Genomic DNA, 114949 nt, shown 5'->3' with positions numbered 1-114949 from the left:
TCCAGGACCTCGGGGCCCTTGATGAGGATGCCGAGCTGGGCGCCGCGTCCGGTGCCGACCATGAGGGCGGTCGGGGTGGCCAGGCCCAGGGCGCACGGGCAGGCGATGATCAGTACGGCGACGGCGGCCGTGAACGCGGCCGTCACGTCGTCCGTCACCAGCAGCCAGGTGACGAGGGTGGCCAGGGCGATCACCAGCACCACGGGGACGAACACCGCGGAGATCCGGTCGGCCAGCCGCTGCACCTCGGCCTTGCCGTTCTGCGCGTCCTCGACGAGCCGGGCCATCCGGGCCAGCTGAGTGTCGGCGCCGACCCGGGTCGCCTCCACGACGAGCCGGCCGGAGACGTTCACGGTGGCGCCGGTGACCGGGTCCCCGGGCCGCACGTCGACGGGGACGGACTCCCCGGTGAGCAGGGACGCGTCCACCGCCGACGCGCCCTCGACGACGGCGCCGTCGGTGGCGACCTTCTCGCCGGGGCGCACGACGAAGCGGTCGCCGACGACGAGCCGGCCCACCGGGACGCGCACCTCCGCACCGCCCCGCAGGACCGCGACGTCCTTGGCGCCCAGGTGCATCAGCGCGCGCAGGGCGGAGCCGGCCTTCCGCTTGGACCTGGCCTCCAGGTAGCGGCCCAGCAGGATGAAGGTGACGACCCCTGCCGCGACCTCCAGATAGATCGTGGAGGCGCCCGCGGTGCGGGAGACCGTGAAGTCGAAGCCGTGCCGCATGCCGGGCATCCCGGCGTCGCCGAGGAACAGCGCCCAGAGCGACCAGCCGAAGGCGGCGAGGGTCCCGACCGACACCAGGGTGTCCATGGTGGCCGCGCCGTGCCGGAGGTTGGTCCAGGCGGCGCGGTGGAAGGGCAGTCCGCCCCAGATGACGACGGGCGCGGCGAGCGTGAGGGAGAGCCACTGCCAGTTGTCGAACTGGAGGGCGGGGATCATCGCGAGTGCCACGACGGGGGCGGCGAGGACCGCCGAGACCAGAAGCCGCTGACGCAGTGAGGCGAGGGCGGAGGCGGGGGCGCCCCCCGCGCCGCTCCGGGCCTCCGGGCCGGTCTCGCCCCCGGGCTGCGTCCCGGTACCGGTCCCGGCGGCCACGGCATCGGTCCCCGCGCCGGTCCCGGCGGCCACGGCATCGGTCCCCGCACCGGTCCCGGCCGCCGTCCCGGTCCGGACCTCGGTGCCGGAGCCGCTGCCGGGGCCGGCGGCGTGCTCGGTCCCGGCGCCGGGCGCCGGGGCAGGGGTGATCGCCGTGCTGTCCGGCGCGGCGGGTGCCGGCGTCCGAGCGGGAGCGGGCGGGGGAGCCGGCGCCGGGCGGCGCACCGGCTGCGCCGTGTAACCGGTCTTCTCGACGGTGGCGATCAGATCCGCGAGGCCGGTGCCGGGGCCGAAGGCGACCCGGGCCTTCTCGGTCGCGTAGTTGACGGTGGCGGTCACCCCGTCCATCCGGTTCAGCTTCTTCTCGACGCGGGCCGCGCAGGACGCGCAGGTCATCCCGCCGATCGTGAGCTCGGCCTCCGAGCCCTCCGCCGCCGGGGCCGAGACGTCTGTTGCGCTGTGCATGTCCGAACTCCTGAAACGCCGACCGGGCCGTGCCCCACCAGTATCTGCTGGTCGGCCCGGCCCGGCGGCAAAGGGATGGTGCGGGTGCCGTGGATCCCGATGCGGTCAGGCCCGGCCGGTGAGCTCGTAGCCCGCCTCGTCGACGGCGGAGCGCACGGCTTCCTCGTCCAGGGGGGCATCGGAGACCACCGTCACCTGCCCCGTGGACGCCACCGCCTTCACCGAGGTGACACCCTCGATGGCGGAGATCTCCTCGGAGACCGCGCCCTCGCAGTGTCCGCAGGTCATGCCGGTCACCTGGTAGACCGTGGTCACGCCGCCCCGCCCGGCGTCCGCGCCCGCACCGTCGTGACAGGAGCCGCTGGGCGAGCAGCAGGAGGCGGTCGCCTGGGGGAGCTGGGTCTCGGCGGTCATCGTGTTCTCCTCTTCGACGATCACAAATGTATGTGGCGGCAGGGGCCCACGGGGACTCCGGGAAGGCCGGTGCGCCTCCACACTCCCGACTATATACCCCTAGGGGGTATGAATGCGAGTGACCGGAGCGTCGGCCGGCCCTTCGGTCGGCCATTCGGGGCGGGGGCGGTCCGCCGGTCACTCCCGCCGGCCCCGGTTCCCCGGACGGGCGGCGACCCAGGAGCGGATGGTGTCCGCGTACCAGTGCGGCCTGCCGCCCTCCAGATGATCCGGTGGCGGGAGAAGACCTCGTTTGCGGTAGGAGCGGACGGTGTCCGGCTGCACCCGGATGTGCGCGGCGATGTCCTTGTACGACCAGAGCTGCCTGTCCGTCATGCGTGCCACCTCTCTGCGCCGCAGCGGCGGCCTGGGGGCCGTCGGGGGAACTGCGGCACGGACGCTGCCGATCACTCAGCCTCTGTCCGGTGAACGAGGGGGACGGGGCACGGGGCGGGGCTGTCGAGCGCCTGTGACGTAAAACCCGCGTAACGGAGACATGCCGTGACGAGGAGGAGGCCTCCAGGACGTGCCGGCGCCGGGTCCGGGGACCGGCACGCCCTCGTCGTCAGGCGTGCCAGAGCGCCGACCAGGTGCGCGGGCCGACGCGGCCGTCCGGAAGGAGGGGCGGGTGGTCGGCCTGGAAGCGCTGGACGGCGGCGAGGGTCCCCGGGCCGAACACGCCGTCGACCGCCTCCCAGGGCAGGTAGCGCCGGTTGGCGAGCATGCACTGCACCTGGGAGACGCGCTCTCCCCGATCGCCGAAGGCGGTCGGCCCGTCCCCGTCGTAGAAGGCGCAGACCGGGCTGGAGCCGGGCGGGGTCGCGTTGCTCTCGTCGGCTGCGGCGCCGGGGGCCACGGACAGAGCGGTGGCCAGGACGAACGCGGCCAGGGCCGAGGCCCGGGCCGCGCGAGGGAACGGCGGAGTCGTGCGGATCACGGTGGGGTACTCCTCGTACGGTGCGGTGACGGCGGCGGCGGGGCCCCGTCCTCTCGTCGAGGACAACACCGCGTACCGCCGTCGCGTCACTCCCGGCGTCTCATCGGCGTGTCGTCCCGACGCCGGCTCCCCGGCGTCGGGGCCGCGCCCGCCACGCGGCATCGGTGCGCTCGGACCGGGCGCGGCGGGTAGGGAAGGGGCATGACGATGCATGGAGAGCCGGCACACCACCTGCCCGCGGGCACTGCGGCGAGCGGTCCCTACGCCCTGGACATCGGCCCGGAGCGAGCCGGCTGGGAGCGGTCGAGCCTGCGGGTGGTGGAGCTGGAGCCAGGAGGAGTTCACACACTCGTCACCGGGGAGAGCGAGTGGATCGTACTGCCGTTGACCGGTGGCTGTACGGTGCACATCTCAGATGAGATCTTTGAACTGCTGGGCCGGAAGAGCGTGTTCAGCGGGGTATCCGACTTCGCGTACGTACCGCGTGACGCCCACGCACAGATCGCCTCCGGCGCAGGTGGCCGCTTCGCCCTGGCAGGAGCGAGGTGCGAGCGACGACTCCCCGCTCGCTACGGCCCCGCGCCGGAGGTACCCGTCGAGCTGCGCGGCGCGGGCAACTGCTCGCGCCAGGTCAACAACTTCGCCGCCGCCGACACCTTCGAGTGCGACCGGCTGATCGCCGTCGAGGTCCTCACCCCGGGCGGCAACTGGTCGTCCTACCCGCCGCACAAGCACGACGAGCACCGCCCCGGCGAGGAGTCCGTCCTGGAGGAGATCTACTACTTCGAGGTGGCGGACGACGGCGTCGGCTACCACCGCGTCTCCCCGTCCCGTCCCGGTGGCACGGACGTCCTCGCCGAGGTCCGCAGCGGCGACGCCGTCCTCATCCCCGACGGCTGGCACGGCCCGTCCATCGCGCCGCCCGGCCGCACGCTGTACTACCTCAACGTCATGGCGGGCCCGGGGGAGCAGCGGGAGTGGCTGATCCGCGACCACCCCGACCACCGCTGGATCCGGGACACCTGGCCCGCGCAGCCCGTGGACCCGAGGCTCCCCCTCCACGGCACGGAGCCGGCCCCGTGACCCGGCCCCCGGCCGTCCGCCCCGCGCCTCCTTGTGTCTACGACGGCACCGAAACGGCAGACACAGTGTCGGGCCCCCCTCGCGCGCGGGCGTGGTGGGATGGCCGCACAGCCGAAAGGCCACCAGCCCGTCGGCGGTCACAGCACGGGAAGAGTACGCACGAACGCCTCACCGACCGACGCCGCCACCTCTGAAGGAGTCACAGCATGAAGACCGTCAACCACTGGATCGGTGGCAAGACCGTCGAGGGCGCGTCGGGCAACTACGGCCCGGTCACCGACCCGGCCACCGGAGCGGTCACCACCCAGGTCGCGCTCGCCTCCCCCGCGGAGGTCGACGCCGCGGTGGCCGCCGCGAAGGACGCGTACGCGACATGGGGCACCTCGTCGCTGTCCGCCCGCACCGCGGTCCTCTTCCGCTACCGTGCGCTGCTGGACGCCCACCGCGACGAGATCGCCGCCCTGATCACCGCCGAGCACGGCAAGGTGCACTCCGACGCGCTCGGCGAGGTCGCCCGCGGCCTGGAGATCGTCGAGCTGGCGTGCGGCATCACCACCCAGCTGAAGGGCGAACTGTCCACCCAGGTCTCCACCCGGGTCGACGTCTCCTCGATCCGCCAGTCGATCGGCGTCGTCGCCGGCATCACCCCGTTCAACTTCCCGGCCATGGTGCCGATGTGGATGTTCCCGCTCGCCATCGCCTGCGGCAACACCTTCGTGCTCAAGCCCAGCGAGAAGGACCCGTCGGCCGCCAACCTGCTGGCCGAGCTGGCCTCCGAGGCCGGTCTGCCGGACGGCGTCCTGAACGTCCTGCACGGCGACAAGGTCGCCGTCGACGGCCTGCTGAACCACCCGGACGTCTCCGTCGTCTCCTTCGTCGGCTCGACCCCGATCGCCCGCTACATCCACGCCACCGCGTCCGCCAACGGCAAGCGCGTCCAGGCGCTCGGCGGCGCGAAGAACCACATGCTGGTCCTGCCGGACGCGGACCTCGACGCCGCCGCCGACGCCGCGGTCTCCGCCGCGTACGGCTCCGCCGGTGAGCGCTGCATGGCGATCTCCGCGGTCGTCGCGGTCGCCTCCGTCGCCGACGACCTGGTCGCCCGGATCAAGGACCGCGCCGAGAAGATCAAGATCGGTCCCGGCACCGACCCGACGTCCGAGATGGGCCCGCTGATCACCGCCGCCCACCGGGACAAGGTCGCCTCGTACGTCACCGGCGCGGCCGCCCAGGGCGCCGACGTCGTCCTCGACGGCACCGGTCACACGGTCGAGGGCTTCGAGGACGGCCACTGGATCGGCCTCTCCCTCCTCGACCACGTCTCCACCGACTCGGACGCGTACAAGGACGAGATCTTCGGCCCGGTCCTGTGCGTGCTGCGCGTCGAGACGTACGAGGAGGGGGTCGCGCTGATGAACGCCTCGCCGTACGGCAACGGCACCGCGATCTTCACCCGCGACGGCGGCGCCGCCCGCCGCTTCCAGCTGGAGATCGAGGCCGGCATGGTCGGCATCAACGTCCCGATCCCGGTGCCGGTGGGCTACCACTCCTTCGGCGGCTGGAAGGACTCGCTCTTCGGCGACCACCACATCTACGGCAACGACGGCGTGCACTTCTACACCCGCGGCAAGGTCACCACCACCCGCTGGCCGGACCCGGCCGATGCCCCGGCCGGCGTCGACCTGGGCTTTCCCAGCCACCACTGAACCGGAGACCTGGGCTACCCCCGGCAACCACTGAACCGGACCCGGGCTTTCCCAGCCACCACTGAACCGGAGACCTGGGCTTCCCTCAGCAACCACTGAACCGGACCCGCACAGCACTGCAGGGCCGCTCCCCCGGGGCGGCCCTGCAGTGGTCTTCAGGGAGGTCAGCGACCCGTTCCGGCCGCCTCCTCGATCATCCGCTCCATCGGGACCACCGCGATCCGGCCCGACACGACGAACGCCAGCACCATCGCGACCCCCATGATCACCGTCCCGGCCCACACCATCGTCCCGACCGGCACGGTGTACGCCCCCGCGGCCCGCACCACGCACTCGCCCAGCAGCGCCGCACCCCACACCGCCGAGAACCGCACCTCGGCCTGCCGGAACGCCTGCGAATGCTCCGAAAGCCGCGCCCACGCAGCGGACTTGGCCGGCTCGCCCCGCGTCAGCCACGGCCGCAGCCCCGCCGTCATCATCGGCCGCCCCCGCAGTGCGGTCACCAGGATCACCAGCCCGATCGTGCTGCTCACCCCGCTGTCCTTGAGGAGCATCAGCCGGGGGTCACCGGCGATCAGGCTCAGCGCCAGCCCCACCACGTTGACCGTCACCATCAGCGCCGCGAGCCCGTTGAGCTGCCGGTCGCGCACCACGCCCCACACCGTCCGTACCGCCGGCACCACACTGCTCCAGGCCAGCGCGCCGAACGTGCCCATCCCCGCCGCCTTCAGCAGGTAGTACGAGACGAGCGGCACCCCCACGTCGACGAGCAGCGGCATCATGCTGTCGAGCAGCGCCTTGCGCGGAGAGAACGGAACAGCGCCGGCCGGAGCGTCGGCGACAGGTGCGGTGACTGTGGCGGCCGGGCTGCTCATGTCGGGTTCCTCCCGTATCGCGAGGCCCTTGCGGCTCCCGCTTCCGATACGTAAAGACTGGCCCCCGCACCCCGGCCCGCGGCAGAGCCGGGTGTACCGACCTCCGTATGACGAATGTCAGTGTCCGCCGGTGACACGCCCCGCCCCGCGCGCACTCCGGCGTACCAGGCTTCAACCACCCGACGAAGACGGCCCGTTCCCCGTTCCGGACGGACCGCACCGGTGCGACCGACGCGCTCCACGGCGCACCGGGCAGGCGGGTGAGGCCTCTCTCACTTCGCGGACGGCAACACGGGTTTGATCGACGTGTCCTGCCGGTGCAGGATGGCGAGGGTGCGCCGTGGCGTACCAGAAACGTTTTTGCAGAACGGCGGAACGGGGGGCGACGTGTCCAAGTGGGACATCAAGCCGGATGGTGTTCGTGGGGTCCTCGGCAAGACCGCTGAGGCCGCAAGCAAGTTCGAGGCGGAGTTCACGGCGTACGGGGACGGCCTGGTGGGGTCCGCGACGTGTGCGGGCACGATGGTCCTGGGCGGGACCGAGATCCCCGAGGGGGGTGCGTTCGGTCCCGTGGCCCAGGCGTTGCAGGAGTTCCAGCTCCATACGAACGACGACGTGAAGTTCCTGCCCGTGCGGACGGGGAAGTCCATGACCGGGGCGCGCCTGGCCACCGAGGAGTACCTCAAGGGCGACCTGGACATGGCGAAGAACAAACAGGAGCAGTACTCCAAGGCTCCGACCCCGGAAGAGATGAAGGGGCCCAAGAAGTGATCGACCTCGGGAAGATACCGACCTTCACGGGTGACCTGGAGACGTTGGAGACGCATGCGGCTTCGCTGAAGACGACCGCCTCCAGCATCCGTGACACGGGCAAGGACGTGCACGACGCGTTCCAGGGGCTGGACCCGGTGTACGACGCCCCCGAGCAGGAGGAGTTGCTCAACTCGACGATTCCTGTGCGGGACAAGGCGGACGCCTTCGCGACGAAGCTGGAGTCCGTCAGCGGCGCGCTGACGAGTTTCGCCACGACCGCCCGTCCGCTGGTGAACAAGATGAAGCAGCTCCGCGCGGACGCGGAGAAGTTCGTCGCGGACAACAAGGACGACGACGACTGGCAGCAGGACCAGGACAAGATCGACGAGAACGAACGCCTCGTCAGCGAGGTCGGCACGACGTGGGTGGCGTTCCAGGGCGCCGAGCGCGATGCCGCGAACAAGATCACCGCGCTGGTGGGCGGCACACACTTCGTCGTGGACGACGGTTCGCACAAGGCCGGCATGTACGGCTTCAAGGAAAGCGACGTCAAGGACGCCAAGGAGACGCCGTGGGGGACGGTCGACGAGCGTGAGTACACCGGGCTGCGGGCTGCCTGGGAGTGGACGAAGGACAATGTCGGCGGTGCGCTGAAGGGGTTCTTCGTCGACGGTGTCTGGGGCACGATCAAGGGCCTGGGCAGCATGGTCAACGTGTTCGACTGGGACAACTTCAAGAAGACCTGGTCGGGCATCGGTGATGTCTTCGGCGGGATCAGCGCCTACATCATGACGCCCTACGACTGGGCGATGGACAAGATGTTCGGCCCGGTCGACCACAGCGACACCGACAAGCAGAAGGCGGCCCTGCGCAACTTCGGCAAGTCGCTGGTGGCGTGGGACGAGTGGGGCAAGGACCCCTCGCGGGCGTTCGGGACGGTGCTGTTCAACGGCGTGACCCTCGGCTCGGGCTCGTTGCTCAAACTCGGCAAGGCCGGGAAGCTGACGGTGGGCGCCGAGGCGGTGACCGCGGTGGGCAAGGCGGGCGCGCTCGTCGACCCGATGAGCTACCTCGGCAAGGCGGCCGGCGTCACCAAACTGAAGGTCGGCGACCTCCTGGAGAGCCTGAAGACCAGCCAGGCGGGGGTCGACGACATGGCCCGCAACCTCCCCGCGGGGACGGCGCCGCACCCGGGCGAGGTCCCCGCGATCCCCGGCCGCGAGTACGTCGACGCCGCGGGCAACAAGCGCGTCGTCGGCGCCGACGGCTTCATCCGGGACGAGCACGGCAACGTCGTGTCCGACCCCGTGAGGGAGCCCCACAAGAACGACCTGTCGAACCCGCACGAGACCGTCCCCGACAGGGAGAAGGTCCTGGAGGGCGCGGGCGGGCCGAGCCGCGTCGAGAACTCGGCGAACGGGGCGAATCACCCGACGGGTGAAGGCACGCACCACACACCGGCCACGGGCGGGCACGCGGCGGAGCACCCTGCGGGGGGCGGGTCGGGCACCGGCGGCGGCGGGGGGACGCACACCACGCCGGGCGGGGGCGGTCACGGCACTCCGGGACACGGCGGCCACGACGTGGGCGGCCATGGTCCGGGCGTGCACGGCGGCGGCGCGGAGACGCCGGGCGGCGGCACCGGTGCGGACGGCCCCTCCTCGGGCGACAGCGGTCACGGGGAGCACCCGGGTGCCGGTGGCGACGGTCCTGGGGAGGGCGCCCATGGCGGTGGGGAGCGTGTGAACGAGCCGCTGCCGGCGTTGACAGCCGAGGAGCGGGCCGGGCAGTGGGGTCATCTGGAGGAGGTGGAGACACGGGCTCCGGACGAATTCGACCACTTGAAGCACGACCCGGATCACCGGGGCAAAGTCACCCCCGATTCGATGGACGAGGCTCGCGTGGGCCTCGACCTGCGTGAGCAGGGGCGTCTCCCGGCGGACATCCGCCGCCCGGAGGTAGCGGATATGGGCGAGTTCTACTCCGCGACCACGGGTAAGTACTATGACATCAAGGGCGTCCATTCATACTGGCCCCCTTTCAACAATGTTCGGGATCCGCGCCTTCTCGCCCGACCGTTCCCCGGTGCCTACAACCCGGCCAGGCACGTCCAGACGTGGGTGAATACGTTTACGGAGCAGATCGTCGAAAAGCATCGCGTCGTCATAGTCGACGTGCGGAACGCGGACCAAGCGGCGATCGACAGCGTCAAGGGAATCGTCGACAGCCACGGTTGGGGAGATCATGTCATCTGGTACCCGTAAGAACTGGAAGCCGACGGCATTTCCAGCCGATCCCGAAGCGACACGTCTGTTGCGGGAGTGGGTTCCTGACGAGGGTTTCAGCCTTTTCGGCATCGAGCACGACTTCCGGGGCGCCGACCTCTCGGGCGGCGACTTCACGAAGGCGTGGTTCTCTCAGGCGGTCCTGGCAGGCGTGCCGTTCGCGGGAGCGATCCTCTACCGCGCCGACCTGCAGTCGGCGGACCTCACGGGTGCGGATCTGACGGGGGCCGACCTCGTCAGGGCGAACCTGGACGGGGCCGTACTCCGGTCTGCGCGGCTCGACGGTGCTGACATGACCAATGCTTCGCTCCATGAGGTCGACGCGTCGCGAGCGAGCTTCAGGGGCACGCGGATCATGGGCGCCTCGCTCTTCGGCGTCGACATGAGGGGCGCGGACCTGAGCGACGCGGTCCTGTTCGGGAACACCTTCAAGGTCACGATCGACGACACCACGGTGGTGCGCGGCCTGACGGGCACCGTCTTCGGCCCCGTCACCGTCGTCAGCGGTGCGTCGTCCCGGGAACTGGCCGGTGCGGAACTCGAAGCGTGGATCGCCGAGCGGGGCGGACAGGTGCAGGTCGTTCCTCCGGGCAGCGCACCGCAGTAGGCCGTGACCGGTCGGGCGGAGAACGGTCCGGTCCCTGGGCGGAGAGCAGACCCTGGAACGACGGCTCGACCGGCCCGAACTTCCCCGCAGGCGGCGCCCTCTTGTGCGTCATGGAACCTGTCGACGGGACGCTCACGGTGAGCCGGCCGTCCGGGAGCCCTGCCCCGGCGCCCGCGCGGGGGGACCACGCGGTCAGCGTGGCCTTCCGTGCGGGGGCCGGAGGTCCGGCGGTTCGGCTCACTCCCTCGTGACGGTCGGCGACGAGGGAGGCCTACGGAGTCCACAAGAGGTGCGACACCCGTGCCACCCGAAAGGCGGCCCCGTCCCCGGCCGGTCCGGCAGCAACGCGCGCGTCGCGGAATGAGGCTGCCCGGCGGGGCGGCCACGTACGGGCCGTCCCTCCCCGCCCGGCGTCGCAGCAGCACGACAGCCGCCCCCACATGACCGACAGGAGCACCGCATGACCAAGGACGTGATCGCGCTCACCGAGCGTATGCCGGACGCGCTGAGCGTTCTGGCGGGGCTGCTCGCGGGCGGCCCGGACCTGCGGGTCGACACCACCGGTGAGGGCGCCGTGGTCCAGCTGTGCGACGGCGAGGGCCGGCCGCTCGTCTCGATCGAGGTGCCGTTGATGCTCCGGGTACCGGGCGAGGCGGCCCGGCTGCTGGGACCCGGCGCCGAGCCGTCCGGCGACGGCCCGGCGTACTGGGTCGAGGCCCGCGCCGCCGCGGGTGTCCCGCAGGCCGAGCGGCTCGCGGGCGCCTTCGCGGCCCGGCTGACCATGCTCCTGGGCGGCCGGGTCTGGCCGCCGGACGCCCCCGGCACCGTCGGGGCGGCCAGCCCCGTCGACATCTCGGGCATCACCGCCGTGCCCGTCCCCGCCGCCGCCCAGCCCGCCGTCGACATGCTCACCGACCAGGCCGCCGTCGTCCTCCAGGACCGGCCGGTCGTCCCCATGACGAGCTGGCTCTCCGAAGCGCTGCGGGCCACCGTGGAGAGCGACCGCTCCCTGCAGATCGTCACCCCGCCGCACTGCCGCCTCTCCCTGCCGACCAGCATGCTGCTGGAGTCCACACCCGCGCGCTGGGTGGTGCAGGACGAGCGGTGCGGTTACTACGACGGGCTGACCGGTGCGGTATTGACCTGGGAAGACGACGCCTTCCGCCCGGACCGGGACGCGAGCGGTGAGACCCCGGTGGCGGACGCCTTCACGGAGGTCCGGCCCACCGGCGAACGTCAGCTCATCGTCTCCTTCCGCACCCAGCACCCTCCCGCCGCGGACCTCGTTCTCGGCGGTGCGCTGGAGACCGCCTGGCAGGCGCTGACCGGTGCTCCCCCGGCAGGCTGGGGGACGTCGGAGCCCGCCGGACTGACCTGGTCCCGGCGGCAGTTGACCGAGCTGGCGTACGCACGCGCCCCCCGCCCCACCTGGACCGTCGTCGTCGGCACCCCGGACCGGCCCGCGGTCGCCACCCTGCGCGTCACCCGCACCCCCGAGGGCGTGGAGGAGGACGTCACCCTGACCGTGGGCTACGGCCCCGGTGAGAAGCCGGCCCTGGAGGCACTGCCGGGACTGGCCGGTGAGCTGGTGACCCGGCACGGCCTGACGACCATGCTGTGCCAACTGCGCGCAGCCCGACGCGACCTGAGCGCCCCACCCCACTTCGAGCACCCCCCGCTGCCGTACGCCTATGTGCTGGGCCCCGCCGAGGTGCGCGAGGCCGGGCGCGACACCGCGGGCAGGACACCGCTGAAGGAGAACCCGGTACAACTGGGCCCGAGCGCCCGGCCCGGCTACTACTACCCGCTCGGCGACGGCGAGACCGCCGAGAGCTGGACCGCCCTCGAACAGCTCATGCGTCACCTGCGCGGAGCGCCGCCCGCCTAGACGGGCGGACCTGAGGGGTTCGGTCGCACGGTCCGGGCGAGGCGGGGCGCACCCATGGGCCCCGCCGCCGGGCAAGGGCAGGGGCGTTGCGAACGCCAGGACGGATCGCGAAATCCGCTCGACCGCGGTGACCCGGCGGTGCTGGGATGACGCCATGACCGCCCCGACCCCACCGCAGCACCAGATCCGCGCGCTCCACACCGACACGACCGTCACCGTCTACCAGGCGTACGCCCCGCCCCTCGGCCTCCCCGCCGCCCGTGACGGCCGCTTCCCGCCCGCCTGGAAGCGGGACCGCATGACATGGATCAAGCCGAGTTTCCTGTGGATGATGTACCGCTGCGGGTGGGCCACCAAGGAGGGCCAGGAGACCGTCCTGGCCGTCGAGATCACCCGCGAGGGTTTCGACCGGGCACTGGCCGACGCCGAACTGTCGCACTACGAGCGGGGCGTGCACCCCGACCGTGCCACCTGGCAGCGCGGCCTCCGCAGCGCCCCGGCCCGCGTCCAGTGGGACCCCGAGCGCGACCTGCACCTGAACCGGCTCCCGTACCGCTCCCTCCAACTCGGCCTCGCGGGCGAGGCGGCGCGGCGGTACGCGGACGAGTGGACCGTGGCGATCCGCGACGTCACCCCGCTCGCCCGGGAGATCCACGAGCTGGCCAGGTCGGGCGACACCGACGCGGCGACCCGGCTCCTGCCGGAGGAACGGCCCTACCCGGCGCCGCCGGGAACCCCGGGAACCGGCCCGGTCGAGCGGGTGGTGGTGCGACCATCGTGCTGAGGCACGGGGTGCGCGGGGCGGCCGAGGGGGAGCGGGATGATTTCCGAACCGGAGATGGCGGGGGAGCCCGGCGCGTACGCCGACCGCGAGACGCTGGACCTCGCCGGCCGGCCGCCCGCCGAAGAGCGGGGGCCACGCCCCCCACGGCCGTGGGCGCGGTGGAGGTGGGCGCTCGGCGGGGCTGTGGCGGCGTCGGCCCTGTGGGGGACGGCACTGTTCGCTCTCGCACCGGGTGACCGGATGCCCGACCTGCACGGGTACGGGCTGGACGAGGACCCCTGTGCGACGGTGCGGCTGAAGTCGCTCAGTGCCGCGCTCGGGCCGAGAGAGCCCGCGGCCGCGACCGAGTCGGGGGTGCTGCGTCACGCTGCCCTCGACCGCAGTCAGTGCTTCATCTCGCTGCGGCAGGAGACCGGCCCGCAGGAGGAGGAGAAGGGGTGGTCCCTCCAGTACGCGGTCGGGCTCACCGTCGCCCTGCACAAGGAGACCGACCCACGCGTCGAGTTCGAGGCCGGGCGGAACGCGACCGAACTCGGTGTCGACCCGGAGACCCGTGTGGAGATGGTCCCGGACCTCGGGGACAAGGCCTATCTGCTGTCCCTGGTGAACGGGGAGTCCGAACTGCGGGTCCTCGAGGGCGGTGCGGTCCTCTCACTGCGCCTCATGGTCTCCTCCCTCTACCGCGACGAGGGCCGGGAGGACGGGCAGGCCGAACACGGTGACGAGGAGGAGCCGGATACGGCCCCCTATCGTCCCGCCATGATCAGCGACATGCGCGATCTGATGGAGCTGCTGAAGCGATGAGGCTCCCGTCGGCCCGCCCCGGCGCCCGGAACGGCTGTGTCATGGCGGGGTGCCAGGGGCCGCGCATACCGCGAGCGGAGTACGCAGGGGGCGTGCCGTACGCCTTGAGGAGGCCGGACACCTCCGCCTGACGGCAGTACAGGAGCGGCGGACGCCCGCATAGGCTCGATCCCATGCAGACCCCTCTTGCGCGTACGTCCCGGTGGCGGCGACTGCTGCCCCGCACCCGAGGCCGATGGGCGGCGGGCATCGCCGCGCTCGTCGTGCTGGCCGGGGCCGGGACCTGGACCGCCGTGGCCGACGACGGCGCGCCGGCCGTGCACCGGCAGGACCGGATGATGCGCGTCGACGGGGTGTCCCTCGACACGTCGTACTTCACGACCGGCGGCACCGGGCGCAGGCCCGCCGTGCTCATCGGCCACGGGTTCGGCGGCAGCAAGGCCGAGACCCGGGCGCAGGCCGAGCAGTTGGCCGCCGACGGCTACGCCGTCATGACCTGGTCCGCGCGCGGCTTCGGCAGGTCCGGGGGCAAGATCGGGCTCAACGCACCCGACCGCGAGGTCACGGACGTCTCCCGGCTGATCGACTGGCTCGCCGGCCGCCCCGAGGTGCAGCTCGACGGCTCGGGCGACCCCCGCGTCGGCATCACCGGGGCCTCCTACGGCGGTGCCGTCTCCCTCCTCGCCGCCGGGTACGACGAGCGCGTCGACGCCATCGCCCCGGAGATCACCTACTGGAACCTCGCCGACTCCCTCTTCCCCGACGGGGTGTTCAAGAAGCTCTGGGCCGGCATCTTCGTCACCACCGGCGGCGGCTGCGGGAACTTCGAGAAGCAGCTCTGCGCCATGTACGAGCGGGTCGCCGTGAGCGGCAAGCCGGACGCCGCCGCACGTGCCCTGCTGACCGAACGGTCCCCGAGCGCCGTCGCCGACCGCATCAAGGTGCCCGCCCTGATCGTGCAGGGGCAGACCGACTCCCTCTTCCCGCTCGGCCAGGCCGACGCCATGGCCAAGGCCGTCAAGGCCAACGGGGCACCCGTCTCCGTCGACTGGATCGCCGGCGGACACGACGGCGGCGACAGGGAGACCGAGCGGGTGCACAAGCGGGTCGGGAACTGGTTCGACCGCTATCTGAAGGGCGACCAGAGCGCCGACACCGGGCCCGCCTTCCGCGTCACCCGGACCGGCGGCATCGACTCCACCGACGGGGCCGCCCTCACCCGCGGCGCGAGCAGCGACACCTACCCCGGGCTGCGCGGCGGCCCGCAGCGCATCGAACTGAGCGGTGGCACCCAGGTGTTCACCAACCCCGCCGGAGCCAGCCCGCCCGCCATCTCCGCCGTCCCGGGCGTCGGCGGCGGCCTCGCCCAGCTCTCCACGCTCGGCGTCGGGCTCTCCGTCGACTTCCCCGGGCAGTACGCCCGCTTCGACTCCGCCCCGCTGACCACGTCGCGGCGCATCACCGGCTCACCGACCGTGCGCGTGAACGTGAAGGCGGGGCAGGGCGACGCGGTGCTGTTCGGCAAGGTGTACGACGTGTCGCCGGACGGGAAGCAGCAGGTGCTCCCCTCCCAGCTCGTCGCCCCCCACCGGATCACCCCCGAGCAGCAGGGCACGCCCCTGGAGCTGACGCTGCCCGCCGTCGACCACGAACTCGACTCGGGACACCGGCTCCGGCTCGTGCTGGCCGCCACCGACCTCGGCTACGCGTCCCCGGCCGCGCCGACCACGTACACCGTCTCCCTCGACGGCCCGCTCACCCTGCCCACCGCGCCCGGCCTGACGACCGCGTCGGCCGCCCTGCCGTGGTGGACCTGGGGGCTCCCGGCCGCCGCCGTGGTGATCGCGGCGGCCCTGCTGCTCAGCACCCGGCGCCGTACCGCCACGCCCGCCCCGGACCCCGCGCTCACCGACGTACCGCTGCAGATCACCGGCCTGTCGAAGAAGTACGCCAAGTCCGCCGACCGGTACGCGGTCAAGGAGCTGTCGTTCCGCGTCGAGAAGGGGCAGGTGCTCGGACTCCTCGGGCCGAACGGCGCCGGCAAGACCACCACCCTGCGCATGCTCATGGGGCTCATCACGCCCGACGACGGCGAGATCCGGGTCTTCGGACGGGCCGTCCGGCCCGGTGCGCCCGTGCTGTCCCGCGTCGGGTCCTTCGTCGAGGGGGCCGGTTTCCTGCCGCACCTGTCCGGCCGCGCCAACCTGGAGCTGTACTGGCAGGCCACCGGACGGCCCGCGGCGGACTCGCACATCGAGGAGGCCCTGGAGATCGCCGGGCTCGGCGACGCACTGGCCAGGGCCGTGCGTACGTACTCGCAGGGCATGCGGCAACGCCTCGCCATCGCCCAGGCCATGCTCGGGATGCCCGACCTCCTCATCCTCGACGAGCCGACCAACGGGCTCGACCCGCCCCAGATCCGCGAGATGCGGGACGTGATGATCCGGTACGCGGCCGGCGGCCGTACCGTCATCGTCTCCAGCCACCTGCTGTCCGAGGTCGAGCAGTCCTGCACCCATCTGGTGGTCATGGACCGCGGCCGGCTCGTCCAGGCCGGCCCCGTCGCCGAGATCACGGGCTCCGGCGACATGGTGCTGGTCACCTCCGCCGAGGAGATCACCGAACCGCTCGTCGAGAAGATCGCCGCGCTCGCGGGGATCGGCTCCGCCGTCCGCACCGACGACACGCACGGCCTGCTCGTCCGGCTCGACGGCGCCACCTCGCCGCAGCTCGTCACCGAACTGGTGCGCCTGGACGTGCCGTTGACCGGTGTCGGACCGCACCGCCGCCTGGAGGACGCGTTCCTCACCCTGATCTCCGGAGGCTCCGCATGAGTACCACGGCCGAAGTCGCCGAGGCCCCCGAGGCCCCCGGATACCGTGCCCGGCGCACCCTTCCGCTGCGCGTGGAGGCGGTGCGCCAGCTGCGCAGGCGGCGCACGCTGCTCATGGGCGGGGTGCTGGGCGCGCTGCCGTTCATCCTGATCATCGCCTTCGCGATCGGCGGCACCCCGGACGGCGGGCCCGGGGGAGGCGACCGGCTCACCCTGATGGACACCGCGACCGCGTCCGCCGCGAACTTCGCGGCGACCTGTCTGTTCGTCTCGGCCGGCTTCCTGCTGGTGGTGCCGGTGGCGCTGTTCTGCGGCGACACCGTGGCCTCCGAGGCGAGCTGGTCCTCGCTGCGCTATCTGCTGGCGGCGCCCGTGCCCCGGTCCCGACTGCTCTGGAGCAAGCTCGTCGTGGCACTCGGCTTCAGCCTCGCCGCGATGGTGCTGCTGCCGCTCGTCGCGCTGGCCGCCGGCGCCGCGGCGTACGGCTGGGGGCCGCTCGAACTGCCCACCGGCGGTGCGCTGGCGACGGGGGACACCGTGCCCAGGATCGCGCTCGTCGTCGCCTTCATCTTCGTCTCCCAACTCGTCACCGCGGGGCTCGCGTTCTGGCTGTCGACGAAGACGGACGCCCCGCTCGGCGCGGTCGGCGGCGCGGTCGGGCTGACCATCGTCGGCAACGTGCTGGACGCGGTCACCGCGCTCGGCTCCTGGCGCGACTTCCTGCCCGCCCACTGGCAGTTCGCGTGGGCCGACGCACTCCAGCCCGACCTGGAGTGGGCCGGCATGGCGAAGGGCGCGGCCATCTCGGTGACCTACGCCCTGCTCCTGTTCGCCTTCGCCTTCCGGGGGTTCAGCCGTAAGGACATCGTGTCCTGACCTGGACCTTCCGCCCGGTCCTATCCGCCGTTGCCGCATCGAGACGGTTCCGCAACGTCCTCGACGGCTCCGGCGCCCCCGCTCGCACGTCACATTCGCAAGGGGTGACACCACGACACGGGGGGACGACGGATGAAACGCCGGACACGGACGGAACGCCGGACACGGACGGAACGCCGGACACGGATGTACCGGGGGGCAGCGGGTCTGCTCCTCACCGGGGGCGTACTGCTCACCGGCTGCTCGGGAGGGACGAGCGCCGACAGGACCTCCGCAGCCGAGGGCGGCGGACGCGCACCCGCCCCCGCACCGGCGGCCCCGGGCGGGGTGGCCGAGGACGGGGCGGCCGAGGGCGGTGCGAAGGCGACGGACCGGGCGGGGAAGGCGGACGGGCTGAAGGAGTCCGCCCCACCGGACTACCTGTCCACGTTCGCGCTGGACGTGGACACCGCCTCCTACGGATACGCGCGCCGCACCCTCGCCGACGGTCGGCTGCCGGGCCCGGAGACCGTACGGCCCGAGGAGTTCGTCAACAGCTTCCGCCAGGGCTACCGGCGCCCGGCCGGCAACGGCTTCACGGTCACCGTCGACGGGGCGCGGGCCGGCGGAGAGGACGGCGACTGGTCGCTGCTCCGGGTCGGCCTGGCCACCAAGGCCGCGCCCAGCAGCGCCGAACGGCCGCCCGCCGCCCTCACCTTCGTCGTCGACGTCTCCGGCTCCATGGCCTCGTCCGACCGCCTGGGACTGGTGAAGACCTCACTCGGCGTCCTCACCGACGAGCTGCGCGACGACGACTCGGTCTCCCTGGTCACCTTCAGCGACGAGGCGAAGACCGTCCTGCCGATGACCCGGCTGCGGGACCACCGGGGGAAGATCCACGACGCCGTCGACTCCATGGAACCCGCCGCCTCCACCGACGTGGGGGCGGGCGTCCGGCGCGGTTACGAGGAAGCGGTCGACGGCCACCGCAAGGGCGCCAACAACCGCGTCGTCCTGCTCTCCGACGCGCTCGCCAACACCGGTGAGACCGACGCCGACGCCATCCTCGAACGGATCGACTCGGCCCGCCGCGAGTACGGCATCACCCTCTTCGGGGTCGGCGTCGGCAGCGACTACGGCGACGCCCTGATGGAGCGGCTCACCAACAAGGGCGACGGCCACACCACCTACATCGCCGACGAGGAACAGGCCCGCAAGGTCTTCGTCGACCAGCTGCCCGCGCACCTCGAACTGACGGCGCGCGACGCGAAGGCGCAGGTCGCCTTCGACCCGAAGACCGTGGAGAAGTTCCGGCTGATCGGGTACGAGGACCGCAAGGTCGCCGACGACGACTTCCGGAACGACAGCGTGGACGGAGGCGAGATCGGCCCCGGGCACACCGTGACGGCGCTCTACGCCGTGCGCCTGCGGGCCGGGGCCTCGGGCCACGTCGCCACCGCGACCGTACGCTGGCTCGACCCGGAGACCCGGTCCGCCCACGAGCGGACGGGCTCGGTCGAGACCGGCGCGATCGACGGCACGTTGTGGGGCGGAAGCAACACCAGGCTCCAAGTGGCGGCAGCGGCCGCCTACTTCGCCGACCGCCTGCGCGGCGGCGCACTCCCGGGCACACCCGCTTACGGTGAACTGGCCACCAGGGCCGACGAACTGGCCCGGAAGACCGAGGACGACGCGGTGGCGAAGCTGGCCACCGCGATCGGCCGGGCGGACCGCCTCGAGGGCGGTCGCGCCGACACCGGAACGGGCGCGGGAGAGGGCGAGATGGACTGACCGGCCCCCTGCCGGGCCGCGGCGTGAACCGGTCGTACGTCCCTGCGAAATCAGGAAGTGCGACCGGTCCAGCCGCGCCATGATGCACCCATGGACTCCCTGTTCCGGACGCTCGCCGTGATCACGACCGGCCTCTACGCCGGCTTCATGCTGACGTTCCTCGTCGCGATCATGCCCGGGCTCGCCGCACTGCCCGACGAAGGCTTCACCGCGGCGATGCGCCGCTTCAACGAGAAGGTTCCGGGGCCCGTCTTCCTCGTCCTCTTCCTCGGGGTGATCGCCTTCCCGGTCGTCGCGGTCTTCACCGAGCACGGCGAGGACGGGTGGCCGCTGGTGGTAGCCGCGTCGGCCTGCGCGGTCGTCTCCCATCTGGTCACGATCGCCGGCAACATCCCGCTGAACACGGCGCTCGCCGAGTCCGAGGGCGGCGACGACGCCGCGGCACGCACCGCGTTCGAAGCCCGCTGGAACGCCCTCCACCGCTTCCGCACCGCCCTCTCGCTCGCCGCCTTCGTCCTCCTGACCGCAGCGGCCTGACGCCACCTCGGCGCGCGGGCGGGGTGGGGGCGGGGTCCGGCCAGGTGCGGAGCTCGCGGGCCGGGCGCCGGGTTCGGTCTCCGGCCGGCCGCCAGGGCAGACCGCGGGCCAGCCGTCCGGCCGACTCGGGTCGGGCGTCAGGCCAGGTGGAACACCTCGGTGAGCGGCACCATCGCCTCGTCCGCCGCCTCCGTCTGCTCGAAGAAGTCCGCCATGTCCCGCTGCCACCGCTCGTTGACCTCGGTCGCCGCCATCGCCTCACGGGCCGCGTCGAAGTCCTCCGTCTCCAGATAGCCGACGAGCAGGCCGTCCTCGCGCAGGAAGAGCGAGTAGTTGTGCCAGCCCGCCTCGGAGAGCGCGGCGAGCATGTCCGGCCAGACTGCGGCGTGACGTTCGCGGTACTCGTCGACGCGGTCCTTGCGGACGTTCAGCAGGAAACAGACGCGCTGCATGATCGGGACTCCAGGGGCGGTGGACGCGCCGCTGCGAGATCCGCGGAGGCGCACGTACTGAAAGGTTTCAATCGGCCTCGCCGAAAGCTAGACGGGCAGCGGGTGCGCAGTCAATGGGGTCGCGGCGGGGTGGTGCGCCGGGTTTACGTGGTCGCTACGCGCGGCTCGCTAGCGTGCCTTCGGCCCACGAGAAAGGCCCTCCTGGACGGAGGGCCCCACGATGATGCGAGCTGTGCGCCCCCGGCAGGACTCGAACCTGCGGCCAAGCGCTTAGAAGGCGCCTGCTCTATCCACTGAGCTACGGGGGCCGGGTGTGGGCCTCGGTGGCCCGGAGCCCTGGACCGGGGCGGTCCGTGACCTTGCCGGGACAAGGATAGGGCTCCTCTTGGCTCGTCCCGGTTGCTTCACCTGCGTGGCACGATGTGGAGGTTCAGTGAAGCGAGACGATAATCGCAGGTAGGTGCGATTCATGCATCGCTTTTGACGCCTCACGCCCCGGGTGTTGTGCACTCGTTATGCCTGCGCCCCACTCGTCCCCTCTGTCCGGACGGGGGAACCGGCGCGCAGAGGGGGCTATACGCTTCAAAAAGCCGCCAAAATTGGGCATTCTTCGCATGTGGTGACCTTGGACGTACGGCCTCAGCTCATCGACGCACTTTCCGCCCTGCGCGACCGTGTCGCCGCCGTGCGTCTTCCTCTTCCCCTCCCAGGAGCTCCACGCGCCCGGCAGACCAGGATCGAGCTGCTCGCCCAGCTCGACGACTACCTGCTGCCCCGGCTCAAGGACCCCGAGGCGCCCCTGCTCGCGGTCATCGGCGGATCCACCGGAGCGGGCAAGTCGACGCTGGTCAACTCGCTCGTCGGACGCCGGGTCAGCGAGGCCGGGGTGCTGCGGCCGACCACGCGGACACCCGTGCTCGTCTGCCATCCTGACGACCACCACTGGTTCGCCGACATCCGCGTGCTGCCGCAGCTCACCCGGGTCTGGTTGGCCCCCGAGGAGTCCGCCGACCCCGGCCAGTGCGACGACCTCGACGGACCCGACGGGAACGCCGCCGAGGAAGGGACCGCGCTGCGCGTCGAGACCGCCGCCGGGCTGCCGCGCGGCCTCGCCCTGCTGGACGCCCCCGACATCGACTCGCTCGTCGTACGCAACCGTGTCCTGGCCGCCGAACTCATCTGCGCGGCGGACGTCTGGGTCATGGTGACCACCGCCTCCCGCTACGCCGACGCCGTGCCGTGGCACCTGCTGCGTACGGCCAAGGAGTACGACGCCTCCCTCGTCACCGTCCTCGACCGGGTGCCGCACCAGGTGATCGCCGAGGTGTCACGGCAGTACGGCGCGCTGCTGACCAAGGCCGGGCTCGGCGAGGTGCCGCGCTTCACCATCCCCGAACTGCCCGAATCGGCCGGCGGCGGCAGCGGACTGCTGCCCACCACCGCCGTCGCCCCGCTGCGGGCCTGGCTCACCCACCGCGCGCAGGACCCGGCGGCCCGTCAGCAGGCGGTCGGGCGTACGGCGGCCGGGGTCATCGACTCCCTCGACGTGCGGATGCCGGCCCTGGCCGGAGCCGTCGCGGCGCAGTACGCGGCCGCCGTGCGGCTGACCGCCGTGGTGGAGGACGCGTACAGCCAGGAGGGCGCACGTGTCCGGCGGCGGCTCAAGAACGGCGGGGCGCTCGCCGGGGACGCCCGGACCCGGTGGCGCGGCTACCCGCTGTACAGCACCTCGGAGGAGGTCCTCGACGCACTCGTGGAGTCCCTCGCCGCACTGCTGGAGTGCGCGGTGGCGGCGGCCGACGAAACGATCCGAACGACCTGGCGGCGGGAACCCGCCGCGGGGGCGTTCGCCTTCGAGACGGCAGGCCGCGAAGCCGGCGGGTGGGGTCCCGCCGAGGACATCCGCGGCCGGACCGCCATGGCCGTACGGCGGTGGCGCCGGGTCCTGGAGGAACTGGCCGAGGAAGAGGTGCGCCTCCTGGAACGCAACACCGCTCCGGACCCCGAGACCGTCGCCGCCCTCCTCGCCGCCGCCCTCCTCGGCGGACGCCGGGCCCGTACCGCCGGAGAACAACTGGCCGAACGCATCGGAGTCCAGGGCGCCCTGCGCCTGCGCGACAAGGGCGGCGCGCTGCTCGCCGGCTGCCTCGACCAGGTCCTCGGCGGCGAACGCGACCGTCGGCTCGCCCCGCTGGACGCGCTCGACGTGGCCCCCGAACCGCAGGCCGAACTCATCGCCGCGCTGTCCGTACTGCAGAAGGAGAGGTGGCAGCGATGACTGCCGTCACTGACGAAGGTCCGGGACAGAGCCGGAGCGGGGACCAGAAGCGGGAATCCGGCCGGAGCCCTGACGGGGCCTGCGCCACCGGTGAGAACGCCGGGCGGGACCGGGACACCCCGCCCGGCGGCTGGGACGACGGGCTGATCGCCCGCCGCGCCACCGCCGCCACCGGGGAGTCCACGCCCGATGAGGCCCAGGCCCCCGCGGCGGTCCAGGAGGACGACGTACGGCCCCAGGTCGAGGCGTACGTGCCCTCCGGCAGCCCGCTCACCCCGCGCCTGGACGCCCTGCGCGAACTCGTCGGGCTGTCCAGGGCCCGGCTCGACCGCAGCGCCCTCGCCGAGGCGGGCCGGGTCCTCGACGAGGCCGCGGCCCGGCAGCGGCTCTCCTCCCGCCACACCGTCGTCGCCGTCGCCGGAGCGAGCGGCAGCGGCAAATCGACCCTCTTCAACGCCCTCGCGGGCACCCAGATCTCCGAAACCGGGCTCCGCAGACCGACCACGTCCGCCCCCATCGCCTGCTCCTGGACGGACGGCGCCGCGGGGCTGCTGGACCGGCTCGCGATCCCCGGGCGGCTCAGGCGCAGGCCCCAGGCGGGCGGCACGGCGGCCGACGAGGCGCTCCAGGGCCTCGTCCTGGTCGACCTGCCCGACCACGACTCGGCGGCGGCCGGGCACCGCGACCAGGTGGACCGGGTGCTGGCGCTGGTCGACGCGGTGATCTGGGTGGTGGACCCGGAGAAGTACGCCGACGCGGCCCTGCACGAACGCTATCTGCGGCCGCTCGCCGGACACGCCGAGGTCACCTTCGTGGTCCTCAACCAGATCGACCGGCTGCCCGGTGAGGCAGCCGACCAGGTCCTGGACGACCTGCGCCGGCTCCTCGACGAGGACGGCATGGCCCTCGGCGAGCATGGCGAACCCGGTGCCACCGTCCTGTCCCTGTCCGCGCTCACCGGGGACGGCGTGGGCGAGCTGCGTGAACTGCTCGGCCGGTTCGTCCAGGACCGCACGGCGGCCACCCGCCGGCTGTCGGCGGACGTGGACTCCGCCGCGGCCAGGCTGCGCCCGGAGTACGTCGCCGAGGGGCGGCCGGGGCTGGGGGAGCGGGCCCGGGAGGAGTTCGCCGACCGGCTTGCGGAGGCCGTCGGCGCCGCCGCCGCGGGGCAGGCCGCCGAACGCGAATGGCGCCGCAACGCCGGGCGGGCGTGCGGGACGCCGTGGCTGCGGCTGTGGCGCTGGTACCAGTCCACCCGGCAGCCCGGCGGCGCGGACCGTGGCGTGCTCACCGCGCCGCCCGAGGAACAGCTCACCGCACGCCAACGGGTCGAACAAGCGGTGCGCACGGTGGCCGACGCCGCCGCCGACGGGCTGCCGGGACCGTGGGCGCAGGCGGTGCGCGAGGCCGCGGTGCACGGGGCGCGCGGGCTGCCCGAGGCGCTCGACGAACTGGCCGGGCGCGCCGCGGAGGCTGAGGACCGCGGCGCGGACGACGGAACGGCCGGTGGAGCGGCCGGGGCCGACGGCCGGGACGGCACGGACACGGAAGCGGCGGACGGGGGGCGCGCGAGTGCCAGGCCCCCGCGGCCGGCCTGGTGGCCCGCGGCCGTACTGGCGCAGGTGGCGATGACACTGCTGCAGATCTTCGGCGGCCTGTGGCTGGCCGGCCAGATCGTCGGCGTACTGGAGCCGGGGCTGCTGACGCCCGCTCTGGTGATGCTGGCGGGCATCATCGGCGGTCCGCTGGTGGAGTGGTCGTGCGCGGCGGCCGCCCGGGGGCCCGCGCGACGGTACGGCCAGGAGGCCGAACGAAGGCTGCGCGAGGCGGCGGCGGCCTGCGGGCGGGCCCGGGTGCTCGATCCGGTGTCGGCGGAGCTGGTGCGCTACCGGGAGGTGCGTGAGCGGTTCGTGGCGGTGACGGAGTTTTCCACAACGGGCCGTTAGTCCACAGGCCGCAGCAGGAATTCCGCCTCCCCTTCAGCATGGGACCAGTGACCGGCCGCAAGAGCGCGGTCACTGGTATCCGGACCGAAGGGGAGGCGGAGTCATGAACGAGACCTTGGTGACGCTGGTGGGGAACGCGGCGACCGGTGTGGACTTCCGGGAGACCGCGAGCGGGGGAATGGCGCGATTCCGGTTCGCGGTGACGCCGCGGCGGTGGGACCGGGAGAAACAGCTGTGGGCGGACGGGCACACCAGCTTCTACACCGTGTGGGCCTGGCGCACCCTGGCAGCCAATCTGTCGGGTTCCGTGGCCGTGGGGGAGCCCTTGGTGGTGCACGGCAGGCTCAAGGTGCGCGAGGAGGAACGGGAGGGGCAGCGCCGGACGTTCGTGGACATCGAGGCGGTGGCGGTGGGGCACGACCTGACCCGGGGGACGTCGGCCTTCCGGCGTGTGGTCAGGGGCGAACCGGGGCTGACGGCGAGGACCGACGGGCAGCGGGCCGACGAGCCGGACCGGTGGGCCGTGCGGGACCGGCCGACGGACCCCGAAGCGCCCCCGGAGCTGACGGAATCACGCGGTGCGGAGGGCCCTCAGGCAGGGGCGGACCGGGCGGAACCACGGGAGGCCAAGTCCGCGCCGGCAGCGGCGGGCCGGGCCGGACGCCCTGGCGCGGCGCGCCGGACGGTACGTCAGAAACGGGACGCGGAACTGGTGTCGGTGCCCTGACGGGCCGCCCGGTGGAGGGGGTGAGGGGCGCATGACGACCCGAGTTCCTTCCCCCTCCGGGGCGTTACCCGGGATAACGATTCCGATTCGGAATGGTTGTCGGACGGTATGACGGGGGACTGTGCTTCGCTCGGTCCTTAGGATTCCTCAGTACTCACAGGGCACTTGAGTCGGCTGGCGGGACATTCCCCACACGCGTACCGGACGCGAGGGTCTCGCCCGGAGGGGAATTCTGTGTTTTCTGCTTCTTCAGCGACCACCTCGTCAACCATGACGACGGCCAACCCCCGACGGAACCGGGGCGTAGCCCGGCTGGCCGCCTCGGTGGTGGCATCCGGCCTGGTCGTGGCCGGCGTCCTCACCGGCGCGGGCGGCGCGGTCGCCGACGAGGCGCCCCCGCACCAGGGCGGCGCGACGGCGGTCCTGGACGGACTGAAGACCTTCGACACCGCGGTCCTGCACACGGACGGCAAGAGCCAGAAGCTGCCCGCGGGGCTCTTCGAGATGACCGTCGACGGCGGCGGCAAGTTCAAGACGTACTGCATCGACATCCACAACCCCACCCAGGACCAGGCGAAGTACCTGGAGACCCCCTGGGACCAGACCTCCCTCGGCACCAACAAGAACGCCGGCCGGATCCGCTGGATCCTGGAGCACTCCTACCCGAAGATCGACGACCTCCAGGCACTCGCCGACAAGGCCGGCACGGGCCCGCTCACCGAGCAGACCGCGGCGGCCGGCACCCAGGTCGCCATCTGGCGCTACTCGGACAAGGCCGACGTGACGGCGTCCGACGCGCAGGCGGAGAAGCTCGCCGACTGGCTGGAGACCTCCGCCACGAACACCTCCGAGCCCAAGGCGTCCCTCGCCCTGGACCCGGTGGCGGTGTCCGGCCACCCCGGTGAGCGGGTCGGTCCCGTCACCGTCCACACCAACGCCGGGCAGGTCTCCGTGAGCCCGCCGGCCGACTCCGCCAGCGGCGTCAGGATCACCGACAAGAAGGGCAAGGCCGTCACCACGGCCGCCAACGGCTCCCAGCTCTGGTTCGACATCCCGGCAGGCGCCGCCGACGGCACCGCCTCCCTGACCGTCCAGGCCACCACCTCGGTCCCCGTCGGCCGCGCCTTCGCCGGTGCCACCAAGAGCCAGACGCAGATCCTGGCCGGCTCCAGCGAGTCCACGGTCTCCGCGAACGTCAACGCGACCTGGGCCGGCAAGGGCGCGATCCCGGCGGTCACGGCGAAGAAGAACTGCGCCAAGGGCGGTGTGGACGTCACCACGAGCAACAAGGGTGACGCGGCGTTCACCTACGAACTGGCCGGTCAGGAGCACACGGTCGCGCCCGGCAAGTCCGAGACGGTGACCGTGCCGGTCGCCGAGGACCAGGCGTACGACGTCACGGTCACCGGCCCCGCCGGGTTCACCCGCACCTTCAAGGGCGTCCTGGACTGCCTGACCGCGGGCAGCGGCAACGACCTCACCACGCAGACCGCCGAGCAGCCCACCACGATCACCGCCACGGCCGGTGGCAGCACGACCGGCGCCGAGGGCAACCTCGCCGAGACCGGCGGCTCCAACGCCACCCCGATGATCGCGGGCATCGCGATCGCCCTGGTCGTCATCGGCGGCGGCGCGGTCTTCTTCCTCCGCCGGCACAAGGGCCAGACCTCCGGCGAGTGACGAGCGACGGGCGGACAGCCCTTGGCGCTGATCGCGGCCCCGGTAACGCTTCGGCGTACCGGGGCCTTCGCGTATCGCAGCCGGTGTCCGCGCCGTCCGGACCCGCGGCGTCCGAGGCGCACCGTCCGGGACCGGGGACGCAGGGGCGCTCGACGTACTGGAGCACCCGATGGTGGGGGTCACGGGTGTTCGCAGTACTGGAGCACCCCTCCGGCGGAGAAGCAGAGTGCTCCGGTGAGGGTGCCCCAGTTGGCGATGTCGACGTTCACGAGGCTCCCCGTGGCGGGGCGGGTGAAGTCGGCCAGCGCCGCGACCAGGAAGAGCACGGACCCGAGTTGGTTGACCGCGACGATCCACCAGCCGAGATCGCGGGGACGGAGTCCCGGCCGGCCATGGCAGACCTCGACCAGGGCGAAATGCCCCGAGACGAGGAACAGGGTGCACCCCACCATGTCGGGGGCCCACACGAGTCTGTTCACCTGCTGTACCGAAAGCCCCTGCAACAGGGAACTCAGCAGGTTGATGCCGAACACCAGCGTTCCCACGAACAGCAGAAAGGTGCTCAGCCAGTCGATCCGGCCGGGCTCGTAGCTCCACCATCTCCAGTGCCGGGTGGCAAGCGCCCCGGTCCCGTCGTCCTGGCGAGGAGCGTTGACTGCCTGGAGGAGCGACCCGTAGCCGCCCGCGTTGAAGAAGAGGCCGCCGACGAAGTAGATCCAGGCACCCGTCGCACCACCCGTGCCGAACTGCGCCACCGCTGCCCCGGTGGCGAACAGGCCCCCACCCACCGCGAACGCACCCGCCGCCACGGCGTTCAGCCTGCGCAGACGGCCGACCGACGCGATGTCCGCCCGCCGGGAGCGTGGCTCGGACTCACCCGCTGCCCGCACAGTGAGCAGCCCGCGCTTGCGCGCCGGCCGCGACTCCCAGACCGCGGTGCCTCCGTCGCTGAGGCGCCAGGTCAGTCGTGTCGTGAAGGGCCCCGCACCCTCGGCGGTCCGCTCGATTCGGCTCACCGCTCGACCCTAGCCCTTTAGGGGCATTCATCCCTTATGCGGCTCGGCCTCCCGCAGACATGACGGGGCCCTCTCGGCGGGCAGGGCCGACTACGACAGCCCACCTGGCGGTGGCGGGCCGGCCGAGGTTGTGGAGACGGTTCCAGAGCGCGGGCCAGCGCCGTTGAGCCTGGGGAGCGTGAGGAGCGGGCAGGTCCCTCCGAGCCGCGACGCCATCGGGTGATGTGGCTCAGCCAGCCGGGTGACAGCGGCCAGGGCAGGCCGCACCCGGGCAGGCGGGTGTTCCAGGATCGGTGCCGCCGCCGGCTCCGGCGGAATGTGCGTCGACCGGGTCCGTGCCGCGCGAGCGGCGCGGACAAGGCTGTCCGAGGAGTCCGATCCCATGCGTTCACGCGTCATCGCTGTCATGGCCGCCGCCGTTGCGGCCACTGCGGTACTCGCCCAACCCGCCCACGCCGCCCCGCTCGTCGACGGGGTCTACCGGTTCGCGGCCCTCCAGGATGGCAAGTGCCTGACCTGGCCGAAATCGGCCGGGAACAGGGGCATGGTGACGCTGGGCGACTGCACGGACAACGCGAACACCTCGGCGAACTGGCAGGTGCGTCAACGCCCCAACGGAACGATGGAAGTCTCCACGGCGGGCTCGAACCCCCGCACCTGCCTGACCGTGGCTACCGACTACCGGGTGATGGCCAACGACTGTGCCGGCAAGTATGCCGAGTGGACCGTCTCCATCGGCTCCGCCGGCCCCGGCAGTGTGGTGTGGGCCGACATCGAGCACACCCCCAGCGATCAGTCCAGCTCGTGGGGGAAGCTGGTGGACGACCCTGGCGTCATCGGCCGCATCTGGGTGAGGCGGGCACCGATCGATCCCCACTTCTGGACACTGCAGCAGGTCGGCTAGGAGCCCAGCACCCCTCGGTCACGGGCGGCCCGCCTGGGTGTCGTGCCTCTTTCATCGGGGGCCCGGTGTTCGTGGTGAGGGCGGGCTGTCCTGGGCCGCTCCCGGCCGAGACCGGGAGTCAAGCCCGGCCCGACGAGTGGACGACCTCCGCCTCACCGATCGTTCCCAGGCCCTCCCCGGCCTACCAGGACGCGGGGAAGTGACCGAGCGCGACAGCCAGTGACAGATCGCCTACAAGCGCGGACACGCGTACGGCCAGGTCAGGCCCACCCACCGGTACGGGTTTCCGTCAAGAGGTAGCCGTCAGGCAAGATGGGGTGTATCTGCCCACTCATCGATTGCCGGACGGTTTCTCTTGGCTGAGTACATCTACACGATGCGCAAGACACGCAAGGCGCACGGCGACAAGGTCATCCTTGACGACGTCACGCTGAGCTTCCTGCCCGGCGCGAAGATCGGTGTGGTGGGTCCCAACGGTGCCGGTAAGTCCACGGTGCTGAAGATCATGGCGGGCCTGGAGCAGCCGTCCAACGGTGACGCCTTCCTGTCGCCCGGGTTCAGCGTCGGCATCCTCATGCAGGAGCCCCACCTCGACGAGTCGAAGACCGTTCTGGAGAACGTCCAGGACGGCGCCGCCGAGATCATGGGCAAGCTCACGCGCTTCAACGAGGTCGCCGAGCTCATGGCGACCGACTACTCCGACGCGCTCATGGACGAGATGGGCAAGCTGCAGGAGGACCTGGACCACGCCAACGCGTGGGACCTGGACGCGCAGCTGGAGCAGGCCATGGACGCGCTGGGCTGCCCGCCCGGCGACTGGCCGGTCACCACCCTCTCCGGTGGTGAGAAGCGCCGCGTCGCGCTCTGCAAGCTCCTCATCGAGGCGCCCGACCTGCTGCTGCTCGACGAGCCCACCAACCACCTCGACGCCGAGTCGGTGAACTGGCTGGAGCAGCACCTCTCGAAGTACGCGGGCGCCGTGGTGGCCGTGACCCACGACCGGTACTTCCTGAACAACGTCGCCGAGTGGATCCTCGAACTCGACCGCGGCCGCGCCATCCCCTACGAGGGCAACTACTCCACGTACCTGGAGAAGAAGGCCACCCGTCTCAAGGTCGAGGGCCGCAAGGACGAGAAGCGGCAGAAGCGGCTCAAGGAAGAGCTGGAGTGGGTGCGGTCGAACGCCAAGGGGCGCCAGACCAAGTCCAAGGCGCGTCTGGCCCGGTACGAGGAGATGGCGGCCGAGGCGGACAAGATGCGGAAGCTGGACTTCGAGGAGATCCAGATTCCGCCGGGCCCGCGGCTCGGTTCCATCGTCGTCGAGGTCGAGAACCTCTCGAAGGCCTTCGGCGACAAGGTCCTCATCGACGACCTGTCGTTCACGCTGCCGCGCAACGGCATCGTGGGCATCATCGGTCCGAACGGCGCGGGCAAGACCACTCTGTTCAAGATGATCCAGGGCCTGGAGACGCCGGACGCCGGATCCATCAAGGTCGGCGACACGGTCAAGATCTCCTACGTCGACCAGTCCCGAGCCAACATCGACCCGAAGAAGACCCTCTGGGCCGTCGTGTCGGACGAGCTGGACTACATCAACGTCGGTCAGGTCGAGATGCCGTCGCGGGCGTACGTCTCCGCGTTCGGCTTCAAGGGCCCGGACCAGCAGAAGCCGGCCGGTGTGCTCTCCGGTGGTGAGCGCAACCGCCTCAACCTGGCGCTGACGCTCAAGGAGGGCGGCAACCTGCTGCTCCTCGACGAGCCCACCAACGACCTCGACGTCGAGACCCTCTCCTCGCTCGAGAACGCCCTCCTGGAGTTCCCGGGTGCGGCCGTGGTCATCTCCCACGACCGTTGGTTCCTCGACCGCGTCGCCACGCACATCCTGGCGTACGAGGGCGACTCCAAGTGGTACTGGTTCGAGGGCAACTTCGAGTCGTACGAGAAGAACAAGGTCGAGCGCCTCGGCGCGGACGCGGCCCGCCCGCACCGCGCCACGTACAAGAAGCTCACGCGAGGCTGATCGTCTTGGCACGTCACCTCTACAGCTGCCCGCTGCGCTGGTCGGACATGGATGCCTTCGGGCACGTCAACAACGTGGTCTTCCTCCGCTACCTGGAGGAGGCGCGCATCGACTTCATGTTCCGGCTGGCGCCGGGGGACGGCTCGCCGTCGTTCGCGGGCGGCTCCGTCGTGGCCCGGCACGAGATCGACTACGTGCGGCCGCTGGTCCACCGGCACGCGCCGGTGACCGTCGAGTCCTGGGTCACGAAGATAGGCGCCGCGTCGCTCACGATCGCGTACGAGATCAAGGACCCGGAGCAGGTGTACGTACGGGCGTCGACCGTGGTCGTCCCGTACAACCTGGCCGAGGAGCGCCCCCGGCGGATCTCCGCCGAGGAGAAGCGCTTCCTCCAGGAGTACATGGCCGAGGAGCCCGCGGCGGTATGACCGTGCCGGTGCAGTCCCTGCGGTTCGCTGACGCGAGGGAGGCCGCGGATCTCGCGGCCTTCCTCGGCCGGCTGCTGCACTACGACCGGGCCGCCGCCGTACGCCTGCAGGCGGGCGGTGGGGCGCTGGCCGTGTTCGGCCGGCCGCCGTCCTTCGAGGTCCTGGCGATCCGGGCGGTGCGGCTGGACGGTACGCACGCGTTCGACGTGACCGTGTCCGCGGGTGAACTCCTCGAGTCGCTGGAGGAGTCCACCGGTTCCGGCGCCGTCCCCACGCCCGTCACGGGGCCCCCGTGGACGGGTGTCCTGCCTCCGCGCGGCGGCTGGCAGGAGCGCGCGGGACTGCCCGGGGCACCCGCCCTGAGCGCGGTGCTGAACGACGCCGTCGCCGAGTTCCGTACCCGCGACGCGGCGCTGCCCGAGGACCGGCGGACCCGGGCGGAGCGGGACCTCATCGGGCGTGACATCTGGTCGCGGCCCGTCGGCGGCACGGAACTTCCGCTGCGCGCCGTGCACGCGGCGCAGGCGCTCGGTTTCCTGCGCGCCGCGCCGGAGTTCCCCGTGGCCCTGCTGGCGACGGGCTCCTGGCTGCGGCTGCGTACCCCTTACGGGTCCATCGCCCTGCGGCGGGCGGGCGCGGCGGGGGGACTGGGGACGCTCGCCGTGTCCGTGGGCCGGTAGGCAGGCCTCTCGGGGCAGGCCGGCAGGCGGTGCGGGCTCGCCGAAGCGAGGACCGCGCTCACCAGCGCATGTGGACGTCCTCCGCCCAGCCCAGCAGGTGTTCCACGGCGATCTCCGTGCCGTCGTCCGTGCGGACGCGCCCGTCGTAGTGGCCGAAGCACTGGTCGGTGCGGTTGTCGATCAGGCCGGTCTCCGTGCGGGTCGACCGGTTGTGGAACGGCGTGAACGTCAGATCGACCTGGCCGGACGACGGCGTACGGAGGGTCCAGGGGGCGAGCCGGTCGGTGGTCGACCACCGCCAGTCCAGTTCCTCGCCGATCTTGCTGAGCCGGCCGTCCACACAGAGCCCGTTCTCCGTGGAGCCGGAGCCCGCCGTCCAGCGCCCGCCGAACTGGAGGCCCACCGTGCGGCCGTCGGTGCGGCCGGACGCGGCGCCCCAGTTCCAGTCGACCGTGCGCGGCCAGCGGCCGCGGCCGTGGTCCAGGACGGCCCAGGTGTCGTCCCCGTCGAACTCCAGGTACTCCCCGCCGATCCTGACCCGCCCGGACGCGGGCAGCGCGGTGTGCTTCGAGGTGTACTGGAAGCGCCGCTCGCTCCACGGCACCACGACCGAGAGCGACTCGTGCTCCGGCGGCCGGGCCACCAGGAGATCGACCTCCAGCGGCACCCGGTCCGGGGTCAGGCAGCGGGCCCTCAGCCGGGTGCCCGCGTTCTCGTCGCGGATCTCGACGCGCACCTTGCCGCCGGACGGCCGCTGGGGTCCGACCACCACGTCCCGGGAGCCGGGAGCCCCGGCGACGCTGTCGGGGAGCTGGACGCCGAAGCCGCCGGGGATGATCGCCGTGCGCTCCAGCTCCAGCCCGCCCGGTGCGAATTCGAGCAGGTAGACGGAGTTCAGGGCGAGGAAGTCGAGGTCGCTGACGGTCAGCGCCACCAGGTGGGTGGGCGTCGTGACGCACCAGTACTCCCAGCGCTTCGTCCGGCCCCAGCCGCGCAGATTGGCGCGGTGAAGAGGCACCCGCGACCAGCCGACCGCGGCCGGATTCAGGCTGCCGTCGGGCAGACACAGGTCGACCTGTTCGGTGATCTCGCGCTCGGACGTGGTCATGCGCGGATCCTATAGCGGGCCCGGGTGGTCCCCGGAGGGTCCGCTCACTGCGGCTGGGAGCCGTCCGGCCACACCCCGATGTGGTCCTGTTCCAGTTCCAGCATCACGCGGTGCTCCATGCCCAGCGCCTCCGTGTAGTCCGCCGGCAGTTGCAGCCGGCCCGCACGGTCGAGCATCGCGTACTCGCGCGCCACCTGGGACTCCTGGCCCGTCGCCGCGTCGACCTCCGTACGGCGCAGCACCTCGAAGGATGTGCGGCCGTCCCGGATGGCCACCGTGCGGCGGACCTCGTTCGCGACCGCCTGGTCGTGGGTGACGATCACGATCGTCGTGCCGAGCTCCTCGTTCGCGCGGCGGAAGGCGGCGAAGACCTGTTCGCCGGTGGCCGAGTCCAGCTCCCCGGTCGGCTCGTCGGCGAGCAGCACCGAGGGCGAGTTGGCCAGCGAGACCGCGATCGCCACCCGCTGCTGCTGACCGCCCGACATCTGCTGGGGGCGCCGGTCGCGGCAGTCGGCCACCTCCAGCATCTTCAGCAACGACTCCGCGCGCGCGGTCCGTTCACGGGCGCGGCCGCGCCCGCGCAACTGCATCGGCAGCGTCACGTTCTGGATCGCGGTCAGATAGGGCAGGAGGTTGCGGGACGTCTGCTGCCAGACGAAGCCGACGACGTCCCGGCGGTAGCGGAGCCGTTCCTTCTGCCCCATGGACAAAAGGTCGCACCCCGCGACCTTCGCCGCCCCGGCCGTGGGTTCGTCGAGGCCCGCCAGGATGTTCATCAGGGTCGACTTGCCGCTGCCCGACGCGCCGACCAGGGCCAGCAACTCGCCCTCGGTGACCAGCAGATCCAGGCCCTGGAGGGCCTGCACCTCCACCCCGTCCGTGGTGAAGATGCGGACCAGCCGGTCGCAGGCGATCAGTGCGTCGTGCCCGTAGGAGGGCCGGTCGCGGCGGGCGGCGGCCCGCTGTTCGAGCTCCGCCAGCGTGGAATCGTTCGACGGCGTCGTCATCGGGAGTCTCCTGCCCTGAGTTCGGTGATCGATCCACGGCGGCCCGCCCACCAGGCCTGCGCGCCGGCCACCACCGCGGCGAGGACGACCACGCCCAGGGCCGGCAGGACCAGCGACCACGGATCGGTGCGCAGCGGTGCGGTGTCCAGCGGGCCGGAGCCGGGGCCGGACGAGAGGGCGAGGCGGACCAGGTCGATGCCCGGCGCCAGCAGGGCGATGGTCGCCCAGCCGACGAGGAGTCCGCCCCCGGCGGCCAGCAGCGCCTGCGGCATGGCCTCGAAGCCGAGGAGGCGGCCGCCCTGCCGGGAGGTGAGGCCCATGGTGCGCAGCCGCGCCAGCAGCGTGGTGCGTTCGGGGGCGGTCTGGAGCAGCGAGAGGAGGACGGCGAGCAGGGCGTATCCCGCGCCGGCCGCGATCGCCGCCGCGTAGATCCGCTCGGCCCCCGTCTGCATCGGGGTGTCGACGTACGAGGCGCGCTCCTCGGCGCGCGTCAGCACGGTGAAGTCCTCGCCCGTGTGCCGGGCCGCCGTGCGCAGCGCCCCGGCGTCCAGCCGGTCGCCGGTGAGCAGCAGCGCGGTGGTGCGGCGATGGGTGAGCGAGGCGGAGTCGACGATGATGAACGAGGTGTCGTCGACGGCGGGCGTGTCCGCCACCGTGCCCGCCACCCGCACCTTGAAGTCCCCGGCCAGCGACTGGAGATCGCGCGGCCGGTCGCCGAGCCGCTGGGCGACGGACGGCGAGACGAGGACCGGCAGCACCCGGTCCTTCGACGGCAGTGTGCCCTTCGGAGTCGCCGGACCGGTCGCCTCCAGCCGGTCGGCGGGGAAGGCGCCGATGCCGGTCGAGCGCGCGAGCCGGGAGTACGTGACCGGGTCGACGCCGATCAGGGTGGCGCCCTTGGCGTCCTCGAAGCCGCTCTCGGGGGCCGGCAGCGCGACCCCGTACTCGATCTGGACCGGCGCCGTGTCCCGTACGCCGTCCGTCTCGCGCACCGCGCGGATCAGACCGTCCGACAGGGGTACGGAGTCGGCCTGGCCGCTGATCCGGGCATCGGCGCCGACCGCGCGCACCGCCGCGCCGTCCCGGGCGTCCGCGACGCCGGCGAGCACCGACCCGCCGAACGCCGCCGTCGTCAGCGCGACCAGCAGCGCGAGCAGCGGCAGGGTGCCGGCCGCCGAGGTGCGCCCGGCGCGGGCCAGCGCCAGGAAGCCGACCGCGCCGCGCAGTTTGGCCACGGAGCGCAGGGCCAGCCGCAGCGGCAGCGGATAGAGCCGGACGAGGACCACCGACGCGATCAGCCCGACCAGCACGGGGGCCGCGCTGATCAGCAGGTCCGTGCCGCCGGCACCGTCCGTACCGCGTCGCCGCAGCGCGGTGACGGCGCCGACGGCCAGTACCAGCAGGGTGAGTTCGGCGACGGTACGCCGCCGGGACGGACGGGCGGCCACCAGGTCCTCGCGGCCCCCGTGCAGTCGCGGGGTGCGGTGCAGCAGGGTCGTCCGCAGCGGGAGTGCGACACAGACCAGGGCGACGACCCCGGCGGCGCCGGCCACCGCGGGCCACAGCCGGGCCTCGCCCACGGCCAGGACCGCGAGCAGCAGGCCCAGCGCCCCGGCGGGCACGGCCGTCACGGCGGTCTCGGCCAGCAGTCTGCCCCCGATCCCGGACAGGGACGCGCCGCGGGCCCGCAGCAGGGCCAGTTCGGCGTGGCGGCGCCCGGCCATCAGACCGCCCGTCATCAGCAGGATGACGGCGGCGACGGCCCCTATGCCGACGGCGGCGACCGTGACGACCGGCTGGATCGCCCCACGCATCCCGTCGTACGCCGTCAGCACCTCGTCCAGGCCGGTCGTCACCGTGACCGTGTCCCCGGCCACCTCGCGCATCTCCAGCAGTTCCGGACCGCCCTCCAGGGAGGCCACCGCGGTGCGCAGCCGGGGCACGTCGAGCGCCGTGAGCCGCGCTCCGTCCGGCGCGATCCGCCAGTACAGCTCGGGCTGGCCCGTGGTGGCGAGCAGGGCGGGCGCGGCGTCCGGCGGCAGCAGCAGTGCCGCGATCCAGTAGTAGCGCGGCGTCTCCTTGGTGGGCTGGGCGACCAGGGACGGGCTGCGGAGCAGGGGTTCGGCCGACCAGTAGGAGGCCCCGGGATCCCGCGGGGCGACGATGCCGGTGATCCGTACCGTCAGCGGCTCACCCCCGCGGGTCGGGACGGAGACGGTCGCGCCGGGCCTGATCCGCAGCGCCTTCGCGGTCTGCTCGGTGACGGCGGCCTCGACCTCCCTGGTCGTCAGCGTCACCTCGCCCCGGACGGCCGGCCACGTCCCCGTACGCAGGGTGGCGTGGCCGGGCAGCGCGGACTGGGTGACGTACGTCAGCGCGGGGTCCAGGCCGTACGGGCGGGGGAACCACGGCTCGCCCGCCGGGATCGGTTCCGAGGTGCGCACCCCGTACGCGGACTGGGAGGCGTCGGCCCGCACGGGCTCGGGCAGCCCGGTCAGGACCCTGCGCTGCACGGACGCCAGAGCGGCCTCGCGCACCGCCGACTCGCGTGCGGCCACGGGCAGTTCCAGACCGGGCTGGGGTCCGCTCACCTCCAGGACGCTGCGCGTCGGGTCGACCTCACCGAGGTCGTGGCGCAGCCCCTTGTTCTCGTAGCTGTCGACGGCCCGGGGGAAGGCCGCGGCGAGGAAGGCCGTCACCACCACCAGCAGGGCGAACGCGCAGGCGGCGCCGGGGGCCGTCCGCAGCCGGGTGCGGACCCAGGGAGCACAGGCGGCCGCGGCCCGGGGGGTTCTCGATCGCGGGCTCATGTCAGTTGTCCCCCTGGGTGCGCAGCGATATCGCCGGGTCGGCGCGGCGCAGCGCGAGGGCCGCGACGATGAGCAGCGGCAGCGCCGCCACTCCGGCCAGCAGCGCGGCCACCTGCCCGGCCGGCAGCCGCACCAGCACCGGGGGCACCGGCTGGGCCGCCTGCCCGGTCAGGACGATCAGCGGCACCACCGCCCTGGTGAGCAGGGCTCCGAGCAGGCCCCCGACCAACAGCGCGATCGTGATCAGTACGCCCTGCTCGGCGGCCGTCATCCGGGCCAGCTGGCGGCGGGGTGTGCCCAGGGCCCGCAGCACGGCGAACTCGGCGGACCGCTCCCGCTGCGAGCCGACCGCGGCCACCGCGAAACCGACCGCGGCCAGCGCGGCGGCGATGACCGCCACCGCGAGCAGCGCGGACTGCGGGCCCGCCCCCAGCGGATCGCTGATCAGGTCCTCGGCGACCTCGTCGCGCACCCGCACCTGCACGGGGTCGGTTCCGGGCTGCTCGCGCAGCGCGGCCGCGACCTCCGCGGCCCGGCCCGGTTCGGTGCTCAGCCACCACTCCGTGGCGGCGAGCCGGGCGTTCGGGCGTTCGGCGAAGACCTGCCCCAGGGACCGGAGGTCGAGGAGCAGCGCCCCGCCGTCCCGTGCCCGCTGCGATTCCCCGGTGGAGGCGGAGGAACCCGAGCCGGGCCCGGTGGTCGGCAGCCGGTGCACCGTCCGCGTGATCGTGACCCGGACCGTCTCACCGGCCAGCGTGACGTCGACGTTCTGCCCCTGCTTCGCCCCGGTCGCCTTCAGGTAGGCGTCGGTGGCGACTGCGTGCAGGGCCGGCGCCTTGGCGCGGGCCGCGGTGATCCGTACGTTGAGGGCCGGGACCGCGTACACCGCGTCCTCGGGAGTGACGGAGCCCGTGGAGTAGTCGAGGCCCAGCGGGGTCGTGGCCGAGGCGGTCGGGCGGACGGGCGCGCCGGGCCGCACCTCACCGAACGCGTCGGCGGTCACCGCGGCCTGCCAGCGGAAGCCGTCGGGGACCGGGACCGGCTGCTCGGCGCCGCCCGGCCCGACGGTCCGCAGCGCGCTCACGGCGAGCCGGTGGGACTCCCCGGGGCCGACGGGCTGCTTGTCGTCCAGCTCGATCCCGGTGACGGCCAGTTCGCCGGCGGCGGCCACGTCGACCGAGACCGGATGCGCCTTGCCGTCGACGGGCACGGAGCCCACGACCACCTGGTACGGAAGGCCGTAGCGGTCCTCCAGACCCACGGTGACCAGCGGTCCCATGCCGGAGGGCGAGACCGTGCCGGGCGCGGTCACGGCGGAGATCCGTACGTCGAAGCGGAGCTGGGTGCTGTTCTCCGGCAGCAGCAGCCCGGTGCGGGCCGCCTTCGCCGGGGTGAGCGTGTCGAACAGCCGGTCCACGGACCCGTCGCCGAGGTCGTCGCGCATCAGCATCCGCTCGTCCGCGTGCGCGGTGTCCAGGGCGAGGACGTCGGCGGTGCGTTCGTCGGAGAGGTCCACCGACGCGCGGAAGGCGGGCGCCGCGTCCCGGATGCCCGGCAGCTTCGCGTACGCACCCGACTTCGCCGGGTCCGCGCTGACACCGCCGGTCACCCGCACCGACGCACCGGACCTGAAGTCCGCCTGGTCGCTCTGCGAACGGTTCCAGGACGCGCTCTGCCCGATCGCCAGCATTCCCATCGCCACCGCGAGCACCAGCAGCAGCACCGGCCCCGCTCCGCGCAGGGGGCGGCGGCTGAACTGCCAGCCCGCCAGTGCCGTCGCGAGCCCCCGGCCGCCCGCCGCGCGGCGCTCCGCGAGCTTCGCCGCGGGCGGCAGCAGACGCAGCGTCAGCACCGTGCCGGCCAGCAGCGCCAGTGCGGGTGCGGCCACCAGCAGCGGGTCGATGCCGAGTTCACCCTCGCGGTCGCCGCTGAGAGCGCCACCGCCCGAGCCGTTGGTCTGCCGGTCCAGCTGCCAGTACGCGACCGCCGCGACCACCAGCAGAGCGATGTCCGCGCCCGCCCGCACCGGCGCGGGCAGCGCGGCGGTACGGGCGGAGCGCCGGCCCCCGGCACTGGCGGCCAGGGCCGGAGCCACGACCGCGAGCGCGCAGGCCAGCGCCGTGACGGCCGCGATCAGCCACACCTGGCCGGTGACGCCGGTGTCCAGCCGCAGGCCGATCCGGGAGAGATCGCTGCGGTCCGCCAGGAGCCGGGTCAGCGGCCCGGCGAGCAGGGGGGCGACGGCGGCGGCCGGCAGCGCCAGCAGCAGCGCCTCGATCGCCGCGAGCGAGGTGATCCGGGCGCGCGAACCCCCGCGGGCCCGCAGCAGTTCGGTCTCACCGCCGCGCTCGCTGCTGAGCAGCCGCGCCACCAGCAGCAGGGCGTACCCGGCCAGCAGGACCAGCTGGACCGCCACGATCGTCAGCGTCGAGCGGGAGACCAGCAGCGCCCGGTCGATCTGGTCGAGAACGGTGGGCAGCGAGGTCTGCGCGCTGGCCCCGTCCTTGAACTCGGGCGCGGCGAGCAGGGCCTTCGGGCCGGTCGTCGCCGAGTGGTGCAGCGCGGCCATCCGGTCGGTGGTGAGGGTCCGGAAGTCGGCGGAGGCCAGCCAGGACATCTCGCCGGAACTGACCCGGCCGGAGCCGAGCACGGCCGGGTCGGTGAGCAGCGGTCCGTACGTCGTGAAGACGACCTTGCGGACGCCGCGGCCGCCGAGCGCGTCCAGTTGCCAGTACGGATCGGACTGGTCCGCGGCCCGGTAGAGACCGGTGACCAGGATCTGCACCGGCTCGCCGCCGAGCCGGTCGGTGATCTTCAGCCGGGCGCCGGGCCTCAGCCCCAGGGTGTCGGCGGCGGGGGCGGGGAGGGCGACCTGGACGGGGGCCCCGGCCTCTCCCGCGCCGGCGGCCGGCATGCGGCCCGCGGTGAGCCGGACCCGGGTGCGGTCGAGGGAGGCGAAGTGGGTGAGGTCGGGATCGCCGCGGCGGGCGGCGGGGTCCTGCAGACTGCGCGGCAGCGCGTACGGACCGGAGGACTCCAGTTTCCTCACGGTCACCGGGAGCCCGTCGAACGTGTCATGGGCGGCGCGGCGCGCGGAGGCGTCGGCGGCTTCCCGCCGGTCGCGCTCCACCTGCGCGGATATGACGAGAGCGGCGGGAGCGGCCGACCGGTGGCTGAGGGTGTGGCGCAGTGCGGCGTCGCCGATGGAGCCGGAGAAGGCGGTGAGCGCGGCGAGCACCGACGTGGTGAGGAGGACGGCCAGGACGGCCGCGGCGAGCAGGAGCCGGTGGGCCCTCACCCGCAGAAAGACGAACCCCGTCACCTGGCCCCCTAGTCACCGCTCACAGCGCACTCACCGCCCCCCGGCGCGTCGTATCGGATGCTTTCAGACAGCGGCTCCTGCTGGAAACCGCTTACGGGCAGACCTTGATGGGATCGTGATCGATATCCGACGGTGGAGTACCGGATTCCGCACGCTTCCGATCGGGACTCAGCCCTCGGTGTTCACCATGGAGGCGGCCGCGTACGTGAGGTAGTCCCACAGCTGGCGCTCGTGCTCCGGGGCCAGCCCGAGTTCGTCCAGCGCCTCGCGCATATGGCTCAGCCAGGCGTCGTGCGCGGCGCGGTCCACCCGGAACGGCGCGTGCCGCATCCGCAGCCGGGGGTGTCCCCGCTCCTCGCTGTAGGTGCGGGGGCCGCCCCAGTACTGCATCAGGAACAGCGTGAACCGCTCCTCGGCCGGACCCAGGTCCTCCTCCGGGTACATCGGTCGCAGCAGCGGGTCCCCGGCCACGCCCTGGTAGAAGCGGTGGACCAGGCGCCGGAAGGTCTCCTCGCCGCCGACCAGCTCGTAGAAGGTCAGCTCCTGCAGCGTGTCGTGCGGATTCTCAGTCACCCGTCCATGGTCGCAGACGCGCCGGGCGGAGACAGGGGGCCCGGGAGCACGGACCCCACCGCCCCGCCGGAGCCGGCGACGGAGGCGAAGGCGGCGAAGGAGGCGACGGGAGGCGACGAGAGGTGACGAGGAGAGAAAGGAGTGCGGGGGACACAGCACGGCGGCCGGCGACGGGGTGGGAACCCCTTCGCCGGCCGCGTGGTGCGTGCGAGCCGTCAGTCCCGGCGGATCGTGATCGTCGTCCACGCTCCGACGTGCACCTGGTCGCCGTCCTGGAGCGGTACGGGGACGTAGGGCTGGATCGGGTCCTCGGCGCCGTTGAGCGTCGTGCCGTTCGTCGAGTTCTGGTCGACCACGGCCCAGCTGCTGTCCGGCTGCTGCACCAGCACCGCGTGCTGGTGCGAGACGCCCGGATCCTCCGGGGGCACGGACAGGTCGATGTCGGGGGACTCGCCCGTGCTGTGGCGGCGGCGGCCGATGGTGACCTGGGTGCCGATCAGCGGCAGCTGCTGTTCCGGGGAGTAGGCCGGGAGGTTGAGCCCGGTGGCCTCGGGGCCGCTGCGCTGCATCATCGCCAGGAAGTACTCACGGTCGGGCGCGATGACCGCGGTCCAGTTCATGGACTGCGGAGCCTGCCCCTGGTCCTGCCCGGGGCCCTGCTGCTGCCCCTGCCCGGGGCCCGGGTGCCGGCCCGGGTCCTGGTTCTGGCCCGGGTACGGCTGCTGCGTCGGCGTCTGCGGGCCCTGGGCCTGCGAGGGCGGCGACAGCAGCCAGTCGTCGCCGCCGGACTGCGGCGCCTGCGGCTGCGGCGGGGCGGGCGGCCCGGGCTGCTCGAAGACCGGGGGAGCCGTCTGCTGGAACGCCGACGGCGCGCCCTGCTGCTGCTGGAACGGCGGCGGCGGACCCTGCGGCGCGTTCTGCTGCTGGAACGGAGGCGGCGGAGGTGAGCCCTGCGGCGCGTTCTGCTGGAACGGGGGCGGCGGCGAGCCCTGCGGAGAGTTCTGCTGCTGGGCGTGCTGCCGGCCCTGCGGGAAACCCTGCGGGCCGCCCTGCGGTCCCTGCTGCTGGAACGGCGGAGGCGGCGGCCCCTGCTGACCCTGCTGCTGGAACGGGTGCGGGGGCTGCGGACCCGGTCCCTGCGGCCCCGGTCCCTGCGAGCCGGGCTGGCCCGGGCCCGGGGAGAGCGGCTCGGCCGACCGGTTCATCTGCGAGGGGCGCGAGCTCTGGTACTCGAACGGATCGCGGGGCTCGCGCGGCTGCGGAGGGCCGGGCGGCTGCTGGGCCTGGAAGCCCGGCGGCAGATTGAGCCCGGGGACCGGACCGGCCGGAGCGCCGTGCTGCGGAGCCAGCGGCGTGTACGACGTGGCGGTGTTCGTGAGGAAGTTCCAGCGGCACTCCTCGCAGAACGGCGCCATGGCCTCCCGCGGGGTGCGGCACTGGGGGCAGAGCTCGGCCTGCTGGGTCGCCTCGGGGCCGGGGCCCTGCGGGTATCCGTAGCCGGGTGCGGGGGGCGGGGGAGGCGGCGGCGGAACGGCACCCGCAGGGGCGCCGGCCCCGGCCATGCGGTGGCCGCAGACCTCGCACCAGTCCTCGGAACCCGACTGGTGTCCGTTCGGGCAGGTCGGCATGTCGGCGCTTCCCCCTCTCCTCGTCCGGCCCCGGGGGCCGTCATTTTTCTTGCGTCGCCGCCCGGCGGAACGGGCCGGTCGGGCGGCTTATCAGTGCGAATATCTGATTATTTCTTGACGCGAACTGTCTTCGTGGAGCGCGTTTCGAGTGTCATCTCGTCCGCTTCCGCGACCTTCGCCTTCAGTCGCACAGTACCGGTCGCCGCATCGACGACGTCTACCACCTTCGAAAGCAGTTTCGCAGTGTCCTCGTTCCCGGACGCCGATGCCAGCTGCACCGCACGGCCGAGTTTGGCCGTCGCGCCGTCGAAGTCTCCCGACTTGCGCGCATCGAGCCCCTGCTGGATGACTTGTGCCAGTTCGGCCTGTCCCGTGTAGTGCGCCACCTGCGGATTGATCGACGTCGACGCCACCATGTCGTCCGTCCACACCGCCCGGACCAGCCCCTGCGAGAGGGTCTGCGGCACCCCGCCCGCGGGGTCGGGAAGGATCAGCGAGACGCGGGCCGCCAGCATCTCCTGCCCGATGCCGGCCTCCGGCACCTGCACGCACACGTGGTAGTCGCGGGACTCGTCCCCCCAGGAACCGGTGGGGTAGTCCCCCGCGCGCGGCCCCGCCTCGGTGCGGCGGTCGGTCAGCTCGGCCACCGTCGGCGCGACCTGCTTCACGAACTTGATCTCCACACCGACCGGGGTCCAGAGGCGCAGCGCGACGTCCGCGACCTCCTTGCCCATCGCGTTCTCCATCATCTGCGTGAAGTCCGCGGCCAGCCCCGCCGGGTCCGCGACGATGTCGGCCGTGCCGAGCAGCGCGGAGGCGATCGCTGTGACCTCTTTCACTTCCCAGTCGGTGCCGACGCCGCGCGCGTCACACGTGAACCGGCCCGCGCACGCGTCCAGCGCGGCCCGCAGGTCCTCCGGCGCCTCGTGCTCGTTGCGCCCGTCCGTCAGCAGGATCCCGTGCCGGATCTCCACGTCGGCGGCGCCGAGCAGCCGGTCGGCCAGCCGCAGCCAGGTGCCGATCGCCGTACCGCCGCCCGCGCTGAGCCGGCGCAGGGCCTCCTTCGCCTGACCCTTGGTCTGCGCGTCGGCGACGGCGAGCCGCCCGTTGCCCGGGTAGACCTCCCTGGCCACGTGCGTGCCGCCCACCACGGCGAAGGAGGTGCCGTCGCGCAGGGTGTCGATGGCCGCCGCCGTCGCGTCGCGGGCGTTGCGCATCTTCTTCGGCGGGTAGTCCATCGAACCCGAGCAGTCCACCATGATCACCACGGCCGCGTCGGCCGCCCCGCCCGTCAGGTGGGAGGGCGCCGCGCCCGTCAGCGGGACGCCGCCGGTGGTGCCGCCCCCGGTCGAGGTGACGGTGATGATGCCGTTGACCTCACGGCCGCCCTCCGGCAGATATTCGTTCTGATACACCTCGACGGAGAACTGCGGCACGTTCGACTTGGAGAAGTTGGCCATCTGATCGGCTCCTTGAGGCTCCACGTGTCAGATCAAGACAGAGGTGCGGGCAAAGACATCGGGGTGCGGCGGCGGACGGACGGGACTCACCCGCTGGTGTAGGCGGATCCTGCCCCTTGCTGCGGCACGGCGAACGGCACGAGGGCCACTGTTACGTTGTCGTGGCCCCCGCCGTCGAGTGCGTGACCCACCAGCACCTGGGCGCCGTGCAGCGGCCGTTCGTACGCGTCCTCGGGGACCGCGGCGGCCATGTCGGCGGCGGACTCCGCGTAGTTCCACAGACCGTCGGTGCAGACCACCACGAGTCCCGGCCGGTCCGGTTTGAACGACGCGGTGTGCGGCTCCAGTTCGTAGGCGTCCGCGCCGAGCCAGCCCGTGATGGCGTGGGCGCGCTCGTCGGCGTACGCCTCCGCCTCGTTCATCAGGCCGGCCGCGACCATCTGCGCGGCCCAGGAGTCGTCCTCGGTGAGGCGGGCCGGCGGTGTGGCGCGGTCCTCCGGCACCCAGTACACGCGGCTGTCGCCGACCCAGCCGACGACCAGCAGACCGCTCGCCATGATCGCGCCGACCAGGGTGCAGGCCGGGGCGTTCTGGTGGCGGTGCGGATCGGTCTCCTGGGCCTGACCGGCGTCCTGCGCCAGCAGGTTGACGGATGCGGCGGCGGCGACGATCGCCTCGTGCATCGCCTGCTGCGGATGCGTGCCGCGCGGCAGTGACTCCAGGAGCGCCTCGTTGGCGGCGTGCGCGGCGGCGGCCGAGGCCTCGTCCGGCCGGCTGGCCGACGACACCCCGTCGCAGACGATCGCGACGACGGCCGGGGAGCCGTCCGGCAACGCGGTGCTCGACACGGCGAACGCGTCCTCGTTGCGGTGATGACGCAGTCCGCGGTCGCTGACGGCGGCCACCGAACCGAGCTCCTGCTCCATGTGGTCGCGCTCGCGGGGCTGGGCGTGGCCGCAGTTCTCGCAGTAGCCGTCCGTGTCGACGTGACCGGCCCGGCAGGCCACGCACACCTTCGTGCCGGCGGGCGGGGCCGGTGCCGGCTCGGGGGACGTACGGGGATCGGGCGCCGCCCCCTCCGGCGCGGCCAGCTCGAAGTCGCCCGACGCGCCGGCCGGGGTGCCGGGCGGCGCCGAACGCTCCGCACCCGGGGCTGAGCCGGGCGCCTGCCCGGGGGCGGCCTGCGCCGCCCCCTGGACGGGGCCGTGGCCGGGACCCGGGGCGGGTTCGCCGGCCGGGGTGGTGATGGCGATCGTCGGGCGGTCCTGCGGCGGCTCGGGCACGGCCGACAGGTCGTACCCGCACGCACCGCAGAACAGATCCCCCGGCTCCAGCGGCTCCTCGCAGCCGGGACACCTCGACAAGGCCGTCTCCTGGTGGTTCTGCGACATGTTCACACCCACGTTCGGGGGCGGAAACGGTTGGCCCGCTCCACCAGTTCGATCCTCTCGTCACCGGGCTCCGCAAGCCGGGCGAGCATTCGGTACGACCGCTCCAGCCCGAAACGCAGGCCGCGCTCGTCCACGTCACTGCCGAGCAGCGTCTTCGGCCCCTCGGTCCCGGCGTACGGGACCGACTGAGGGTCCGGGGGCCGAGCCGTGGGACTACCGGAGAGTACCCAGTCGAGCGCCGTCCCCAGCACCTCGGTCGACAACTGCTCGCGGCGCACCGGGTCCAGACCGAGCCCGGCCAGCTCCGAGACCTGCGCCGAGGCCGCCACCAGGTCGGTGCTCAGCGGCTCGTCGGGGGACCGTTCCCGCAGCCGGGCCCGCACCGCGGCGACCCGGGCCGCCGTGAAGTGGATCGACGCCTCCGGGACCGACTCCAGGGTCCTGACGGCCGCGCCCCGGTCCCCGGCCGCGATCTGCACCCGGGCCAGGCCGAACGCCGCGCTCACGAAGCTCGGGTCGGTCATCCACACCAGCCGGTAGTACTCGGCGGCGTTGTCCAGCTGGCCCAGGACCTCCGCGCAGATGCCGAGGGCCAGCTTCGGCGCCGGCTCCCCGGGAAACGCGTCGTAGACCGCGTCGAAGGACAGCGCCGCGGTCTCCTTGTCGCCGGACACGAGCGAGGTGAGCCCGCGGTACCAGACCACTCGCCAGTCGTCCGGGTACTTCGCCTCCAGCGCGGTCAGGGTCCGCGTCGCGCCGGCGAGGTCGTTCATCTCCAACGTGGCCCGCAGTTCGCGCAGCCGCGTCTCCAGGGAGGCGGCCGGCACGGCCTGCAGCGCGGCGATCAGTTCGGCGGGCGCCGACGCCATCACCCCGGCGAGGAAACCGGCGTTGGGGTCGTTCGCGTCGACCCGGGGCACGGGCAGCGCGAGGGAGGTCGCGCGCACATCGAGCCCGGCGAGGCGGGGGACGTTCGCGCTGTACGGGCCCGGCACGGCGCCCGGGCTCGCGTCCGGCATCCGGGGGGCCGGGATGGCCGCCTGGGGCTGTGCGTACGCGAGCGGGGCGCCGTTCCCCTCGCCGCCGGGGGCGCCACCGCGGACGTGCGTGGTGGTGGAGGGCAGGGGGCCGGCCCCCGCGGCGAAGCCGGGAGGCGGCCCGGCGGGCAGGGCGCCCGGGACGCCCCCGGGAGGCGCCACCGCGGCCGGCGGGGACGCGGGCGGCGGGGACAGGGGCTGCGCCGCCGTCCCCTTCACGCCCCGTCTTCCGAACAGCCCCGGCCGGTGGGACTCCGGAGATCTGGCCCCCAGGCGCGAGACGTCACCGGTCCGGAGGGCGAAGAGCTCCGTGTCGGTGACCCGCAGTTCCGCACCGAACAAGGTCGACAGCGCCGGGCGCGGGCGCCCGGTCTGCAGCGACACCACCTCGCGCAGCACGCCCGTCAGCTGCTCCGCCATCTCCGCGGCGGAGGCGAACCGCCGGGCCGGATCGGGGTCGGTCGCCCGCACCAGCAACCGGTAGAACGACTCGTAGGTCCGGAACACCTCGATGTTGTCCGGGTCCGGCAGCGAGTCCACGAAGACGTTCGTGTACCCCTGGAAGTCGAAGGTGAGCACCGCGAGCGTCCGCGCGACCGTGTACAGGTCGGACGCCACCGAAGGGCCGGTTTCGGCGACCTCCGGCGCCTGGTACCCCACCGTGCCGTAGATGGCCGACTCCTCGTCGTCCATCCTGCGCACCGCGCCCATGTCGATCAGCTTCAGCTGGTCCTCGGTCTGGATCGCGTTGTCGACCTTGAAGTCGCAGTACAGCAGGTTGCGGCTGTGCAGGTGGCCCAGCGCCTCCAGCGCCTCGATGCCGAACGCGCACGCCTGCTCGACGGGCAGCGGATCCCGCTTCCCGGACGGGGTGCGGCGTTCGTTGGCGATCTCCTTGAGCGCCTTGCCGCCGACGTACTCCATGACGATGTAGCCGTCGAGCGAACCGGTCCGCTGGTCGAGGTGCTCGACGAAGTTGTAGATCCGGACGATGTTGGAGTGCTCGATCTCGGCGAGGAACCGGCGCTCGGAGATGGCCGCCGCCATGGCGTCCTGGTCCCCGGTGTCGAGCAGGCCCTTGAGCACCACCCACCGGTCGGAGACCGCGCGGTCCACCGCGAGGTAGACCCAGCCGAGCCCGCCGTGCGCCAGGCAGCCGGCGACCTCGTACTGGCCGTGGACGACGTCACCCCCCTGGAGCTTGGGCACGAAGGAGTACGGGTGCCCGCACTTGGTGCAGAACCCCTCCGTACGCCCCGGCCGGTCGCCCCGGGCCCGCCCCACCGGCGCCCCGCAGTCCGAACGCGAGCAGAACCGCTTGCGCTCGGGCACCTCCGGGTTCTCCATCACCGCGGTGCGCGGATCGGGGCGCGGCACGTCCGGTACGAGCACCAGCCCGGCCCCCAGCCGGTTGCGGCCCGAGGAACCCGTCGACCTGGCCGAGGAACGCACCGAGACCGAACGCGACGTGGACCTCCCGGACAGCGCGCGCGAGAGCCGCCCCGACACCGAGCGCCGCGAGGTCGACGAGCGGGAGGAAGCCCGCGCGGAGGCCCTCGACGAGCCCTGCGAACTGCTGCGGGCCGAGGCGCTGTCGCTCCTCCTGCCGCTGCCGCGTCCGCCACCCGCGATCCCGGTGGGCGACGAGCTCACCATGCCGTTCGGCGACACGACCGGCGCCAGACCGCAGGTGTCGCAGTACAGCTCACCGCCGCCCATGTCCTCGTAACTGCCCTCGCACGCGGGGCGCTGGCACTGCGTACTCATGGTCGTTCCCCCTGTTCGCCCCGCCGCCGGGGCGGCCACGCTGCCTTGTCCCTACCCGTCCCGCACACCATGTGCCCCACGATCCCCGGACGTCTCACGGGCGCCCCCACCGGTCCTCGGGGGCGGACGGCCCGCGCCCCGCCAGCATGTCCAGCGCCACGTCCTGGTAGCGCTGCACCGCCAGCGCGGCGACCCGCAGATCGCACGGCGCGCTCCACAGCATCCGGCGCGCCGCGTCGTACCGCTCGATGAGGAGCGGGTCCTCCGCCAGCCCGTGCCGGGCCACCTTCGCCTTGTACGCGTCGAGCCGGCCGCGCAGCTCCGCCCGGACGGCCAGCGGCGCCGTGACCGCCGTCAGCTGCTCCCGGGCCCGCAGCAACTCCTCCTCTGCCTGGCGCTCCAGGGAATCCAGAAGCGGTGACAGCCGGTGCCACTGGGCATGCCTGCGAAACTCCGACGCGGCGGCCAGCCGCTCCTGGAGCACCGTCGGCGGGCCGTTGACGGCGGGCACCTCGGACGCGGCGATCTTCGCCAGCACCTCACCGCGCGCCGCCCTGGCCTCCGCCAGGGTGCGGTCGGCCCGGGAAAGGACGTCACGCAGCTGGACGAGGCGCTGCTCGGCGTCCTGCCGGACCGCGAGCACCGCCTCGACCTCCCGCCGCACCTCGTCCAGCGCCCGCGCCGCCCGGTCGTAGCGCGTCGTGTCCGGGCGGCCGCCGCCCGGCGCCGAACTTCCGGGCCCCGGCAGCCAGAACGCCAGCGGGTCGGAGATCACCTGCACCCGCAGCGTGGTCAGCTCCTGGATGATCGCCTCCAGGTCGTCGCCCGCAGGGTGCTCCCCGGGCCGTACGCCGACCGAGTGCGCCAGCGAGTGGGTGCGGCGCAGTTCGGCGGCGAGCAGGTCTATCCGGGCGGGCATCGCCGACCACACGGAGTCGGAGGCGACGACCATGTCGAGCGCGCGCGCGTACAGCTCGTTCATCCGCTGGACGAGCTCCTCCAGCGTGAAGCGCTCGGAGAGCCGGGCCGGACCGGTGATCGACGGGTCGGGGGCGGCGGCGGCATGCGCCACCGTCACCCCCTCACCGCGCAGCAGCTCGGTGAGCGCCACCAGGTCCTCGCGGTTGGGCTGACGGCGCCGGGCCCGGACGTCGCGCGCCTGGTTGAGCGCGCCCGCGTACGCCTCGAAGTAGGTCCACAACAGGGTGATCGACTGCTCGGTGGCGCTCCAGCGCTCCTTGGTGACACCGGTGAGCTCGGCGCCCTCCAGCAGCCGGCGCCCGGCGTGGTCCTGCAGGGCGAGGAGCGAGGTCTCGATCGCCTCGTGCTCCGCACCGAGCCGGGCCAGCGCACGGTCGGCCTCGTCCCGGTCCATGACCGGGCCGGGAGGCCGGGCCGCGTAGCTGGGGAAGGGGCCCGCGACGCCCATCGATCACCTCTTCGCTCTTCCTGCCGGGCGGGGGCGCCCGGCAGGGTCTGTGCTGCCGACCCGCCGTCCGGGTGCCCGTGCCCCCGGTCCGGCCTGATCCACATGAACTGCCTCAGTTGTCCCGGTACTTGGGTGCCGGTGGCCCCGATATCCCGGGGAGCCCGCCCTCCAGCCAGGCGTGGTACGAGTCCATCCAGCGGCTGCCGCCGCCACCGGCGCGGTAGTCGACCAGCACCTTGTTCACCCGGGACACCAGATCGTCGGCGCCCTTCTTCGTGGCCACGCCGTAGTACTCGGTGGTGAAGGGGGCGCCCTTGAGCTCCACGGCCGGGTCCTGCGCGGCCTGGCCGGCCGCGAGGGCGTTGTCCGTGACGACCGCGTCGACCTCGCCCATCTGGAGCCGCACCAGGCAGTCCAGCTGGTTGGGGACGGTGAGCCTGTCCTCGTCGGCCGCGCTGCCGTCGTGCTCGTCCTTGAACACGGAACCGAACGACTCCTTCTCCAGCGCCTCGTAGGCGGTGGAACCCTCGGCGGTGCAGACCCGCTTGCCGGCCAGCGAGGAGTTGAAGCCGGTGATCGCCTTCCCCTTGTCCGCGTCCTCCTTCGGCGCGAGGACCTGCTGACCGGCCTGGAAGTAGGCCGTGGAGAACGACACCTGGTCCAGCCGGGCGCAGTTGATCGTCATCGTCCGGACGACGACGTCGACCTTGTCGTTCTCCAGTGCGGCGATGCGCTGGTTGGTGGGGATCGCCCGGAAGATGACCTTGTCCTCGCTGCCCAGGATGTCCTTGGCGATGGCCCGCACCAGGTCGATGTCGAAGCCTTCGAGATTCCCGGTCGCCGGGTTGCGGAACCCCCACTGGAAGCTGTTCTGGTCGACGCCGGCGATCAGCTTGCCGCGGTCCTTGATCCGCTTGATCGCGTCGCCCTCCGGCCGGCCGGGAAGCAGGCTGGCCTCCGGGTCCGTGCAGTCGTCGGCACGCGCCTGAACGGCGTGGGCCGTCCCGGTCCCCGAGTCGAGGGCGGTCCTGCCGCTGTGGGAGAGCGGCAGCAGGGTCAGCGATGCCGTCACCGCACAGGCCGCGGCCATGGCGGTCACGCCGCCCCAGCCGCGCAGCCGGTGCGCCCGGCCCCCACGGCCCGTCCTCGGGTCCTTCGCTGTCATCGCTCCCCCTGTCACCGGAACTCCGAGAGCCTGCGGTTGACGCCGACGATCGCGGCCACCGCGCCCAGCACGGCGAGGGCCGCGGCTCCGATCGGCAGCCCGCCCAGGGCCCCGCGCCCGTCCTTGGCGGCCCGGGTGAAGTCGCTCTGCTCGTGGGCGAGTGCCTTGCGCAGCGCTTCGTCCACCTGGCTGAAGGACTCACCCGTCGAGTCCCGCGGCCCGATGATCTGATCCAGGGCGGTGTCGTAGTCGCCGCCGTCGTCGGTCTTGCGGGCGGTCCGGTGACGGTTCTGCCACTCCGTGACAGCCTTCACGGCGTCGCCGACCGGCTTGCTTCCCTCGGCGTCATGGGTGTCCTCGGCCAGCTTCGCGGCCTTGTCCAGCTCTTCGCCCAGCGCCTTCATGCCCGTGCCGTAGTCCGTCTCGTACTTGTCGTTCTTGCCGTCCGCGGTGAGCACCGCACCACGGGCGACCACCGTGAGGTTCTCACTGGAGCGCGCCTTCAGCGAGTCGATGCGTGCCCGGTTGAGCACGTCCAGGGACTGCTGGCCGTGGGTGTCGGCCTCGGCCAGGCCGGACCTGGCCACGGTGTGTCCCACCGCCAGCCACAGCAGTATCACCGTCGCCGCCGCCGTCGCGGCCAGCAAGCCGTGATTGAACACCCGGTTGGTCCTGCGGTAGTTGCGCCGCTGGGCCCAGAACAGTACGGCCAGCGCGACGATGCCGATGCCGAGGGAGAAGAACGGCCAGGCGCGCGCGGAGTGGTAGTCCCGGTCGAGCCGGCCGGTCTCCGCCGTGTACAGCCGTTCGGCGGCGGGCAGCAGCTCGTTGGTCATCTTCTGGTTCGCGTACCGGAGATAGGCGCCGCCCAGCGGCAGTCCCTGCCGGTTGTTGGCGCGGGCGCGCTCGATCAGACCGGTGTAGCGGGGGAGTTCCTCGTTGAGCGTGGTGATCTCGTGGCCGGACTTCGTGGACGCGTCCGTGTTGGCAGCGGCCTTCACCAGCAGCCGGGAGGCGTCCTCGATGTCCTTCACGTACCGGTCGTGGACCGCGCGCGGTTCCTGCGGACCGGCCAGGAAGCCGCTCGCGGCCGCCGCGTCCGCGTCCGCCAGCGAGCGGTAGATGCCCGCCGCGTCCGCGCTGAGCGGCTGACTGCGCTCCACCACGTCGTTCGCCGCCGCCGCGCGGTCGCTGATCTCGAACGCCGTCACCGCCCCGAACGCCACGACGAGCAGCGCCAGCACGGCCCCGATGATCTGGAGCCGGCCGGGCTCGGTGGTCGCCGCGGCGCGCAGCCGCTGCGTCACGACCGCCCGGACACTGTGCGGCGGCGGCGCGGGTACGGCCGCCGGCGCGGGCTGCTGCTCCGGCGCGCGGAGCGGCGCCGGGCGCACATTCGGCGGGTATGTCACTTGACCTCCCCCTCGGTCACTGACGGTGGCCCGCCCCCCGGCCGATCGGGGGGACTGGTACCCGGCCAGAAGTATGGCCGCAGGGACGGGCGTCCACATCGCGAACGCCCGGATCCCGCACCGGTCCACGGAGCGGCCGACTGTCGTCAGCCGCAGTCACACAGCATTCGATCAAGGCCCGCGCCGTCGATCAAGACGATCTACGACGCAATCCCCGAAACGGATCGATCTCCCCCCCATGAACACGTCCGGGGCAACTGATCGGTTCCCGTACGCACAAGGGCGTCCCACAGCCCGAAGGCTACGGGACGCCCCTGACATCCACCGGTGCGACCGTGCGTCAGGCGTACCGCGCCCGCAGCCGGGCGTGCACCTCCGGCGCCGCACCCGTGTGGTCCAGGCCCAGCAGCCCGGCGCCCAGCACCGGGGGCTCCCGCACCACCCGCACCACCGCCTTCGGGGCGCGCGCCGTGAGGAGTTCGGCGATCCGGTCGTCCAACTGCGGGTGACGGGCGGCCAGCACGCTCCCGCCCAGCAGCACCGGAGCCTCCTCGCCGAGCAGGCCGAGGCGGGAGAGCGCGACCGAGGACAGCGCCACGACCTCTTCGGCCAGCCGGTCCACCAGCCCGCGCGCCACCGCGTCACCGGCCGCCGCGGTCGCGAACAGCACCGGTGCCAGCTCGTGCCGCCGCCCCGCCGCGATCCGGCCCAGGTGGAGCGCCTCGATCAGCGCGTACATCGAGTCCAGCCCGAAGTGGGCGGGCAGCGCACGGGCCAGTTCGGTCGCTTCACCGCGGCCGTCCTCGGCACGCGAGGCGAACCACATCGCCTCCTCGGACAGCCCTGAACCGCCGCCCCAGTCGCCGGAGATCCGGCCGATCGCGGGGAACCGCGCGGTCCGCCCGTCCGGCAGCATGCCGACGCAGTTGATCCCCGCACCGCACACGACGGCCACCCCGCGCGGCTCGTCGGCCCCCGCCCGCAGGATCGCGAAGGTGTCGTTGCGCACCTCCACCGTGCGACCCCAGCCGCGGGCGAGCAGGGCCTCGGTCAACTGCTCCTCCTCGACCGGCAGATCGGCGTTGGCGAGGCAGGCGGACACATGGGCGACGGACCCCGCGCCCGCACCGGCCGAGGCCAGCGCCTGCTCCACCGCCGCGCCGAGCACGTCCACGGCCGTCCGGACACCGACCACGGGCGGCTGGAAGCCGCCGCCCCGGGCCGTGGACAGCACGGCGCCGTCCTCACCGATGAGTGCCACATCGGTCTTGCTGTTCCCCGCGTCGATCGCGAGGACCGCACCGTTCACGCCCACGCCAGGTGCTCCCGGTTGTGCGCGATCAGCTTGTCGGTGAGCGCCTCGGCGTACTCGAACTGGCCGATCAGGGGGTGCGCGAGCAGCGCCTTGAACACCCGGTCGCGGCCCCCGCGCAGCGCGGCCTCCAGCGCCAGGTCCTCGTACGCCGTCACGTGGGCGATCAGACCGGCGTACAGCGGGTCCAGCTCCGGCACGGCGAGCGGCGTCGCACCGGTCCTGCCGACCCGGGCCTGCACCTCGATCACCGCGTCGTCCGGCAGGAACGGCAGCGTCCCCTTGTTGTACGTGTTGACCACCTGCACCGCGGAGCCGCCGTCGCCCAGCAGCGAGGCCGCCAGGTCCACGGCCGCCTCCGAGTAGAAGGCGCCGCCGCGCTTGGCGAGCAGCGCGGGCTTCTCGTCCAGCGCCGGGTCCCCGTACAGGGCGAGGAGCTCCTTCTCCATCGCGGCGACCTCGGCCGCCCGCGAGGGCTTGGTGCCGAGCTCCTGCACCACCTCGTCGTGCGCGTAGAAGTAGCGCAGGTAGTACGAGGGGACGACGCCGAGCCGGTCCACGACCGCCCGCGGCATGTGCAGGTCGTCCGCGATCGCGTCGCCGTGCTCGGCGATGAGCCGCGGCAGCACGTTCTCGCCCTCGGGACCGCCCAGGCGCACCCCGAGCTCCCAGCTCAGGTGGTTCAGCCCGACGTGGTCGAGGTGCACCTCACCGGGGGTCACGTCGAGCAGAGCTGCGAACTTGCGCTGGAAGCCGATCGCCACGTTGCACAGACCGACGGCCTTGTGCCCGGCCTGGAGCAGCGCCCGGGTGACGATGCCGACCGGGTTGGTGAAGTCGATGATCCAGGCGTCCGGGTTGGTGCGCCGGACGCGCTCGGCGATGTCCAGGACGACGGGGACGGTCCGCAGGGCCTTGGCGAGGCCGCCGGCCCCGGTGGTCTCCTGGCCCACGCAGCCGCACTCCAGCGGCCAGGTCTCGTCCTGGTTGCGGGCGGCCTGGCCGCCCACGCGCAGCTGGAGCAGGACCGCGTCGGCGCCGGCGACGCCCGCGTCGATGTCCGAGGTGGTGACGATCCTCCCCGGGTGGCCCTGCTTGGCGAAGATCCGCCGGGCGAGGCCGCCGACGCGTTCGAGCCGGTCGGCCGCCGGGTCGACGAGCACGAGCTCCTCGACCGGCAGGGTGTCCCGCAGCCGTGCGAAACCGTCGATCAGTTCAGGTGTGTAGGTGGACCCGCCACCCACTACTGCGAGCTTCATGAATCAGCCTTTTACTCCGGTCAGTGTGACGCCCTCGACAAATGCCTTCTGTGCGAAGAAGAAGACGACGATCACAGGGGCCATGACCAGTACGGTCGCGGCCATGGTCAGGTTCCAGTCGGTGTGGTGCGCGCCCTTGAAGGACTCCAGTCCGTAACTCAGCGTCCAGGCCGCCGGGTTCTCGGAGGCGTAGATCTGCGGGCCGAAGTAGTCGTTCCAGGCGTAGAAGAACTGGAAGAGGGCGACGGCGGCGATGCCCGGCTTGGCCATCGGGATCACGACGCGCAGCAGGGTGCGGAACTCGCCGCAGCCGTCGACCTTCGCCGCGTCCAGGTACTCGTCGGGAATGGTCAGCAGGAACTGCCGCAGCAGGAAGATGGAGAACGCGTCGCCGAACGCCATCGGGATGATCAGCGGCCAGAGCGTGCCGGACATGTCCAGCTGCTTGGCCCAGAACAGGTACATCGGGATGACGACGACCTGGGGCGGAAGCATCATCATCGAGATGACCAGCATCAGCGACAGGTGCCGGCCGCGGAAACGGAACTTGGCGAGGGCGTACGCCACGGGCAGCGAGGAGACGACCGTGAGGACGGTGCCCAGGCCCGCGTACAGCAGGGTGTTCTTCCACCAGGTGAGGAAGCCAGGGGTGTCGAACACATCCCTGTAGTTGCTCCACTCGAAGGGGTGCGGCCACAGGTCACGGGTCAGTGCCTGCTGGTCGCTCATCAGCGAGGTGAGGAAGAGGAAGACGAACGGCAGCACGAAGAAGAGCGCGGCCGCGACGCCGAGCGAGTGCACGGCGATCCAGCGCAGCAGCGACGTGCGGCGGGCGACCCGCTCGGCCGGGGTGACGGGGTCACTCGCCGGGCCGGCGGCCTTCGGTGTGCCGAGAACCTGCGCCACGTCACTCACCTGCCTGGATCAGCCCGCTGCGGCGCCGCATCAGCAGTGCGGTGAACGCCATGGCGAGGACGAAGAGAACGAGAGCGACCACGCAGGCGGAGCCGTAGTCGAAGCGCTGGAAACCGAGGTTGTAGACCAGCTGCGGAAGCGTCAGTGTCGACTTGTCGGGGTAGCCCGGTTCGAACTGCTGCCCCGAGCCGCCCATGACACCCGAGGCGACCTTCCCGGCCACCAGGGGCTGGGTGTAGTACTGCATCGTCTGGATGATGCCGGTGACCACGGCGAACAGGATGATCGGCGAGATGTTCGGCAGCGTGACGAAGCGGAACCGCTGGTACGGGGACGCCCCGTCCAGCTCCGCCGCCTCGTACTGCTCCTTCGGTACGTCGAGCAGCGCGGCCATGAAGATCACCATCAGGTCGCCCACCCCCCACACCGCGAGCGCGGTCAGCGCCGGCTTGGACCAGGTGGCGTCGGTGAACCAGCCCGGGGTCCCCATGCCGAGGTCACCGAGGATCGAGTTGACCGGTCCGGTGCCCGGGTTGAGCAGGAAGACGAAGCCCAGCGTGGCGGCGACCGGCGGGGCCAGGTACGGCAGGTAGAAGAGCGTCCGGAAGACCCCGGCGCCCGTCTTGATCTTGGTGATCAGCAGGCCGACACCGAGGCCGAACACCACCCGGCAGGTGACCATGACCACGACCAGCCACAGCGTGTTGCGCAGGGCCGGCCAGAACAGCGGATAGTCGTTGAAGACGAACGACCAGTTCTTCAGCCCGCTGAACTCCGGAGCGGTGAACCCGTCGTAACTGGTGAAGGAGAAGTAGAGCGTGGAGAGCAGCGGGTAGGCGAAGAAGACGCAGAACCCGATCAGCCACGGTGACATGAAGGCCGCCGTCCGCAGCGCCGCACGGCGGCGCTTCGAACGCAGTGTGTACGTGCTCATCGCGTCGGCTCTACTTCGCCTGTGCGATCGCCGCGTCGATTTCCTTCGCGGTCTTCTCCAGGCCCGCCTCGATGTCCTTCTGGGTGCCCTTCTCGACCTCGAAGCCGAGGTTCTGCAGGGACGTCAGGTACGCGCCGCCGTTCACCGAGGGCGGGGTGGTGGTGGAGTCCGGGTTGGCCGCGATGTCCAGGAAGGTCTTGAAGCGCGGGTCGTACTTCAGCTTCGGCGACTTGAGCGCGGCAAGCGTGGAGGGCACGTTGTGGATGGCGTTGGCGAAGTTCACCACCGCGTCGGTGTCGGTCGTCATGAACTTCACCAGCTCCCAGGCCGCGTTCTGCTTCTCGGAGGTGGCGGCGATCCCGGCGATGGTGCCGGTCAGGTAGCCCTTGCCGTACGTGTCGGCCTCGTCGTCGGCGACGGGCATCGGGGCCACGCCGATCTCGAACTCCGGCTTGGTGTCCTCGGCCATGCCTAGCCGCCACTCGCCGTCCAGCTGCATGGCCACCTGCCCGGTGTGGAACGGGTGCTTCGCGCCCCACTCGTCACCGAAGCCGGTACGGAACTTCTCCAGCTTCCGGTAGCCGCCGAGCGAGTCGACCAGCTTCTTCTGCTGGGTGAGCATCGACGTGAACGCCGGGTCCTTGGCGATGTTGGACTTGCCGTCCGCGTCGAAGTACGTCGGGTTCCAGCTGCCGAGGTAGTGCTCGGTCGTCGACTCGTAGCCGTGGTAGTTCGGCATGAAACCGAGCTGTTCGTACGAGTCGCCCTTGGTCTTCGTCAGCTTCTTGGCGTCGGCGGCGAACTCGGACCAGGTCTTCGGCGGGCTCGTGATCCCGGCGGCCTCGAACGCGTCCTTGTTGTAGTACAGCCCGTACGCGTCGCCCAGCAGCGGCACCGTGCAGCGCACGCCGTCGAACTGCGTGTACTCGTTCATCGCCTTCGGGAAGGTCGCGTCCGCGTCGATGCCGTCCTTCTTCAGGAACGGGTTGAGGTCGACGAACGCCTTCGACGAGCAGAACTTGCCCACGTTGTTCGTGGTGAACGACGAGACGACGTCCGGCGCCTTGGAACCGCCCGCGCGGAGCGCCTGGTTGATCTTGTCGTCGGTCATGTTGCCGACGACCTTCACATGGATGTTCGGATGCGCCTTCTCGAAGGCGTCGACCGTGTCCTGGATGCCCTTGACCTCGTTCGGGGCACTCCAGCCGTGCCAGAAGTTGATGGTCGTCTCCTTGGACGCGTCATCACTGGCACCGGAGCCGCTCTGACCGGTACAGGCGGAGGCGAACAGGGCTATCGCGGCGGTCGCGGCGAGCGCGACGGCCGGCTTCCGGCGGTTTCCGGACATGGTGGGATCTCCCGATGAGGGGTTGGGACGGGAAGGAGGGCTTACGTGGACGTGCGGGATCAGCGCGAGGTGTCGAACACTTCGTCGCGGGTGGTGGCGAGCGCGCTCTCCAGCGCGCCGCGCAGGACGGGCCGACGGGTCACCTCGCCGGTGATCAGCCGGGGCCGGGACGCCGCCAGTTCGGCGAGCTCGGCCGCCACCCGGCCGCGCAGCGGTTCCCCGCCGCGCGCGATCAGCTCACCGGACAGCACGACGACCTCGGGGTCCAGGACGGCGACCATGGAGGCGAGACCGGTCGCCAGCCCGGTGGCGAACTGGTCGAGCAGCCGGCCGTACGGTCCGCCCTCGCCCCGCTCCGCCGCCTCGGCCGCCCGGCCCACCAGCGCGGCCGCGATCTCGTGATGGGTGCCGGGGCCGCGCACCGCCTCGTCGTCGATGCCGAGCTCACGGGCCAGCCGGGCGAGCACCTGGGCGCCCGCCAACTCCTGGAACCCGCCCGAGTTCGCCTTGGTGACCTGGCGGACCAGCGGGGCGCCGGGCACCGGCAGGAAGCCGACCTCACCGGCGCCGCCGGTGAAGCCGCGGTGCAGGCGGCCGTTGATGACGAGGGCGGCGCCGAGGCCCTCCTCGTTCCACAGCAGCACGAAGTCGTCGTGCCCCCGGGCCGCGCCGAGCCGCTGTTCGGCCACCGCGACGAGGTTCACGTCGTTCTCGTACTCCACCGGCATCGGCAGGAAGGCCGCCAGCTCGTCCAGCAGGGTGGGCGAGTGCCAGCCGGGCAGGTGGGAGGCGTACCGCAGCCGGCCCGTGCCCGGGTCGAACGCGCCCGGCGTGCCGATGACCACCCGGTGCACATCGGACCGGGTCAGCCCGGCCTCCTTGACGGCCCCGTCCAGCGCGTCCGCCACCTGCCGCACCACACTGTCCGCGCGCCGCCCGGGGGTCCGCAGCTCGAACTCCCCGACGGTCGCGCCCGTCACGTCGGCGACGGCGGCGACGATCCGCTGGGCGTTCACATCGAGCCCCGCGACATGGGCGGCCGTAGCGTTGACGGCGTACAGCTGCGCATTGGGCCCGGGCCGCCCGGCGGCGGTCCCGGTCGCGACGACCAGCCCGGCCGCCTCCAGCCGGGCCAGCAGCTGGGAGGCGGTGGGCTTGGAGAGCCCGGTGAGCTTCCCGATCCGGGTCCGCGACAGGGGCCCGTGCTCCAGCAGCAGATCAAGGGCGGCGCGGTCGTTCATGGCGCGCAGAACGCGGGGGGTTCCCGGCGTGGTTCCGGCCATGGTCACTACACCCGCCCTCTGTTAGGAAAGTTTCCTATTCGGTGGGAGGACCGTAGGACGCGCGCCACCTGGCCGTCAATGGCCTGCGGCGCGGTGGAAGCCAAAGCGTTACCTGGGCAGGGCGGCGCCCGGGCACCGCGGTCTCGCGCGGGGGCGGGGTCACGTGTTGTGCATGCCCGAAGTCGTTCTCGGTGAACCGAGGTGCGCACTATTCGGACCGCTCGGCGGCCGCTGCGGCGGGGATGGGTCCCTGGCGAACCGACCGCCGGCGAAAGTGATGTGATGCGGGCCACATGACAGCGGCGCAAGGCCAGGACGGAGCGAGGGGCACCCCGCAGACCTCGCGGGGTGCCCCTCGTCCGGGCGGCGGGCGTACGACCGCGCGCTACTTCGTGATGCTCGGCGCAGCCGGCGGTATCGGCGTCGTCGCCAGGGACTGGGGCGACGTGGTCGAGGCGTACGCCGAAGGGGCCGCCATCGCGGCCGTGGGGTCGGCGGCCGACGGTTCGTCCGGCAGGGCCGGGACGCCGCCGACCATGCGGATGCCGGCCTCGTCGAAGGCGCGCTTGATGCGCCAGCGCAGCTCGCGCTCCACCCCCAGGGCCTTGCCCGGCATCGTCTTCGCGGTCACCCGGACCGTCATCGAGTCCAGCAGCACCGAGTCCAGGCCCAGGATCTCCACCGGGCCCCACAGCCGCTCGGTCCACGGGTCGTCCTTGGCCATCTGCTGGGCGGCCTCGGTGATCACCGTACGGACCCGGTCGAGGTTCTCGGTGGGGCGTACCTGGACGTCGACGCCGGCGGTGGACCAGCCCTGGCTGAGGTTGCCGATCCGCTTCACCTCGCCGTTGCGGACGTACCAGATCTCGCCGTTGTCGCCGCGCAGCTTGGTGACCCGCAGGCCGACCTCGATGACCTCGCCGGAGGCGACGCCCGCGTCGATGGTGTCGCCGACGCCGTACTGGTCCTCGAGGATCATGAAGACACCGGACAGGAAGTCGGTGACCAGGTTGCGCGCACCGAAGCCGAGCGCCACTCCGGCGACCCCCGCGGAGGCCAGCAGCGGGGCCAGATTGATCTGGAACGCGCCCAGGATCATCAGGGCGGCCGTGCCGAGGATCAGGAACGAGGCCACCGAACGGAGTACGGAGCCGATCGCCTCCGAGCGCTGCCGGCGCCGCTCCGCGTTGACCAGCAGACCGCCGAGCGCGGTGCCCTCCACCGCCTGGGCGCTGCGGTTCATGCGCTCGATGAGCTTGGTCAGGGTGCGGCGGACGGCGATGCGCAACGCGATCGCGATGGCGGCGATGAGCACGATCCGCAGACCGGTGTTCAGCCAGGTGGACCAGTTCTGCTCCACCCAGCTCGCGGCGTTGCCTGCCTGCTTCGCGGCATCGTCCAGCGAGCCGCCGGGCTCGGGTGACGGGGCTGCGGCCAACAGGGCGGACAGTGACACGGCGGAACCTCCGGCTGGGCGAGCGCTGAACAACCACACTAACGGGGCATCCGGAATGCTCCGTTGCCGTGACGGAGGGGAGAGACGCGTCTCACCCGGGGATAGGCAAGAGGTAGGGCCGCCCGGTGCACGGGGGCCGGGTGACGCCGCCTCCCCTGTGCCGGGCGGGCTGAGGGACCGGTCCGGCGAGGAGCGGCGGCGGTGTGCGGAGGCGGCCTGTGGCCGATCGCACAGCGCGGGCGGTCGCGGCGGAAGGCCCCTCGAAGCGCCTGTCGCGGCGCGTCCTCCCGTACGGGCGGCAGGGTCCCGGAGAAAAAAATCCTTCCGGCCCGTTACTCGCACGTGGTGGCGCTATGACCAGGCCTGAGGGGAGACTGAGACCGGATCGTCCCGGCGCGAGCCACGCGCCGCCGGCGTACAAGGAGGCGTCCACGTGCCGCATGTCCTGGTTCTCAACGCGTCGTACGAGCCACTCGGCGTCGTACCACTCCGCCGCGCGCTCGTCCTCATCCTCGAGAACAAGGCCATTTGCCTCGAGGAGTCCGGCGCCCTCATGCACAGTGCCACCCGCGCCGTTCCGGCGCCCAGCGTCGTCCGGCTGAAGCGGTTCGTCCGCGTCCCGTACCGAGGCCCCGTCCCCCTCACCCGCCGGGCGCTCTTCGCCAGGGACGGCGGGCGCTGCATGTACTGCGGCGCCGCCGCGACCAGCGTCGACCACGTCATCCCGCGCAGCCGCGGCGGGCAGCACGCCTGGGACAACGTGGTGGCCGCCTGCCGCCGCTGCAACCACGTCAAGGCCGACCGCCATCTGCCCGAGCTCGGCTGGCGTCTGCACCAGCAGCCCGCCCCGCCGACCGGCCTGGCCTGGCGGATCATCGGCACGGGGCACCGGGACCCCCGCTGGCTGCCCTACCTGCAGCCGTTCGGCGCGGACGACGCGATGGCCCGGATCGACGGCATATCAGCCTGAGAACCCGGTCCTGCGCCCGGTCCTGCGCCGTCCTGGGCCTGTGTCGGCCTGCAGCCGTTCCGGTCCCGGGCCCGCGGTCGTCCGACGTCCCGGTGCGCCGCCCTGGACCTGTGCTGTTCTGCGGCCTGCGGCCTGCGGCCTGCGGCCTGCGGCCGTTCCGGTCCCGGTCCCGGGCCCGCGTCGTCCGACGTCCCGGGCCCCCGCAGGACCCGGTGCGCCGTCCTGGTGTCCGCCGGGCGGCCTACTCCGCCACGGCGTACGCCTGGACGGACCAGAGCGAGTAGCCGTACTCGGTGGCCCGCCCGTCGCCCTGGATCCTGAGGAAGCGGGTGTCCTTCGCGTCCATCCGGACCGATTCGCGCCCGCCCCCGCCGTTGCGGACCGTGGCCGCCGTGCGCCAGGTGCGGCCGTCCGCGGAGACCTGGACGCGGTAGCGGGAGGCGTAGGCGTCCTGCCACTCCAGCACCACCTGGCCGACCCGGGCGGGGGCCGGCAGCTCGGCCTGCCACCAGGCGCCGTCCTCGGCCGGCGAGGACCAGCGGGTCTCCGGGTCGCCGTCCGAGGCGGCCGCCGCCGGGAAGTCCGCGGTCTCGTCGCCGGACGAGGAGGCGGTGGCCGTACGCAGCAGGTCGGGGCCCGCCGTGCGGGGGAACGCCCGGACGGTCAGGGTGGTCTCCTCGGTACCGAAGGAGAACGGCACCTGGTACTCACCGGCGGGCGTGTCCGCGGCGACGGTGATCTCCACGGGCACCCCGGTGCGGGAACCGCGCGGCACGGTCGTCCGCTTCGGCACCCGGACCGTGATGCCCTTGGGCGCCTTGGCCGTGAGCGCGCCGCGCACCTCGGCCGGGCGGCGCGCGGAGAGCCGCGCCTCGACGCGCTGCGGCGCACCGCCGATCTCGGCGTCCGTCTCGCCGCGCGCGAGAGCGAGCCGGGCGGCGGGCTCGTCGCCGAACCACGGCACGAGCGAGCGCACCCGGGGAGCCGTACCGGGGGACGGGGCGGCACCGGCGAGCGGGGGGATGATCAGGGGCGGTGCGCCGGTGACCGACGGGGTGGCGGTCGGCCAGCTGATCCGGACCGCGTCCGCCCGCACACCCTGGCCCGGCGACTGGGTCCAGCCACTCGCCGACAGGGCGCCGAGGCCGCGCCAGCCCTCGCCGGGCACATGGGCCTGGACCGTCGCCCCCGAGGCGGCCGCGTCGCTACCGGGCAGCGTCATCGCGGTGACGGCCTCCAGCGGGCGGGCGCGCTCGAAGCGCACCGTGTAGCTGCCCGGGGCCTCGGTCACCGTGCCGTTGTCGCGATCCGAGCCGGTCCACGCGTCGGCCTCCTTGCGGGCCCGGTCGAGGAACGGGGCGAGCACCCCCTTGCCGACCGTCGCGCCGCCCGTCCGCACGGCCTTCAGGGCCGGCTCCAGGGCCAGGGAGGCCTGCCAGGCGGCCGCCCCGTCGTCGCGCGCCTGCGCCTGGAGCAGATCGACGGCCAGTTCGCCGGCCCGGCCGTAGCGCGAAAGCTGTTCGCTCCACGGCCGCACTTCGTCGTCGAGCCGCCCGTCGGCCAGGCCGGCCAGCCGCTGCGGGGTCTCGCGCATCACCGTGAACGCGGCCCGCAGCCGGCGCGCCGCCTCGTCGCGCGCAGGGGCGCCTTCGGCCGTACGGGACTTCCAGAACGCGGCGAGCAGCGGCCGCAGATACGCCGACTCGTCACCGCCCAGCACGGACCCGGCGCTGTTGCCGGCCAGTGCGCGCAGCGCCTCCCGGCTGCGGGCGTCGCCGCCCGCGAGGTCGTCCATGGCCGCCTGCCAGGACTCCTGCGGCTGGTACCCCTTCGGATTCCAGGCGAAGTCGGCGGCGGTGAACAGCGGGATCCGGGACGCGGACGGCTGCTCCATCGCGTTGGCCAGCAGCGCCGCCGACCCGCCGGCGACGGCCGGGTCCCGGCCGGTGTAGGGGCCGAGGAAGATCCGGTCCTGCGCGTAGTCGTTGACCGGGTAGTTGTCCATCGTCACCAGCGGGTGGCGGAAGGTGGCGCGCGCACCGGCCAGTTCACCGCCGGTGATGGTCTTCGGCACGACCCCGACGCCGGTCCAGGCGACCTGCACCCGCTCGTCGAGCTCGCCGGCGAGCGCGGTGCGGTAGTCCGTCGCCCCGTCCTGGTAGAACTCGGTCGGCATCATGGACAGCGGCTCCGAGCCCGGATGGCGCTCCGCGAGGTGCCGCGCCACCGCGCTCACGACCCGGGCCTGGGCCCTGGCCGCCGCCTGCGGGCCGCTGCCGAAGGTGTCGGCGTCGGCCGAACAGTGCCACTCGCTGTAACTGACGTCCTGGAACTGCACCTGGAACACCCGCACGCCCAGCGCCCACATGGCGTCGATCTTCTTCGTCAGCGCCCGCACGTCACGGTCCGACGACAGGCACATGGACTGGCCCGGAGCCACGGCCCAGCCGAGCGTCACGTGCTCGGCGGCGGCCCGTTCGGCCAGCGCGCGGAACTCGGCCCGCCGCCCGGCGGGGTACGGCTCGCGCCAGCGGGCCTGCCGGTACGGGTCGTCGCCGGCCGCGTAGAGGTACCGGTTCTGCTTGGTGCGTCCCATGAAGCCGAGCTGGGCGAGCCGCTCCTCCTGGGACCAGGGCTGACCGTAGAAGCCCTCGGTCATCCCGCGTACGGCGCCGTCCGGCCAGTCCCGGACGGTGACGCCGGCGATCCGGCCGCCCCCGGTGAGCTGGCGCAGCGTCTGCACCGCGTGGAACAGGCCGTCGTCGCCCACTCCGTCCACCGCGACGGTGTCCCGGCCCGCGACGTGGCCGACCGCGATCCGGTAGCCGCCGGACGGGAGATCGGCGCGGTCGGGCGCGCGCAGTGTGCGCAGGGCGTCCGCGGCGCCGTCCCCGCCGAACCGGATCACGGGCCCGGCGCCGGGCAGCGCCTCGTGGACGGACCGTACGCCCGCCTCGCGCAGCACCTGACGGAGCGCGTCGACCGCGTACGGATCGGCCCGGTCGTCGGCGACGAGCGTCACCTCGCCGGTGAGCGGGACCGAGGGCCCGGACACCTTGATGCTCTGCGGCCGGGGCCACACGGGGGGCGGGGCGTCGTCGTTGCGGTCCGGGGTGGTGACGGCGGGGGCGCCGGGCGCGGAGGGGGCGGCGACGGCGGCCGGGGCGCCCGCGGAGAGCAGCCCGCCGAGCACGGCCACGGCGACGGCCGTCGCGTGCTTCCTGCGCCTGAGCTGCATGCCTGTTCCCCCTCGCTCCCACCGGTGGGCTCCGAGCCCACCACCCGCGCGCGAGGGTGTCAATGCGCCTGGGCGCTGTGGGTTGAATGCCCGGTATGGAACCTTGGACGAGGGGCGTGCGACCGTCGTCGGCCCACGCGAAAGACGACGCCGAATGGCCGGAATCGGCGGACGTCTTACGGGGAACGGACCTCCGGGGAACGGAATGTGACCCGAAGCACGTTGAACTCGTTGTCATGACGCCTACGTCTGCGGCCGTGTCCGTTGGGTAGGTCTGCTGTGTCCTGTTCCCCACGGCCAGGAGGCCACCATGCCCGCCGCAGCGCAGCTTCTGCTCTCCGCCTTGTCTCCGCAGGTACCGGGCCCCGCCCGGCTGATCAGCGTGTCCCCGGCCGCCTTCGGCGCCCCCGGCCCCCTCACGAGCGAGGCGCCGCTGGCCGACGCCATACCCCTGACCAGTGAGCCCCCGCTCGCCGATGCCACACCTCTGACCAGCGAACCCCCGCTCGCCGTCCTCGCCCCGCTGACCAGCGAGCCGTCATCCGGCAGCGCTCGGGGCATGGAGTCCCCAGGAGTCTGAATGGGCTTGTCCCGGCTCGCCGCACTGCACGGCGTCGCCACCTCCTTCTCCCCGTCCGCCGATGTCACGGTGCCCGTCCCCGAGGGCACGGTCGTCGCGGTGCTCGCCGCGCTCGGTGTCGACGCCGCCACGCCCGAAGCGGTACGGGAGGCGCTCGCCGCCGCCGAATCCGCGGCCGGCTCCCGGCTGCTCCCGGCCACGCTGGTGGTGTGGGCCGGTGAGCCACCGCCCCGGGCCCTGACCACGCTGCCGCCCGGCACGGAGCTGACCGTCCGTCCGGAAGAGCCCGGCGCGGCCCCGCCCACCCCGATGCGCGTCCCCGCCAGGGATACGATTCCGGCCGTTTCCGGCCTGGGAGCCGTCCTGCCCGCCGCGGCTCCCGCGAAAGCGGCGGCCGCGCCGCGCGCCGGCGCCCCGGCAGCCCCCCGCGAGGCAGCGGCGGCTGACGCTCCCGTGCTTGTCTCCGGGACCCCGGCCGGCGACACCCTCGCGCCGGTCTCCGCGGCACCGGCCGCCGACGCTTCCCTGCTTGTTTCCCCGACGCCGGTGGGCGAGGCCCTCGCGGACCTGGCCGGCGACGCCCCCGTGGTGTGGGGGACGACCGCGCCGCAGACCCCCTCCACGCCCGGCTGGTGGGCCGAACCGCCGCTGGGCGTGCACCGGCTGACCGTCCGGGCTCCGGGCGCGCCGGCCGAGAGCTGCACGCTCGTGGTCGCCCCGGCCCGGGTCCCGCAGCCGCCCGCGCGCAGCCACGGATTCCTCGTCCAGCTCTACTCGCTGCTCTCCGCCCGCTCCTGGGGCATGGGAGACCTCGGTGACCTCGCCGATCTCGCCTCCTGGTCCGGCCGCTCTCTCGGCGCCGGCTTCGTCCAGGTCAACCCGCTGCACGCCGCGGTCCTCGGCACGCCCACCGACCCCTCGCCCTACCGCCCGTCCTCGCGGCGGTTCCCCGACCCGGTGCACCTGCACATCGAGTCCGTCCCGGAGTACGGGCACGCGCCCGACCCCGCCGCCCTCGACGCACTGCGCCGCCGGGCCGGCGAGCTCAGCGACGCCGTGCTGAACAAGGGCGCACTGATCGACCGGGACGCCGTATGGGCGCTCAAGCGGCAGGCCCTCGACATCCTCGTCGGCGTACCCCTCACGCCCGGCCGCCGCGCCGCCTACTGCGACTTCCTGGCCGAGCAGGGGCAGGCCCTGGAGGACCACGCCCTGTGGTGCGCCCTCGCCGAGGCGCACGGCTCGGACTGGCACGCCTGGCCGGCCGGTCTGCGCGACCCCCGCTCCAAGGAGACCGCCCGCGCCCGCGCCGAACTGCTGGACCGGGTCGACTTCCACTGCCGGCTCGCCTGGCTGACCGACACTCAGCTCGCCGCCGCCCAGCGCGCCGCCAAGGACGCCGGGATGGCCGTCGGCATCGTCCACGACCTCGCCGTGGGCGTGCACCCCGGCGGCGCCGACACCTGGGCCCAGCAGGACGCCTTCGCACACGGCATGTCCGTCGGCGCACCCCCGGACGCCTTCAACGCCCGCGGCCAGGACTGGGGGCTGCCGCCCTGGAGACCCGACGCGCTCGCCGCGTCCGGCTACGCCCCGTACCGGGGGCTGCTGCGCGGACTCCTCGCCCACGCCGGAGCCCTGCGCATCGACCACGTCATGGGCCTCTTCCGGCTCTGGTGGGTGCCCGAAGGACGCCCGCCCACCGAGGGCGCCTACGTCAGCCACGACGCGGAGGCGATGCTCGCCGTCCTCGTCCTGGAGGCCCACCGCGCCGGCGCCGTCGTCATAGGGGAGGACCTCGGCACCGTGGAGCCGGGCGTCCGCGAGGCGCTCGCCCGACGCGGCGTCCTCGGCACCTCCGTGCTCTGGTTCGAGCGCGACTGGTCGGGCACCGGCCGCCCGCTCGCCCCCGGACAGTGGCGCGAGGACTGTCTGGCCACCGCCACCACCCACGACCTGCCGTCCACCGCGGCCCGGCTGACCGGTGACCATGTGACGCTGCGGCACCGCCTCGGCCTGCTGACCCGCCCGCTGGACGAGGAGCGCATCGCGGACGGCACCGACACCGCGGAGTGGCTCGGCCTGCTCTCCCGCCTCGGCCTGCTCCCCGAGGGCGGCGACGACGAGGAGGCGGCCGTCCGAGCCGTCCACCGCTTCCTGCTGCGCACCCCCGCCCGCATGGCCGGCGTCTGGCTGCCGGACACGATCGGCGACCGCCGCCCGCAGAACCTGCCGGGCACCTGGGACGAGTACCCCAACTGGCGGCTGCCGATCGCCGACGCCGAGGGCCACCCGGTCACCCTGGAGGAACTCGCCGCCTCACCCCGGCTGCACCGGCTGATGGACGTCCTCAGACCGCGTCATGAGCCTTCGAGGACCCGTACGGCACCCCCGGGCGAGCGGCCCGCGTAGGCGTTCGCTACGTTTGCACCGTGGACAAGAAGAACGCTATGCGCGCCGGCGCCGTCGCCGCCGGAACGACGCTGATGATGCTGCTGATGTCGTCCCCCGCGCTCGCGCTCACCCGCGACGACGGCGACGACCCGGGTCCGGGCCTGAGCGTGATCGACACGATCGGTCTCTACGTCGTGGCCCCCCTCGTCCTGTTCGCGGTCATCGCGGGCCTGGTCATGGTCCTCGACAAGTCGAAGAAGCAGGCCTAGTCCGCACCCAGGACACCCCGGACATCCCGGGTGCGCCGCCGGTACCGACGTACCGCGCGGCGCATTCGCATGTCCGGAGCCGGAGCCGGAGCAGGCGCGGGAGCGGCTGCGCGGCCCGGGTGCCCCGGTAGGTTGCGGCCATGACCGAGTGGGACGTCAAGAAGCTGCGCATCCTGCGCACCCTGCGCGACCGCGGCACCGTCACGGCGACCGCCGAGGCGCTGCTGATGACCCCCTCGGCCGTCTCCCAGCAGCTCTCCAACCTGTCCAGGCAGCTCGGCGTACCCCTCCTGGAGGCGCAGGGCCGGCGCGTCCGTCTGACCGACGCCGCCCACCTGGTGCTGCGGCACGCCGAGGCGGTCTTCGCCCAACTGGAGCGGGCAGACGCCGAACTGACGGGTTATCTGCGCGGCGAGGCGGGGGAGGTGCGGATCGCGGCGTTCGCCACCGCCGTCCCCTCCCTGGTCGTGCCGGCCGTGCGGTCGTTGCGTGACGGGGACCGTCCGGGGCCGGACGTGCGGGTCCGGGAGGCCGAGGCGGCGCAGGCGTACGAACTCCTCGTCGCCGGCGAGGCGGACCTGGCCCTTTCGCTGGCCGCCCACGCGCCGACCGCCCGTGACCCCCGGTTCGCCGTGCTGCCGCTGCTCGCGGACCCGCTGGACGTGGCGCTCCCGGCCGGTCACCGGCTCGCCGCCGCACCGGAGCTGCGGCTGGCGGACCTGTCCGCCGAACCATGGATCTTCGGCGGCTCGGGCCCCTGGTCCGAGATCACCACGGCCGCGTGCGAGGCCGCGGGCTTCGTCCCGGAGCAGGCCCACAGCGCCTCCGGCTGGACCGCGATCTTCGCCATGGTCGAGGCGGGAATGGGGATCGCACTCGTCCCGCGCATGGCGTCGGCGGAGCGGCGGGGCCGTGGCGGTGTGGTGATGCGGGTCCTCGACGCGGACCGGCCCCGCCGCCACGTGGTGTCGGCGGTCCGGCAGGGGGCCGAGGACGGCCCGGCGGTGGCCCGGGTGCTCGCGGCGCTGCGTGCAGCGGCCCGACGCCTCAGCACTCTTCAGTAGGGCTTAACGATGTGTGCGGAAACATTCGATGGACCTGATGGCTTCCGTCGTACGACAGTGCACGCATGACCTTCGGACAGAATGAGAACCACCACGAGGACCCCCACGCCAACGACGCGGCCCCGTACGGCGGCGGTGACCCGTACGCCGACTACCGCACCGCCGAGCTGCCCTTCACCGCGCTCGTGGACCTCGCCGACCGCCGTCTCGGCGCGGGCGTGATCGCCGCCAACGACGAGTTCTTCGCCCAGCGCGAGAACCTCCTGGTCCGGGAGCGCGCCGTCTTCGACCCCGAGCGCTTCGGCCACAAGGGCAAGATCATGGACGGCTGGGAGACCCGCCGCAGGCGCGGCGCGGACGCCGCCCACCCGTTCCCCGCCCCCGACGAGCACGACTGGGCCCTCATCCGGCTCGGCGCCCCCGGCATCATCCGCGGCATCGTCGTCGACACCGCGCACTTCCGCGGCAACTACCCGCAGCGCGTCTCGGTCCAGGCGACGGCCGTCGAGGGCTCGCCCGGGCCCGCCGAACTCCTCGCCGACGACGTGAAGTGGGAGGAGATCGTCCCGCCCACCCCCGTACGCGGGCACGCCGCCAACGGCTTCGAGATCACCGGCGGGCGCCGCTTCACCCACCTCCGCCTCTGCCAGCACCCCGACGGCGGCATCGCCCGCCTCCGGGTGCACGGCGAGGTGCTCCCCGACCCGTCCTGGCTCGCGACGCTCGGCACGTGCGACCTGATCTCGGTCCTGAACGGCGGCAGTTACGAGGACGCCTCGGACCGCTTCTACTCCTCGCCGACCCAGATCATCCTGCCCGGCACGTCGCGCAAGATGGACGACGGCTGGGAGAACCGCCGCCGCCGCGTCCGCGACACCAACGACTGGGTCCGCTTCAGGCTGCCCGCCCAGGGCGCGGTCCGCGCGGTCGAGATCGACACGGCCTACCTCAAGGGCAACGCGGCAGGCTGGATCGCCCTCCAGGGCCGCGACGGCGAGACGGGCGAATGGTTCGAGATCATCCCGCGCACCAGGCTCCAGCCCGACACCCCGCACCGCTTCCCGCTCCGCGCCCAGGCCGTCGTCACCCACGTCCGCCTCGACGCGTTCCCCGACGGCGGCGTGGCCAGGATGCGCCTGCACGGCTCGCTGACGGAGTCCGGCGCGGCCGAACTGGCTCGCCGCTACGAGGAGTCGGGCGCCTGAGAGCCGCCCCGCCCCGCTCCCGCCCCGCTCCCGCCCGGCGGACGGCTGCGCACCCGCGCCCGCCCGCCGGGCGGGTTTCCACGCCCCGGACGGCCGAAGGGGAGCCCGGCGCCGCAACCGGAGTGATCCGGCGGCCGCCCGCACCACGGCCTGAACGTGAGGGGGCGCCCGGCGCCGCAACCGGAGTGATCCGGCGGTCGCCCGCACCACGGCCTGAGCGTGAGGGGGCGCCTTCTGCCCGCACCAGGGCCTGAACATGAAGGGGCGCCTCCCGAAGGAGGCGCCCCTCACGCCTACGGCAGTGCGCCGCTCAGGCGGTCGCCGCCGCGGCGTCCGCCGCCCGGGCCTTCAGCGCCCGCTCCACGCCCGACCGGGACTCCGACATCAGCCGGCGCAGGGCCGCGCCCGGCTCGGCCGAGGCCAGCCAGGCGTCCGTGGCGTCCAGGGTCTCCTGGGACACCTGGAAGGCCGGGTAGAGACCGAGGGCGACCTGCTGCGCCATCTCGTGGCTCCGCGAGTCCCAGACGTCCTTCACCGCGGCGAAGAACTTCTCCGCGTACGGGGCGAGCAGTTCGCGCTGGTCGGTCTGGACGAACCCGCCGATGACCGCCTCCTGCAGGGAGTTCGGCAGCTTGTCGGACTCGACGACCGAGGCCCACGCCTCCGCCTTCGCCTCCTCGGAGGGCCGCGCCGCACGGGCGGCAGCCGCGTGACGCTCGCCCGCGGCGGTCCGGTCGCGCGCGTACTCGGCGTCGATCTCCTCCTCGTCGAGCAGCCCGGTGGCGGCCAGCCGCTGGACGAAGGCCCAGCGCAGCTCGGTGTCGACGGCCAGGCCCTCGATCGACTCGGTGCCGTCGAGCAGCGCCTGCAGCAGGTCGAGCTGCTGGGGGTTGCGTGCGGTGGCCGCGAAGGCACGGGCCCAGGCCAGCTGGTGGTCACTGCCCGGCTCCGCCGCACGCAGGTGCGCGAGCGTCGCCTCGGTCCACCGCGTCAGACCCGCCTCGCGCCACTCGGGCATCGCGTACAGGTCCAGCGCCATCTTCACCTGGCGGTGCAGCGACTGGACGACACCGATGTCCGTCTCCTTGCCCACCCCGGACAGGACGAGCGAGAGGTAGTCGCGCGTCGCCAGCTCGCCGTCCCGGGTCATGTCCCAGGCCGACGCCCAGCACAGGGCGCGCGGCAGTGACTCGGTGAAGTCGCCCAGGTGCTCCGTGACGACCCGCAGCGACTCCTCGTCGAGGCGGACCTTCGCGTACGAGAGGTCGTCGTCGTTGAGGAGGACGACGGCCGGGCGCGCGGTACCGGCCGGGAACGGCACGGTGGTGCGCTCGCCGTCGACGTCCAGCTCGATCCGGTCCGTGCGCACCAGCTTGCCGGCCGCGTCGAGGTCGTAGCAGCCGATGGCGATCCGGTGCGGACGCAGCGTCGCCTCGCCCTTCGCACCCGCCGGCAGCGCAGGGGCCTCCTGGAGGACGGTGAACGAGGTGACGTGCCCGTTGCCGTCCGTCTCGATCTCCGGGCGCAGGACGTTGATGCCGGCGGTCTCCAGCCACGCCTTCGACCAGGTCTTCAGGTCGCGACCGGAGGTCTCCTCCAGCGCGCCCAGCAGGTCGGACAGGCGCGTGTTGCCGAACGCGTGCGCCTTGAAGTACGCCTGGACGCCCTGGAAGAACGCGTCCATGCCGACGTACGCCACCAACTGCTTCAGGACCGAGGCGCCCTTGGCGTACGTGATGCCGTCGAAGTTGACCAGGACGTCGTCCAGGTCACGGATGTCCGCCATGATCGGGTGCGTCGAGGGCAGCTGGTCCTGGCGGTACGCCCACGTCTTCATGGAGTTGGCGAACGTGGTCCAGGAGTGCGGCCACCGCGATCCGTCGGCGTGCGCCAGGCAGGCGATCGACGTGTAGGTGGCGAACGACTCGTTCAGCCACAGGTCGTTCCACCACTCCATGGTGACGAGGTCGCCGAACCACATGTGGGCCAGCTCGTGCAGGATCGTCTCGGCCCGCGTCTCGTACGCCGCGTCCGTCACCTTGGAACGGAAGACGTACTGGTCGCGGATGGTGACCGCGCCCGCGTTCTCCATCGCGCCCGCGTTGAACTCCGGGACGAAGAGCTGGTCGTACTTGGCGAAGGGGTACGCGTAGTCGAACTTCTCCTGGAACCAGTCGAAGCCCAGCCGGGTCACGTCGAAGATCGCGTCCGCGTCGAGGTACTCGGCCAGCGAGGGGCGGCAGTAGATGCCGAGCGGGACGGTCTGGCCGTCCTTCTCGTAGCTGCTGTGCACCGAGTGGTACGGCCCGGCGATCAGGGCCGTGATGTACGTGGAGATGCGCGGCGTCGGCTCGAACGACCACACGTCGTCCTTCGGCTCGGGCGTCGGCGAGTTGGAGATCACGGTCCAGCCGGCCGGGGCCTTCACGGTGAACCGGAAGGTCGCCTTCAGGTCGGGCTGCTCGAAGCTGGCGAAGACGCGCCGCGCGTCCGGGACCTCGAACTGGGTGTACAGGTACGCCTGCTCGTCGACCGGGTCGACGAAGCGGTGCAGGCCCTCGCCCGTGTTGGTGTACGAGCAGTCGGCGACGACCTTCAGCTCGTTGGAGCCCGCCACCAGGTGCGCCAGCGTGATCCGGGAGTCGCGGAACACGGCCGCCACGTCCAGCGCCTTGCCGTTCAGCACGACCTCGTGCACCGCCGGGGCGACCAGGTCGATGAAGGTCTCCGCACCGGCTTCGGCGGAGTCGAAGCGCACGGTGGTGACGGACCGGTAGGTCCCGCCCTCCTGCGCTCCGGAGAGGTCGAGATCGATCTCGTACGCGTCCACGGTCAGCAGGCGCGCCCGCTCCTGTGCCTCTTCGCGGGTCAGATTCGTGCCAGGCACGCGGTCATCTCCTTGTTCTGTGATGTTTTCCGTCATCCTTCCACGGGACCCGCGCCCAGGGCGATGTCCGTTTTCCGCCGGACCGGAGTGGCGGGGCGCGGCACGCTCGTCGCATGACCAGTTATGAGGCACGCGCGATCGAACCGGCCGCGCTCAAGGAACTCCGGGAGACCGACGACGCCGGGCGCGCCTGCGCCCCGTACACCGCCACGGACGCCGGCAACCCGTTGCGCTGCTGCCTGCGCGGCAACGAGGTGGGGGAGCGGATCGCCCTCGTGTCGTACGCGCCGCTGCGGCGGTGGGCGGCGGCGGCCTGGGCCCGCCCCGGGGCGTACGACGAACAGGGGCCGGTCTTCATCCACGCCGAGGAGTGCGAGGGGCCGGACAGCGGCCGGCCCGGATACCCGTTCTCACGGGCGGGCGCGCTGCGCACCGTCCGGCGCTACAACGCGGAGGGCCACATCGTGGGCGGCCGGCTGCTGGAGATCCCGGCGGACGAGGAGCGGGGGTACGACGAGGCCTTCGCGGAGGCCTTCGCCGATCCGGAGGTGGCGCTGGTGCACGTGCGGGCCGTGGAGTACGGCTGCTGGCACTTCGAGGTACGCCGAGCCTGACCCGGGGCCCCGCCCCGGGCCCCGCTCCTCGATCGCCGGAGGGGCCGAATACGGTCAGCCCGCGAGCTCCGCCGCCACCAGCTCCGCGATCTGCACCGCGTTCAGCGCCGCGCCCTTGCGCAGGTTGTCGTTGGAGACGAACAGCGCCAGGCCGTGCTCCACGGTCTCGTCGACCCGGATCCGCCCGACGAAGGACGCGTCCTGGCCGGCCGCCTGGAGCGGGGTGGGGATCTCCGAGAGCTCGACGCCGGGCGCGTCCTTCAGCAGCTCGTACGCGCGCTCCACACTGACGGGACGGGCGAAACGGGCGTTGACCTGCAGCGAGTGACCGGAGAAGACCGGGACCCGGACGCAGGTGCCGGAGACCTTCAGCTCCGGGATCTCCAGGATCTTGCGGGACTCGTTGCGGAGCTTCTGCTCCTCGTCCGTCTCGAAGGACCCGTCGTCGACGATGGAGCCCGCCAGGGGCAGCACGTTGAAGGCGATGGGGCGCTTGTAGACGCCCGGCTCGGGGAAGTCGACGGCCCGGCCGTCGTGGGTCAGCTTGTCGGCGTCGGCGACGACCTGGGACGCCTGGCCGTGCAGCTCGGCGACGCCGGCCACCCCGGAGCCGGACACCGCCTGGTACGTGGCGACGGTCAGGGCCTCCAGGCCGGCCTCGTCGTGCAGCGGGCGCAGCACGGGCATGGCGGCCATCGTGGTGCAGTTCGGGTTGGCGATGATGCCCTTGGGGCGGTGGGCGATCGCGTGCGCGTTGACCTCGGAGACGACCAGCGGGACCTCGGGGTCCTTGCGCCAGGCGGAGGAGTTGTCGATCACGACGGCGCCCTGCGCGGCCACCTTCTCGGCGAGGGCCTTCGAGGTGGCGCCGCCGGCCGAGAAGAGCACGATGTCCAGGCCCGTGTAGTCGGCGGTGGAGGCGTCCTCGACGGTGATCTCCCGCCCCTGCCACTCGATGGTGGAGCCCGCCGAGCGCGCGGAGGCGAACAGCCGCAGCTCGTCGGCCGGGAACTTCCGCTCGGCCAGGATCCTGCGCATGACTGTGCCGACCTGACCGGTGGCACCGACGATTCCGACCTTCACGGGGACTCCTTCGAACAACGAACGGGCACGGTTGCCGGTCCATGATGCGTCTGTCCACGGCTTCCTTGTCCAATCCATTGTCCGACCTGCGGACGAGTGGCGGACGAGTGGCGGACAGCACAGTGGGGCGGGAGCTCCGCGAGCCCCCGCCCCATTGCCGTACCGATCACCTGTTCACCGCGGTGCGGTTACGGAGTGACCTTCTCGATCACGACGCTGCCGGTGCCCGCGGCGGTGCCGCGTGCGTTCACCAGCTGGACCTCGCCGAAGAACTGCCGGCCCTCGGGGGCCGCCCCGGCGACCGCGACCTCGGCGCCGACCTGGGCCGACGCGCCGGGGGCCAGGTTCACGGCCTTCGACTCGTCGACGTTGATCGTGCCGAGCGACGACGAGTAGTACACGTCGCGGTAGTCGTACTCGGTCGTGCCGGCCGGTACGTCGTACCCGTCGATGAGGACCGTGTACGTGCCCGCGGCGGGCTTCACCAGGCTGACGGTCTCCTCGGAACCGGCCGTGGTGGAGGCGCCCACCTGGGCCGCGCCCTTGTAGACGTACAGGTCGAGGTCGGCGTTGGCGTCCGAGGTGCCGCCGATGGCGACGTCCAGCTTCTCGACGCCCTCACCGATGGTGACCTCCTTGACGTACGAGCCGCCCGTGGAGATCGACGGACGCTCGACGGCGGCCGAGCCCAGCGAACCGCCCTTGAGCTTGCCCGCCAGGGCGCTCGCGTGGTTCGTGACGGTCCAGTCCACGGCCGTCGGGGTGCCGATCTTCGCCTCGGCGATGGTCTGCACCGCCGGGTCGAAGGTCGCGCCGAGCAGCGAGACGTCCAGCTTGTACGGGTTGTCGAGCAGCGGCGACGTACGCCGGGCCTCGACCTCGATCTCCCAGACACCGGGCTGCGGGTCGGCGTACGAGCGCACGTCGGGGCGGCAGGTGTTGGCCGGGTTCTCGTAGTTCGGGTAGCAGAACGGCGTCCCGCTGTCCTCCACCTGCACCCCGTACGGGTGGATGGAGATGAAGCGGGTCTGGCTGCCCGAGCGCAGCGCGCTCATGGCGACCTCAAGGGTCTTCGAGCCCTGCGGGACGTTCACGAAGTACGACGTGGTGCTGTTGCGCTGCACCGAGCCGGACGCCGCGTACGCGTAACCCGGCTGCACCAGGTCCTTGGCGACGACGACCGTCGTCAGGACCTGCTGGTCCACACCCGAGGTCTTCTTGTCGTCGAGCTGCAGGATCGCGCTGTGCACGCCCGCGCTGCCCGGCTTCGCCTGGACCTTGACCGTCACCGGCTTGCCGAGCGGCAGCGAGACGGTGCTCGGGCCGGCCAGCGTGAAGGTGCCGTCGTTGTACTTCCAGGACAGGTTGTGCCGGACGTCCTTGTCCGGGCCCGTGGTGCGGGTCACTGTGACGTCGTACGACTTCTTCTGGCCGGCCTTGAGGCCGCCCTCGCGGTCGTACAGGCCGGTGCCGAAGCCCGGCGTCTTCAGCGCGAAGTCGATCGCGGTGTCGACCGGGGCCTTCACCGTGTACTCGTGCGCCGGGGCGCCCTTCTTCTCGAGCTGCTTCCAGGCGCCGACGATGTTGATCAGACCGGCGCCCTGGGCGTGCGCGGGCACTCCCTTGATCTGGGTGGCGGTGCTGGTCAGCGCGGTGCGCAGGTCGGCCGGGGGCAGCTCGATGTGCTTCTGCTTCGCGGCGGACAGCAGCAGCGCGGTCGCGCCGGCGGCCTGCGGGGAGGCCATCGACGTGCCCTGGAGCATGGAGTAGCCGGCCGGGAGGGTGTATCCCGACTCCTTGACCGGGCCGCCGGGCAGCCAGGTCTGCGTCGAGTTGATCGCGGCACCGGGGGCCGTCAGGGTCGGCGCGAAGCCGCCGTCCTCACGCGGACCGCGCGAGGAGAACGGCATCATGTCGTACTTCTTGGTGACGGCGGAGCCGTAGTTCGCGGCCCAGGTCTCCTTGGAGATCGACGCGCCGACGGAGATGACGTGGTCGGCGAGGCCGGGGTCGCCGATGGTGTTGACGCCCGGGCCGTCGTTGCCGGCCGAGATGACCAGCTGGACGCCGTACATGTCGATGAGCCGCTTGTACAGCTCCGCGCGGGCGTTGTTGCCGTCGTTGAGCGGCGGCAGGCCGCCGATCGACATGTTGACGACGTCGACTCCGCGGTTCACGACGAGGTCGGTCATGCCCTCCATCAGCGCGATGTTGGTGCAGCCGCCGGACCAGGTGCAGGCGCGCGAGGAGACGATCTTCGCGCCGGGCGCGGCACCGTTCATCTTGCCGCCGAACAGGCCGTTCGCGGCGGTGATACCCGCGACGTGGGTGCCGTGCTCGGACTCGATGACGCCGATGTTCACGTAGTCCGAGGTGTGGCCCGCCGCGTCGTACACGACGTTCTTGCGGGTCTCCACGACGAACGGGATGCGTTCGACGACGTCGGTCCGCGGGTCGTCCGTACCGAAGTAGGAGACCTGGTGCTTCTCCTTGTACGGCTTCAGGACGGCGTCGTCGGAGAAGTCCGCGTTGTCGTTCAGGTCGACCCGGGTGGTGCCGGTGACCGCGTCGTACAGGACGGCCCACGCGTCGGTGGTGTCACCGTCGCGGTTGAGGTCACCCGCCATGTCGCCGCCCTTGGTGGCGGCCTCCTTGAACACGCTGACCTTGTACGAGCCCGCCGGGGCCGAGTAGGTACGGCCGCCGTAGGTGAACGTCGGGCCGGACACGGCGTCCGTCATCCGCAGCCAGGTGCCGTCGCCGTCACTGACCGGGTCGGTGGCCGTCACCCAGTCGGTGATCTTGCGCTCACCGGTGGTGGTCTTCTGCAGCGCGGGGTGGCCGAGGTCGACACCCGAGTCGAGGATGCCGATGGTCACGCCGCGGCCGTCGGCCTTCGGGTGCTGCTGGACGAAGTCGACCGCGCCCGTCTCGAAGGACGGGTTGTACGGGTTCTTCGCCGGGGTCTTCTTCCCGGGCGCCGGGTAGGTCCCGGTCGACTTCACCGTAGCGTTGCCACCGGTCGCCCGGTCGGCCGCCGGGGTCGGGTCGTCCAGCATGATCTCCTGCTTGAGATCGATGCCGTGGACGGAGGTCAGCTTCGAGGCCGCCTTGATGGTGGCCTCGGCGGCCGCGGTGGGCACGGTGGCCCGTACGTAGCCGAGCTTGTCGTACGTACGCCCCAGCACGGAGCCCTTGACGGCGTCCAGCTGGGCGGTGACCTGCTCGGTCGCACCGGGGGCGGTGGCGACCATCATCGTGATGTTCTTCTCGCCCTTGGCCTCGGCCTTGGCGAGAACATCGGCGTCGGCCGTGCCGAGCTTGTCCGCCGGGCTGTCGCCGGCGGCGGCCTTGACGGGGGCGGTGGCCGGGTCGTCGGCCGCGAAGACGGGGGCGGCACCGGTGGCGGCCAGCGCGGCCACCAGTCCGGCGGCGGCCGCGACGCGGGCGACGCGTCTCGCCCCGGGTATGGAGCTGGGGGATTCGGAGGTCATCAGCATCCCTGTATCTGAAAGAGAGAGTCCGGAAATCGGTACCGGATGACCGCTCACCCTTTCGTAAATGACAGGGGTTTGTGGAGAGTTGTGGGGGGCTAGTTGTGCACATGGCGGAATCCCGCCAGTGGGGCCGGAGCGTCACACGGGACGAAAGGGTGGAAACGCGGCGAGTGGGGGCCTCACCGGGGCAGGATCATCACGTACGCCGCCGGCTCGCGGTCGGCCGCCGCCATCAGCGCCGTCCGGACGACGATCGCCTGCTGCTCCCCGGCGTCACGCAACTTCTCCGGCGTGAGGTGGACGACGGTGACACCGAGCCGTTCCAGGTGCTCGCGCCGGGCGGTGTACGCGGACCACTCCGCCTCGTGCTCCTCCTGGCGGTGGTCGTCGTCGAGCCGGCTGTGGCGCGGGGCCCTGGTGTCCAGCTCCACGGCGACCGCCTCCTCGGGCCAGTACGCGTCGACCGCGCCCAGGTGCGGACCGCCGGGCAGCCGCAGGTCCACGTTCCACAGCGGCTCCGGCAGCCCGTGGGCGCGCACCAGGTCGTACAGCCGCTCCTCGGCCAGCGCCCGCCCCTCGGCGAGCAGCGAGTCCACGGCGTTCACCACCTGGGGGCGGTCGAGCATCTTGGCCCGGTTCAACTCACCGACCACGACCGCCGGTTCGCAGTGGCCACCGCGCACCGCCTCGGTGAGCAGCCGCCGTACCGCGTGCGCGTCCCCGAGTCCGGCCACGGCGTCCGCGAGGGCGCGGGCCACCGGCGCCACCGGCATTCCGTCCAGCTGCTCCGGCCGTGGCGGCTCCGACGTCCGCAGCAGGCGGACGTACCGGGCCGAGCGCAGCCGGCGCACGCGGGGCACCAGCACGTCGATGCGGTCCGTGGAGACGGCGGGCGGCGCGGCGGCGAAGCCGTACAGGGAGAGCGCGGCCAGCCCGGTGATCATCGCCTCGCCGTACCCGGGATCCGTGCCGCCGGCCCGCGCCGGGGCGGCCCGCCGCCCGGCGGCCGGCGGCCGTCCCGCGTACAGCAGGGCCGACCGCAGCCGCTCCCGGCCGCTGAGCGGACCCGGGTGCAGCACGAAGACGCCGGGCAGCGGCTGCTGCCACGGCCCTCCGGGCCGGCACTGCTCGGCGGCCTGTGCGGGAGAGACCCCGACGGCCTTCAACTGGGCGGCTGACAGCACGCGTCGCCGGACGTCGGAGGTGATGCGGAGGTGGCAGGGGGAGAGCGGAGTGTTCTGGGTCATGCTCCGGTGTATCCCGCCGGCGACCGGCACCCTAACCCCTGTTACAGGCCCGTCGACATTCCAGGACAACGCCGTCCTGAAGTACGGACGTTCGACAGCCGAAAAAGGTGGACCCGCCAGGGATTATGAGCCGCCCCGAGGGGGCGCGCCGCCCGTCCCGCGCGCCGCGTGCGCACGCCTCCCCCGGCAGTCCCGGCCCGTCCGGCGGGGGAGGAGATGCCGGGTGCCGGGCACCCCGCAGAACCTCACGCCGGACGGGCCGGAACGCTGTCAGACCGAGGAGGCGTCGCACTCCTGGGCCCGCAGACCACGCGCCAGATCGTCCCGCGCCTCCAGCACCAGCCGCCGCAGCGCCGGCGCCGCCTCCGCGTGCGCCCGGAGCCACGCGTCCGTCGCCTCCAGGGTGGCGGGATCGTCCTGAAGGGCCGGGAACAGGCCCTTCACCACGGCCATCCCGATCTGGATCGACCGCTCGGCCCACACCCGTTCGAGGGCTTCGAAGTACGTGCTCGCGTACGGCGCGAGCAACTCCCGCTGCGAGGACTGCGAGAAGCCGAGGATGGTGGCCTCCACCAGCGCGTTGGACAGCGCGTCCGACTCCACGACGCCGGCCCACGCCTGCGCCTTGACCGCCGCGGACGGGCGCGAGGCCAGACACCGCACGTGGTGCCGCTTGCCGGACGCCGTGTCGTCGCGGGCCAGTTCGGCGTCGATGGCCGCCTCGTCGGCCGCCCCGTGCGAGACCAGCGGCGACAGGAACGTCCAGCGCAGCTCCTGGTCGACGTCGAGCCCGTCGATCCGCGCCGTGCCGTCGAGCAGCCCGGACAGCAGCTGGAAGTCCGTGTCCGACGCGGCGACCGCCGCGAAGAAACGCGCCCAGGCCAGCTGGTGCTCACTGCCCGGCGCCGCGAGCCGCAGCTCGCGCAGCGCCCCCTCGGCCAGTGCCCGGCCGCCCTCCTCGCGCCACCCGGGCGCGGCGTAGTGCACCAGCGCGGTCCGGGTCCAGGCGTGCAGCATCTGGAGCACACCGATGTCCGTCTCCCGGCCGGAGAACGCCAGCACCAGCGCGACGAAGTCGCGGGCCGGCATCAGCCCGTCCCGGGTGAGGTTCCACAGCGCGGACCAGCACAAGGCCCGCGCGAGCGGGTCCGTGATGTCCCCGAGGTGGGCCCGCAGCGTGTCCAGCGACACCTCGTCGAAGCGGACCTTGCAGTACGTCAGGTCGTCGTCGTTGACCAGGATCAGCTCGGGCCGCTCGGCCCCGGCCAGCTCCGTGATCACGGTGCGCGGGCCCGCCACGTCCGCCTCGGCCCGGGCATAACGCACCAGGTCACCCTCGGGCGTGCGCCGGTACAGGCCGACCGCGACCCGGTGGGGCCGCAGCTCCGGATGCGACGCGGCCGCCTCCTGGAGGACCGCGAGTTCGGTGATCCGGTCCGCCGCGTCGTAGGTCGCCACCGGGGTCAGCGAGTTCACGCCGGCGGTCTGCAGCCAGGAACGCGACCACGCGGTCATGTCCCGCCCGGACGTCTCGGCCAGCACCGACAGCAGGTCGCCCAGCCGGGTGTTGCCGTACGCGTGCTTCTTGAAGTAGCGCCGCGCGCCCTCCAGGAACGCGTCCCGGCCCACGTACGCCACCAGCTGCTTCAGCACCGAGGCGCCCTTGGCGTACGTGATGCCGTCGAAGTTCAGCTTGGCGTCCTCCAGGTCACGGATGTCGGCCGTGATCGGGTGGGTGGACGGCAGCTGGTCGGCGCGGTAGGCCCAGGACTTGCGGTTGTTGGCGAAGGTGATCCAGCCGTCCTCGAACCGGGTGGCCCCGACCATGGCGAAGACGCCCATGAAGTCGGCGAAGGACTCCTTGAGCCACAGGTCGTCCCACCACCGCATGGTGACGAGGTCGCCGAACCACATGTGCGCCATCTCGTGCAGGATGACGTTGGCCCGGCCCTCGTACGCCGCCCGCGTCACCTTCCCGCGGAAGATGTACTCCTCGCGGAACGTGACACAGCCCGGGTTCTCCATGGCGCCGAGGTTGTACTCGGGCACGAAGGCCTGGTCGTACTTGCCGAACGGGTACGGGTAGTCGAAGTTGTCGTGGAAGAAGTCCAGGCCCTGCTTGGTGATCAGGAAGATGTCGTCCGCGTCGAAGTGCTTGGCCAGCCCCTTGCGGCACAGCGCGCCGAGCGGGATGTCCAGCGTCGTGCCGTCGTCGAACGTACGGCGGTAGGAGTCGGTCACGTAGTGGTACGGACCGGCGACGACCGCCGTGATGTACGTCGAGATCGGCTTCGTCCCGGCGAACCGCCACACCCCGCCCTCGCGGGACTCCTCGGCCCCGTTGCTCCAGACCGTCCACTCCTCGGGAGCCGTCACCTGGAAGCGGAAGGGGGCCTTGAGGTCGGGCTGCTCGAAGTTGGCGAAGACGCGCCGCGCGTCGGCCGGCTCGTACTGGGTGTAGAGGTAGACCTCGCCGTCCTCCGGGTCGACGAACCGGTGCAGGCCCTCACCGGTCCGGCTGTAGGCGCACTGCGCGTCCACGACCAGGACGTGCTCGCCCTCCGCGAGGTCCGTCAGCGCCACCCGCGTCCCGTCGAAGACGGACGCCGGGTCCAGGGCCGCGCCGTCCAGCGTCACCGCGTTCACGGACGGGGCGATCAGATCGGCGAAGGTCGTCGCACCGGCGCGTGCCGAGCGGAACCGGATCGTCGTCACCGAGCGGAAGGTCCGCGGACCGGAACCCTGCCCGGCCTCCCCCTCGGACCCACCGATCGCGGACCGGACGTCGAGCGCGACGTCGTAACCGTCGACGGTCAGCAGCTCGGCCCGCTCTCGGGCCTCGTCGCGGGACAGGTTCTCACCGGGCACGAGCGCACTCCTTTGTGTCACGTTCGAATCATTCGATCCTCCCATGCCGCCTTCCCGCCCGGCATGCGGGAATGGCGGGAGTGCCCGCCGGTGTTCTCGGTCACAGCATGCGAGAGGCCCTCATGAGGAGAGAGATGTCTGACAACAGCACGGTGACCGGCAAGACCCCCGCCGATTTCTGGTTCGACCCGCTCTGCCCCTGGGCCTGGATGACCTCCCGCTGGATGCTGGAGGTGGAGAAGGTCCGCGACGTCGAGGTCCGCTGGCACGTGATGAGCCTGGCCGTGCTCAACGAGAACCGGCTGGACGAGCTGCCCGACGAGTACCGCGACATGCTGGAGAACAAGGCCTGGGGCCCGGTCCGTGTGGTGATCGCCGCCCAGCAGAAGCACGGCGACGACATCGTCGGCCCGCTGTACACCGCGCTGGGCACCCGTTTCCACAACCAGGGCGAGGGTCCGACCCGCGAGGCGATCGTGGGCGCGCTGAAGGACGTGGGCCTGCCCGCCGAACTCGCGGAGTACGCCGACTCCGACGCGTACGACACCGAGCTGCGCGCCTCCCACCAGGAGGGCATCGACAAGGTCGGCCAGGACGTCGGCACGCCGGTCATCGCGGTGCCCGGCGCGGACGGCGAGCAGATCGCCTTCTTCGGCCCGGTCGTCACCCCCGCCCCGAAGGGCGAGGAGGCGGCCAAGCTGTGGGACGGCACGCTGCTGGTCGCGTCGATCCCCGGCTTCTACGAGATCAAGCGGACGCGGACGCAGGGCCCGATCTTCGACTGACTTGAAGGGTGGCGGGGCCGGACACCGCCCGGCCCCGCACCCGCCCCAGCCGTGGCCCGCGTCCGGCCACGCCGGCCGAGGGGGACGCCCCGGTGCCGTGCCCTGCGGACACCCGGCCCCGTCTGATGCTGTTGTGACGCCACCGTGACGCGATATGTGATCTGGAGCACAGCCGGGGGAGGCGGCCCCTGGTCTTCTGGGCGCATGCGTACCGCCACCTCTCTCGCCCTGTGCGCCGCCCTCGCCGGCCCCCCGCTGCTGGCCGGATGCGGGACGGGGGCGGCCGGCGGGCCGGAGGCCTCCGCCGCGTGCGCGTCCGCCTCTCCCGTCGCCGATCCCGCGGGGCGGACCTGGGACAACGTGACCCTCCTGTCCCGCACCTGCGGCGCCTCGGGGCCCCCGGTCACCGAGTTCGAGGTCACCAACACCGAGAAGGAAGCGCTCACCTTCACCCTCACGTTCACTCTGATGAACGGGTTCGGTGAGGCCATGGACACCACCACGCGCACCGTCGAGTCGGTGCGGCCCGGTCAGACCGTGCGGCACGCCCTCGACACGGAGGACGGACCGGCCGCGGCCCGGGGGAGTCGTGCGCGGATCATCAAGGTGCGGACCGTCCCGGCGGACGAGGCGGCTGCCGCGTCCGGCGCCTGCCCGCCCTCCGGCATCCGGGTCACGGCCGACCGGGGCGACGCGGCCATGGGGCTGCGGGTGGTGGGACTCCACCTGCTCAACTGCGGACCGGCCGCCTACGCGGTCGACGGCTACCCCGGGCTCCAGCTCCTGGACGAGGACCGCGAGCCGGTGAGCGGGGTACGGATCCTGCACGGCACCGACACGATCTCCAGCGGCATCGGCGGCGACGCCACGCCCCGGCCCGTCACCCTGCGGCCGGGCGAGTCCGCGTACGCCAACCTGGCGTGGCGCAACACCACCGGCGCGGGTGAGGCGGTGAACGCCCCGTACGTCCGGGTCACCGCGAAAGCCGGGGCCGCGCCCGTGACGGTCACCCCGGAACTCGACCTCGGGACCACGGGCCGGCTCGGCGTCGGCCCGTGGACGAAGGACGACACGACGGCCCGGTGAATGCGGGGGGACGCCGGCCGGCCGTCCCGGCGCCCGACCCGCGGCTCAGGGCGGAGCGCTCTCCCGGTCCGGCGTGCTCGCGGTGGTCGCGAGGCTCCCGGCTCAGGCGTAGAAGTCGCGCGGCCAGCGGTGTCCGGCCAGCACGGCGAGCTGACCGGCGGTGAGCGGGCGTCCGTCGCTCAACGCGGTGTTGCGCTCGACGTTGCGCACACTGCGCATCCCGGGGATGACGGTGGAGACCGCCGGCGAGCTCAGGACGAAGCGCAGCGCGTACTCCGCCATCTCGTCCTGCCCGATGCCCAGGTCCGCGACGATCGCCGCCACCCGCCGCTCGACCTGGGCCGGGCGGTCGTCCCGGAAGTAGCGGTTGCGCCAGTCGCCTTCGGGAAACGTCGTGTCGGCGGTGATCCGGCCGGTCAGCCCGCCCTCGTCCAGCGCGACCCGGACGATCACTCCCACACCGTGCTCCTGACAGGCCGGCAGCAGCGCGTCGGCCGGTGTCTGGTCGAACACGTTGTAGATGACCTGCACCGTGTCCACCGCGCCGCTGCGCACCAGCGCGAGCGCGCTCTCGGGGCGGTGGTCGTTGACGGAGACGCCGAACGACCGGATCTTGCCCTCGCTCTTGAGGTCGGCGACCGTCTCCAGCCAGTCCCCGCGCCCCACCCACTCGTCGCTCCAGACGTGGAACTGGAACACGTCGAAGTGGTCCAGCCCGGACGCGCGCAGACTGGTCTCCAGGCTGGAACGGATGTACGCGCCGGGGAACGCCTCCGACGGGTCCGTGCCGTCCGCCGGGGGCCACACCCCGTTCCTGGGCGGCACCTTGGTCGCGACGAGCACCTCGTCACCGGCCCGTTCGCGCACCACCTGGCCCACGATGCGTTCGCTCTCGCCGTACCCCCGGGCCGTGTCGATGAAGTTCACGCCGAGGTCGACGGCCCGGTGGAGTGCCCGCACGGATGCGTCCTCCGTCGCGCCCACCCAGCTGGACTCACCGATACCCCACGCGCCGTAGCCGATCTCCGACACCGAAAGCCCGCTGCGTCCCAGGTCGCGATAGCGCACAGTCATCCTCCACGTCGTGAATCCGGTACCCGCCGGAGCCGCTGCCCCCGGCCGGACATCGGACCGACGATAGGCGGGCCGGGCCTCGCCGGGCAGGTGGATTTCGGCGTGCGGGCCCCCGGCGGCACGGCGAAGGGGCCCCCGCGAGTCACGTCCTCGCGGGGGCCCCTCCCTCATCCGCCTGCCCGGTGAAGGTGGAGAAGACGATCACGAGGCAGGACGTCTCCGGTGCGCCGGGTCAGGGCGCGAGCAGCAGGACGTCCGCGCGCTCCCTGGCGGCCGCGTACCGCTTCGCCACGTCCTGCCAGTTGACGACGCGCCACATCGCCTCGATGAAGTCGACCTTCTGGTTCTTGTACTGGAGGTAGAAGGCGTGCTCCCAGGCGTCGAAGACGAGGACCGGGACCGAGCCCTGGCCCACGTTGCCCTGGTGGTCGTAGACCTGCTCGACGATCAGCTTGCCGCTGACCGGCTCGTACGCGAGGACGCCCCAGCCGGAACCCTGCGTGGTGGCCGCGGCCTTCGTCAGCTGGGACTTGAAGCCGGCGAAGGAGCCGAACGAGTCGGTGATCGCGTCCGCGAGGTCGCCGACACCGTCCGCGGCAAGGGGCTCGCCCCCGCCGTCACCGGTCATGTTGTGCCAGTAGATCGAGTGCAGGATGTGGCCGGACAGGTGGAACGCGAGGTTCTTCTGGAGCCCGTTGACCGCCCCCCAGGCCTCCTTGTCGCGTGCCTCCTCCAGCTGCTCCAGGGTGTCGTTCGCACCCTTCACGTACGCGGCGTGGTGCTTGTCGTGGTGGAGCTCGATGATCTGCGGACTGATGACCGGTTCGAGCGCCGCGTAGTCGTACGGGAGTTCCGGAAGCGTGTACGTGGCCATGGTTCGAACCCTCCAGCTGCTGCGCTGTTGTTATTGCAACCTATGTGCAAGAGCAGGCTAACAGCAGGAACGGCTGAGGGAGGGTCAGCCCTTCGGCGTAGGACCACGGAGTCGCGCCCGTTCCGGCACACGAAAACGCCGGGCGGGCCGGAGTGATCCGGCCCGCCCGGCGTTTCCCGCGGAGGGGGTTACTCGCTTGTCGCCGCCGTCGCGGAACGCCGTTGCCGAACGACACCGATCACGATCAGGACCACCGTCAGCGCGCCCGTGGCCAGCAGCTGGTCACGCGTGCCGGGCTGGCGGAGCATCAGGACGAAGATGCCCGCCATGGCGAGGAGCGCCACCACCGTCAGGCCCGGGAAGAGCCACATCCGCACCACCAGCTTCTCGGGCGCCTCGCGCTCCAGCCGGGCGCGCAGGATCAGCTGGGAGACCGCGATGAAGATCCAGACGACCAGGATCACCGCACCGATCATGTTGAGCAGCCAGGGGAACACGTCGTCCGGGCGCCAGTAGCTCAGCAGCACGCACAGGAAGCCGAACACCGACGAGACCAGGACCGCCGTGCGCGGCACGCCCGAGGTGACCTTGCCGAGCCGCTTCGGGCCCTGACCGCGGGCCACCAGCGAGCAGGCCATCCGCGAGGCGCCGTAGATGTTCGCGTTCATCGCCGAGAGCAGGGCCACCAGGATGACCACGTTCATGATCTCCGCCGCGCCGCTGATGCCGAGGTGGTCCAGGGCCGCGTAGAACGGGCCCACCTCCACCACCTTCGCGTCGTCCCACGGAACCAGCGTGACGATGACCGCCATCGAGCCCACGTAGAACAGCGCGATCCGCCACATCGCCGTCCGCACGGCCTTCGCGACACCCCGCACCGGGTTCTCGGACTCCGCCGCGGCGATGGTGACGGTCTCCAGACCGCCGTACGCGAAGACGGAGGCGAGCAGCCCGATGAGCAGCCCCTCGGAGCCGTTCGGCAGGAAGCCGCCCTCGCCGCTGAGGTTGGCCGTGCCGGGGGCGTCCGTGCCGGGGAGGACGCCGAGGATCGCCAGCACGCCCAGCACGAGGAACAGCGTGATCGCGGCGACCTTGAGCGCGGCGAACCAGAACTCGAACTCGCCGAACTTCGTCACCGAGGCCAGGTTCGTCCCCAGGAACACCACCATGAACAGCGCCACCCAGGCCCACTCCGGGGTCCCGGGCAGCCAGCCGCCGACGATCTGCGCGGCGCCGATGCCCTCCAGGCCGACGGCGACGCAGAGCAGCACCCAGAACGCCCAGCCCGCCGTGAAGCCCGCCCACGGCCCGATCGCCCGCTCGGCGTGGACGGAGAACGAACCGGAGGCCGGGTTGGCCGCCGACATCTCGCCGAGCATGCGCATCACGAGCATGACCAGCAGCCCGGAGACCGCGTAGGCGATCACGATCGACGGTCCCGCGGCGGCGATCCCCGCGCCGGAGCCGACGAAGAGTCCGGCGCCGATGACACCGCCGAGGGCGATCATCGACAGGTGGCGCTGTTTCAGTCCGTGGGTGAGGGCCGAGTCGCTCCCGGCGTCGGAGGCGGCGGCCGGGGAGCCTGTGGGGGGAGGCGCGGAGGTCCGGGACATGGACGAGCTCTGTTCGGTCGGTGAGACGGGGGACGGGTACCCAGTCTGAACACGCGCTCCGTTCACGGGGAACAGCTGTCCGCTATACGGGCACCGGTCTCACACACCGTGTACACCCGGCCCCGAGGGGCAGGTCGTCGCCATGAGCCCGCGCTTTAGAGGGAATTCACAGTCCGGCCCCTGGAAGCCTTGCCGGCGGACACGGTCGGCATCCGCCCTCACCTCCGTGACGAGCATCACGTCTCCGCATGATTGCGTGCCGCCTTTTGTGTGAACCCCACCAATCCCTCAACCGCCGCTTTGTGGGCCGCTGATGGTGATCGCGCCGGGCTCCGTCGGCTAACGTCAGCCTCAGTCTGTCCCCACCTGCCCTCACCCCGCGGAGTCCCGATGAGCACTGCTGCCGCCGCCCCCGTCCGCACCGGAGCGGTCCTCGCCGACCTGCTGCCCGCCGTCCGGCACCGCTACGCCGTGGACACCGCCCTGGTACTCGGCGGCGCCGCGCTGACCGGCATAGCGGCCCAGATCGCCGTCCCGGTCCCCGGCTCCCCGGTCCCGGTCACCGGCCAGACCTTCGCCGCGCTCCTGGTCGGCACCGCGCTCGGCGCGCGCCGCGGCTTCCTCTCCCTCGCCGTGTACGCGCTCATCGGCATGGCGGGCATGCCCTGGTTCTCCGCCGGCAGCTCGGGCGCGGGCGGCGCCTCCTTCGGCTACGTGCTCGGCATGCTGCTCGCCGCCACCGTCGTCGGCGGCCTCGCCCGGCGCGGCGGCGACCGCTCCGTGCTGCGCACCGCCGGCACGATGGTGCTCGGCTCCGCGATCATCTACGCGGTCGGCGTGCCCTACCTGGCGCTGTCCACCGGCATGTCGGCGAGCGCCGCGATCGCGGCCGGTCTCACGCCGTTCCTGCTCGGCGACGCGCTGAAGGCGGCGCTGGCCATGGGCGCGCTGCCCGCGTCCTGGAAGCTCATCGGCCGCCGCGGCTGACGCCACCGCTTCCGTAAGCACCTCCGAAGAGGCTCGCCGGGTCGTTCCGCGACACAGACCGGCGGGCCTCTCGCGCGTCCCCGCGCCGTGGAAGCCCTCGGTGCGGTCCCCGCCACCGAAGGAACGGTTCGGCGACCGGCCCCCGGACAGCCGGGTCGGTGACCGACGGGGCGGCGGTCATGGCGGAGGCTCTCCAGTCGCCCGCGCGATGCGCAGAGGACGGAGAGCCTCCAGGATCTGCCTCACATCGGCGGTCATGGCGGAGGCTCTCCAGCCGTCCGCGCGATGCGCTGACGACGGAGAGCCTCCGGGGTCTGCCTGACATCGGCCGTCAGGCAGGGATGATCACGTCCGGCTGGGCGCGGCCGGTTCACCGCTGCGGCGCCTGCGCGCCTCACGGACCAGTGAGACACCCACCACGACGGCCGCGACCAGCAGCGAGAGCAGCACCTGCTCGCGTCCGGCGTCGTCGGTGAGCATGTAGACCAGCACGAACGAGATCATCGCGATGGTCGCCCAGGTCAGGTACGGGAAGAGCCACATCCGTACGACCAGCTTCTCCGGCTGCTCGCGCAGGATGATGCCGCGCATCCGCAGCTGGGTGAAGCAGATGACCAGCCAGACGAAGAGGGCGACCGCGCCGGAGGAGTTCAGCAGGAAGGCGAAGACGGTGTCGGGCCACTGGTAGTTGAAGAAGACCGCGACGAAGCCGAAGACGACCGAGGAGAGGATCGCCGCCTGCGGCACCCCCCGCTTGTTGGTCCGGGCGAAGGCCTTGGGGGCGTCACCGCGGCCGCCCAGCGAGAACGCCATCCGGGAGGCCGTGTAGAGGCCGGAGTTGAGGCAGGAGAGCACCGCCGTCAGCACGATGACGTCCATCACCTGGCCGGCGTGCGGGATGCCGATGACGTCGAGCGCCGCGACGTAGCTGCCCTTGTCGAGGATCGAGGGGTCGTTCCACGGCAGCAGCGTCAGCACGACGAAGATCGAACCCAGGTAGAAGACGGCGATCCGCCAGATCACGCTGTTGGTGGCCTTCTGGACGGCGCGCTGCGGGTTCTCCGACTCGCCGGCGGCCAGGGTCACGATCTCGCTGCCCATGAAGGAGAAGACGACCATCAGCACCCCGGTGAGGATCGCTCCCGGTCCCTTGGGGAAGAACCCGCCGGTGTCGGTGAGGTGGGCCAGGCCGGAGCCGGCGTGGTCCGATCCGGGCAGCACGCCGAACACGGCCAGCAGGCCGATGATCACGAACGCGCCGATCGCGACCACCTTGATCCCGGCGAACCAGAATTCGAACTCGCCGTACGAACCGACGGAGACCAGGTTCGTCGCCGTCAGCACCAGCATCACGATCAGGGCCCAGCCCCACTGCGGGACGCCCGGCACCCAGGTCTCCAGGATCTTGGCACCCGCCGTGGCCTCGACGGCGAGCACCACGACCCAGAAGAACCAGTACAGCCAGCCGATCGAGAAGCCGGCCCAGCGGCCCAGCGCCTGGTCGGCGTAGGCGGAGAAGGAGCCCGAGGCCGGCCTGGCGGCGGCCATCTCGCCGAGCATCCGCATCACGAAGACGACCATCAGGCCGACCAGCGCGTACGACAGCAGGATCGCCGGTCCGGCGGCGGCGATGCCGGCTCCGGAGCCCACGAACAGGCCCGCGCCGATCACACCGCCGATCGCGATCATCGAGAGGTGACGGTTCTTGAGACCGGCCTGGAGCCCGTCCTGGGGCTCCGTCCGGCCCGAACGGTCCGGCCCGTCGGGCTGGTGGCCCGGCCCTGCCAGAGTCGTCTGCGACGTCATGGATCGAATCCTTACGTTTTCGGATCACTCGGTTGCGTGGCCCTCCGCCCCGCGGTGGCGGAACGGCGAGCGATGCATTGAAGCCCGGTGAAGCCCAAAAGCGGAACCCATTCCTCCGCATCTTTGACCGGATCGTTGCCTGAGTGGCATCGCCCACACAGGGCCCGCACATCGGGGGCACACCGCACCCCGTCGTCGGTTACCCGGCGTCGCTCGTGCCACACTCCTCCCATGCGCGTGTACCTCGGATCCGACCATGCCGGTTACGAACTCAAGAACCACCTCGTCGAGTGGCTCAAGGCACAGGGCCACGAAGTCGTCGACTGCGGTCCCCACATCTACGACGCCCAGGACGACTACCCGCCGTTCTGCCTGCGTGCCGCCGAGAAGACGGCCGCGGACCCGGACAGCCTCGGCATCGTGATCGGCGGCTCCGGCAACGGCGAGCAGATGGCCGCGAACAAGGTCAAGGGCGTCCGCGCCGCGCTCGCCTGGAGCGAGCAGACCGCCGCGCTGGGCCGCGAGCACAACAACGCCAACGTGATCTCCATCGGCGGCCGCATGCACACGGCCGAGGAGTCCACCAAGTTCGTCGAGATCTTCCTCTCGACCCCGTACTCCGGCGAGGAGCGGCACACCCGCCGCATCGAGATGCTCACGGCGTACGAGAACACCGGCGAGCTCCCCCCGATCCCGGCCCACCACCCGCAGCAGGGCTGACCGCCCCCACCCCGTGCCGCCGGCGCCCCCGGCGGCACAGCCATGTCGTCGAGGAGAAACCGCAGCCGTGCCCGAGGGACACACGATCCACCGCCTCGCGGACGACCACCGGGACCGCTTCGCCGGACGGCCCGTGCGGGTGAGCAGCCCGCAGGGCAAGTTCTCCGACAGCGCCGCCCTGCTCGACGGCCGGGTGCTGGACGGGGCGGACGCCCACGGCAAGCACCTCTTCCTCGGCTTCCAGGACACCCTCTGGGTCCACATCCACCTCGGCCTGTTCGGCAAGCTCGGCTTCGGTACGGTCCCGGCCCCGCCGCCCACCGACACGGTCCGGCTGCGCCTCCTGAACGACGAGCACCACGCGGATCTGCGCGGACCCACCACCTGCGCACTGATCACCGACGCCGAGAAGCACGCGATACACGACCGGCTGGGCCCCGACCCGCTGCGCCCCGGCGACGACGGGGAGCGGGCCTGGCAGCGGATCTCCCGCAGCCGGATCAGCGTGGCCGCCCTGCTGATGGACCAGAAGGTCGTCGCCGGCGTGGGCAACGTCTACCGGGCCGAGGTGCTGTTCCGGCACGGCATCGACCCGTACCGGGCCGGCCGGGACCTCACCCGCCGCGAGTGGGACGCGATCTGGACGGACCTGGGCGCGCTGATGCGCGAGGGCGTACGGAACAACCGCATCGACACCGTGCGCCCCGAGCACCTGCCCGAGGCGATGGGCCGCCCGCCGCGCGTGGACGACCACGGCGGCGAGGTGTACGTCTACCGGCGCGCCCGCCAGTCCTGCCACATCTGCGGTACGGAGATCCGCACGGCGGATCTGGCCGCCCGGAACCTGTTCTGGTGCCCGGGCTGCCAGTCGGCCTGACGCGCGGCAGCCGGGGCCGTCCGGCCCAAGCCTGCGGCGCCGCACTCATGGGCCGGACCCGCTAGAACCCCCGCGGCAGCCACGGCGCCACGTCGGACAGGAACGCCGACGACGCCTCGGCGACCGCACCCGTCCGCAGCTCCCGTACCCGCCCGGCCAGGGCCATCGCCCCCAGCGCCTCGCCGCCCAGGTAGGCGGAGCCCAGCTCCCGTACGGACAGCGACAGATCCGCGGCGTCCGCCGTGCGCTTGCACGACGCGCCGCCCTTCGCGTCGACGGTCAGCCGCCAACGCCCCTCGTTCCACGGGCAGAACGCGTCCTCGACCTCGAACACCAGGTCCAGCGGCCCCCGGTAGGTCCGCGCCTCGAGCGCGGCGCCCACGTCCACCAGCCGTACGTGGAGCGAGTCCCGCAGCCGGATGTCGCACCGCCGCACGTCCGACACCAGATGCAGCACCGCGTCGTCCGCCGGCCGGTTCCGCGCCTCGACCGTCGACATCAGATCGATCTCGAACAGATACCGCCACAGCGCCGCGTACGCCGCCGGATCGAGTGCCGCCAGATCGGCCACCACGACCCGGCCCTTGGGGCCCGCCTTCTCCCACTCCGGCCTGAGGTGGTAGTTCGTATAGCCGACCAGCTCGCCGTCGCGCTCGGCCAGCACGCACTGCAGTGCCGAGCCGCCCTGGCGCGCACTCACCGGATCGACCAGCGCCTTGCGCTCCCAGCCGGGTCCGTGGGCCGGGGTCCCGGGCCGGCCCGGCACCAGGCGCGCGTACACGCTCTCGCACGCCGCGACCGCCTCGTCCTGCCGCGCGTGCCGCAGGCGGACCTCGTCGGTGCCCGGCGGGACACTCAGCCGCACCCGGTCCGTGTCGATCGTCAGGGACATCTGCCGGGTCGCCGCCCCGTACCCGAACCGGCCGTAGATCGCGGGCTCCGACGCCGTGAGCACGGCGATCGGCTCGCCCAGCGCCCGCACGTCGTCGAGCTGGCGGCGCATCATCGAGGTCAGCAGCCCGCGCCTGCGGTGCGTGGACGCGACGCTCACCATCGTGATCCCGGCCGCCGGCACCAGTGCTCCGCCGGGCACGGCCACCCGGAAGCTGAACGCCCCCGCCGTCGCGACCACGTCGTCGCCGTCCCAGATCCCGAGGGAACGCGCGGGCTCGGTGAGCGCCTGGTCCAGCTCACGTTGCTCCGGAGACTCCTGCACCCCGCCGAACGCGAGCTCCAGACACGTGAACCACTCGTTCCATTCGGACGGCCGCAGGACGCGGAGCTCTGTAGTCATACGCCATGCCTACCAGCGGTACGGCAAACGGGCGAGCCGTTTTAGAACGCATGGTCACAGGGGTCACCCTGCACCGGAGCCCGCCGGGTGGATAAGGTCCCCGCAATGGCCCGACGCGCAGGAGCAGAGACATATCCGGCCCGATTGAAGAAATCGGCGCACCGGGTACGCACCACCCTGCGCAGGTCCGGGGTCGACTACTTCCGCGGCGACGGATCGGACTGGATCGCCCTGGCCGCCCTGCTGCTGACCGTTCCGGCGATCACCTGCGGCACCCTGCTGAACCCGGTGTGGTGCTCGCCGACCGTGCTCGTCCTGCCGATCGTCGCCGGCGGCCTGCTGCTGCGGCCCGCCAGCCTGCTCGGCCTGTACGCGACCGCCGCCGCGGCGCTGATCGTGGAGTCCCTCTGGCTCGGTCCGTACGAGGACGGGCCGGCCCGGGTCACCCCCGGCACCGTGCTGACGGTCGCCGCCTGCGGATTCCTGGGCCTGATCCTCGCCCAGTTCCGCGCCAGGGTCGGCGTGCCCTGGCGGCGCGGCGGCACGATGCTCTTCGACCTGCGCGAACGCATCCGGGTCCAGAGCGCGCTGCCCCGCCTCCCGCAGGGATGGCACCGCGAGATGTCACTCCGGCCGGCCGGCGGGCAGTCCTTCTCCGGGGACTTCGTCGTCGCGGCCCGGACCAACGGCGGCCGCACCCTGGAAGCCGTGCTCACCGACGTCTCCGGCAAGGGCATGGACGCCGGCTCCCGCGCGCTGCTGCTGTCCGGCGCCTTCGGCGGGCTCCTCGGATCGCTGCCGCCGCACGGCTTCCTGCCCGCCGCCAACGGCTATCTGCTGCGCCAGGACTGGGACGAGGGCTTCGCCACCTCGATCCACCTGGTGCTGGACCTCGAGTCGGGCGACTACGAACTCCTCTCGGCGGGCCATCCACCGGCCCTCCAGCTCCACGCCGGCAGCGGCCAGTGGGAGGAGAAGGCGGCGGAGGGGCCGCTGCTCGGGGTGTACGACGGGGCGGAGTTCGACGCCGTGAAGGGCCACCTGGCCCCCGGCGACGTCCTGATGCTGTTCACCGACGGCCTGGTGGAAGCCTCCGACCGTGACATCGCGGAAGGCATCGACCGGCTGACGGGCGAGGCCGACCGCTATGTCACCACGGGCTTCGAGGGCGCTGCGTGGCACCTCATCGAGGCCTGCGCCAAGGACGTCAACGACGACCGGGCGCTGCTCCTGCTGTCACGCCGCTCCTGAATCCGGAACCGTACGCAACCGGTTCGAACCGGACGTCCGTCAACGCGGGACGGACCCTCACCGGATCGGGAGCGCACTCACCTCTCGCCCGCCGGGCAGCAGGCGGGCCAGCCAGTGCGAGCGCCCGGCGGCCAGGGGGGCCAGGACCGCGAGGACGAGTACGTAGCCCGCGATGAACGGGGAGAGCCGTTCGTCCAGCCCCGCGCCCGCCGCCATCGTGGCGAGGATCAGGGCGAATTCGCCGCGCGCCACCAGCGTCGTGGAGATGTTCGCCGTGGCCTGCGGGCCGAACGCGTACACCTTGGCGGCGGCGAGCCCCGCGACGACGTTCATGGCGAGGGTCACCGCCACGGCGGCCAGGACCGGCCAGAGCACGGCCGGCAGATCGCCGGGGTCGATGGAGAGGCCGAACGCGAAGAAGAAGATCGCGCCGAAGGCGTCGCGCAGCGGGTGGACCAGCTTGAGGATGCGCTCACCCGAGGTGGTGCTGCCGAGCATCAGCCCCACCATGAAGGCGCCGATCGCGTCCGCGACCCCGAACCACTCCGAGACGCCGGCCACCAGGACGGCGGCGCCGAGGAAGGAGATGACGAGGAGTTCGTCGTCCCGGGTGCCGATGAGCTTGCCGATGACCTTGGTGCCGAACCGGGCGGCCAGCGCGAGGAGCAGCAGGAACCCGAAGGCCTTGCCGCCGTCGGCCGCGGCCGACGCGAGGCTGTCGGCGCCCGAGAGGATCGGCTGGAGGGCCGCCAGGTACAGGGCGAGGAACACGTCCTCGACGACGATGATGCCGAGGATCGGCTTGGTCTCCGGATTGCCGATGCGGCCGAGGTCCACCAGGACCTTGGTCACGATGGCCGAGGACGAGATGCCGAGCACTCCGGCGAGGACCAGTGCCTCCGACGTGCCCCAGCCCAGTGCGAAGCCGAAGCCGAGCCCGGCGCCGACGTTGAGGGCGAGGTAGGTCCCGCCCGCGAGGGCCATCTTGCGGCCGCCCGCTTTCAGGTCGTCGAGGTGGAATTCCAGGCCGAGGTAGAAGAGCAGCAGCACCAGACCGAGCGCGGAGAGCATCTCGAGGTCGTGCGGATCGGCGACGAGGACGATGCCGGGGGTGTGCGGGCCGAGCAGGATGCCGGCCAGGATGAACAGCGGGATGGTGGGCAGCCCGATGCGGCTGCCGATGCGGGCGAGGACTGCGGCGGCGAGGAAGGCGCCGCCCATGGCGATGAGCGTGTCTGCGTGTCCGATGAGCCTGATCCTTCGTCGGGTCAAGAGAGCGTCAAGAAATCGTCAGTAATTAGTTTACCGAACGATTGACGTCGCAACTGTGGCCGCTCCCGCGGCCGTGCGAGGAAGGGGCCGGACGGCGGGGAGGGGGTCCTCGTAAGCTCGGCTCATGACCGCATCGCCCGCACAGCTGACCCTGGCCGAAATCGAGGCCATCGCCCGCGAGGCCCATGCCGCGCAGCGCGACAAGGCGGGCAGGCCGTACGCCGAGCACCTCGCGGCCGTCGCCGAAGGGGTGCGGGTCCGGGGCGGCAGCGACGAACAGATCGCCGCGGCCTGGCTGCACGACGCGGTCGAGGACGACGCCCTGCCGGAGGGGTGGCTGGCCGGGGCGGCGCTGCCGCCGCAGGTGAAGGACATGGTCCTCGCCGTCACCAAACGGGACGGAGAGGATCTGCCGGCGTACGCCCGGCGCATCCTGGCCACGCCCGGCGCCCTGCTGGTCAAGGAGGCCGACCTCGCGCACAACGCCGACCCGGCCCGACTGGCGGTGCTGGACCCGGCGACCCGTACCCGGCTGACCGAGAAGTATGCGCTGGTACGAGGGCTGCTCGGGCTCACCGCGCCGCAACCGCCCATGGAACAGCGGGATTGAGCCAACACCTCGTGGTCCGGCCCGTTCTCGGGCCGGACCACGAGGTGTCCGGTGCGCGGCGGTCGGTGTCCCGCTCTCAGAGCTTCGCGGAGTCCCGCTCTGAGAGCTTCGCGGTGTCCCGCTCTGAGAGCTTCGCGGAGTCCCGCCGGAAGGCCCAGTTCATGTCCGGTTCGGTCACGCACCGCAGGGCGCGTTGGACCGGAGGCGTGCACATCAGCGTCACCCCCGCCGACGCGACGACGGTGACCAGGACCAGTCCGGTCGGCGAGATCAGCCACGCGTGGTCGAGGACGCCGGAGAATTCGGCGCCCTTCACCATGAACCCGTGGAGCAGGTAGCCGCAGATCGACCCGGCTCCGAGCACCGTGAACCACGTGCGGCGCCGGGGGACCCAGGCCAGGAAGCCGGCGGTGAGCAGCGTCGCGCAGCCGAACAGGACGAGCGTCATCACCACGCCCGACCACCAGGGGGCGCCCATGTCCTGGGCGGCGTCGTTGCGCAGGAACCAGCCCAGTTTCATCCGGGGCGCCGCCCAGTAGGCGAGGGCCAAGGCGCCGGCGAACAGCGGCAGGGCCAGCAGTCGCACCTCGCGGCGGCGGACCAACTGGAAGTGCTCCGGTTTGAGCTGGAGGCCGAGCACGAAGAACGGCAGGAAGTTCAGTACGCGCGGCAGGTCGAGATCGCCGCCGATGCCGGGCGTGACCGAGGCGAGGGCGGCGATGACGAGGGAGACCGCCAGCGGGTGGCGCAGGCTGCGCCACAGGGGTGTGGTGAGCCGCCAGACGAACAGGGCGATCAGGAACCAGGTGACGTACCAGGGTTCGGTCAGGCTGAACGCGGTGTCGGGCGCGCCGCCCGCGTACCGCCGGAACAGCGTGAACGCCGTCTCGAAGACGAGGTACGGAACGACGACACCGGTGACCAGGCGCTTCACCTTGGCCGGGCTCATGTCGAACGAGCGTGAGAAATAGCCGGAGATGATGATGAAGGCCGGCATGTGGAAGGTGTACGTCACCATGTACAGCGCACGGGCGGCCCTGCTCCCCTCCATGACCGGCACCCATGAATGAGCCACCGCGACCAGCACGATGGCCAGGTACTTGGCGTTGTCGAAGTAGGCGTCACGCCCCTTCGCGGCGACCGTCCGCGCGGGCCCACTGGCCGGAGCGAGCCCGTCGTCGGTGGTCACCGCTGCTTGGTGTCTGGGCTCCGACTCCCGGGTCGCCGGCGGGAGCGTGGCCCTCTGAAATGCGTTCGGAGCGTGCAACATCTCAGGCACCCTAGACGTATCAATTGCCCTGCGTAAAACCGCCGCCGCATATTGCGTGTGCCCGTCCGATCAAATGCCAAACCATCAAAATCTGTCCGGTATGCCCGCGTTAATCCGCCTTAAAGGGTGCATATCGGCAGGTAGTTGAGGGCGGCGCATTACGGCCCGCGCGGGTGTCGGCAATGCCTGTGAATAAACCGTGTGGATACCGAAACGATCACCGTCGCAATTACCTCGGTGAAAACAGGCTTTTCACTCCCGGCTCATCGGTCGACGGCCCCGCCCCTGCGCCCCGGTGCCCGTACGCCCCTTGCGCCCGGGCGTCCGGCCCGGCTCGGCCGGCTGACCGGCGCGCAGGGGGCGCAGGGGGCGCAAGATGGCGTGATATCGACAGGTCGATTCGTCACCTGGCAGCGACCACAGGGGAGTTGGTGGCACGATGGGCGCAACGGAGGAGTGCGCGGCCGCACGCCTCCGGGCCGGCAAGGCGGACCGACCGAGGGTGTGAGCAGTCGTGGCCATTTCACTGTCCGTGGTGCTTCTTTTGGCGATCATCCTGGTGGTCCTGATCCGAGGTGGCTCCATCAAGGCCGGACCCGCGATCGTCGCGGTGCTCTTCGGCTTCTTCCTGGCATCGACCGGCATGGCGCCGTCGATCAACAGGTTCATGAACTCGATAGCGGAGACCATCAACCAGATCAGCTTCTGAGGCCTCCGGCCCCGGGGCGGCGGCGCCGCCCCGGAGGACGCGCCCGGGAAACGCGAAGGGCCCGGTCCGGCGACATCCCCGAGGGGATCCGCCGGGCCGGGCCCGAAGCATGGAGCGGGCGACGGGAATCGAACCCGCGTAGCTAGTTTGGAAGACTAGGGCTCTACCATTGAGCTACGCCCGCATGCAGCGCACCGCAGGTCACGACGACCGCGGCACGAGAAGCATCGTAGCGGGTCGCGGGTGCTGCCCGCACACCCGATTGCGGCGCGCGGCGCCGAGGCCGGCGAGACCCGCGTAAAGCGTCCGCCGCACCGCCTGTCGGCATGTACCCTACGTGTCGCACCGACGGGGTGTGGCGCAGCTTGGTAGCGCGTCCGCTTTGGGAGCGGAAGGTCGTCGGTTCGAATCCGGCCACCCCGACCACCGGCAAGATCGCATTGTGGGAGTTCTCCCCCTTGCCGTTACTATGCAAAATGCGTGCCCGTGTGTCTGATGTACCGGGCTCGGTCCGCGAAGCCGCCTCCTGTGCGGTGGAGCAGAACCCCAAGAAGTCAGCCACCAAGGAGACCGAACCGTGAAGAGCGCCGTGGAGACCCTGAACCCGACCCGGGTTCGGCTCAGCATCGAGGTGCCCTTCGAGGAGCTCAAGGACAGCCTCGACGCGGCGTACAAGAAGATCAACCAGCAGGTCACGGTGAAGGGGTTCCGCAAGGGCAAGATCCCCAACCGGGTCATCGACCAGCGGTTCGGCCGTGGCGCAGTGCTGGAGGAGGCCGTCAACGACGCGCTCCCGAAGTTCTACACCGAGGCCGTCAACGAGGGTGAGCTCAACGTCCTCGGGCAGCCGGAGGTCGACATCACGGAGCTGAAGGACGGCGAGCTGCTGTCCTTCACCGCCGAGGTGGACGTACGCCCCGAGATCGAGATCCCGGACTACTCCGGCATCGAGGTCACCGTCGACGCGCTCGAGGTCAGCGACGAGGACGTCGAGAAGGCCGTGGAGCAGCTCCGCGAGCGCTTCGCCTCGACCAACCCGGTCGAGCGCGCCGCCGCCGAGGGCGACGTCGTGACGATCGACCTGCAGGCCAAGGTCGAGGGCGAGGTCCTCGAGGACGGCGTGGCCGAGGGTGTCTCGTACACCATCGGTTCCGGCGAGCTCCTCGAAGGCATCGACGACGCCGTCACCGGCCTGGAGGCGGGTGGCGAGGCCACCTTCACCTCCCAGCTGAAGGGCGGCTCCGCCGAGGGCAAGGACGCCGAGGTCACCGTCAAGGTCACCGCCGTCGCCGCCCGCGAGCTCCCCGAGCTGGACGACGAGTTCGCCCAGATGGCCAGCGAGTTCGACACGCTGGAGGAGCTGAAGGCGGACAGCCGTAAGCGCCTGGAGGACACCAAGCAGTACGAGCAGGCCACCCAGGCCCAGGAGCGCGTCCTGGAGGAGCTGCTGAAGCTCGCCGAGGTCCCGATCCCGGAGAAGCTGCTCGCGGACGAGGTCCAGACCCGCAAGCACAACCTGGAGCACCACCAGCTCGGCCAGATGGGTCTCGACCTCGAGAAGTACCTGGAGATCCAGGGCAAGACCCTCGAGGAGTTCGAGGCCGAGACGTCCGAGCAGGCCGTCAAGGGCATCAAGACCCAGTTCATCCTTGACGAGCTCGTCAACAAGGAGAAGCTGAACGTCAACCAGGAGGAGCTCACCGAGCACCTCATGCGGCGCGCCGCTTCCTCCGGCATGAGCCCGGACCAGTTCGCCCAGGCCGTCGTCGAAGGCGGCCAGGTGCCGATGCTCGTCGGCGAGGTCGCCCGCGGCAAGGCGCTGGCCGTGGTCGTCGAGGCCGCCAAGGTCGTCGACACCAACGGTGAGGTCGTCGAGCTGGAGGACGAGGAGGAGGCCACCGACGCGGTCGAGACCGCCGAGGCCGCCACCGACGCCGCCGAGGAGAAGAACGAGGCCTGAGCCTCGCGCTGAACCCGTACGACGGGCTCCGGACGCCACCGCGTCCGGAGCCCGTCGTCGTATCGGCGGACGCCCCCCACAACCCTTGTGCGGACTGCGGAGCTTGCGCTCCCAGCGAACAGTTGCGGAAGCGGGATGGCGTTGTCCCACCTGCGCGTTAGGGTCCATGAAGAGGAAGGGTCGGGGAGTCCCGGCCCACCCGGTACGAAGACGCTGAGACGGCCGGAGCCGTCAGAGACGAGCAGGTGGATACGTGACGAATCTGATGCCCTACGCCGCCGGAGAGCCGTCCCTCGGTGGAGGCCTCGGTGACCAGGTCTACAGCCGACTGCTCGGCGAACGCATCATCTTCCTCGGTCAGCAGGTCGACGATGACATCGCCAACAAGATCACCGCACAGCTGCTTCTCCTTGCCGCCGAGCCGGACAAGGACATCTACCTCTACATCAACAGCCCCGGTGGCTCGGTGACGGCAGGCATGGCGGTCTACGACACCATGCAGTACATCCCGAACGACGTGGTCACCATCGGTATGGGCATGGCGGCCTCCATGGGCCAGTTCCTGCTCACCGGCGGAACCGCCGGCAAGCGCTTCGCGCTCCCGAACACCGACATCCTCATGCACCAGGGTTCGGCCGGCATCGGCGGTACGGCCTCGGACATCAAGATCCAGGCCCAGTACCTGCTGCGCACCAAGCAGCGGATGGCGGAGATCACCGCCCGCCACTCCGGCCAGACCGTGGAGACGATCATCCGCGACGGCGACCGCGACCGCTGGTACACCGCGGAGGAGGCCAAGGACTACGGCCTCATCGACGAGATCATCACGATCGCATCGGGCGTTCCGGGCGGCGGCGGCACCGGCGCCTGATCCGGTTCCCACCGGATCGCGTCGTACCGCACCGCATCTCTCGTACGCCGAGACACCCAGCCCACAGAACGCCACCAGGATGGTGAACACCCACATGAACAACTTCTCCGGCGCCTCCGCGAGCGGCCTCTACACCGGCCCGCAGGTGGACAACCGCTACATCGTCCCGCGCTTCGTGGAGCGCACCTCGCAGGGCGTGCGTGAGTACGACCCGTACGCGAAGCTCTTCGAGGAGCGCGTGATCTTCCTCGGCGTGCAGATCGACGACGCGTCCGCCAACGACGTCATGGCGCAGCTGCTGTGCCTGGAGTCGATGGACCCGGACCGGGACATCTCCATCTACATCAACAGCCCCGGCGGCTCGTTCACCGCGCTCACCGCGATCTACGACACGATGCAGTTCGTGAAGCCGGACATCCAGACGGTCTGCATGGGCCAGGCGGCCTCCGCCGCCGCGGTGCTGCTCGCCGCAGGCACGCCGGGCAAGCGCATGGCGCTGCCCAACGCCCGCGTCCTGATCCACCAGCCGTCCTCGCAGACCGGCCGCGAGCAGCTCTCCGACCTGGAGATCGCGGCCAACGAGATCCTGCGGATGCGGACCCAGCTGGAGGAGATGCTGGCCAAGCACTCCACCACGCCGATCGACAAGATCCGTGACGACATCGAGCGCGACAAGATCCTGACCGCCGAGGACGCCCTCGCCTACGGTCTGGTCGACCAGATCGTCTCGACCCGCAAGAGCGCGGCCGGAGCGGCCGCCTGACGTCGGCCTTTACCCCTTGGTACGGCAGGGTCACCCGGCCTCGGCCGTGTGAACCGTGCCAAGGGGGGCCCGAACGGGGGCCCAGGCAAGGTACCGTCGGATAGAGGCACCAGGAGCCGCTGAACCAGGCGTCTCCCAGGCGAAGGGGAAGCACCTCGTGGCACGCATCGGTGATGGCGGCGACCTGCTCAAGTGCTCGTTCTGCGGAAAGAGCCAGAAGCAGGTGAAGAAGCTCATCGCGGGACCCGGTGTCTACATCTGCGACGAGTGCATCGATCTCTGCAACGAGATCATCGAGGAGGAGCTCGCGGAGACGAGCGAGGTCCGCTGGGAAGAGCTTCCCAAGCCCCGCGAGATCTACGAGTTCCTCGAGGGGTACGTCGTCGGGCAGGAGCCCGCGAAGAAGGCCCTCTCGGTCGCTGTGTACAACCACTACAAGCGGGTCCAGGCCGGGGAGAACGGCGGCGGTGCGAACCGCGACGACGCGATCGAACTCGCCAAGTCCAACATCCTGCTGCTGGGCCCCACGGGCTCGGGCAAGACCCTCCTCGCGCAGACGCTGGCCCGCATGCTCAACGTCCCGTTCGCCATCGCCGACGCGACGGCGCTGACGGAGGCCGGCTATGTCGGCGAGGACGTCGAGAACATCCTGCTGAAGCTGATCCAGGCCGCGGACTACGACGTCAAGAAGGCCGAGACCGGGATCATCTACATCGACGAGATCGACAAGGTCGCCCGCAAGAGCGAGAACCCGTCGATCACCCGGGATGTCTCCGGCGAGGGCGTCCAGCAGGCCCTGCTGAAGATCCTGGAGGGCACCACCGCCTCCGTCCCGCCGCAGGGCGGCCGGAAGCACCCCCACCAGGAGTTCATCCAGATCGACACGACGAACGTGCTGTTCATCGTGGGCGGCGCGTTCTCCGGCCTCGAGAAGATCATCGAGTCCCGGGCCGGCGCCAAGGGCATCGGCTTCGGCGCCACGATCCGCTCCAAGCGGGAGATCCAGGCGAGCGACCAGTTCCAGGAGGTCATGCCGGAGGACCTGGTGAAGTTCGGGATGATCCCCGAGTTCATCGGCCGCCTCCCGGTCCTGACCTCGGTCCACAACCTGGACCGCGAGGCCCTGCTCCAGATCCTCATCGAGCCGCGCAACGCCCTGGTGAAGCAGTACCAGCGGCTGTTCGAACTCGACGGCGTGGAGCTGGACTTCGAGCGCGAGGCGCTGGAGGCCATCGCCGACCAGGCGATCCTGCGCCAGACCGGCGCGCGCGGTCTGCGCGCCATCATGGAGGAGGTCCTCCAGTCGGTGATGTACGAGGTGCCGTCCCGCAAGGACGTCGCCCGGGTCGTCATCACGGCGGACGTGGTCCGCAACAACGTCAACCCGACCCTGGTCCCGCGCGAGCCGCGGACGATCGGCAAGGGCGACGACGGGCGGCACGAGAAGTCGGCGTAGCCGCGGTTCGCGGACAACGCGAAGGGGCGCCCCGCCGGTTCAGTCGGCGGGGCGCCCCTTCGCGTCGCGCGGGTCAGATCTTGGTGCGGGAGGAGTTGTAGAGCTTCGCCGTGACCGCGGCGACGTCGTCCTGCGACATCGCCTTGTTCTTCAGGGCGAGACCCATGTCGATGCCGGTGACGATGCCGACGGTGCTGTAGTCGGCCCAGATGCAGATGGGCGCCTGCATGGTCTTCGGCCCGTTCTCGACGGTGCCGTCACCGCCCTCGATGTCGACCTTGATGTTCTGGCACCTCATCAGCGCGCCCTTGAAGCCGGCCGGGGTCACGTCCTTGGGCGAGCCGATCAGCTCGGCCTTGGAGCCGTCCTCGCCCTTCGTCATGTTCGCCTTGGCCTGGTCGAACGAGCTGTTGATCACGGAGGCCGGGTCGCTGACATCGCCCCAGTAGCCCTGAAGGTTGATCATCTTCAGGCTCAGGTCCTTCTCGGAACCGCCCTGGTAGTCCGCACCGGCCCCGTTGGGGTTCTTGATCCCGGCGGCCTCGACCCTGGTCTTGTCGGCACCGCTCAGCGGGCCGTTGGCGCTGTCGCTGCTGCTGCCCTTCTTGTACCCGTCCAGCGTCTCCGTCGGCGTCAGCTTGTACCCCTTGGTGGAGTCCGCCACATCGCTGTTGCTGGCGCCCCCGCCCGACGTCAGGAAGTACACCCCGCCGCCGATGACCGCCAGCGCCACGACGACGGCGCCCACGATCAGGCCGGTCTTCTTCTTCGGCTGTCCGGCCGGGGGGAACGGGGGCTGCTGGCCGTAGGCCGGCTGGCCGCCGTACGGGGGAGTGGGGGGCTGCTGGCCGTACGGTCCGGGCTGCTGGGCCTGCGGGTAGCCGTAGCCCGGCTGCGGGGGCTGCTGCGGCGGGACGCCCTGGGGAGCCTGCTGCGGGTAGCCGTAACCGGGCTGGCCCTGCGGCGGCTGGCCGCCGTACGGGCCCGGCTGCTGGCCGTACGGTCCGGGCTGGCCCTGCGGCGGCTGGCCACCGTACGGGCCCGGCTGGTTGTAGCTCATCTGCGGTGTCCCCTGTTCGTCATGCTCATGCGTTCTTATGCGTTCCGAACATCCTGACGGAAGGCCCGTGGACGTGGGGCACCGGGAGGCACACCGTTACTGAACAAACCGGTTTCAGTGCACGCCTGTGACGGCCCTAAACTGTGGGCGTGACCGAGAACCCAGCGCAGCAGCCAGCCAGCACCCCCGAACTGCCGACCCAGTACACGCCGGCCGAGGTAGAGGGGAAGCTGTACGAGCGCTGGGTGGAGCGTGGTTACTTCGAGGCCGACGAGCACAGCGAGAAGCCGCCGTACTCCATCGTCATCCCGCCGCCCAACGTCACCGGCTCCCTGCACCTGGGACACGCCTTCGAGCACACGCTGATCGACGCCCTCGTCCGCCGCAAGCGGATGCAGGGGTTCGAGGCGCTCTACCAGCCCGGCATGGACCACGCCGGCATCGCCACCCAGAACGTCGTCGAGCGCGAGCTCGCCAAGGAGGGCAAGTCCCGCCACGACCTGGGCCGCGAGGCCTTCGTCGAGCGCGTCTGGCAGTGGAAGAACGAGTCCGGCGGCCAGATCTCCGGACAGATGCGCCGGCTCGGCGAGGGCGTCGCCTGGTCCCGTGAGCGCTTCACCATGGACGAGGGCCTGTCCAAGGCCGTCCAGACCGTCTTCAAGCAGATGTACGACGACGGGCTGATCTACCGCGCCGAGCGCATCATCAACTGGTGCCCGCGCTGTCTCACCGCGATCTCCGACATCGAGGTCGAGTACCAGGAGGACGACGGCGAGCTCGTCTCCATGCAGTACGGCGAGGGCGACGAGACCATCGTCGTCGCCACCACCCGCGCCGAGACGATGCTCGGTGACACCGCCGTCGCCGTCCACCCCGACGACGAGCGCTACAAGCACCTGGTCGGCAAGCGGATCAAGCTGCCGCTGACCGACCGTACGATCCCGGTCGTCGCCGACCACCACGTCGACCCCGCGTTCGGCACCGGCGCCGTCAAGGTGACCCCCGCCCACGACCCGAACGACTTCGAGATCGGCAAGCGCCACGACCTGCCGTTCCTCACCGTCCTCGACGAGCGCGCCGTCATCACCGTCCCCGGCCCCTTCCAGGGCCTGGACCGCCTGGAGGCCCGCTCCGCCATCGTCGCCGCCCTGCGCGCCGACGGCCGGATCGTCGCCGAGAAGCGGCCGTACGTCCACTCCGTCGGCCACTGCTCGCGCTGCAAGACCACCATCGAGCCGCGCCTGTCCCTCCAGTGGTGGGTCAAGGTCGCCCCGCTCGCCAAGGCGGCCGGCGACGCCGTCCGCGACGGCAAGGTCAAGATCCACCCGCAGGAGATGGAGAAGCGGTACTTCGACTGGGTCGACAACCTCCACGACTGGACGATCTCGCGCCAGCTCTGGTGGGGCCACCGCATCCCCGTCTGGTACGGCCCGAACGGCGAGGTCGTCTGCGTCGGACCGGACGACGAGGCGCCCACCGGTGAGGGCTGGACCCAGGACAGCGATGTCCTGGACACCTGGTTCTCCTCCGGCCTGTGGCCGTTCTCCACGCTCGGCTGGCCCGAACAGACCGACAGCCTCGCGAAGTTCTACCCGAACTCCGTCCTGGTCACCGGCTACGACATCCTCTTCTTCTGGGTCGCCCGGATGATGATGTTCGGCCTGTACGTCAACGACGGCGTCCCGCCGTTCGGGACGATCGTGCTGCACGGCATGGTCCGCGACGAGCACGGCAAGAAGATGTCGAAGTCCTTCGGCAACGTGGTCAACCCGCTGGACTGGATGGACAAGTACGGCTCCGACGCGCTGCGTTTCACCCTCGCGCGCGGTGCCAACCCCGGCGTCGACGTGCCGATCGGCGAGGAGTGGGTCCAGGGTTCCGCCAAGTTCTCCAACAAGATCTGGAACGCCACCCGCTTCGCGCTGATGAACGGCGCGACGATCGAGGGCGAACTGCCGTCCGCCGACGAGATGTCGGTGACGGACCGCTGGATCCTGTCCCGCCTCAACAAGACGGTCGCCGAAGTCGACGCGTACTACGACGACTTCCAGTTCTCCAAGCTCAGCGAGGCGCTGCGGCACTTCGCCTGGGACGAGGTCTTCGACTGGTACGTCGAACTGTCCAAGACCACGTTCTTCGGCGGCGGCCGCCCGGCCGAGGTCTCGGGCCGGGTCCTGGGCGAGGTCCTCGACGTGATGCTGCGACTGCTGCACCCCGTCGTCCCGTTCGTCACCGAGACCCTGTGGACCGCGCTCACCGGCCGCGAGTCCGTCGTCATCGCCGACTGGCCGAAGGACAGCGGCTTCCGTGACGACGCCGCCGAGAAGGAGATCGAGCTCGTCCAGCAGGTCGTCACCGAGGTCCGCCGCTTCCGCTCCGACCAGGGCCTGCAGCCCGGCCAGAAGGTGCCGGCCGAGCTCACCCTGACCGGCACCCCGCTCGCCCCACACGAGGCGGCCATCCGCCAGCTGCTGCGTCTGCAGCCCGCCGGGGACGGCTTCCACGCCACCGCGTCGCTGCCGGTCGCGGGCGCCACCGTCGCCCTCGACCTGTCCGGCACGATCGACGTCGAGGCCGAGCGCAAGCGCCTGACGAAGGACCTGGCAGCCGCCGAGAAGGAGAAGGCGCAGGCCCACGGAAAGCTGAACAACGAGGCGTTCCTCGGCAAGGCGCCGGACAACGTGGTCGACAAGATCCGCGGCCGGCTCGCCAAGGCCGAGGCCGACATCGAACGGATCAGCGGCCAGCTGGCGAGCCTGCCGGCGAGCTGACCCCGGAGACGACGCACGGAGCCCCCGCCCCCTCGTACGCGCACGAGGAGGCGGGGGCTCCGCCGTACCCGCCCCGCCGGGCGCTGCGCGTGATGTCCGTGCCGGTCCGTAGACTGGCCCTGTGAGTGAGCCCCGCCCTTCCGACCGGCACGACGCGTCCGACTCCGACGAGACCTTCGCGGAGATCGTCGACGAAGCGACCCAGCGCGACCCCGACCTGGCGGTGATCGAGGCCGGGAGCCGCACGCTGCGCGCCGCCTCCGGACCGCCCCAGGGCGACGAGGTCCCCGCCCGCCCCACCGACCCGGAGGTGGACAAGGCGCTGCGCGCGGTGGAGCAGGAGCTCGCCGGGCGCTGGGGCGAGACCAAGCTGGAGCCGTCCGTGGCGCGCATCGCCGCGCTGATGGACGTGCTCGGCGAGCCGCAGCGCGCCTATCCCTCCATCCACATCACCGGGACCAACGGCAAGACGAGCACGGCCCGCATGATCGAGGCCCTGCTCGGCGCCTTCGACCTGCGCACCGGCCGCTACACCTCGCCGCACGTCCAGTCGATCACCGAGCGGATCACCCTGGACGGCTCCCCGATGGACCCCGAGCGGTTCGTCGAGACGTACCAGGACATCAAGCCGTACGTCGAGATGGTCGACGCACAGCAGCCCTACCGGCTCTCCTTCTTCGAGGTGCTCACCGGCATGGCGTACGCGGCCTTCGCCGACGCGCCGGTCGACGTCGCCGTCGTCGAGGTCGGCATGGGCGGCAGCTGGGACGCGACCAACGTGATCGACTCCACGGTCGCCGTCGTCACCCCCATCTCGCTGGACCACACCGACCGGCTGGGCTCCACGCCGGGCGAGATCGCGGTGGAGAAGTCCGGGATCATCAAGCAGGGCGCCACGGTCATCCTCGCCCAGCAGCCCGTCGACGCCGCCCAGGTGATGCTGAAGAAGGCCGTCGAGGTCGACGCGACCGTCGCGCGCGAGGGCATGGAGTTCGGCGTCGTCTCCCGGGAGATCGCGGTCGGCGGCCAGCTGCTGACGCTGCGCGGCCTCGGCGGCGAGTACCCGGACGTCTTCCTGCCGCTGTACGGCGCCCACCAGGCGCGCAACGCGGTGGTGGCGCTCTGCGCGGTCGAGGCGTTCTTCGGCATCGGCGCCGAGCAGGCCGGATCGCTCGACGCCGACATCGTCCGCAAGGCCTTCGCCTCGGTGATCTCGCCGGGACGCCTGGAAGTCGTCCGCTCCAGCCCGACCGTCGTCCTGGACGCCGCGCACAACCCGGCCGGCGCCCGCGCCACCGCCGAGGGGCTCTCCGAGGCGTTCGGCTTCTCCCGGCTGATCGGAGTGGTCGGCGCCAGCGCCGACAAGGACGTCCGGGGGCTCCTGGAAGCCTTCGAACCGATCTTCGCCGAGGTCGTCGTCACCCAGAACTCCAGCGGACGCGCGATGGACGCCGACGAGCTCGCCGCCGTCGCCGTCGAGGTCTTCGGCAACGACCGGGTCCAGGTGGAACCCCGGCTCGACGACGCGCTGGAGGCGGCGATCACCCTCGCCGAGGAAGAGGACGAGTACGCGGGCGCCGGGGTGCTGGTGACCGGATCCGTGATCACGGTCGGCGAGGCCCGGCTGCTTCTGGGAAGGCGCTGACCGACGTGCGTACGCTCTGTGCATCGACGCTGATCGGTGAGTTCTTCGTCATCGGGTTCGCCGGACTCGTCGCGATGAAGTCCGACGACCTGACGTCCGCGACCGTCTGGACGGTCTGCGGCATCGGCATGCTGCTCTCCGTGCTGCTCTGCGGGATGCTCACCCGCCCCGGAGGCGTACAGCTCGGCTGGGCGCTCCAGATCGCGCTGGTCGCCAGTGGCTTCGTCGTCCCGATGATGTTCATCCTCGGCCTCGTCTTCGGCGGCCTGTGGTGGGCCTCCGTGCACTACGGCCGCAAGATCGACGAGGCCAAGGCCCGGTGGGCCGCGCAGGAGGCGGCCCAGGCGCCGGCCGGCGGCTGAGAGGCGGGCCGGCGGCCTCCGGCCCCGGCCCGGCACGCCCGGGCCCCCGGCGGCCCAAACCCGGCCGCCGGCCCGTCACCGTGCCCCTGTAACCTCGCCTCACCGCACCCGTATGCCTGCAAGGAGCCGCACATGAGCCAGCGCACCCTCGTTCTTCTGAAGCCCGACGCCGTCCGTCGCGGTCTGGTCGGCGAGATCGTCGGCCGCATCGAGCGCAAGGCCGGCTGGAAGATCACGGCGCTGGAGCTCCGTACCCTCGACCGCGCCACGCTGGAGCAGCACTACGCCGAGCACGTCGGCCGCCCGTTCTACGAGCCGCTGGTCGAGTTCATGCAGTCCGGCCCGGTCGTCGCCCTGGTGGCCGAGGGCGAGCGGGTCATCGAGGGCGTCCGCGCCCTCGCCGGCCCCACCGACCCGATCGCCGCCGCGCCCGGCTCGATCCGCGGTGACTTCGGCACCATCACCCGGGAGAACCTCATCCACGCCTCGGACTCCGAGGAGTCCGCGGAGCGGGAGATGAAGCTGTTCTTCTCGGGCCTTTCCTGACCTCGGATCAGCCGAACAGCGCACGACCTGGGGCGACCGAAGTAATTCGGTCGCCCTTCGGCATACGGCCCCGGATCGCGGGAACGCATGGCCTCGACGTAACGTCACCATGAGTGGAACGGCCACCCGTTCTGCTCAGCATGGCGAAGGACCCTCGCGCTGTGTCGGCGTGTCCGGCACTACGATGGAAGCTTCCACGCCCGCAGCGCTCATCCCGCCTACCAAAAACAAGCCATCACCGCTTTCGCTTGGGAAGGCCCGACGCATCCTCATGGGGAACAAGGGGAACTCAATGTCGTTCATCGGCCGTGACATGGCTATCGACCTCGGGACTGCCAACACGCTGGTGTACGTCAGGGGGCGCGGCATCGTTCTGAACGAGCCGTCCGTCGTGGCCATCAACACCAACACCGGCGGCATCCTGGCGGTCGGCTCCGAGGCCAAGAAGATGATCGGCCGTACGCCGGGCAACATCGTTGCCGTACGGCCCCTGAAGGACGGCGTGATCGCCGACTTCGAGATCACGGAGCGGATGCTCCGCTACTTCATCCTGAAGATCCACAAGCGCCGCTACCTGGCCCGCCCCCGGGTCGTCGTCTGCGTGCCCTCCGGCATCACCGGGGTCGAGCGACGCGCCGTCATCGAGGCGTCGACGCAGGCCGGCGCGCGCCAGGTGCACATCATCGAGGAGCCCATGGCGGCGGCCATCGGCTCCGGTCTGCCGGTCCACGAGGCCACCGGCAACATGGTCGTCGACATCGGTGGCGGCACCACCGAGGTCGCGGTCATCTCGCTCGGCGGAATCGTCACCGCCCAGTCGATCCGGGTCGCCGGTGACGAGCTGGACAACGCGATCATCCAGCACATCAAGAAGGAGTACTCGCTCCTGCTCGGCGAGCGCACCGCCGAACAGATCAAGATCACCATCGGCTCGGCGTTCGACCTGGAGAAGGACGAGCACACCGAGATCCGCGGCCGCGACCTCGTCTCGGGCCTGCCCAAGACCGTGGTCATCTCCGCCGCCGAGGTCCGCAAGGCGATCGAGGAGCCGGTCAACGCGATCGTCGACGCGGTCAAGACGACGCTGGACAAGTGCCCGCCGGAACTGTCCGGCGACGTCATGGACCGCGGCATCGTCCTGACCGGCGGCGGCGCGCTGCTGCGCGGCCTGGACGAGCGGCTGCGCCACGAGACGGGCATGCCGATCCACATCGCCGAGGACCCGCTGGACTCCGTCGCGCTCGGATCCGGCAAGTGCGTCGAGGAGTTCGAGGCGCTCCAGCAGGTGCTGGACGCCCAGCCCCGACGGTAGTGACTCCACGGCCCTCCGTGCGGACGCTGCGGCCCCGCACGGAGGATCGTTGATATACAGGCACGAACATTCCTACGAGGAAGGCACGGCCGCCGCACGTGAGGGACACACGAGAGAGCCGGCTGCTCCTGGTGCTGCTGATCGCCATCGCATTCGCACTGATCACGGTGGACATCCGAGGCGGCGAGGCGTCTCCGGTGGACGGCGCCCGGCAGGCCGCCGCCACCGTCTTCGGACCGGTGGAGAACGGCGTGGCGGCAGCGGTCGACCCGGTGGGCAACGCCATAGGGGCGGTACGCGCCTCCGGCTCCCGCCACGACAAGATCGCCGCGCTGGAGCAGCAGAACGCCGAACTCAAGGCGAGGCTGGGCAGCGACGACCGCAACCGCAGCCGGGTCCGCGAGCTCGACAAGATGCTCAAGAAGTCGGACGCCGGCCAGTACGGCATCAAGGCCGCCGAAGTCATCGCCATAGGAGCGGCCCAGGGCTTCTCCTGGACGGTCACCATCGACGCCGGCTCCAAGGACGGGCTCAAGCGCGACATGACCGTCCTCAACGGCGACGGACTCGTCGGCCGCGTCACCACCGTCGGCCCGGACACCGCCACGGTGCTCCTGGCCAACGACCCCGACTTCACCGTCGGCACCCGGATGGAGTCCACCGACGAACTCGGCTTCGCCACCGGCCAGGGCTCGCGCCCGCTGTCCGTCCAGTTCCTGAACGGCAAGGCCAAGGTCAAGAAGGGCGACCGCCTCGTCACGTTCGGCTCCAGCAAGGACAAGCCCTTCGTGCCCGGCGTCCCCGTCGGTGAGGTCGTCCGGGTCGACCCGTCCGGCGGCGACCTGACCCGTACCGTCTACGTCCGCCCGTTCGTCGGCTTCACCAAGCTCGACATCGTCGGCATCGTCGTCCAGGCACCCCGCGAGGACCCGCGCGACGCGGTCCTGCCGAAGAAGCCCGTCAAGGCCGCCAAGCCGAAGCCCACCCCGACCGTCACCGTCACCATCTCGCCCAACGGAGACATCGTCGACACCCACGGCAACGTCGTCGGGAACATCCACCAGAGCGCGTCCCCCAGCGGCAGCCCGAACCCCAGCGGGAACGCGACACCCAGCGCGGACAACGCGGTAAACGAACAGAGGTAGAGCTGATCCCCATGCGCGTCAACCGGACTCTGCTCTCCCTCGTTCTGGTCGTGATCGCCCTCGTCGTCCAGGTATCCGTACTCGCCCGGCTCCAGCTCCCCGGCGCCGTACCCGATCTGCTGCTCATGGTCGTCCTCGGCCTGGCCTTCGTGTACGGGCACGTCAGCGGGGCCCTCATCGGCTTCGGCGCGGGCCTCCTCGCCGACCTGGCACCTCCGGCCGACCACGCCGCCGGACGCTACGCCCTGGTGCTCTGCGTCATCGGCTACCTCGCCGGACTGGCCAGGCCCGAGAACGGGCAGCTCAAGTCGGCCTTCCTCCCGATGGCCGTGGTCGTCGCGGCGGCGATCGGGTCGACGCTGCTCTACGCGGGCGTCGGCGCCCTCGTCGGCGACACGGCGGCCCGCCATGTCGGCCTGGGCAGCCTGCTGTTCACCGCGGCCGTCTACGACCTGCTCCTCGCGCCGTTCACCGTCCCGCTGATCATGGCCCTCGCCAGACGCACGGTGAACGACCCGGTGGCCGAGTCCGCCTCCGGACGCGGCGACGTGGCGGCCGGCTGGCTCGCCTCGGGCACCGGGCTGCGCATCGGCAGCCAGCGCGGCGGACTGCGCGTCAAGGCCGCCCGCAACCGGGCCGCGCGCGCCGGACGGATCAAGGGAGTCAAGCGACTGTGAGGCCGCATCACCCGGGGGCCGCCCGCCTCGCCCCCCGTACCCCCAGCCCGACCACCACCGGGGGCGCCCCGTGAGCAACATTCCGGAGACGGGACGGACCCAGCGGGTCCAGATCCGCCTCATCGTCATCCAGGTCCTCGTCTTCTCCCTGCTGCTCACTCTCGGCGGCCGCCTCTGGTACCTCCAGATCCGCAACGGCCAGGAGTACTCCGACGAGGCGAAGAACAACCACGTCCAGCAGGTCGTCCAGCCGGCCGCCCGCGGCTCCATCCTCGACGCCCGCGGGGTGCCCCTCGCCGACAACGAGACCCGCCTCGTCGTCTCCGCCAGCCGCACGGACCTGCTGAAGATGCACGACGACGGCAAGGCCGTGCTGACCCGGCTCGCCGGCGTCCTCGACATGAAGCCCAAGGACGTCCTCGACAAGGTCCGGCTCTGCGACGCCAAGACCCCGCAGCCCTGCTGGAACGGCTCGCCCTACCAGCCGATCCCGGTCACCGACGAGGCCACCACCCAGCAGGCCCTCCAGATCCGCGAACGCGCCGAGGACTTCCCCGGCATCACCGCCGAGCCCACCGCCGTCCGCCGTTACGCCGCACCCGGCAAGGCCAACACCGCCCAGGTCCTCGGCTATCTCTCACCCGTCACCGACGAGGAGATCACCAAGGCCCAGGACAGCGACTCGCCCTACCTCCGCTCCGACCAGGTCGGCCGCTCCGGCCTGGAGCGCACGTACGACAAGGAGCTGCGCGGCAAGGCCGGCGTCACCCGTTACGAGGTCGACAACCTCGGCCGGGTCATCGGCCAGGCCAAGAACGACGAGGCGGAGGCCGGCGCCAGCGTCGTCACCTCCATCGACGCCCGCGTCCAGGCCGTCGCCGAGTACGAGCTCAACCAGGCCATGAAGAAGGCCCGCACCGAGTTCGACAAGAACACCGGCAAGAACTACAAGGCCGACTCCGGCGCCGTCGTCGTCATGGAGGCCAAGACCGGCCGGGTCGTCTCCATGGCCTCCCTGCCCAACTACGACCCCAACGCCTGGGTCGGCGGCATCTCCGGCAAGGACTACGCCAAGCTGACGGGCAAGAACTCCAACTTCCCGCTGCTGAACCGGGCCATCCAGGGCCAGGCCGCCCCCGGCTCCATCTTCAAGGTCATCTCCTCCACCGCCGCCGTCAACGCCGGATACCCCTTCGACGGCAACTACCCCTGCCCCAGCTCGTACTCCATCGGTGGCCAGACCTTCACCAACTACGAGTCCCAGGGCTACGGCAACATCACCATCGGCCGCGCCCTCGAAGTCTCCTGCGACACCGTGTACTACGGCCTCTCGCACAAGGAGTGGCAGAAGGACGGCGGCAACAACCCCAAGAAGCACCCCAACGACTGGTTCTACAAGACCGCCCACCAGTTCGGCCTCGGCAAGGAGACCGGCATCGACCTCCCCAACGAGGTCAGCGGCCGCGTCCCGGACCGCGAGTGGAAGAAGAACTTCGCCAAGGCCAACCACGACGCCTGGTGCAAGCAGGGCAAGAAGGACGGCACGTACGTCGAGAAGATCGCGTACGAGAACTGCCTCGAAGGCGACAAGATGCGCGCCGGCGACTCCGTCAACTACTCGATCGGCCAGGGCGACACCCTCGTCACCCCGATCCAGATGGCCACCATCTACGCGGCCATCTCCAACGGCGGCACCCTGTACAACCCCACCGTCGGCAAGGCGATCATCAG

Annotated in this window: 87 protein-coding genes and 3 tRNA genes (1 of these 90 only partly in view); 48 read left to right on the top strand and 42 right to left on the bottom strand. The window is 71.9% G+C overall.

Features of this window, described 5'->3' with window-relative positions; all coding sequences use genetic code 11:
• From ABZ454_RS10520 to ABZ454_RS10505, 4 genes are all read right to left on the bottom strand, one after another.
• Positions 1-1568 (bottom strand): heavy metal translocating P-type ATPase (locus ABZ454_RS10520; RefSeq protein ID WP_359537120.1); only part of this gene is annotated, 1568 nt, incomplete at its 3' end.
• 105 nt (positions 1569-1673) lie between these two features.
• The gene (locus ABZ454_RS10515) at positions 1674-1982 is read right to left on the bottom strand and encodes a heavy-metal-associated domain-containing protein (protein WP_359537118.1); all 309 of its coding nucleotides are present in this window, start codon (positions 1980-1982) and stop codon (positions 1674-1676) included.
• A gap of 177 nt (positions 1983-2159) precedes the next feature.
• Positions 2160-2357 carry a MerR family transcriptional regulator gene (locus tag ABZ454_RS10510; RefSeq protein ID WP_356322691.1) on the bottom strand — a complete coding sequence of 66 codons (198 nt, stop codon included), beginning with the start codon at positions 2355-2357 and terminating at the stop codon, positions 2160-2162.
• Between the two features lie 229 nt (positions 2358-2586).
• Entirely contained in the window at positions 2587-2958 is a 372-nt protein-coding gene (locus ABZ454_RS10505) for a peptidoglycan-binding domain-containing protein (RefSeq protein ID WP_359537115.1), read from the bottom strand.
• Between the two features lie 201 nt (positions 2959-3159).
• Between ABZ454_RS10505 and iolB the strand changes: the two genes are divergently transcribed.
• Together iolB and mmsA are read left to right on the top strand one after the other, a co-directional pair.
• Complete coding sequence (gene iolB, locus ABZ454_RS10500) at positions 3160-4041, top strand: 5-deoxy-glucuronate isomerase (RefSeq protein ID WP_359537113.1); 882 nt, start codon at positions 3160-3162, stop codon at positions 4039-4041.
• A gap of 206 nt (positions 4042-4247) precedes the next feature.
• Positions 4248-5747 (top strand): CoA-acylating methylmalonate-semialdehyde dehydrogenase, encoded by a 1500-nt coding sequence (mmsA, locus tag ABZ454_RS10495; RefSeq protein WP_359537112.1) that lies wholly within the window; start codon positions 4248-4250, stop codon positions 5745-5747.
• Between the two features lie 164 nt (positions 5748-5911).
• Here the strand turns inward: mmsA and ABZ454_RS10490 are convergent, their stop codons facing one another.
• Complete coding sequence (locus ABZ454_RS10490; protein WP_356322695.1) at positions 5912-6622, bottom strand: VC0807 family protein; 711 nt, start codon at positions 6620-6622, stop codon at positions 5912-5914.
• A 387-nt stretch (positions 6623-7009) separates the two neighbouring features.
• Here ABZ454_RS10490 and ABZ454_RS10485 point away from each other — a divergent pair, with 387 nt between their 5' ends.
• From ABZ454_RS10485 to ABZ454_RS10440, 10 genes are all read left to right on the top strand, one after another.
• Complete coding sequence (locus ABZ454_RS10485; protein ID WP_356322696.1) at positions 7010-7393, top strand: DUF6507 family protein; 384 nt, start codon at positions 7010-7012, stop codon at positions 7391-7393.
• Positions 7390-9639 carry a hypothetical protein gene (locus ABZ454_RS10480; protein ID WP_359537110.1) on the top strand — a complete coding sequence of 750 codons (2250 nt, stop codon included), beginning with the start codon at positions 7390-7392 and terminating at the stop codon, positions 9637-9639. The genes ABZ454_RS10485 and ABZ454_RS10480 overlap by 4 nt, the downstream gene beginning before the upstream one ends.
• Complete coding sequence (locus ABZ454_RS10475; protein ID WP_356322698.1) at positions 9620-10267, top strand: pentapeptide repeat-containing protein; 648 nt, start codon at positions 9620-9622, stop codon at positions 10265-10267. Before ABZ454_RS10480 ends, ABZ454_RS10475 begins: the two co-directional genes overlap by 20 nt.
• Before the next feature lie 460 nt (positions 10268-10727).
• Positions 10728-12155, top strand: coding sequence for a DUF6177 family protein (locus tag ABZ454_RS10470; protein ID WP_359537107.1), 1428 nt, complete (start codon positions 10728-10730; stop codon positions 12153-12155).
• Between the two features lie 154 nt (positions 12156-12309).
• The gene (locus ABZ454_RS10465; RefSeq protein WP_359537104.1) at positions 12310-12939 is read left to right on the top strand and encodes a DUF4291 domain-containing protein; all 630 of its coding nucleotides are present in this window, start codon (positions 12310-12312) and stop codon (positions 12937-12939) included.
• A 36-nt stretch (positions 12940-12975) separates the two neighbouring features.
• Complete coding sequence (locus ABZ454_RS10460; protein ID WP_359537102.1) at positions 12976-13743, top strand: hypothetical protein; 768 nt, start codon at positions 12976-12978, stop codon at positions 13741-13743.
• A 173-nt stretch (positions 13744-13916) separates the two neighbouring features.
• Entirely contained in the window at positions 13917-16577 is a 2661-nt protein-coding gene (locus ABZ454_RS10455) for an alpha/beta fold hydrolase (protein WP_359537100.1), read from the top strand.
• Complete coding sequence (locus tag ABZ454_RS10450; RefSeq protein ID WP_359537098.1) at positions 16574-17452, top strand: ABC transporter permease; 879 nt, start codon at positions 16574-16576, stop codon at positions 17450-17452. Before ABZ454_RS10455 ends, ABZ454_RS10450 begins: the two co-directional genes overlap by 4 nt.
• Positions 17453-17638: 186 nt before the next feature.
• A complete protein-coding gene (locus ABZ454_RS10445; protein WP_359537096.1) occupies positions 17639-19222 on the top strand; it encodes a von Willebrand factor type A domain-containing protein in 1584 nt (527 codons plus the stop codon).
• Between the two features lie 90 nt (positions 19223-19312).
• Positions 19313-19759 (top strand): anthrone oxygenase family protein, encoded by a 447-nt coding sequence (locus tag ABZ454_RS10440; protein ID WP_359537094.1) that lies wholly within the window; start codon positions 19313-19315, stop codon positions 19757-19759.
• Positions 19760-19896: 137 nt separating this feature from the next.
• Here ABZ454_RS10440 and ABZ454_RS10435 read toward each other — a convergent pair whose 3' ends face one another.
• On the bottom strand, positions 19897-20211 hold the full coding sequence (locus ABZ454_RS10435; protein WP_356322704.1) for an L-rhamnose mutarotase: 315 nt from the start codon (positions 20209-20211) through the stop codon (positions 19897-19899).
• A gap of 235 nt (positions 20212-20446) precedes the next feature.
• Positions 20447-20519 (bottom strand) — tRNA-Arg (locus tag ABZ454_RS10430).
• 317 nt (positions 20520-20836) lie between these two features.
• Here ABZ454_RS10430 and ABZ454_RS10425 point away from each other — a divergent pair.
• From ABZ454_RS10425 to ABZ454_RS10410, 4 genes are all read left to right on the top strand, one after another.
• Positions 20837-22489 (top strand): dynamin family protein, encoded by a 1653-nt coding sequence (locus tag ABZ454_RS10425; RefSeq protein ID WP_356322723.1) that lies wholly within the window; start codon positions 20837-20839, stop codon positions 22487-22489.
• The gene (locus ABZ454_RS10420) at positions 22486-24435 is read left to right on the top strand and encodes a GTPase (protein ID WP_359537091.1); all 1950 of its coding nucleotides are present in this window, start codon (positions 22486-22488) and stop codon (positions 24433-24435) included. Before ABZ454_RS10425 ends, ABZ454_RS10420 begins: the two co-directional genes overlap by 4 nt.
• 103 nt (positions 24436-24538) lie before the next feature.
• Complete coding sequence (locus ABZ454_RS10415; RefSeq protein ID WP_359537089.1) at positions 24539-25162, top strand: single-stranded DNA-binding protein; 624 nt, start codon at positions 24539-24541, stop codon at positions 25160-25162.
• Positions 25163-25432: 270 nt separating this feature from the next.
• Positions 25433-26842 (top strand): LAETG motif-containing sortase-dependent surface protein, encoded by a 1410-nt coding sequence (locus tag ABZ454_RS10410; RefSeq protein ID WP_359537086.1) that lies wholly within the window; start codon positions 25433-25435, stop codon positions 26840-26842.
• A 179-nt stretch (positions 26843-27021) separates the two neighbouring features.
• Here the strand turns inward: ABZ454_RS10410 and ABZ454_RS10405 are convergent, their stop codons facing one another.
• A complete protein-coding gene (locus tag ABZ454_RS10405; protein ID WP_359537084.1) occupies positions 27022-27858 on the bottom strand; it encodes a hypothetical protein in 837 nt (278 codons plus the stop codon).
• A gap of 382 nt (positions 27859-28240) precedes the next feature.
• Between ABZ454_RS10405 and ABZ454_RS10400 the strand changes: the two genes are divergently transcribed.
• The 4 genes from ABZ454_RS10400 (at position 28241) to ABZ454_RS10385 (ending at position 31890) form a co-directional block, all read left to right on the top strand.
• Positions 28241-28762: a ricin-type beta-trefoil lectin domain protein gene (locus ABZ454_RS10400; protein ID WP_359537081.1), complete on the top strand. Its 522-nt coding sequence runs from the start codon at positions 28241-28243 to the stop codon at positions 28760-28762.
• 355 nt (positions 28763-29117) lie between these two features.
• The gene (gene ettA / locus ABZ454_RS10395; protein ID WP_356322710.1) at positions 29118-30782 is read left to right on the top strand and encodes an energy-dependent translational throttle protein EttA; all 1665 of its coding nucleotides are present in this window, start codon (positions 29118-29120) and stop codon (positions 30780-30782) included.
• A 5-nt stretch (positions 30783-30787) separates the two neighbouring features.
• Positions 30788-31210: a thioesterase family protein gene (locus ABZ454_RS10390; RefSeq protein WP_359537079.1), complete on the top strand. Its 423-nt coding sequence runs from the start codon at positions 30788-30790 to the stop codon at positions 31208-31210.
• Positions 31207-31890: a hypothetical protein gene (locus ABZ454_RS10385; RefSeq protein ID WP_359537077.1), complete on the top strand. Its 684-nt coding sequence runs from the start codon at positions 31207-31209 to the stop codon at positions 31888-31890. The genes ABZ454_RS10390 and ABZ454_RS10385 overlap by 4 nt, the downstream gene beginning before the upstream one ends.
• A 58-nt stretch (positions 31891-31948) precedes the next feature.
• On the opposite strand, the gene ABZ454_RS10380 is transcribed toward ABZ454_RS10385, so the two are convergent.
• The 19 genes from ABZ454_RS10380 to ABZ454_RS10290 all read right to left on the bottom strand — a co-directional run bounded on the left by ABZ454_RS10380 (position 31949) and on the right by ABZ454_RS10290 (position 60506).
• Entirely contained in the window at positions 31949-32998 is a 1050-nt protein-coding gene (locus ABZ454_RS10380) for a DUF2804 domain-containing protein (protein ID WP_359537075.1), read from the bottom strand.
• 44 nt (positions 32999-33042) lie between these two features.
• Positions 33043-34005: an ABC transporter ATP-binding protein gene (locus ABZ454_RS10375; protein WP_356322714.1), complete on the bottom strand. Its 963-nt coding sequence runs from the start codon at positions 34003-34005 to the stop codon at positions 33043-33045.
• On the bottom strand, positions 34002-36815 hold the full coding sequence (locus tag ABZ454_RS10370) for an FtsX-like permease family protein (RefSeq protein ID WP_359537072.1): 2814 nt from the start codon (positions 36813-36815) through the stop codon (positions 34002-34004). The genes ABZ454_RS10375 and ABZ454_RS10370 overlap by 4 nt, the downstream gene beginning before the upstream one ends.
• Before the next feature lies 1 nt (position 36816).
• Complete coding sequence (locus ABZ454_RS10365; RefSeq protein WP_359537070.1) at positions 36817-40137, bottom strand: FtsX-like permease family protein; 3321 nt, start codon at positions 40135-40137, stop codon at positions 36817-36819.
• Between the two features lie 168 nt (positions 40138-40305).
• Positions 40306-40710, bottom strand: coding sequence for a globin (locus ABZ454_RS10360; protein ID WP_356322717.1), 405 nt, complete (start codon positions 40708-40710; stop codon positions 40306-40308).
• A 215-nt stretch (positions 40711-40925) separates the two neighbouring features.
• Positions 40926-42338, bottom strand: coding sequence for an FHA domain-containing protein (locus tag ABZ454_RS10355; RefSeq protein WP_359537068.1), 1413 nt, complete (start codon positions 42336-42338; stop codon positions 40926-40928).
• Between the two features lie 107 nt (positions 42339-42445).
• The gene (locus ABZ454_RS10350; RefSeq protein ID WP_356322719.1) at positions 42446-43798 is read right to left on the bottom strand and encodes a VWA domain-containing protein; all 1353 of its coding nucleotides are present in this window, start codon (positions 43796-43798) and stop codon (positions 42446-42448) included.
• An 86-nt stretch (positions 43799-43884) separates the two neighbouring features.
• Positions 43885-45195 carry a PP2C family serine/threonine-protein phosphatase gene (locus ABZ454_RS10345; RefSeq protein WP_359537065.1) on the bottom strand — a complete coding sequence of 437 codons (1311 nt, stop codon included), beginning with the start codon at positions 45193-45195 and terminating at the stop codon, positions 43885-43887.
• A complete protein-coding gene (locus ABZ454_RS10340; protein ID WP_359537063.1) occupies positions 45192-47993 on the bottom strand; it encodes a tetratricopeptide repeat protein in 2802 nt (933 codons plus the stop codon). Before ABZ454_RS10340 ends, ABZ454_RS10345 begins: the two co-directional genes overlap by 4 nt.
• Positions 47994-48087: 94 nt before the next feature.
• Positions 48088-49422 (bottom strand): hypothetical protein, encoded by a 1335-nt coding sequence (locus ABZ454_RS10335; protein WP_359537061.1) that lies wholly within the window; start codon positions 49420-49422, stop codon positions 48088-48090.
• Positions 49423-49534: 112 nt separating this feature from the next.
• Positions 49535-50587 (bottom strand): glutamate ABC transporter substrate-binding protein, encoded by a 1053-nt coding sequence (locus ABZ454_RS10330; protein ID WP_356322439.1) that lies wholly within the window; start codon positions 50585-50587, stop codon positions 49535-49537.
• Between the two features lie 11 nt (positions 50588-50598).
• Positions 50599-51894 carry a hypothetical protein gene (locus tag ABZ454_RS10325; protein ID WP_359537143.1) on the bottom strand — a complete coding sequence of 432 codons (1296 nt, stop codon included), beginning with the start codon at positions 51892-51894 and terminating at the stop codon, positions 50599-50601.
• Positions 51895-52339: 445 nt separating this feature from the next.
• Positions 52340-53314 (bottom strand): BadF/BadG/BcrA/BcrD ATPase family protein, encoded by a 975-nt coding sequence (locus ABZ454_RS10320; protein WP_359537059.1) that lies wholly within the window; start codon positions 53312-53314, stop codon positions 52340-52342.
• Positions 53305-54570 (bottom strand): 6-phospho-beta-glucosidase, encoded by a 1266-nt coding sequence (locus ABZ454_RS10315; protein ID WP_359537057.1) that lies wholly within the window; start codon positions 54568-54570, stop codon positions 53305-53307. Before ABZ454_RS10315 ends, ABZ454_RS10320 begins: the two co-directional genes overlap by 10 nt.
• 3 nt (positions 54571-54573) lie before the next feature.
• A complete protein-coding gene (locus ABZ454_RS10310) occupies positions 54574-55476 on the bottom strand; it encodes a carbohydrate ABC transporter permease (protein WP_356322442.1) in 903 nt (300 codons plus the stop codon).
• 1 nt (position 55477) lies between these two features.
• On the bottom strand, positions 55478-56419 hold the full coding sequence (locus ABZ454_RS10305; protein ID WP_356322443.1) for a sugar ABC transporter permease: 942 nt from the start codon (positions 56417-56419) through the stop codon (positions 55478-55480).
• Positions 56420-56429: 10 nt separating this feature from the next.
• The gene (locus ABZ454_RS10300; RefSeq protein ID WP_359537054.1) at positions 56430-57767 is read right to left on the bottom strand and encodes an ABC transporter substrate-binding protein; all 1338 of its coding nucleotides are present in this window, start codon (positions 57765-57767) and stop codon (positions 56430-56432) included.
• A gap of 59 nt (positions 57768-57826) precedes the next feature.
• Positions 57827-59050, bottom strand: coding sequence for an ROK family transcriptional regulator (locus ABZ454_RS10295; protein WP_356322445.1), 1224 nt, complete (start codon positions 59048-59050; stop codon positions 57827-57829).
• A 385-nt stretch (positions 59051-59435) separates the two neighbouring features.
• The gene (locus tag ABZ454_RS10290) at positions 59436-60506 is read right to left on the bottom strand and encodes a mechanosensitive ion channel family protein (protein WP_359537051.1); all 1071 of its coding nucleotides are present in this window, start codon (positions 60504-60506) and stop codon (positions 59436-59438) included.
• Between the two features lie 433 nt (positions 60507-60939).
• On the opposite strand from ABZ454_RS10290, the gene ABZ454_RS10285 reads away from it, so the two are divergent.
• On the top strand, positions 60940-61476 hold the full coding sequence (locus ABZ454_RS10285; RefSeq protein ID WP_359537049.1) for an HNH endonuclease: 537 nt from the start codon (positions 60940-60942) through the stop codon (positions 61474-61476).
• Positions 61477-61717: 241 nt separating this feature from the next.
• On the opposite strand, the gene ABZ454_RS10280 is transcribed toward ABZ454_RS10285, so the two are convergent.
• A complete protein-coding gene (locus ABZ454_RS10280) occupies positions 61718-64714 on the bottom strand; it encodes a beta-N-acetylglucosaminidase domain-containing protein (protein ID WP_359537048.1) in 2997 nt (998 codons plus the stop codon).
• A 310-nt stretch (positions 64715-65024) separates the two neighbouring features.
• Between ABZ454_RS10280 and ABZ454_RS10275 the strand changes: the two genes are divergently transcribed.
• The 5 genes from ABZ454_RS10275 to alc all read left to right on the top strand — a co-directional run bounded on the left by ABZ454_RS10275 (position 65025) and on the right by alc (position 70226).
• Positions 65025-65294 carry a hypothetical protein gene (locus ABZ454_RS10275; RefSeq protein ID WP_356322449.1) on the top strand — a complete coding sequence of 90 codons (270 nt, stop codon included), beginning with the start codon at positions 65025-65027 and terminating at the stop codon, positions 65292-65294.
• Complete coding sequence (gene malQ, locus ABZ454_RS10270; RefSeq protein ID WP_359537046.1) at positions 65295-67706, top strand: 4-alpha-glucanotransferase; 2412 nt, start codon at positions 65295-65297, stop codon at positions 67704-67706. It abuts the gene before it with no gap.
• Positions 67707-67744: 38 nt separating this feature from the next.
• The gene (locus tag ABZ454_RS10265; RefSeq protein WP_356322471.1) at positions 67745-67957 is read left to right on the top strand and encodes a hypothetical protein; all 213 of its coding nucleotides are present in this window, start codon (positions 67745-67747) and stop codon (positions 67955-67957) included.
• A 140-nt stretch (positions 67958-68097) separates the two neighbouring features.
• Positions 68098-69021: a LysR substrate-binding domain-containing protein gene (locus tag ABZ454_RS10260; protein WP_359537044.1), complete on the top strand. Its 924-nt coding sequence runs from the start codon at positions 68098-68100 to the stop codon at positions 69019-69021.
• 65 nt (positions 69022-69086) lie between these two features.
• Positions 69087-70226, top strand: a complete 1140-nt coding sequence (gene alc, locus ABZ454_RS10255; RefSeq protein WP_359537042.1) for an allantoicase — start codon at positions 69087-69089, stop codon at positions 70224-70226.
• A gap of 310 nt (positions 70227-70536) precedes the next feature.
• Here alc and pepN (ABZ454_RS10250) read toward each other — a convergent pair whose 3' ends face one another.
• Positions 70537-73113 (bottom strand): aminopeptidase N, encoded by a 2577-nt coding sequence (gene pepN, locus ABZ454_RS10250; RefSeq protein WP_356322453.1) that lies wholly within the window; start codon positions 73111-73113, stop codon positions 70537-70539.
• Between the two features lie 113 nt (positions 73114-73226).
• On the opposite strand from pepN (ABZ454_RS10250), the gene ABZ454_RS10245 reads away from it, so the two are divergent.
• The gene (locus ABZ454_RS10245; protein ID WP_356322454.1) at positions 73227-73727 is read left to right on the top strand and encodes a DUF1203 domain-containing protein; all 501 of its coding nucleotides are present in this window, start codon (positions 73227-73229) and stop codon (positions 73725-73727) included.
• Between the two features lie 54 nt (positions 73728-73781).
• Here ABZ454_RS10245 and ABZ454_RS10240 read toward each other — a convergent pair whose 3' ends face one another.
• The 4 genes from ABZ454_RS10240 to pepN (ABZ454_RS10225) form a co-directional block, all read right to left on the bottom strand.
• A complete protein-coding gene (locus tag ABZ454_RS10240) occupies positions 73782-74810 on the bottom strand; it encodes an aspartate-semialdehyde dehydrogenase (protein WP_356322455.1) in 1029 nt (342 codons plus the stop codon).
• A 188-nt stretch (positions 74811-74998) separates the two neighbouring features.
• The gene (locus tag ABZ454_RS10235) at positions 74999-78310 is read right to left on the bottom strand and encodes a S8 family serine peptidase (protein ID WP_359537039.1); all 3312 of its coding nucleotides are present in this window, start codon (positions 78308-78310) and stop codon (positions 74999-75001) included.
• A gap of 176 nt (positions 78311-78486) precedes the next feature.
• Positions 78487-79554 (bottom strand): hypothetical protein, encoded by a 1068-nt coding sequence (locus ABZ454_RS10230; protein WP_359537037.1) that lies wholly within the window; start codon positions 79552-79554, stop codon positions 78487-78489.
• 270 nt (positions 79555-79824) lie between these two features.
• Entirely contained in the window at positions 79825-82422 is a 2598-nt protein-coding gene (pepN, locus tag ABZ454_RS10225; RefSeq protein WP_359537035.1) for an aminopeptidase N, read from the bottom strand.
• Positions 82423-82556: 134 nt separating this feature from the next.
• Here pepN (ABZ454_RS10225) and ABZ454_RS10220 point away from each other — a divergent pair, with 134 nt between their 5' ends.
• The gene (locus ABZ454_RS10220; protein WP_359537034.1) at positions 82557-83207 is read left to right on the top strand and encodes a DsbA family protein; all 651 of its coding nucleotides are present in this window, start codon (positions 82557-82559) and stop codon (positions 83205-83207) included.
• A gap of 204 nt (positions 83208-83411) precedes the next feature.
• Positions 83412-84293, top strand: a complete 882-nt coding sequence (locus ABZ454_RS10215) for a DUF4232 domain-containing protein (protein ID WP_359537032.1) — start codon at positions 83412-83414, stop codon at positions 84291-84293.
• A 102-nt stretch (positions 84294-84395) separates the two neighbouring features.
• On the opposite strand, the gene ABZ454_RS10210 is transcribed toward ABZ454_RS10215, so the two are convergent.
• From ABZ454_RS10210 to ABZ454_RS10200, 3 genes are all read right to left on the bottom strand, one after another.
• A complete protein-coding gene (locus ABZ454_RS10210) occupies positions 84396-85361 on the bottom strand; it encodes an aldo/keto reductase (protein ID WP_359537140.1) in 966 nt (321 codons plus the stop codon).
• 238 nt (positions 85362-85599) lie between these two features.
• The gene (locus ABZ454_RS10205) at positions 85600-86241 is read right to left on the bottom strand and encodes a superoxide dismutase (protein WP_359537030.1); all 642 of its coding nucleotides are present in this window, start codon (positions 86239-86241) and stop codon (positions 85600-85602) included.
• 188 nt (positions 86242-86429) lie between these two features.
• Positions 86430-87854, bottom strand: coding sequence for an amino acid permease (locus tag ABZ454_RS10200; protein WP_359537028.1), 1425 nt, complete (start codon positions 87852-87854; stop codon positions 86430-86432).
• Positions 87855-88244: 390 nt separating this feature from the next.
• Here ABZ454_RS10200 and ABZ454_RS10195 point away from each other — a divergent pair, with 390 nt between their 5' ends.
• Complete coding sequence (locus tag ABZ454_RS10195) at positions 88245-88841, top strand: biotin transporter BioY (protein ID WP_356322463.1); 597 nt, start codon at positions 88245-88247, stop codon at positions 88839-88841.
• Between the two features lie 345 nt (positions 88842-89186).
• On the opposite strand, the gene ABZ454_RS10190 is transcribed toward ABZ454_RS10195, so the two are convergent.
• Positions 89187-90647 carry an amino acid permease gene (locus tag ABZ454_RS10190; protein WP_359537025.1) on the bottom strand — a complete coding sequence of 487 codons (1461 nt, stop codon included), beginning with the start codon at positions 90645-90647 and terminating at the stop codon, positions 89187-89189.
• A gap of 231 nt (positions 90648-90878) precedes the next feature.
• On the opposite strand from ABZ454_RS10190, the gene ABZ454_RS10185 reads away from it, so the two are divergent.
• Both ABZ454_RS10185 and ABZ454_RS10180 read left to right on the top strand, forming a co-directional pair.
• Complete coding sequence (locus ABZ454_RS10185; protein ID WP_148018694.1) at positions 90879-91367, top strand: ribose-5-phosphate isomerase; 489 nt, start codon at positions 90879-90881, stop codon at positions 91365-91367.
• 67 nt (positions 91368-91434) lie between these two features.
• Positions 91435-92244: a DNA-formamidopyrimidine glycosylase family protein gene (locus tag ABZ454_RS10180; protein WP_356322465.1), complete on the top strand. Its 810-nt coding sequence runs from the start codon at positions 91435-91437 to the stop codon at positions 92242-92244.
• A gap of 61 nt (positions 92245-92305) precedes the next feature.
• Here ABZ454_RS10180 and ABZ454_RS10175 read toward each other — a convergent pair whose 3' ends face one another.
• Positions 92306-93538: a GNAT family N-acetyltransferase gene (locus ABZ454_RS10175; RefSeq protein WP_356322466.1), complete on the bottom strand. Its 1233-nt coding sequence runs from the start codon at positions 93536-93538 to the stop codon at positions 92306-92308.
• Between the two features lie 105 nt (positions 93539-93643).
• On the opposite strand from ABZ454_RS10175, the gene ABZ454_RS10170 reads away from it, so the two are divergent.
• Positions 93644-94789 carry a PP2C family protein-serine/threonine phosphatase gene (locus tag ABZ454_RS10170; protein WP_356322467.1) on the top strand — a complete coding sequence of 382 codons (1146 nt, stop codon included), beginning with the start codon at positions 93644-93646 and terminating at the stop codon, positions 94787-94789.
• A 57-nt stretch (positions 94790-94846) separates the two neighbouring features.
• Here ABZ454_RS10170 and ABZ454_RS10165 read toward each other — a convergent pair whose 3' ends face one another.
• Positions 94847-96010 carry a cation:proton antiporter gene (locus ABZ454_RS10165; RefSeq protein WP_359537023.1) on the bottom strand — a complete coding sequence of 388 codons (1164 nt, stop codon included), beginning with the start codon at positions 96008-96010 and terminating at the stop codon, positions 94847-94849.
• Between the two features lie 175 nt (positions 96011-96185).
• Between ABZ454_RS10165 and ABZ454_RS10160 the strand changes: the two genes are divergently transcribed.
• Entirely contained in the window at positions 96186-96671 is a 486-nt protein-coding gene (locus ABZ454_RS10160) for an HD domain-containing protein (protein ID WP_359537022.1), read from the top strand.
• Positions 96672-96747: 76 nt separating this feature from the next.
• On the opposite strand, the gene ABZ454_RS10155 is transcribed toward ABZ454_RS10160, so the two are convergent.
• Positions 96748-97941 carry an acyltransferase family protein gene (locus ABZ454_RS10155; protein WP_359537020.1) on the bottom strand — a complete coding sequence of 398 codons (1194 nt, stop codon included), beginning with the start codon at positions 97939-97941 and terminating at the stop codon, positions 96748-96750.
• A 514-nt stretch (positions 97942-98455) separates the two neighbouring features.
• Between ABZ454_RS10155 and ABZ454_RS10150 the strand changes: the two genes are divergently transcribed.
• Positions 98456-98650 (top strand): hypothetical protein, encoded by a 195-nt coding sequence (locus ABZ454_RS10150; RefSeq protein WP_136325240.1) that lies wholly within the window; start codon positions 98456-98458, stop codon positions 98648-98650.
• Between the two features lie 110 nt (positions 98651-98760).
• Here ABZ454_RS10150 and ABZ454_RS10145 read toward each other — a convergent pair.
• Positions 98761-98834: transfer RNA gene (locus ABZ454_RS10145), tRNA-Gly, on the bottom strand.
• Positions 98835-98999: 165 nt separating this feature from the next.
• On the opposite strand from ABZ454_RS10145, the gene ABZ454_RS10140 reads away from it, so the two are divergent.
• The 5 genes from ABZ454_RS10140 to clpX all read left to right on the top strand — a co-directional run bounded on the left by ABZ454_RS10140 (position 99000) and on the right by clpX (position 103700).
• A tRNA-Pro gene (locus ABZ454_RS10140) sits at positions 99000-99076 on the top strand.
• Positions 99077-99227: 151 nt separating this feature from the next.
• Positions 99228-100610: a trigger factor gene (gene tig, locus ABZ454_RS10135; protein WP_359537017.1), complete on the top strand. Its 1383-nt coding sequence runs from the start codon at positions 99228-99230 to the stop codon at positions 100608-100610.
• A 265-nt stretch (positions 100611-100875) separates the two neighbouring features.
• On the top strand, positions 100876-101481 hold the full coding sequence (locus ABZ454_RS10130; RefSeq protein ID WP_018551584.1) for an ATP-dependent Clp protease proteolytic subunit: 606 nt from the start codon (positions 100876-100878) through the stop codon (positions 101479-101481).
• A gap of 79 nt (positions 101482-101560) precedes the next feature.
• Positions 101561-102244, top strand: a complete 684-nt coding sequence (locus tag ABZ454_RS10125; RefSeq protein WP_356323499.1) for an ATP-dependent Clp protease proteolytic subunit — start codon at positions 101561-101563, stop codon at positions 102242-102244.
• Between the two features lie 157 nt (positions 102245-102401).
• On the top strand, positions 102402-103700 hold the full coding sequence (gene clpX / locus ABZ454_RS10120) for an ATP-dependent Clp protease ATP-binding subunit ClpX (RefSeq protein ID WP_359537015.1): 1299 nt from the start codon (positions 102402-102404) through the stop codon (positions 103698-103700).
• A 73-nt stretch (positions 103701-103773) separates the two neighbouring features.
• On the opposite strand, the gene ABZ454_RS10115 is transcribed toward clpX, so the two are convergent.
• Complete coding sequence (locus tag ABZ454_RS10115; protein ID WP_359537013.1) at positions 103774-104760, bottom strand: hypothetical protein; 987 nt, start codon at positions 104758-104760, stop codon at positions 103774-103776.
• Positions 104761-104909: 149 nt separating this feature from the next.
• On the opposite strand from ABZ454_RS10115, the gene ABZ454_RS10110 reads away from it, so the two are divergent.
• From ABZ454_RS10110 to mrdA, 8 genes are all read left to right on the top strand, one after another.
• The gene (locus ABZ454_RS10110) at positions 104910-107531 is read left to right on the top strand and encodes a valine--tRNA ligase (protein ID WP_359537010.1); all 2622 of its coding nucleotides are present in this window, start codon (positions 104910-104912) and stop codon (positions 107529-107531) included.
• Between the two features lie 121 nt (positions 107532-107652).
• A complete protein-coding gene (locus ABZ454_RS10105) occupies positions 107653-109176 on the top strand; it encodes a folylpolyglutamate synthase/dihydrofolate synthase family protein (protein ID WP_359537008.1) in 1524 nt (507 codons plus the stop codon).
• 5 nt (positions 109177-109181) lie between these two features.
• Positions 109182-109538: a DUF4233 domain-containing protein gene (locus ABZ454_RS10100; protein WP_356323494.1), complete on the top strand. Its 357-nt coding sequence runs from the start codon at positions 109182-109184 to the stop codon at positions 109536-109538.
• A 132-nt stretch (positions 109539-109670) separates the two neighbouring features.
• A complete protein-coding gene (gene ndk, locus ABZ454_RS10095) occupies positions 109671-110084 on the top strand; it encodes a nucleoside-diphosphate kinase (protein ID WP_359537006.1) in 414 nt (137 codons plus the stop codon).
• A gap of 292 nt (positions 110085-110376) precedes the next feature.
• Complete coding sequence (locus tag ABZ454_RS10090; protein ID WP_148018678.1) at positions 110377-111396, top strand: rod shape-determining protein; 1020 nt, start codon at positions 110377-110379, stop codon at positions 111394-111396.
• A gap of 98 nt (positions 111397-111494) precedes the next feature.
• The gene (gene mreC, locus ABZ454_RS10085) at positions 111495-112541 is read left to right on the top strand and encodes a rod shape-determining protein MreC (RefSeq protein ID WP_359537004.1); all 1047 of its coding nucleotides are present in this window, start codon (positions 111495-111497) and stop codon (positions 112539-112541) included.
• 11 nt (positions 112542-112552) lie between these two features.
• Entirely contained in the window at positions 112553-113218 is a 666-nt protein-coding gene (gene mreD / locus ABZ454_RS10080) for a rod shape-determining protein MreD (RefSeq protein ID WP_356323489.1), read from the top strand.
• Between the two features lie 70 nt (positions 113219-113288).
• On the top strand, positions 113289-114949 hold the 5' portion of the coding sequence (gene mrdA, locus ABZ454_RS10075; RefSeq protein WP_359537002.1) for a penicillin-binding protein 2. The gene runs 505 nt beyond the window's last position; 1661 of the gene's 2166 nt are visible here — the first part of the coding sequence; its start codon is at positions 113289-113291; its stop codon lies off the right edge, out of view.

It is taken from the genome of Streptomyces sp. NPDC005803 (genome assembly GCF_040630435.1).
Classification (GTDB): domain Bacteria; phylum Actinomycetota; class Actinomycetes; order Streptomycetales; family Streptomycetaceae; genus Streptomyces.
This window is presented reverse-complemented; position numbering and strand designations above follow the sequence as displayed.

Bases quoted from the DNA above. Each gene is read 5' to 3' on its own strand.
- ABZ454_RS10445 (WP_359537096.1), top strand. From the start codon at position 17,639: ATGTACCGGGGGGCAGCGGGTCTGCTCCTCACCGGGGGCGTACTGCTC.
- ABZ454_RS10420 (WP_359537091.1), top strand. From the start codon at position 22,486: ATGACTGCCGTCACTGACGAAGGTCCGGGACAGAGCCGGAGCGGGGAC.
- ABZ454_RS10435 (WP_356322704.1), bottom strand. From the start codon at position 20,211: ATGCAGCGCGTCTGTTTCCTGCTGAACGTCCGCAAGGACCGCGTCGAC.
- ABZ454_RS10215 (WP_359537032.1), top strand. From the start codon at position 83,412: ATGCGTACCGCCACCTCTCTCGCCCTGTGCGCCGCCCTCGCCGGCCCC.
- mreD (WP_356323489.1), top strand. From the start codon at position 112,553: ATGCGCGTCAACCGGACTCTGCTCTCCCTCGTTCTGGTCGTGATCGCC.
- ABZ454_RS10410 (WP_359537086.1), top strand. From the start codon at position 25,433: ATGACGACGGCCAACCCCCGACGGAACCGGGGCGTAGCCCGGCTGGCC.
- ABZ454_RS10220 (WP_359537034.1), top strand. From the start codon at position 82,557: ATGTCTGACAACAGCACGGTGACCGGCAAGACCCCCGCCGATTTCTGG.
- ABZ454_RS10370 (WP_359537072.1), bottom strand. From the start codon at position 36,815: ATGAGCCCGCGATCGAGAACCCCCCGGGCCGCGGCCGCCTGTGCTCCC.
- ABZ454_RS10355 (WP_359537068.1), bottom strand. From the start codon at position 42,338: ATGCCGACCTGCCCGAACGGACACCAGTCGGGTTCCGAGGACTGGTGC.
- ABZ454_RS10350 (WP_356322719.1), bottom strand. From the start codon at position 43,798: ATGGCCAACTTCTCCAAGTCGAACGTGCCGCAGTTCTCCGTCGAGGTG.
- iolB (WP_359537113.1), top strand. From the start codon at position 3,160: ATGACGATGCATGGAGAGCCGGCACACCACCTGCCCGCGGGCACTGCG.
- ABZ454_RS10115 (WP_359537013.1), bottom strand. From the start codon at position 104,760: ATGAGCTACAACCAGCCGGGCCCGTACGGTGGCCAGCCGCCGCAGGGC.
- ABZ454_RS10280 (WP_359537048.1), bottom strand. From the start codon at position 64,714: ATGCAGCTCAGGCGCAGGAAGCACGCGACGGCCGTCGCCGTGGCCGTG.
- ABZ454_RS10515 (WP_359537118.1), bottom strand. From the start codon at position 1,982: ATGACCGCCGAGACCCAGCTCCCCCAGGCGACCGCCTCCTGCTGCTCG.
- ABZ454_RS10455 (WP_359537100.1), top strand. From the start codon at position 13,917: ATGCAGACCCCTCTTGCGCGTACGTCCCGGTGGCGGCGACTGCTGCCC.
- ABZ454_RS10125 (WP_356323499.1), top strand. From the start codon at position 101,561: ATGGTGAACACCCACATGAACAACTTCTCCGGCGCCTCCGCGAGCGGC.
- ABZ454_RS10165 (WP_359537023.1), bottom strand. From the start codon at position 96,010: ATGGGCGGCGCCTTCCTCGCCGCCGCAGTCCTCGCCCGCATCGGCAGC.
- ABZ454_RS10205 (WP_359537030.1), bottom strand. From the start codon at position 86,241: ATGGCCACGTACACGCTTCCGGAACTCCCGTACGACTACGCGGCGCTC.
- alc (WP_359537042.1), top strand. From the start codon at position 69,087: ATGACCTTCGGACAGAATGAGAACCACCACGAGGACCCCCACGCCAAC.
- ABZ454_RS10190 (WP_359537025.1), bottom strand. From the start codon at position 90,647: ATGACGTCGCAGACGACTCTGGCAGGGCCGGGCCACCAGCCCGACGGG.
- ABZ454_RS10130 (WP_018551584.1), top strand. From the start codon at position 100,876: ATGCCCTACGCCGCCGGAGAGCCGTCCCTCGGTGGAGGCCTCGGTGAC.
- ABZ454_RS10260 (WP_359537044.1), top strand. From the start codon at position 68,098: ATGACCGAGTGGGACGTCAAGAAGCTGCGCATCCTGCGCACCCTGCGC.
- ABZ454_RS10155 (WP_359537020.1), bottom strand. From the start codon at position 97,941: ATGTTGCACGCTCCGAACGCATTTCAGAGGGCCACGCTCCCGCCGGCG.
- ABZ454_RS10300 (WP_359537054.1), bottom strand. From the start codon at position 57,767: ATGTCCGGAAACCGCCGGAAGCCGGCCGTCGCGCTCGCCGCGACCGCC.
- ABZ454_RS10160 (WP_359537022.1), top strand. From the start codon at position 96,186: ATGACCGCATCGCCCGCACAGCTGACCCTGGCCGAAATCGAGGCCATC.
- ABZ454_RS10460 (WP_359537102.1), top strand. From the start codon at position 12,976: ATGATTTCCGAACCGGAGATGGCGGGGGAGCCCGGCGCGTACGCCGAC.
- ABZ454_RS10265 (WP_356322471.1), top strand. From the start codon at position 67,745: ATGCGCGCCGGCGCCGTCGCCGCCGGAACGACGCTGATGATGCTGCTG.
- ABZ454_RS10305 (WP_356322443.1), bottom strand. From the start codon at position 56,419: ATGAGCACGTACACACTGCGTTCGAAGCGCCGCCGTGCGGCGCTGCGG.
- ABZ454_RS10315 (WP_359537057.1), bottom strand. From the start codon at position 54,570: ATGAAGCTCGCAGTAGTGGGTGGCGGGTCCACCTACACACCTGAACTG.
- ABZ454_RS10295 (WP_356322445.1), bottom strand. From the start codon at position 59,050: ATGGCCGGAACCACGCCGGGAACCCCCCGCGTTCTGCGCGCCATGAAC.
- ABZ454_RS10510 (WP_356322691.1), bottom strand. From the start codon at position 2,357: ATGACGGACAGGCAGCTCTGGTCGTACAAGGACATCGCCGCGCACATC.
- ABZ454_RS10340 (WP_359537063.1), bottom strand. From the start codon at position 47,993: ATGAGTACGCAGTGCCAGCGCCCCGCGTGCGAGGGCAGTTACGAGGAC.
- ABZ454_RS10235 (WP_359537039.1), bottom strand. From the start codon at position 78,310: ATGCTGATGACCTCCGAATCCCCCAGCTCCATACCCGGGGCGAGACGC.
- ABZ454_RS10440 (WP_359537094.1), top strand. From the start codon at position 19,313: ATGGACTCCCTGTTCCGGACGCTCGCCGTGATCACGACCGGCCTCTAC.
- ABZ454_RS10375 (WP_356322714.1), bottom strand. From the start codon at position 34,005: ATGACGACGCCGTCGAACGATTCCACGCTGGCGGAGCTCGAACAGCGG.
- ABZ454_RS10245 (WP_356322454.1), top strand. From the start codon at position 73,227: ATGACCAGTTATGAGGCACGCGCGATCGAACCGGCCGCGCTCAAGGAA.
- ndk (WP_359537006.1), top strand. From the start codon at position 109,671: ATGAGCCAGCGCACCCTCGTTCTTCTGAAGCCCGACGCCGTCCGTCGC.
- ABZ454_RS10400 (WP_359537081.1), top strand. From the start codon at position 28,241: ATGCGTTCACGCGTCATCGCTGTCATGGCCGCCGCCGTTGCGGCCACT.
- ABZ454_RS10490 (WP_356322695.1), bottom strand. From the start codon at position 6,622: ATGAGCAGCCCGGCCGCCACAGTCACCGCACCTGTCGCCGACGCTCCG.
- ABZ454_RS10475 (WP_356322698.1), top strand. From the start codon at position 9,620: ATGTCATCTGGTACCCGTAAGAACTGGAAGCCGACGGCATTTCCAGCC.
- mmsA (WP_359537112.1), top strand. From the start codon at position 4,248: ATGAAGACCGTCAACCACTGGATCGGTGGCAAGACCGTCGAGGGCGCG.
- ABZ454_RS10415 (WP_359537089.1), top strand. From the start codon at position 24,539: ATGAACGAGACCTTGGTGACGCTGGTGGGGAACGCGGCGACCGGTGTG.
- ABZ454_RS10200 (WP_359537028.1), bottom strand. From the start codon at position 87,854: ATGTCCCGGACCTCCGCGCCTCCCCCCACAGGCTCCCCGGCCGCCGCC.
- ABZ454_RS10175 (WP_356322466.1), bottom strand. From the start codon at position 93,538: ATGACTACAGAGCTCCGCGTCCTGCGGCCGTCCGAATGGAACGAGTGG.
- ABZ454_RS10170 (WP_356322467.1), top strand. From the start codon at position 93,644: ATGGCCCGACGCGCAGGAGCAGAGACATATCCGGCCCGATTGAAGAAA.
- ABZ454_RS10470 (WP_359537107.1), top strand. From the start codon at position 10,728: ATGACCAAGGACGTGATCGCGCTCACCGAGCGTATGCCGGACGCGCTG.
- ABZ454_RS10230 (WP_359537037.1), bottom strand. From the start codon at position 79,554: ATGACCCAGAACACTCCGCTCTCCCCCTGCCACCTCCGCATCACCTCC.
- ABZ454_RS10195 (WP_356322463.1), top strand. From the start codon at position 88,245: ATGAGCACTGCTGCCGCCGCCCCCGTCCGCACCGGAGCGGTCCTCGCC.
- ABZ454_RS10465 (WP_359537104.1), top strand. From the start codon at position 12,310: ATGACCGCCCCGACCCCACCGCAGCACCAGATCCGCGCGCTCCACACC.
- ABZ454_RS10090 (WP_148018678.1), top strand. From the start codon at position 110,377: ATGTCGTTCATCGGCCGTGACATGGCTATCGACCTCGGGACTGCCAAC.
- ABZ454_RS10275 (WP_356322449.1), top strand. From the start codon at position 65,025: ATGCCCGCCGCAGCGCAGCTTCTGCTCTCCGCCTTGTCTCCGCAGGTA.
- ABZ454_RS10185 (WP_148018694.1), top strand. From the start codon at position 90,879: ATGCGCGTGTACCTCGGATCCGACCATGCCGGTTACGAACTCAAGAAC.
- ABZ454_RS10380 (WP_359537075.1), bottom strand. From the start codon at position 32,998: ATGACCACGTCCGAGCGCGAGATCACCGAACAGGTCGACCTGTGTCTG.
- ABZ454_RS10450 (WP_359537098.1), top strand. From the start codon at position 16,574: ATGAGTACCACGGCCGAAGTCGCCGAGGCCCCCGAGGCCCCCGGATAC.
- malQ (WP_359537046.1), top strand. From the start codon at position 65,295: ATGGGCTTGTCCCGGCTCGCCGCACTGCACGGCGTCGCCACCTCCTTC.
- ABZ454_RS10385 (WP_359537077.1), top strand. From the start codon at position 31,207: ATGACCGTGCCGGTGCAGTCCCTGCGGTTCGCTGACGCGAGGGAGGCC.
- ABZ454_RS10335 (WP_359537061.1), bottom strand. From the start codon at position 49,422: ATGGGCGTCGCGGGCCCCTTCCCCAGCTACGCGGCCCGGCCTCCCGGC.
- ABZ454_RS10330 (WP_356322439.1), bottom strand. From the start codon at position 50,587: ATGACAGCGAAGGACCCGAGGACGGGCCGTGGGGGCCGGGCGCACCGG.